Below are 115343 nucleotides of genomic sequence, written 5' to 3'. Positions count from 1 at the left end.
ACGTTCGGGGCGCCCTGGCTTGTCAGCGTTGCTTTGAACCGTCTCGAGGCGAAGGCCGCCAAGCGCTGCTTCGAACGGATCCAGGCCGTCGAACCCGACGACGCTGAAAACGGGCTCCCCTTTTTCGTCGTTGAAATCCAGACGCGGATAGACCTGCCCCTGCATCACGCTCGACGTGTCCGCGAAAATGCTTGCCACCAGCGCCGGATTGATGCTGCTGTCGTGGTTGGCACCCCGACAGACGATCCGATCCGCCTTCACCGCTACCGTCTCGACCGGCCCGATGCGCTCGTGGGTGACGCCATTGCGCTTGCCGATGATCATCAGCCTGCCGATCAGCGGCAGCTTGTCGAGCACACGCTCGACGGGTTCGCGCAGGATGCGGCGTGTTGCTTGCTCTGTCATGGATGTTGTCCTCTGGTGGATATCATGTTCGGTTGCGAAAATCTTCGGGGTCACGCGGCGACGGCGTCGTCGCGGGCCACGTCCAGGTCAATCGCTCTGACATCGCCGAGCGCCTGTGGCGGGCGGTGCGCGATGATGATGAATGCGGTATCGGGCAGGCGTTCGCGAAGGTGATGAAGCAACTGCGCTTCGGACGCAGCGTCGAGCGCGCTGGTCGCCTCGTCCAGCATCGCCCAGCGGGGGCCATGCGCAAGCAACCGCGCAAGCGCCAGACGTTGTTGCTCACCGCCCGACAGTCCCGCGTCGACCACTGAAACACCGCCGGCGCCCAGACGATGCGCAAGCCCGACCTCCGTCAATAGCGTCTTGATCACCTCGGGCCCGATGTCATTAACGCAGGCGGGATAGGCGACGGCCTCCTCTAGCGAGCCGAGCGGCAGGTAGGTAACCTGTGGCAGGAACATCCATCCCTCGCGCGGACGATCGACCTCGCCCTCACCATGCGGCCAATAGCCTGCGATGGCCCTCATCAGCGTGGATTTTCCGATCCCGGACGCACCCTTCAGCCAGACGCATTCGCCCGGCCGCACGGAAAGCTGGGGAATATCGAGCAGATGGCGATGATCCGGGGTCCGAAGACGCAGACCGGTCAGTTGCAGGCTTTTCGCCCGATCCAGGTGCGTAATCGCAGACGGCGTTTGCGCCCGGCGGCGGGCATTTTCCATGAAATCATCAAGGCGCGCTGCTGTCGCCACCAGATCCGCAAGGTCGCGGTAGGAGAAGATGAACCACGAGAGCGTTGTCACCACCTGCGAAAAGGCGTTGCTGAGCTGCATCAGCCCGCCGAATGCGACGTGTCCGCCGATATAGCCCGGCAAGGCGACGAATAGCGGTATGCGCAGAACGGAATGATTGAAGGGATAAGTGAAACTGCCAAGCACGAACTCCCGACGGATCAGCCGTCGCCAGTTCTGCGCAAGCGCCCCGAACCGCTGCCTGAAAAGGCGAACCTCCGCCTCCTCGCCATTGGCAAGCGCCACCTCGTCGAAATTGCTGCGCCAGCGCGCCATGGCATAGCGAAAATCCGCCTCGCGATGTTGCTGGGCGGCAAAAAGCGGCTTCAAGGGCTTGCCGAGAAAATGCGTGACGACGCTGCTGATGGCGACATAGAGGAACGCAGCCCAGACCATGTAGTGCGGTATCTCGATATCGATGCCAAGCGGCGCCAGGTTCAATGGGAAATCCGAGAGCGCCCAAAGCACTGCCACAAAGGAGAACAGCCCGACAACGCGGGAGATGAGGTCGAGCGCCTCGCTCAGCACACCGCGCACGAAAAGCCGGCAATCCTCGGCGATACGCTGGTCGGGATTGTCGACGCGATCGTCATCTGCATTGGCCATGTGCCAATAGGCCTTGTCGGCGGTCCAAAGCGCGATCGCTTTTTCCGTCAGTGCTTGCCGCCAGCGGATTTCGAGGATCTTGCGCAGATATTCGGCCAGCAGGTGCCTTGCCGAATTGAGGCCGACAATGACGGCAAAAACCCCGATCTGCGTCAGAATGGCCGGACCGTCGATCTTCTCGATCGCGGAATAGAAAGCGCCCGTCCATTCGATCAGACGCACGCTTGCGTAGACGCTGCCGAGCGTCAACGCGATAACAAGCCCGAGCAACGCCAGGTTTGCCGTGCCGCCGGGATGGCGAATGCAGATCGCGATCAGGCGCTGGAATTGTCCGGCAAGCTTCAGCATGTGGTCACCCGCAAGGTTGAGGAGCGTGGACGCGCGCTGCGCGCCCACTTGGGATCCGGGCTAGAAACGAATCTTCGCACCGAGTTTGAAGGTTCGGCCAGGAGCGGTCTGCAGTTCGAGCGGGTTGACATTGGCTGTCGCGACCGAGGGCGGGACGCGGTCAAAACCTGTGACCGTGTTCGGGAAGTATCGGCGATCGAAAATATTCTGGATGCCGGCGGTGACTTCGAGGTTTTCGCGCGGCCGCCATTTGGCATAGGCGTCGAAGACCGCATAACCGGTCGGCAGGAAATCCGCCGGGTCGCTGGCTTCAGTGCGGCCGGCCGCGAAGGTACCGAAAAGTTCGAACTGGAGCCCATAGTCGGGAAGTTCGTGCTTCAGGCCGAGCACGGCGGTGAGCGGCGTTGCGCCGTCAAATGCGGTTGTCGCAGCGCCGGACGAAACCCGCTGCCGACCTTTGGTCCAGGTGATGTTGGCCAAGGCTGTCGTGTTTTCGAGAATCTCGTATTCGCCGCCGAACTCGATACCCCAGAGTTTGACGTCTTCGACGTTGTTCGAGGTATAGGCGACGACGGGTATGCCGCCCGGTGCAATGACGTTCACCGGCTGCAGGCCGCGGATGAAATTCGCGTAGTCGGCGTAGAAGGTTGCAACGGTGAAATAGCCGCGATCGAGTTCGCCGCGAACACCGATCTCGTAGCTTTCGACCGACTCCGGTTTCAGGCTGGGGTTCGGCACCAGATACGATCCGCTGAACGGATCGTTGCTCGACTGGAAAAGCTGCGCCGAGGTCGGCATCTTGAAGCCTTCGCCATAGGAGGCGTAGACCGAGTAGGTGTCATCGAACTTGTAGATCGCTCCGACGCGCTTCAAAAGCTCGGTCTTCTCCTGTTTCTCTGGTCGGAAGCCCGGCAGACCCGGATAGGACGCGTCCCCGGTCGGATCGATCGAATAATGGGCAAGGCGAACGCCCGGATTGACGGTCAGCTGGCCATCGAGAAACTCGATGCTGTCCTGCAGGTAGAAGTCGGCGCGCTCGGTGGTGACACGCGGGAAGCTGAAGCCCTGGTTGATCGCCGTCGTCGTCGTTCCGGTCAGCGAATTGTAGGTCCGGTTGATGCCGGCATAGTCGCCCTTGGTCCGGTCGCCGTCGAAGCCGTAGGTCAGCGTGTGGCGGGTCGATCCGAGGTCGAACGACGACTGCAGCTGGATATCGGCCTCGAAGAATTCCTCGCTGTACTCACGATACTGATCGTGCAACTGATAGCGGTTGGAATAGACCCGGCGCTGGCGGCTGTCGGTTACGCGTTTTTGCGGCGACCAAGAGAGGTTCCAGTTCACACTGTCGAGCCACGCGGCACCCACCTGCCAGTCGTGTTCGAGCGCGATACGCTTGCGGCTCATCTCCAGGTCGCGCGCGTAGTGATCGTTGAGGTAGGAGGTCGTCGTGGGGATGCCGGTGGTCGAGGCGCCCATTTCGTAAAGCTGCAGGATGTCGGTATCGCGGCCGAAGAGTTCGCCCGTGAGCTTGAACGTATGCTCCGCATCGGGCGTCCAGACGACCTTGGCAAGCGCATTGTTGACATCCGTATCGGCTGGGAAAAGACGGTCGCATCCGTAATTGGGGCGAGAGCAACCCCAGATGCCGCCATCGGCACGCGCCTTGCTGAACTCAGCCTCCTGCGCCGACACCTGGCCGTAGCTTCCAAGAATCTGGACGTCGCCGAAATCGTAGGCGCCGGTTACCTGCTTGCGCCAGCTGTTGTCCAGGCTGTCGAAACTGGTACTCACCTCGAGAGCCCAGGGCTTTGTCGGATCGGTCAGGAGATCGGACGGATCGAGTGTGCGGAACATCACCGCGCCGCCCAGTGCATCCGAGCCCCACAGAACGGAGTTTGGCCCGCGGACGATTTCGACGGCCTTGAAGTTGCTCATGTCGAAAAAGTCACGGCTGCCGTCGGTGATGCCCTCCTGCACCCGCGAGCCGTCAACGGTCAATTGCACGCGGTTGCCGCTCATGCCGCGGATGGAGAAGCCGTTCAGCTGGCCCCAAGGGTTCGTGATCGAGGTTCGCCGGTCGACGCTGATGCCCGGCTCATAGCGAACCAGGTCTTGGATATCGCGGACATTGTGATCTTCGATCTCTTCGCGCGTGATGACGGAAATCGACTGCGGGACGTCGAGAATCTTTTTCGGTTGGCGGGTGGACGTAACGACGATGCGTTCAAGTTCGGTTACTTCCGGCGTTACACGCTTCGTCTTCTGCTGTGCATCCTGCGCATCAGCGCCTGTCGCCAAAAGCAGCACCAATGCCGTCGATGAAACGAGACGCTGCCCCACGCTTCGTCCCGCCACCGCATTATTCCAAGTCGTCGTCATCGTCATACCCAGCCCCCGGGGATCAAAACAAAATCAACGGGGGCCTTGTAATTAAACTTGAGTCAAAGAATCAAGTTCAAACATGATAAAAACACTCAAATTTTATGGGGTCTTTAACAGGCTGCGGTTTAACAGGGAACAAATGCGCCCACCGTTGCGGCGAAATCGATGTGAAGGAGCGGAGAGAGAAGGCGGCTGCGAGAAGAGAACGCTGTTGCCGATGTCATCCAGTCTAGCCGTGACAGGTCAAAGAACAAGTGTCGAATCAGCAACCCAGGAATGATTTTTTTTGCGTTTGCAGCCGCAGAGCGACGCGATAGGGATGCCCATAACAACAGGGAAACGGAGCTTTCATGACGACCAAGCTTGCAAATCCGATTACGCCGCGTGGCATCGAGATCGATCCCAGCCTGGGCGCGAACTTCGATGCGGTCGACATCGCGCGAAACCTGCTGCGCACGGCAAGGGTTGCCGCCCTTGCGACGCTCGACCCGGGCAGTGATTATCCGTACGCGACGTTTACCAATCTCGCGATGGAGCCTGATGGCACGCCCTTTTTCTTCACGGCCGGGCTGGCGCTGCACGCTCGCAACATCCTTGAGGACCAGCGCGTATCCCTGGCGATCTCGGCGCTCCGCGGCGACCTGCTTGCCCATCCGCGTCTGACACTGGTCGGGCGTGCCGAGCGGATTGGCAACGCCGACCGCGAACAAGCCAACCGTCGCTATCTTGCCCGCTTTCCCAAATCGAAGATCTATCTTGGTCTTGGCGACGCCATGCCATGCCGCATGGTCGTCGAAGCGCTTCACTTGAGTGGCGGTCCGGCACGCAATGCCGCGCAGGTCACGGTCGCCGATCTCATGACCGACATCCAAGGTGCCGACCGGTTGATCGACGTGGAATCTGTCGAAATCGACAAGATCAATGCGCAGCCGGAACTCGTGACCCTCCTGGCCGAAGCTGCCGGTGCGAAGCAGGACCGGTGGCGCGTCACTGGCATAGATCCAGACGGCTTGGATCTCTCAGCCGCCAGATCCGCTGCGCGTTTGTGGTTTCCTGAACGGGTAACGACACCGCAAGCGCTCGAAGAGGCGCTCGCTCGGTTTTCCCGATAGAGCGAAATCGATGCATGCCGCCGACCCGGACGCTGCGCCAAGATCCGGCAGCCGCAAGGTCTGTATGCCGCCCAGTCGAAATTCGATGCGATCCCTGGAGGCATCAAGTGAAGCGTCGATCTAACGACAGCCACCCGCTTTCACCGGAAGCGGGTGGCTGTATAGGAGGCGCCAATTTTGCTCACCTGGAAACTCGACCGTGCTTCTTCAATCGTCATTCCGGTGAGGGATTCGCGCGCGTTCGTCGATATGGAGACCCCGTTGCACCCCCACTGGATGACGATGTTTCGTCTCGGTTCGCTCGAATGATTGGGAGCCCCGCCATGCAGGACGAGCGGATGAATGGCGACTACTGACCCTGCCGTACAAACAGCAGACGTTGCGCGCCCCTCCTCGCCGACAGCTCCCTCATCGTCGGCGGTTCGATGGCTTCCCGGCAGAAAGACGGTCGCACCGTTATGCTCGCCATCGAGGCAGATCATCGTCCGCAGCATCTTCGGCTCCACAGGCGAGATGTAGTTGTTGGGGAAATCGCGATGCCACGAAATGCCGCTTCCGATGTGGGGCGCTTTCGACGTGACGTTTGCGAAATGAAAGATGAGGTCGGTGGTTCCCAACAAATCGGCAACGAGATCCACCAATACGGGCTTGGTGAGAAACGGGAGAAGTTCAGGCGCAAATCGCGTTGGGTCTCCGATGATGAAGGCCGCATTTTGCTGCCGATCGAGCTCAACGCCGCCTCTCTTCCGCGTCGGGAGATCCCGCTCACGCACGCATTGAGCAGTCAGTTCCGGCTCCATGCCCGAAAGCGCTCGCTCCTCGAGCTTTTCGACCACGCCTCTGAGAAAATCCAGCTCCGAGGCGGAGAATACCCCCTCAGTGACCGCATAACCTTTTTCAAGGTAGGAGTGTTTGTCGATTTCCACTAGCCTTCATCCAACACACGCACCATCAAAACTGGAGCATTGTTCATCAACCTGGCATTTGCGGAGCCCCTGAACGTGGATTTCTGCTTATGCTCCAGTCGATACATTATGCGATCCTACGAGCCCAGAACGTGAACAACGCAGCAACACGCACTGCAGCCGCTCCTTAATCCACCTACGCGATGCTGGTGACCTTGCCCCGTTGAAATAATCCATTTTGAAGTAAGCTCTGGCCCTACGAGGTCGGTTGATACGCAGCACCGCGCTAGCGACAGCAGTTGGCAAAAGGACAAGCCGGCCCCGCAGCGGTGACACTTCGCGTGTTTATCGACGCCCAAGGCCGCAACGCTGGATTAGCATCACAGAATCGACTCTTCGATAAGTTGTGACATGATCCCCAAGGGATTGGGGGGATTACAATTGAAGTCTGTTACCTTACCGAGGCTTAGCCTAGCGGCGACGTTGGCATTTGCCTTTTCGAGCTGTACAACAACACAAGCGGAATTTCGTAAAGATCCGGCGCGCGTACCAAGTCCGCGCTCTGTCGGACGTTCATAACAAATACCGATCCAGCCTTTACGCAGGAACTCACCGGCGAGTTGGCCAAGCGGCGCATTGAACCGATCGAGTGCGCCAAGATGGTTCAGCAGGAGAACCAAACTGCGGCCGCGTCGTCGCCGTTGCATTGGTGGGAACTGCCATCGCCGTGTGCGCGAACAATGACTGCGGTGGTGGCTACTATCTACTATCCTACCTACCCCGGGAATTGCCAATACGAATGGCAGCGAGACGCCCGGGGCAACCGTTGCGGTAGAAGGAGCGCCTTCTCCAAGCCTGGGGAATGGTGAACCACATAACACGGCACGATAATAGGTCTCGGTGTCACCCGACTGTCCGGCGCGCTGTGCCTCGTGCAACGGCGGCTGGTACTAAGAAAACCGATTTCTGGGCGCCGCGCGCGGTCGACGCCTCACCGGCAGCGGCCGAAAGCCAGCGGTGTCCTGCTGGGAGGGGGGCGGGCCTTGGCGGTCTCGGCGCCATGCTCCTCATTTCTCTGACGCCCCAACTCCTGCTATTGTCGTTCGACCCGGCTATCTACCGCCTAGAAAAGAGGCTGGGCGAACTTGGCATCATCGGCCGTGTCTCGAACGTGGTCGGCTTCAACGACCTACAAGGGGTCCGCAGTCACGCCAATCTATTTTAGAAGATTTGAGCGACCGGGCGCTGGTCGCGTCGATGTACGAAGAGGCTAAGCCGCACCGCACGGCGACAGGGTTTGAAGGGAGACTGCAGGAGACCGCGGCCGGCAGCAACACTTTCGTTGCCGTAGATCCAGAGAAGCATCGGCTTGAGTAGATCTCTGCTCAAGCCCAACCAGTGAAGGCGAAGGCCCTTTTACCACCACCGGCTAGTCGCGATCGGTTTGCGGGCTCAGGTTCGCGGGCGCCGCTCCCCAAAATATAGAGCTGCGCTCGCGCGGACCGCTGGACTCGCCCGTACTACCAACCCCCACCTCGATCACCATCGCCGTGGCGGGCGACCTCGCTGGCAGGCGATCAACTACAGCCCCATTGCGGATTTGATCGCCGCAACAGCCAATCCGATTCCGATCTTCTCACCGACATCCACTGCCCATTTGCCAGCCGTCTTCAAACGGGTCAGTGCGCCCTCAACATTTCCGTCCTCCGCTTCTCTTGCTGCCTCCGCCACGGCTGCTGTGGCCGCAGTCTCCTCGCTGGTCTTCGCTTCGCGCTGCATTGCAGAAAGCAGCAGCTTCAACAGATGATAGAGATCCTCGGCGTTCGGTGAAGCCGAGTTCTTCGTCGTCAGCGTTCCCATGGCTCCCGAATTAAATTGCGCTGTAGAACTGTCTCCACTTTGACGCACAATCTGACCGTCGTTGTCCCCCGCGCTTATGACGTGATTGTTCCCACTAATGGACCAGTAATTGACCGATGCGGTGCTCGGAACAACTTCCAAGCCAGAAACCATCGTTATTGATTGATCGCACCACATCACAATGCGGTTGCAGTCTTTGATCATCCTAGGCCAATACTCCGACTCTGAAATCGGGATTTTTCGTTCGTAGTCGGCGAGAGAGTATCCCGAGATATTTGATCCGGTTTCTCGATTGTACCTCTGGACGATCGCTGCGAGTATTTGATCTGCGACCTGGGTTTCGCCAACCGTGAGTACACCCCGCTCTGGCGGGAGATCACTGACTTCAGCGGGGCCGTCAGCGTACCCAGCTTTGATGCGAGCATATTGCATGCACAAAAGGGCACGTTCTTTTAATGCCATGAACGCGCCGACCCCTGGCGAACTTGCCTGCTTCACTGACTCCTCCAAACTTGAGATTCTGTACAATTTCACTTCGCGCCGTCCAAAAGGAAGCGACCCTTGTCGCTAATTTTTCAAAACCGACAGCGGCGGTCAATAAGCCACGAGCGGCACGCACCTGCAAAAAGGTCTCGATAAGATTAATGATCCGCGCTCCACGCCCGCGATATTCACTCTTAGGAAGTCGTTGAGGTGATTTACAAGCCTAGTGTCGTTTTGTATTTAGCCGCAAGGCTCCGACGACAATATTTTCAACAAGATAGCTTGGCACTTAATTTGCGAGCGGGAAAAATCTGGGGTTAAGCTGCGAGGTCAAGCTTTGCCTGTTTGCGACTGGCGTCCGCGACAGCGGCTCGGACTTGAAGAACTCGATGAGTGCCGATCTGTGTCTAACGCATTTGCCGCATCTTATTCATACGGCCATTGACGAAGCTGTTCGCTGCACTTTCACTCGGCGAACTGGATATCGGCTGACCTTACCAGTATCGCCGACAGTAGTTGACGATCGAAGCTGCGTTCTGCTCCACGTAGGCGCCAAGATTTTTTGATCGGCTCGTATAGGCGCCTGATGTTTCCGGGGGCGTCGCGGAAACTGAGATGCTGATCCAACTGGGCGAGCATCTGCTTTATGGCTTCGCTGGCCTCTCGGACACATCCGCTCCAGAGGAGATTCCGGACACATGGATCGCGAGGTTTTGCAGATAGACATCCAGATTTTGCAGATGCCTAATGCCCTCCCAGGCCTGTTCCATGTGCCGCAGTTGCATCGATAGAGATAAAACCAGTCGAGACTATGCGTGGCGGGCTGGCGTGTTGCGCTGAGCACGTGTTTGTCGGGTCCGGCTTGTTCGCCAGGCGAACGAGATGGCAAGCGAGCTCGCATTGCGCATGCTGGTTCGTTCGTTGAAGCAGCCGGACGTGACCCAATTCTGGCTTAAAGCGTTCAGAGACAAAGAAAATCTTTTGCAAGCTTGTTCTCACCGAAGCGAGAGGACTTGCCGCCTTCAATTTATACGATAGAACTAGCAGCATGCTGCTACTTCACATCTCCGACATTCATTTCCGGTCACCGGACTGTCTCAACCCTGATTTCGATCCAGACCGTCCTTATCGCACGCGGCTCATTCAGGACGTCAAAAGCCAAGTCGCGAAACTCGGCTCTGTCGGTGCAATTCTGATAGGCGGCGACATTGCGTTCAAAGGCGCCCCCGACGAGTATTCGACGGCGATGAAGTGGATCAGCGAGTTGTCGGCAGTCGCTGGATGCCCACTCGAGCGGGTCTTTGTTATCCCAGGTAACCACGACGTCGACCGTTCGACGATCACCCGCGCCGCTACCACCCGAAACGCCCAAGCTGCAATCACGCGAGCGGATGCGGGCTGGCGCGAGCGGGAATTTCGGGCACAAATAAGCGATCCAGACACCGGAAGGGCGCTTACGGCGCCCCTCGCTGCTTACAACGAATTTGCAAAGGTTTTCAACTGCCAAGTCTATCTTCCGGATCACCTATACTGGAAGCAGGATCTCGCCCTGGAAGATGGAGTAACGCTGCGGATTTATGGTCTTACGTCTACGTTTTTGTCAGGTGCAGAGGGCCGCAACGACACTCGCGAAAGTCTTTATCTAAGCCCGCTCCAGACGGTTCTTGACCCTGTTGAGGATGTCGTAAACCTTGCGTTTTGCCATCATCCCCCAGACTGGTTCATGGATCAGGACGACGTGAACGATGCGATCTGTGGACGCTCTTCCATTCACATGTTTGGCCATAAACACCGACAGCGAATTTCGAAGGATGACGGCTTCATTAGATTCAGTGCAGGTGCCGTCAATCCTGACAGAAACGAAGCAGGCTGGCAGCCGGGCTATAATCTAGTCGAGGTAAACATCGACGGGGCAGGAGTGGGGCGCGGAATTTTGATCAAAGCCCACCTGCGTCAATGGCAAAGCAATCCTGATATGTTTCGGGCGGTGTTGACGAATTTGAGAGACGAAGTGTTTCGGCACAGAATCCCCTTCCCGGGTGACGCAAGGACAAACCCGACTGCCACAATTGGATCTGCCAGCACTCCTAGCCTGATATCAGTGCCTGCACTACCATCCGATACGGTCGAGGTTGATGCGGAGGCCGCCATGGGTGACCCAAGCACACGCAACTTGGTGTTCCGGTTCTGGAATCTGTCCTCCAGCGCTCGTCGGGAAATCTCGCTTGAGCTCGGACTGATTAGCAAAGAAGAGCTGTCGGTTCCGGAGCCTGAACGCTACGGCCGCGCACTGATTAGGGCTGGCGAGAGAAATCAAGTGGAAGAACTGGCCGCAGCGGTCGGAAAACGGGAGGGACATTAATCGTGGACGCAACGTCAATGCACAGTGATTTTCCACGATGGTACAGCTCTCTCAGCATGGGTGAAGATCAAGGACGGCGCCAAGCGCGGTGGGCGGCGGTTCATAAGATCGCCAGCCAAGCAGATAGGGATACAGTTGAAGCCCTTTTGAGGCTGGCATTCAAGACCCGCGCGCTTCCGGCCGCCGCACAGGTGGCCTCGATACGCGCGGCCTTTCAGTCGACGGACGATACGTTCGAAATGGCCGGTAACGATCGGGAGCTTCAAATCCTCTCCGCTGCATGCTTGGCTGTCCTACCGGACTTCAATGAGGATGTTGGGGTGATAGCTGCGCTGGCCGTCACGACAACTGACCTAAATGGTGGTCGCAAACCCGACCTACCTATGGACCTAGCAAAGCTAGCCGAGGCAGCAATATCGGAATGGGCAGATTCCAATAGACAACGGCCGGATCTTACCAAGTATATGAACTCGGATTCCCCGAAGCTCGATTTTGAGAAGGCCGCGGCAAAGATCACAGAAACCCAAAACTGGGAGGGAATCTCCGCAGCATTTAAGCTAGCCGCTGAATCTACCGGGGCTGCTATGCGCTCACTTGCCACCCGTCAGTCAAATGCTATCCGGGCGGTCGATCGCTTTATAAGCATTCAGGATGAAGAATTGCAGATGCTTTGGTGGCTGACGGGTCAGCGGAGCTGGGACTATGACTGCAGTTTCGACTCGGTTGCGGCAGACGCGCAACCACTTGTGCTTTCAAAGGAGGTGGCCGCCGTCACAGCTTCGCTACCCGGACCATCCTCTGTAATGGCAATACTGTCCCGGGCTGGCTTGAAGGACAGGAGGAAGCTGGCGTTAACGTCGGCAGTGAACGCTGTGGAGACCGATTGGTTGCGTGAAGTGATGGGAGAGAGTGACCCCTCACCTGTATCCACACCTGTCCACGCTGCGATTAAGCGTCAACTGGAGACGGGACCAGGCGACGCGTGGGTCGCGGGTTGGGCGGCTGCGACAGGGATTGCCGCAGGCTACGGACTGTCGCCGCTTGCCTTGGCAATGCAGTTTTATCGAGAGCGTCTCCTTCTGACATTCGAGTAACGAATGACCGAAACTGATAACTCCACATTGGTACGTTGCGCCAATCCAGACTGTCGGATCGCTGAAGGCGGCCGCTGTGTCGAGGGTCTCGAGCTGGATGAATGTCCCTACTATGGAAGGACTGCGGAGGAGAGCCCGGCAGAAGGCGCTGAGTCGTCCGCCGAGCAGGAGGAGTACATTCCCCTTCTGCCTGCGAACCTTTTAAGGGGTCCAGATGCGGCGAAATTTCTGAGAGCGGGCGATGCGAGGGTCGTAGCCATTATAGGGCCAAGTGACACTGGCAAGACCAGCCTAATTGCCGGCCTCTATGATCTCTTTCAACTTGCTCCCGTTAAAACCGTGAATTTTGCGGGCTCGGAAACGCTTCATGCATTTGAGCAAGCATGTCATGACGCGCGCGCAGCGTCGCGAAGAAACACGCCTCATATGCAGCGGACGCCGAGAGGCGATGTTAGATTTTATCATCTCGATCTTGTCTTTGCCGATCGAAGGCTATCGCTGCTCCTGGGCGACCGTGCCGGGGAGGAGTACCGAGAGGCAGCAGATGATGTGTCGGTGGCGGAAGGTTTTCCAGAGATCAGACGGGCGGATTGCCTGACGGTCCTCGTGGATGGCGAGAGACTTTTGGACAATGGGGGTCGCCACAATCTGAAGAGTGATATCGCAATGATGTTGCTGGCGATGCGCGATGCCGAGGTTTTCCCGAAAGGATCAAACCTCGCCGTGGTGCTAACCAAATTCGATCTGATCGCGGCCTCTGACAAAAGAGTGAGGGTCGAAAAGGACTTTCAATCGATCGTGTCGGATATCCGCGCGGCATTTGACGAACTAGCAGGTCAGACCGCCGACTTCCTCGTGGCTGCGGCGCCGAAAGACGGCTCGATTCAACGTGGCGATGGGATTGACGACCTTCTAATGTTCTGGCTGGAGCCACCTAACTGGCCTGTGACGATAGCGACGCCTACTTTGTCTTCTCTCAGGGCGTTTGCTCGGCTCAGGCCTATCGAAGAACCCGTGGAGTAACCGATGTCGGAGAAATCGATAGTGATCATCGGACTACCGGAGTCTGGCAAAACAACGTTTCTCGCAGCTCTTTGGCATCTTGTGACTGCACGCGATATGGACACGAGTTTACGATTTGCGAACCTGAAAACAGGGAATCTCGCACATCTCAACGCGATTGCCGCTCGCTGGCGCGACGCCGTTGTGCAAGATCGCACGGGATTAACAGGCACCCGCTTGGTCAGTATGAATTTGAAAGCCGCGGATTCCAGCGAAGTCATGATCACTTTTCCGGACGTTCCAGGAGAGGCATACCGCCGGATGTGGGAGGAAAGGGAATGCGATCCCGAGACGGCCGAGGTTCTCCAATCGAGTGGGGTTCTTCTCTTCGTTCACTCCGACACTATTCGTGCACCTAGCTGGATCGTCGACGAAATAGCTCTAGCAAAAAAGCTGGGAATTGACGTACCGGACGGCGAACCAGTTTCATGGCATCCAAGGTTGGCGCCGACGCAAATACAGCTTATTGATCTCTTACAGTTACTGCACAGGCCTCCACTTTCCGTTGGCCCCCGCCGACTTGCTATCCTTCTTTCTGCTTGGGACAAAGCGGAGGAGGAAGGGTTGGATCCTTCGGCGTTTTTTTCCCAGAGACTGCCGATGCTTGCCCAGTATCTTCGGCACAGCACTCAATGGTCGCCACGGATATATGGCGTGAGCGCCCAAGGTGGGGAATATGACTCTTTCGATGCGAACGCCGTTAAGGTGCGAGCCGCAGAAGATTTGAGAAACCTGGACCAACCCTCCACACGTATTAAATTGGTTGGACCAATTCCGCAAACGCATGACCTCACAGAGCCGCTGACATGGCTCATGCAGTAGTAAAGAGCCGAGTCCACCAAGCCCTTCATGGATACGCAGACGGCCATCGCCAGCTGGCGCTGTCTACGTCACTGAAACCAAGAGACCAGAAAACATTGCTCTCGCTGAGCGATATATCTGGCCCAGGAGCAAAGATCGACGGCGCAGGCTACATCACCGGCTACCCGCTACCCGAATCTGGGCAATATGCGCTCGCCAGGACTTGGCCAGCGCCTGAAATGCCAAGGCCCGGTTGCGTCTGGACCCATACGTTGCTTATCGACTATGCGGATTTGCCTTCAATAGAGGAACCGAAAGCGTTGTTAGAGCTCTTTCGGCGACCCTCGGGAACGCACTCTGCTCCAGAGTACTCGAAGCCCCTCGCTTTGAGTCAAGCGGCGCCCATCGTACCGACCGAATTGGAATACCAGTGGGCGCGTTCTGTTGTATCTGCGCTGTACGGTAAACCCCGTGATCCAATCATAGCCGGGCGCCCTATTTCTGACGCGGATGGAATGGTCTTGGCCATCTGGGGACAACAATGGCCCCGCCTGAAGCGCAATTTTCGCTTTTGCACCCTGTCTGCAAGCGATCGATCATCGGACACCAATTCCTTCGACCTTCAGCTCCTGCCTGCGGGCGATCGAAGCGTGCGTACTCGGTTCGCTGGGGCTGTCGATGCTGAGGCCTTTCCCACCATTAACACATCCTGGCTAGATGACGCTGTCTGGGATCTCAGGACGCCAAATGACGATGGTCTAAGAGATTTTCTGCGTCGGATCGGATCGGATATAGCCGCCGGACGCGAAGGTTTTCGTGCCCTCTGCCAGCTCCATCGGGCTCTGGTTCGCTCTGAACCTGAACCATCGGCCATCGCGGAAGCGATCGAAATCGTTCAAAGCGAATTCGCCCACTCTGAGGCTAAAACTGCTCGCACGATGGTCGTCAACAAGTCCATCCACGGCTCCCGACTGCTTGACGACTTTTCGTTTAGGTACGTTTGGGATAACAGGTCGCTCATTAGCTCTGAGAAACTGGACGTCGCGGGCATCGAGCTCGGTGTCTCAGCATGGCAGCGAGATCCACGCATGTTGGCTGAGTTGAATGCAGATGATCGGTCGGATGCCCGGATAATCGACGGTACTGTCATGACGCTGGGCCAGGACGAGCTTATCGAGGGTCTCCATCTCTATAGCGAACTAACCCCCAAAGCTCTTAATCTTCGGCCCGATCTGGTTTGCAGCTCGGCGTTCTGGTCGAAGCTTGCAACCGAAGAGGCTTTGATCACCGCCACGACGCGCAATCTTCAAGCGAACGCCGTCAGCGCCATGATCGCGGCGAGTCGGGACGATCTGGCCGAACACGCAGTCGCGAAATTTGGTGCGAATGTGATTCTGAATGAGGTGCGAAAGAAAGACATTGAGGGCCTTATTGTTTCGCACGTGTGGGTTTTCGCCGCTGCCAGAGATCCTGCCGCAGTTGCGGAGTTTCTTTCCAGCCGGTCAGATAAGACACGACGTCTCCTCTTAGAACTTATGTCAGTCTTGAGACCCGATGATGTCCCGAACGACTTAGGAGTGGACCCGTGGGTTGTTGCAGGACAACATTCAATCGGAAGTGTCTCAGACGAGCAGACCGTCCAGATGGCAAGCTACCTGCTCAGCCGCACGTTTGGGTATAGGACACGCTCTCCCGCCGATCTCTTCCGCATGAGCTTCGAAATTGTTTACGCGGCGGCCGCTAAAGACCGCGTCCCACACAGCGCGTGGAAACACCTGGACCAGCGATTGCCAACGTCCTTCTTCTGGTATGGCTGGGATCGCTGTAAGCGGCTACGTGCTGGTGCAGCTGACCTGTTTCTAGATGGCAAGTTGGATATCAGCGAATTCGCAACAATAGTAAGTGACGATTGGCTCTTCTCGCTGTTGGCGGAAGAAGTATCGAACAGATCAGGTGGAAGAAGCTTTCTCAAAGCTGTGCGGCGCTATCTTAAGAATGATCGATCGAGCCCGAATGCACATCGGCTAGATGTCATCGAGCATGTGTTGGGTTAACAAAAGCTCCTGTGACCGCGCTCAGAATGTCAGGTTAGTACATAGCAACCTCCCCTCCCATCTCTCTAGCTACGACGGCGGTCCTTAACTGGCCGGCGCCTCCTTTACGCCTTTACGCCTCATCTTCATTTCTTATGCCTGAAGGATCGTGGGCCTCAATTATGTCGCTGCATTTTTTAACCTCCGGCTCCCACAGAGGTTTTCGACGACATCAAGACCTTGCTGGATTGGACAGACGCATTACGGATTGGCCAGGTAGCGATTGCCTAACCGGGACCGCATCGATCCTCCTAACAGAGTAATGCGCTAGATACCTTCGAACCTCAATCTCTTCTTCCTTTGATCATTCTTACGCGCTAGAACGCAACCATGAGAAGAGCCGATCGCTACAGGAACGTTCACCAAATCTGAGTCGTTGTCGTTCAGGAGGAACGACTCACAGCAGAGCTTGCGTTGGGCGTTGCGCGCCCCCACATCGCTGCCCTTCGCAGCTAGCGTGCCCACAATGCTAAGTAACGTTCCCTACGCTGCGCCATGATCAAAGGTCCGCCACACAGTACAGGACGAGCGACATTCGGCCCTCTTTTGTTTCGACTTGGAACCGCGACGCATGATTCGGATTGAACGCAGTAGCGTGCCCTCGCCACTAAACCCCAGTCTGGTGGCGCGTATGAAGGAAAGCATTCACCAATTCTACAGCCAACCCCCGGAGATACGCCACAAGCAGAAGCTCAATACGGACGACCGAATTACGATCGGCCGTCAGGCGCGGGATGGCCTGATGAAGGTCTTCCGAAACAAATGCGCCTATTGCGAAAGTGATCTTCAAGCCGTGTTCTCAGGCGAGATCGACCGATTTCGGCCGTACACTGATGCCTCGGACCTGTCTGGCAAAGGCAGCCCCGATCACTACGCCTGGCTGTCAGTGGAGTGGGACAATCTCTACATTGCGTGCCCAGCTTGCGCGCGAGCTAAACGCAGTCTCTTCCCCGTCGAGGGCAAGCGCGCTGATGTGCTAACGCCGCTTGACGTTGTACGTGAGATCGAACGGCCGCTGTTGATCGATCCCTGTTTCGATGACCCCGCTATCCATCTCTCATTCGTCGAGACCGGATATGTAGAGGCGCTCACAATTCGTGGCGAGACTACGATCAAGGTCCTCAACCTCAACCGGCAAGGACTGGTGCGTGCTCGTCACGATGTCTGGAGGCTCGCCCGCGTAACTGCCGAAGTAACTGACGACCCGTTCGAAATTGCCAAAATCGTCGCCGACGGCCAACCACATGCTGCCGTCGCGCGGGCGGCGGCCGCATCAGCAAAGCGTGCTGCAGGCCCGCAGCCGATACGTCAATCGATATCGCGAGCGGTTCCACGCGAGATACGGAGTGCGGAACGGATCCTATCTGACGACGCCGAGGCCTTCCGCCTCACCGCCCGCCCATTGCGCCGGGTCGAGATCACCAACTTCCGTGCACTGCGGGACCTCAAACTAGAGTTCGGCGAGCCGGGTTCCGAACGGGCGCCTTGGTTGATGTTGCTCGGCGAGAACGCGACGGGAAAGAGCACGGTACTCCAAGCGATTGCTTTAGCTCTTGCTGGCGCAGACGAAGCGCGCCGTTTTACCCGACCTTCGAAGCTTTTGTCGGTCGGCGCATTCGAAGGCTCGGTGATTATCTGGTTCTGGGATCAGGACGCACCGGTTGAGTTCCGTTTCCGGCGGTCGGACGGCACATTCGACGGCACGCGAGGCCCTTCGGCGATTGTGCTGGCATATGGGGCGCTCCGCTATGCCGAGCGTCGGCCACGCGGCCCCGATCTCGGTCTGCGCTTTTCGCGCATCGGCCCGATCCTTCAGCCTATCGCCCGTGTTGCCTATCCCGGGCGGTGGTTGCTCGACCTTGATGACGCGCGGTTCGACACGGCCGCCCGCGCGATGCAGTCTATTCTACCGATCGACACAGAATCGATCATGTTCCGGTCGGGCAATCGCATTTTCTTCGATATTGGAGGGCACCGCGCATCATTGGGCGAGCTTTCTGCCGGCTATCAGACGGTTGTCGGTATGTGTGCCGACATCATGCGACATTTATTCGAGCGGTGGGACACGCTATCGAGCGCTTCGGGTATCGTCTTGATCGACGAGATCGATGCGCATTTGCACCCCCGCTGGGCGATGCGGATTGTCGGTGCGCTGCGCGAGGCATTCCCGCAGGTCCAGTTCGTCGCCAGTACTCATGATCCGCTCGCACTACGTGGCCTTCGCAACGGCGAGGTCGCGCTGTTGCGCCGCGACGGGACCGGTGCGGTCGTCGCGGATCAGAAGCTTCCGCCGCTCGAGGGCATGCAGGTGGATCAACTCCTGACATCGCGGGTGTTCGGACTAGAGAGTACCATTGACCCGGAGACCGAAGCACTTCTCAACGAATACTATCATCTCCGATCTCTTCCGCCCGAGCCAACTCGCCTCGCCCGCATCGACGAGATCCGCGGTCGGGTCTCTGATCGCGAAGCGCTCGGTCGCAGCGAGAGCGAACGGTTAATGATCGAAGTGACGAGCGAGTTCCTGCGCGCAACCGAGGAGGAGATCGCAGCTGCACCAGCGCTACGCGTCAGCACATTGCGGCAACTGCGCGAGATCGCCGATCGTGGCGCCTCGCGTCGGCGAAGGCGTCAGCCGTGAGAATGCTTTACCGAGGGCATCACCCGGCTTCGCTGCTGGCGGCAGGTATCGCGGAATTTGAAGCCGCCCGGCTTCATTTCGACGGGACCGGGCGACGAAGCGGTTTCGTCTACAAGGCCTACGGTGAGGCCGATGTGAAGTCCGCCTTGACGGCGATGTCTAATGGCAAGTGTGCCTATTGCGAGGCCGACTACGACGCGACGCAGCCGAGCGATGTCGAGCACTTCCGACCCAAGGGAGCAATCGACACCGATGTTGGAAGAATCAAGCCCGGATATTGGTGGCTCGCCGCGACTTGGGAGAACCTACTGCCGTCCTGCATCCGGTGCAATCGGAAGGAAAAGCAGCTTCTGTTCGACGGGACCGAGTTGTCGTGTGGCAAGGCCAACAGCTTCCCGCTGGCCGACGAAACTCGGCGAGCCGCCGCGGTTGGACAGGAGGCGCACGAGGATCCGCTGTTAATTGACCCCTGTCGAGAGGACCCGGCTGTCCATTTGCGTTTCGTGGACGACAAGGGCCACTGCGTCGCCGTCCCCGTTGACCCAGATCCCCTGTCGGGGAGCGGCCGTAGGGCGCGCACGTCGATCGACGTTTTCGGGTTGAACCGTGCAGGTCTGGTGCGAGATCGGTCGCGCTACATGCGCTGGGCCAAGATTTCACTCGCGCGGCTAGAGAGGCTCGCGCGCCGGCTGGACGTGCTACCCGCAGACGCCGACGGCGACCGCGAAGAGATCGCCGAGATGATCGATCAAGAACTAGATTATCTCGACGGATTGACCTGCGGCGAAGATCGCTACACCGGAATGCTGCGCGCACTTGTGGATCCAAAGCTCGCCGAGCTCAATATGGCTCTGTGAGTTGCACGCGCAGGCATGACGGTTGAATTGGTGGACTTCTAGTCAACAGCCCGCTTCTCGTTTCGTCGGCGCTGCACGCGAATTCCGAGGCACTCCAGCCATCCGAAGCCCGCGGTGGACGACAGTTTTCGATCGGGACTTGGCCTTGATCCAGCATCCACGGCTGTATGGCGTATGGCGTATGAGGCGAGCTCCTAGAAGTATTCAGGATGCGCTCCTCCCCTCTGCGCACGCGAATACCTGAGCTCACAGTCGGGCACGAGTGTGGGTTTTACTTTACAGTTTCAAACCGAAATGCAGTTTGCCGCCATCGATAGTCGACAATCCTTTCGTTCCAGAACTCTCCGTGCCAGCGCGGCCCATACCATTGCGTCGGCCGCCGCTTCCGGCGAAATCTCCCCTGTGCACCCAGGCTTTGAAGGGCCCCTCCCCCGCCCGAGCTGAAACTGCAAGGTAAAAATCGAGTGGCCGAAATTTCAGCTTAGAGCTTCAAGTGAAGTCGCTAAGTAAAAGCCACAGCCCAATTTGCCCCACGTACTCACTCAATGTAACCGGGGCACATTTGGTGGCGTCCCTTTCGCGGACGCTCTGTAACACCTGTGCATAAGCGGGCGATATGAGCCGTCGGCGATGGGTCAAGGATTCCGCCTTGGGCGCAAATCAGATTCGCTTCGGTCATGCCGAAGAAGCGCCTCCCCTCCCCCGAGCACGCCGACACGCTGTCGCTGAACGCGTTGCGCTCGCTTGTGACCGGCTTGGTCAGTGAGGTCACGAAACTTCGCGCCGAGAACGCGGAGCTTCGCGAAGAGAATGCAGCGCTGCACCAGGAAGACACCCGCCTCAAGGTGGAGAACCAGCTCTTGCGAGACGAGATCGCCAGACTGAAGAACCTGTCGCCGCGGCCGCCCTTTCGCCCATCGGGCATGGAGAAAGCGACGGAGTTCAAACAGGATGATGCGCCGGCAGCCAAGAAGAAACCGCGCGGCCCGAAGCTCGACACCAAACGGGTGAGCCGCGAAGAAGTCCTACGGCTTTGTGTTCCACCAGCAGGCTCCCGTTTCAAGGGCTACAAGAGCTGCCATGTGCGTGACCTGGTCATCTCGGCTGAAATCGTTCATTACCGGCGCGAGTGCTGGCTGACGCCGGAGGGCAAGATGCTGCTGGCGCCGTTGCCTGCAAGAATCGTCGGCAGCTACGGCGCCAACCTGCGACGGTTTTGCCTGATGTTGCACGCGCAAGGACAAGTGACGATTGTCAGTACCGGAGCAATACTCCCCATCGTGTTGCCTCACGTAATTTTGTTACCGTTTGCCTCATCTAGAATGTTACTGCGTAGCGCAGCATGAGGGATCTGGAGCGACATGTGAGCCAAAGTGCCGGCGTCGTCGATGAGCCGCTGCACGGCCTGCATTCGCCATACTCTTACTCGCTTCTGCAGCGTACGAAGCTGTCGGAAGCTGTATTGTCCAGGGTAACGGGCTTGGAACTCGACAAGAAGTTCAAGTGCGGTCTGGTCCGGGTGATCTTCAAGCCACCCTGCCATTTCCTCCCAATGGTCTTTGAAGGTATCGGGGCGGCGACCTCTGGGGTTTTCACTGAACCGACGATACGTCTTCGAGCCGATGACAACGCCGCGCGCGCGAGCCGCCTGGCGCCAGAGACTGACCTTGCGGGCTAACGTTTTGTATTGCTTGCGAGTAAACCGACCCGGAAACTGGGTGCATAACTCTTCGAAGAGCTGCATGGCGTTGATGTTGGGGAGTTCTTCCAATCGGCGACACGCGATCGGCCAGGCCACGCGGAGCGCCTGGATGCGAGCTTGGCCAGGTTCAGCGTAGATCAAATTCGGCGTCTCCGGTCTTTTCAACTCCATTGGAGCGGTCGCGGACGGCTTCACCAGTTCGAGCGAGACGGTCGGGCTCGCAACAGGGGCTTGTGTTGAGACCTTTTGTAGACTTCGCAAGTAGCGCGGTTTGGCTTCAACGGAAAAGGTTGGACGAATCTCGCCCGCGTGCCAGGCGCTCGATAGGCTTGCCACGAACGCGGCCAGGTTCGGCGGCTCGGATGTGGCCGGTGGCGGTATTTCGCCGTCGGCCAACGCTGCCAGGTAAGCCTGCACGGCACGCATTTCCTCCAGAAGCTTCAGCGGATCGAGCTCGGCGGCGATTTCGCTCAGTTTGGTCCTGACGGCCACCGGCGTGCTTTCGGCTTGCAGCAGACGCTCGCAGGGAGTCTGTGGCGGATGATAGCGTTTGGCCACCTTTGCACCATCGCGGTGCTTTGCGGCCAGCTTAAACGAAGGCTGGAAGAAGTTCACAAAAAGTCTGGACGCCCCGTAAAGGCGCGTGATCGCTCTGGCGGCCGCCAATCCTTCGAAGCGCCGATAGCCCAAGAGCTTCCGCACAACGGCGCCATTTTTCTGCTCTATCCAGGCTTGGTCGTTCTTGCGGTAAGGCCGTGCTCGAGTGAGTTCGATGCCGTGAGCAAGACAATATTCGATCAGCCTGTTGTTGACAAATTCACTGCCGTTATCGACGTCCAGAGCTCTCAGTGCAAAGGGCAACCCTACGCGAATACGCTCGAGTGTCTCGACCACGAGGCTGCCTTCTCGGACCACGATGGGCGCCGCCTCCGTCCAGCCGCTCGCGATATCAGTCAGAACGAGACTATGAACGTAGCTCCCGCGATTAACGCCCCCGCAATGAGCGACCAGATCCATTTCCATGCTTCCGGGATGCGGTTCGTTCCAATCAGCAAACGTGCGCATTTTGATACGCCGCCGTGGCTCTGGCACAATCCTTGGCTTTTTCGTTTTGGTGGTGCGCCTCGGCATGCGCAGCAGGCGATCGATCGTAGCGGCGCTCATCGACAGGATCTTGTGGCGGATCTCTTCCTCAAGCAGCAAATGGCCATTGCGTTCCAACGCCGGCAATAGAATGGGCAGCAATGCCTTGAGGCGCTTGCCGCAAACTCGATCGGAAGCCTCCCACAGGATAATCAACGCACTGCGCACCGCCTCGTCGTAGAGCGCAGTGCGTTGCCGCGTCTGTCGGCTCTGTGGCGCCGGTTGGCTATTCAAGACACGGATTGCGGATTTCTCGTGATACCCCGTCGCAGCGATAAACTCGTCCAGGATCCTGCGCTTGTCCTTATGCGCGGCAGTGGAATAGCGACCCCGGATCGCATTGGCGAGTTCCATACGCATCGCGCGCGTCATCTTCGTCGTCATGTTACCTCCCTAGCGATGAGGGCATCACGGCGCCATGTGCCGTCACGGTAACATTCTAGGTGAGGCAACGAACTCGCTCAGTAACAATCTTCCTGAGGCAATGCGACAGACGATGGAGCGGCTGACGACGCTGCTCAACGATGTCGGCGTCGACGTCTCCAAGCGCCAGGTCGTGCGGCTGGTGACCCAAGGCCTAGACAGCTTCGTCGCCGAGGATGCGGCGGTGCTGCATGCCGGGTTGCTTTCGACCCCCTATATCACCGTCGACGATACCGGCGCCCGGCATGCGCGCGCCAATTTCCACACGACCCAGATCGGCGGGGCGCAGTTCACCAATTTCCGCACCACGCCCTCCAAGTCTCGGCTGAACTTCCTGTCGCTGCTGAGAGGCAACTATCAGGACTACGCGCTCAACGACGCGGCATTCGACTATCTCGATCGCCGTCGCGTCGATCCGGTGCTGGTCGCCAAGATCCGCAGTTACGAACCCAAACGCTTTTGCAACCAGGTGCCATTTCTCGAACATCTGGCGAGCAAAGGCGTCGACATCTTCGACCGGCAGACCGTCCGTGTGCTGGCGGAAGCCGGCATCTGGGGATCGATCCGCCATCATGGTCTGATCGGCGATACGGTCATCGTTTCCGACGACGCCGGCCAGTTTCGGGTCGGCAACCATGCACTCTGTTGGGTGCATGCGGAGCGGCTGCTGCAAAAACTGATGCCGGCCACACCGCGGCAGGTGCGTGTAGTCGAGACGGTGCGCAATCTCATCTGGCAATTCTACCGGGCGCTAAAGAGCGTCAAACGGAAGCCAGCGCCTGGGCTCGTTGCCGCATTCCACAATCGCTTCGCCCGCATCTTCTCGCGCAACACTGGCTATGAAGAGCTCGACAAGCTTTTGGCGCGCCTGTTTCGCCGCAAGGACGAATTGCTCAAGGTGCTGGAACGACCGGGAACGCCGCTCCATACGAACGCGTCGGAGAACGACCTGCGAAGCTTCGTCACCAAGCGCAAGATCTCCGGTGGCACGATGAGCCGGGAGGGCCGCATGGCGCGCGACACCATGCTGGGCCTGATGAAAACCTGCCGCAAGCTCGGTCTGTCGTTCTGGCACTATCTCGGCGACCGCCTGCAACTCGACGGACCACCTATCCCGCCACTAGCGGTCCTGGTCGCAGCAAAGGCTTAAACGCCCCTTCCACCGACAGACCCGCCGACCCAAACACAGCTAACTGGACTGCATTACGCTCGATCTTGAACGGGCGCCACAGACTTGCGGCGTTAAGTAGCGAAGACCAGAGTGCCTCCAAGGGCCTCCCGGCCCGGCTCCGTTTTCACCGGAACCAAGTAGTCGGGATGCCATTTCAGGTCTGGTGATTCACTGATGATTTAACCTCGAATGATAGGGTGCGACGCGAAGTCTTGCTGAGGATCGCCACTTTGTTTCTCGAACAAATTTCGGACACGCTCCTATACATAGTAAGCCGACCCAAACTCGCATTAACTCTTGTCGTTTTGCCGGTATGGATACCGGTGACAACATATCGCCTGACCGTTGCGACGATCACGGGTCACCTGTCACTTCGGCCTCTGCGTTCGAACATCGATTACTCGATGAAGCAACAACCGAAACGGTTTATCTATTATTACTTCGTGCTTCTATTCACCAACCTGCTGGCGATGTTGGGGCTCTGGGCGACAGTGGACATCGTTATTAATCAACCCATTTAGAGAGCGTCGGAAGCGGCCATTGGCGGCCTCTTCTACCTATTATTGCGGACTTATGGGCACCAATCGCGGGCCTTCGTCTCGTCGCCCGAAGAACATACGCCGCCGGGCGACTCAAATCGCTTGTGGTAGCGTGCTGTCTAACCAGTTCGTGCTCATCAAATTAGCGCCGCCACCAAGTCTGCCCCGATTACTCACTCAATGTTGAATCTTTGATGCTTCAGATGTTATTAACCATATGAATTAACGCCTCAAAATCCATATACGGAAATGAAATAGAACCATACTTCCGTCATCCGGACCCTCGTTTCCGTGGCGCTTTCACTATCGATAGGGATCAAGTATCGATAGTGATACATCTGGAGTCGGAAATCGCGTATTTCTGCATTGCATTCCTGTTCTCAGGGCCGGGCGACGCAGAGCGTTTAACGCTCTTGACGCGGCTTGAGGCCAGCCGCGGGCCAATTGAAAACTTGTCATCATTGCACTATATGCAATCAATGATGACTGGAGGTGATTTCCGTGGCCAGTATGACCATTCGCAATATCGACGATCGACTGAAACAGAGGCTGCGGGTCCGCGCAGCAACGCACGGCCGGTCCATGGAGGACGAGGCGCGTGACATTCTGAAAATGGTGTTATCGCAACAGGAGACATCGGCGGGAAGCCTCGCTGGCGCTATCCGGGCGCGCATTCAGCCGCTTGGCGGCGTTGAACTGGAAATTCCTGCGCGCGAACCGATCCGCGACGCTCCGGATTTCTCAGCGTTATGATCGTTCTCGATACGAACATCATATCTGAGCTGCTACTGCCGGTCCCCGAGCCCGCGGTTGTCGATTGGCTTGCGGAACAGCCTCCCGCCGCCGTCTTCACAACCACTATCACAGAAGCCGAAATTTTGTACGGTCTACGCCTGCTTCCCGATGGTCGCCGCCGGCGCGACCTTGAAGCGGCGATCTTGCCGATCTTTGCGCAAGACCTCGCCGGTCGCGTGTTGCCATTCGATCGGGAGGCCGCAGACATTTATGGGATGATTGCAACTGAGCGGCGCAAGGCAGGCAGGCCGATCAGTCAGTTCGACGCCCAGATCGCTTCCATTGCCCTTTCCCGTGGCGCTGCACTGGCAACGCGGAATGTTCCGGATTTCGAGGATGTCGGTTTGATCATCATAAATCCTTGGCAGAACAGATAGCGTGGCCGGACGCCGCAAATTGATCGACGTTACTGCTGGCTCGGTGCTGCGTCGCGCCGAAGAGTTGGATGCCCTGGACGCCATCCTGCCCTTCGATCGTCGCGATCAGCTTGCAGCCCTTCTCACCGACGACGACGTCGCCACACTCAAACATCTTGCCAGCGAAGGCATGGGCGACAACACGCTTCGCGCACTTGCCTCCGACCTCGGCTATCTCGAGACCTGGTGCCAGCTCGCCGTTGGCACTCCCCTTCCCTGGCCGGCGCCGGAGAGCCTGCTGTTGAAGTTTGTCGCTCACCATCTGTGGGATCCGGCCAAGCGAGCAGAGGATCCATCCCACGGCATGCCGCCTGAGGTGGAAACTGGCTTGCGCTCGCAGCGGCTGCTGCGCGCCGACGGGCCGCATGCTCCCGAGACCGTGCGACGCCGCCTGACGAGCTGGTCGATCCTCACCCGTTGGCGCGGCGAAAAAGGCTGCTTCGACGGACCCTCCATCAAGTCAGCGCTGCGTCTTGCCGTTCGCGCTAGTGCCCGGCCGCGGCAACGCAAGAGCAAGAAGGCTATCACCGTGGATGTGCTGGCAAAGCTGCTTACGGTTTGCGCCGGCGAGCGCCCAGCGGACCTGCGCGATCGGGCGTTGCTTCTTATGGCTTTTGCATCCGGCGGCCGTCGACGCTCCGAAGTGGCCGCGCTCCATGTCGAGGACCTGACGGACGAGGACCCCGTCCAGGCCGATCCGGCCGACGCCGCCTCCCCTTCCCTTCCCTGCCTTTCGATCCGCCTCGGCCGCACGAAAACAACGACAAGCGATGACGACGAACGTGTGATCCTGATCGGACGGCCGGTATCGGCGCTGAAGCGCTGGCTCGCCGAGGCTCAGATCAAGGAAGGGCCGGTGTTCCGGCGTATAGACCAGTGGGGAAATGTCGATCGGCGGACTTTGACGCCGCAATCGGTCAATCTAATCCTGAAGAGCCGCTGCAGACAGGCCGGGCTCGATCCGACGGCGTTTTCAGCGCATGGACTGCGATCAGGCTACCTGACCGAAGCGGCCAATCGCGGCATACCGCTGCCTGAAGCGATGCAGCAGTCGCTGCACAAGTCCGGCACCCAGGCGGCGAGCTACTACAACAACGCCGAACGCAAGAACGGACGAGCGGCGCGACTGATCGTCTAGGAGGAATTTTGGGTCTGACGGCCCTAACGGCGCTCAGTAGACCAATCGCGTTCGTATCGTTCCGGGAATTCCGCGCAGAGCCTGAAGAATCTCGTCGGCATTTGTGGAAATTCCATCGGCCTCGACCACGACATAGCCCGTGTCGCCAAGCGTCTGAAGGAACTCAGCGACGATGTTCAGCCCGCGCGACGAGAAGATCTCGTTGAGCTGAATAAGCATTCCAGGGCGGTTTTCATGCACGTGAATGAAACGCGTGCCGTTCGGGCGCTCGGGCAGCTGTACCTGCGGAAAGTTAACCGCGCCCATCGTTGAGCCGATGTCGGAATACTCGACCAGCTTCCTTGAAACCTCCCCGCCGATGCGCTCTTGGGCCTCCTCAGTTGAGCCGCCGATATGCGGCGTCAGGATGACATTGCTCAAGCCTTGCAACGGCGTCTCAAAACGCTCGTTGTTCGATGCCGGCTCCTTGGGGAACACGTCGACCGCGGCACCCGCCAGATGCCCGTCCTTCAGGACTTTGGCAAGCGCGTCGAGATCGACAACGGTGCCACGGGAATTGTTGATGAAGATGGCGCCTTTCTTCATGCGGCGCAATTCGGTTTCCGTGATCATATTATGCGTCGACGATGTCTCGGGAACATGCATTGTCACATAATCAGAGATCTCAAGAAGTTCGCCGAGGGAAGCCATAGACTCCGAATTGCCCCGGCGCAGCCGATCGGAAAGATCGAAGTAGCGCACCACCATGCCCATGCTTTCGGCAAGCGCGCTGAGCTGCGATCCGATATTTCCGTAGCCGACAATGCCCAGCGTTTTGCCGCGGACCTCGCGGCTGCCGACTGCGGTTTTCTCCCACCCACCTTGATGCGCGGAAGCCGAGCGCGGAAAAATCTGCCGTGTCAGCATGATAATCTCGCCGATCACAAGTTCGGCCACCGATCGCGTATTTGAATAGGGTGCGTTGAACACCGGAATGCCGCGCCGACGAGCTGCATCCAGATCAACTTGGTTCGTACCGACGGAAAAACAGCCAACGGCGATCAATTTTCTGGCGGATTCGAAAATCTCGTCTGTCAGCTGCGTGCGGGAACGAATGCCAATGATATGCGCGTCGGCGATGTGGCGCTTAAGATCCTTGTCGTCGAGCGCCTTCGGCAAATGAATGAGATTGGTGTAGCCCGACGACGAAAAGTAGTCCACGGCGGTCTGGCTGATACCTTCCAGTAGAAGCACGGAAATTCGGTCGCGTGGGAGAGAAAGTTGGCGGCTCATAAATGTTGCTCCGATTTCCGGAAGATCGATGTGGCTTGGGTGGCCATGAAGATTTAAGCGGCCGGGCAGGCTAATATCAACACACTGATAGCGCGAACAAATCTCAAGATACCGCGTTTTCCATGCTTTTAAGCCAAAGGTTGGCGAGAAAGGATGGCCTAGGCTTTCCGGCCCTCCCAACCGACCGGAAAACCCGACCGACGAATGGTTGATCCGGCGGATAACGGCTCTCCTCCGCTGCGTGGGCCGTACTGCTTATCATGCGGTCCCCTCTTTCTGCCGTCCTAGAACGGCATTGTCAGGTCTTCGCCGATCTCCATTGCTCCTGCTCTGAGACAGTCCCTAAGACCCGCTCATCTTCGGTGAGCATTCCCGCTCCAATACGCCCGTGTGAGGCGACCATGTTCACCGCTGGTCGATTGGATGTGCAAGCCGAAACGCTCACTTGGTGTCTTCTCCGATGACGGCCGGCAAGATCGAGCATTCCAATGGCCCAAAGCGCCAACATGATTAGTTGAGCGGGTAGGGGAGTATCACGTTGGGTCCTTGGCGCCGACTGGACCATTACCAAGCCCGGACATTACACCTGTGCTGCACAGGCTCGCCGCGCCCAATCGTGGACGGTCTCCGATGGCCCCGCTCAAAGTCAATCGAACGGTGGTGACGTTGAACGGGGCATTTGAAGGTAAGTTGCCAGTTAGCACTGCGGAATCGTCTGGGCGCCAACGTCACGCTTCGGCGGAACTATGGAGCATGCGCTCAAGGGCGCGGCTCTGCGGCGGAGAGTGGTACCTATGCAATCGATCCACAGGGCGATGGATCTAGACTGCTGATCAAACCACTAAGGTCAGCATCAACGGCGTGTCGTAATGTTGCCGGCCGGCAATATTTGTATTTTTTATCGTATTTTCAAACACTTAAAATGTCAGCGCGGCGACAACAACGTTCTTACGCGTTCGGTGCGAAAGCGCTTTGCAGGGTGGTGCGAGGGGTTAAGCGGAGCGCGCTCAGCCGCCCGTTGGCCTCCAGCCGGAAGGAGTTGCCGGCCGGCAAGATCGGCAGAAATCCCAGTCCTTTCAATGCTTTGCTTGCGCTACAGAGCGAACGATACCTTGAAACACCCAGTACTGGGGCGTTGAACTTCGGTTACGAGCCAAGCCCGACGATAGACAGCTTTACGGTTTGGTACCTAAACGTGTCTCTGTCCCAGACCCATAGCCGCTGAATGTTGGTGATGCTGGGCTGCATTACATCGTCTTTCTCGTTGGCCGATTTCCCCGATCGCGCAGCCTTCCCGCTGTAGCAACAACTCACTCTGCGCCGCACCGGCCAGCATGCGTCGGGGCGGTACCAACGTCACGATCCCTCCAGCTCCCACCTGTATTCGATCGCAAAAGCGCCATCAGCACCGGTCCCAGCGAAAACTCGCCGCGGCCCGCTCTCGCCGTCAAATCGCGCAGATATCCGCCGGCCGAGTTGATATGTCCGGCTCGCTCAAGAATGCAGGCCATGACGACGCCGGCATTTTCCGGGCCCATCGTCTCGCAGGCGTCCTCGTAGGCGGACGAACTGACGGCCAGCGTCATTCTGACCGCCACGGCCGCCTGCATCAGGTCACGCCAGCTCCCTATCGCGCCGCCCGGCCCGTAGTCGGCGATCGCCGGGCACGCCTGGAGTACCATTCCCAAAGGGAACATTCTCATCGGCTCAGCCCGCGGTCCGGCCCTCTTGCTCGATCCCGCTCCCAGCGCCTTTCCCGAGCTAGGTTCAGGTTCAAAAATGGATTCGGGATTCGAATTCTGTTTGTGCCGCTCAGTTTGATCAGGATTGGCGCTCAGATTTTGAGGTTTCATACGCATTTCCAGCAGGTTGGAGACCTCTTCCCTCAGCATCTCCAACCCTTCAAGGATAGGTGCTATCGAAGTCACCGTCGCAACGCGCGGAATAGAGACCACCAGGCTGCGATACTGCTCGTGGATTGCCTCCCAATCGCCGCGAACGCTCTGGTCTAGCGCTACCTCGATCAACTTGCCGATATCACGCCGGCATATCGTCAGGCGTTCGCGAAAACGGCGCAATTGCGACCTTTCCATCTCGATCTCTGCGGCCATGCGCTCGATCTCACGCGCCCGCGACAACAACGGAGCAAGAGAGAACCCGTAGGCTTCATCGACCGCGCCAGACCCGTTCCTTCGGGCGTAGCGCTTGCCGTTCGGGCTATCGCGCCGCGAGAGCAACCCGGCGTCGACAAGGGCTGCGATATGGCGCCGCAACGTTGCCTCCGCCATGCCGTGCGCACGCAACGAAAGCTGCATGTTCGACGGAAACACGATGAGGCCGTTTTCCTCAGAGAGGGTCGTTTCCGGGTAGAAGCTCAAAAGCGCATTCATGACCGAAAGCGCACGCTCGCTGATGCCGAGCCTTGGTTTGGCCCCGCAAAGCGCACGAAACAGTTTCCACTTGTCAGCCGATGTCTCGGGCGCGATTTCACGCGACATATATTGGCTTGCCAACATGCCGAGCGTCACCGACCGCCGCCCGAAGGGCGTCGTTACATTTCCACCTTGCATCTTCTTTCACCTATATTCAGGCAAAAGACGTCCGCTCACCCGTTCCGGTGCCAAAGACTCTTGACTGCGATTCGTGGAAATGCGATTCTCAGGCTGCTAAACGATGAGAGAGGCTTCCACGATGGTTACCGTCTGGGGGCCTTTTTCTTTTGCGCGTTTAGTCTTGCTTCCCATCATTCACTGCTAGGAATTCGGCATAGAGCCGATCCAGGTTTGCAGCGAGATATTGCCCGAACCGGCCGGCATTCTTCGACTTCATCGATAGATCGAATGCCTTGCCGGAGTTCGAATATTGAGCAGAGACCGCCTTGTCGCTCGTCTGCCAGCTTTCCTTGGATTTCGGCAGCCCCTTGCGAACCGGTTGACCCGTCGTATTCAGAGCCTTGAAGAGGGCATTGAACCGATCGTCGCTTTCAAGCGATGCGAAACTAGGGTCGGCGACGATTTCGTTCACCTTGTCCGCATTCGATGCCTTGCCGACCAGCAAGGACAGTTCGAGCCAGCGATCTCTCCCCGTCGCGGGTGCCGTACCGATTTGCTCGATGACGGAAAGTGGCACGCGCTCAGTAACGTTCATCATCTTGGAGATCGCGGTCTTGTCGGCAGCAAGGGCCGACGCGATCACACCGCGGTCGTATCCCAAAGTTTCCAGCCGTGAGGCAAAGCTCGCCCGTTCGATGAAGGAAAGGTTTGCTCGGGCCGAGTTCTCTTGCCCCTGGGCGATGACGTGCGCCCGGTCATCAATCGCTTTGACGACTGCCCGAACCTTGCGGCCAAGTTCACGTGCAACGCGCGCACGACGATGGCCAAAGACGATCTGATAGCGGCCGGATACGGACGGGTGAGGGCGCACGAGGATCGGTGTGTCCTGGCCGCGTTCGGCGATTGCCGCTTTCAATTCTTCGAACTGCTCCCGATCATCCGTCAGGCGATCGGCGACGAAGGAACCGTCGATCGTCGAGGGATCGAGGTCGACGACCGCTTCGCCCTCGAGAAACTTGTCGGCCTGCTTGGAGAGTTCGTCAAGGGAACGCACCATGCTCTTCGACGCGCCGCGCATCGGATAGGCCGGAGCGACATCCGCCTGCGGGGTCTCCGCTTCGTCCACCAGTCCCGCCAGTAGGTTTTTTCTCGCCATCTGCCTGCTCCATTTCCCCTAAATCGACTGCGCGCCACGACTTTTTTGTCAGCCGGCGACTTTCCGTCCCCAGGACGCATGCACGAGTTCAGCGATTTCGGCATTGACCGCATTCAAGGAATCGATCGCGCGTTCGTAGGTCGAACGCGTCATCTGGCTCTTGTCGACCTCATAAAGTGTCTGCTTGGTGATCCCTGCATCCGAGATCGCTGTCGATTTCAGCATCTGGTTCTTCAAGACGAACTGGTGAAACAGCGTCTGCATGAAGCCGACCATCTGAGCCTGTGGGCCGTCAGTCGGCTCATAGCGCGTGACAACGTAGCGATACCACTCGAGATTGACTGCGGCGCCGGCCTCCCTAATCGGCCTCAGAATGCCGCCGAGCATCAGCAGGAACTGGCCCATCGACATGACATCGAGCATCTGCGGGTGGATCGTGACGAGTACGCTGGTTGCAGCAGTAAGTGCCGTGATCGTTAGATAGCCGAGTTGCGGCGGGCAATCGATGATAACCACGTCATAGCGACCTTCGACCTCTACAAGCGCGCGCGAGATGCGCGTGAAAAAGGTCTTGCCGTCGTTCGAACTCTTGTTCGTCATGGCAAGCGGCGTGTCGTACTCAAACTCCTGCAGTTCGAGGTTTGCCGGCACGATATCGAGGCCCGGAAAGTTGGTCGGCAGGATAATGTCCGAGATCGGACGACGCTCATCATCATAGCGGATCGCATCGTAAAGCGAGGGCGTCAGGTCGAGTTCGGGCTGGAAGCCATGAAGCGAGGACAGCGAAGCCTGCGGATCGAGGTCGATGGCTAGAACCCGATGCCCCGTCAGCGCCATGTATTGGGCCAGGTGTGCCGCCGTCGTGGTCTTGCCGGAGCCGCCCTTGAAATTGACGACCGCAATGACTTGGAGCTTCTCACCAGTGCGTCGATGAGGCACGTAGTTGCGTGCCTCCGAACGACCGTGCTGATCAAGGTACTGCCGCAGTTCCTGCATCTGTTCGCCACTGTAGGAGCGCCTGCCTGAAGCTGACGTCTGCGGGACGGGGCCTTTGCCGTCGAGATGCAGCTTCTTCAATGTGCTCTGCGAGACGCCAAGGAAATCAGCAACCTCAGACAGGGAAAACTGGCGCAGCAGTTTCTTTGCATTCGGAGGGAACTGCTGCATGCTCAGAAGGTGCAGCTTCTTCGAAATCAAATCCCCCTGTTCGAGGATCATGTCCTCGAAGTGCATGGGTCGCGCGGGTCCCAAAGATGGCGAATTAGCGTTCATTGCAGTGCAGCTTTCAAATAACGGTTTTTCAATCAGAAACCCGATCAAACCGATATTAGGTGCCATTCACGGCCGCTGACAAGGAATATAGAGTTAACAAAAGGTTAACGCACGGCCTTGAATGGCAGTGCCAAAGGCACATTTTATCATTATCTTTCAATGCCTTGACTGCGATCTGTTTGCATCCAAAACACTCGCACTTTTGCACTGGAGGACATCGACCTTCAGGCACGCTGAACGACCCCAAGCCGGGTTTCGGCCGTGTTTCAGCCGGCAACTCACTGCGGACGACCCGAATCGCGCCAGGCGTGCATCCCTAAAATCGCTGTGGCGAATTTTCACCAGCAGTTTTGCGTCTAGAAACATTGCCCCCATCATCGCACTCATCCATCCCGAAACGCGGGAAGGATAGTCGATGAAAATCATTGCTCTGCGGACCGAAGGCCTGCCGGATACTCGGCGTCTCCTCGATCAAATGTTCACCTTGCGCGCCAAGATCTTCGCTGAGCGCCTCGGCTGGGACGTCAACACCCACGACGATCGCGAGCGCGACAGGTTCGATGATCTGAACCCTACCTATGTGCTTGCGGTGACCAGGCATAGTGAGGTGGTTGGATCAGTTCGACTGCTGCCGGCGACAGGGCCGACAATGTTGTCCTCGATCTTTCCTGAGCTCCTGTTCGATGCGCAATACGCGCCGCATGCGCGCATGGTCGAGAGCTCACGTTTCTGCGTCGACACGACCGTCGAAGGCAACAAAGACAGGGGCCTTCATCAGGTCACCCGGCTGATGTTCGCCGGCATTCTCGAGTGGTGCCTTTCAACCGGGCACACCGAGTTGGTGACGGTCACAGACGTCGCTGTCGAACGCATTCTGGCGCGAGCGGGCTGGCCGCTGCGCCGCCTTGGTCTGCCACAGACCATCGGCCAAACCGCTGCGCTTGCGGGTCAACTCGCCGTGAATTTCGAGGCGTTCGCCCGCGTCAAACCACCTGAATATTCATCGGACTTCCGGACGTATTCCGGCTGCACGCCCGCGGCTCCCTTATGACCGCCCCGCGCTCGCTCCCCCGCCTGGTCCGCAAGCTCGAGGAGGCACTCGGACCGGATATCCGCTCGGCACTCGCGGATCCGTCCATCATTGAGATCATGCTCAACGCAGACGGCAGCCTTTTCGTCGAACGGCTTGGCCAAGCAATCTCGCGGATCGGTCAGATGGAAACGACAGCGGCCGAGATCGCAATCGGCAGCGTCGCTCATTCGACTGGCACAACCGTTGACGATCAGCGCCCCATCATCTCCGCCGAATTGCCGATCGGTGGGCATCGTTTCGAGGGCCTGCTGCCTCCGATCGTGCAAGCCCCTGTTTTTTGCATTCGCAAACGCGCGTCGCGACTAATCCCGCTCGACGATTATGTCTCGGCTGGCGCAATGGCGGCGGAGCAGGCGCGGCTGCTGCGGTACGCGGTCGCTAACCGGTTCAACATCCTCGTCTCGGGAGGAACGGGCTCCGGCAAAACGACGCTTGCAAACGCCCTCATCGCTGAAGTCGCAACCGTCGCCCCAAACGACCGCCTTAAACGCACTGGCTCTCCTATGAAAACTATGCCGGGCTGGTCTGCGGCTCGAGTTTTTCGACCGAGCAGTTGTTGAGCGGATCCCTGGATATTTTCATCAATATCGATCTCAAGACGTTGGAGACGCATTCCGGCCTTGCGCGCGTCGTCATCGGGTCCTTCTTGAACGCGATCTACAATCGCAATCGCTCAGGCAACGACCTGGCTCTTTTTCTCCTCGACGAGGTTGCCCGCCTTGGCTACCTCCGCATTCTTGAGACGGCACGCGACACCGGCCGCAAATATGGGATATCGCTCACGCTGATCTTTCAGTCGATCGGCCAGATGCGCGAGACATTCGGCGGCCGCGACGCGACGAGCAAATGGTTCGAAAGTGCGAGCTGGATCTCGTTTGCCGCCATCAATGATCCGGAAACGGCCGAGTACGTTTCAAGACGCTGCGGCGCGACAACCGTCGAAGTCGATCAGGTCAGCCGTAGTTTCCAATCGCGGGGATCGTCACGAACGCTCTCAAAGCAGCTCGCGGCGCGGCCGCTCATTCAACCGGACGAGGTGCTGCGCATGCGCGCTGACGAGCAGATCGTGTTTACGGCGGGAAACGCGCCTCTCAGATGCGGTCGCGCCATATGGTTCAGGCGAAAGGACATGCGAAGCTGCGTCGAAGAGAACAGGTTTCATGCTCCGTCGGAGCCCAACTGAACTTATCCAGCGACCCATCACAAACACCAATCGATCAGGTCGCATCGATTCGGACTCTCGTTGGACGAGATTCTGAGTATCGGCGATTCTCGAGTTATGCTCACTCAGCGGTACCACCTTTACTCGGAACGGAAGGATCCTGCGAAGAACATGGCCCGATACAACGCCATGGACATTTCACTGGATCTGTACGGCCAAGCGTGCGTCACGAGACGTTGAGATCGTATCAGCTCGTCGGGACATCGCACATTTCACCACTTCGCGCCCAAGAGGCGATACGGTGACCCTTTTTCTCTACATCGGCACAAGCGAGCACGTGGCTCTCGACCGGTAGCCCGTGAGCCAGCCGCAACAAATCCATCAATTACAGCAATGCCGTATTTGCTGGAGAGAATAAGGCCCCGTCCGGAGACGGGGCCAGTTGCGTTTAGTCCCGGATGGAGCGCGACCAGATCAGCTGGTAGCCATCTTCACCTTCGACTTCCGCAAGCGTCGCGTAGATTGGAGCGGGGAAGCTTGGATCGTCGAGCTTGACCGAGAGGTAGTCGCGACCGGTCTGCTCGGAGGTCTTCTGCCAAGCCGCTCCGAACTCGACGTTACCCGCGTAGATGCGGAAGTGCGGGCCTTTGTCGGAGGGAGATTCAATCCGGGCGATGCGGGCCTTGACGTTGAGCGCCAGCGTGCGGATCGAGCCGGTAAAGCCGTTTTCGGTGGAGGAGAAAGAGCCAATGGTTGCCATGTCGAATTTCCGTTCTGTTGTTTCGGGCCGCGCCCATCGCGGCCTCGATGGCTGTCGAAAGGACCGGGGACGATCGGACCGCACCCATTGGGCCGCAATGAAATGGAGGACGGCAAGGCACACTTTTGTTGGCTGGCACGGAATGGCGGCCTGAGCCGCCAGGGGCAACAAAAGTGCGCTTGCCGTTGCGGAAGAACGATCGAGGCGCAGCCGTTTTCCGGTCAGACACGCCTCATCGGGGCCGCGGAGGGAGGACCGTGAATAGGAAAGAAACGCGGCAATAGTGACGAAGCAGGCCCAACCGAAGTCCAGAACGTTCAGCGGCTCTCCGCTTCCGGCGAATGCCGTCGGAACCGACGTTCGCCATTGCTATCTCCATCCTCGATCAAGGCAGAGCTGCGAATGCCTTCACACGAAATCGTTCGACAGGGATTCGTGGCCCGGAGGAGATATGCGTCAGCAGACAAGACCGTTCATCGTCGAAATCAAGCAGTCCAGAAAACCGCGGGACAAGACGCAGAAGGCATCGATCTGGGGAAAACTGGACCTGCGCGTGACCGACGAGCCGCCTGCAGTCATCTCCGGCAGAACAGGGTCTATCGGAGGCCTCGATGCCGGCGATCAACTCTACAGCAAGCGCCCTTCAGTTGCCTGACGCATGCCAAAGCGCGGCACCAATCCGAAGCTCCTGCGCCGACCGCGTTCGACCGACCAGCAAAACTCTCCAGTTCAATACGGGCGGCCTCACTGCTGATAGGTTTCCGGGTGGGCAGGGGAGTTTGAGGGGCGGGGCTTTGGGGCGCCCCTCAAGACACGGGATGGCCTCGCGTCCAGTTGGGTTACCGAACGCGAGGATTGTCGGCGGATCGAAACTCAGCGGTGCAACAACGCGGCCATCCGCTCCCCAATGAGCCAAAGAGCCTTGTTGAGTTTGATGTCCTGATCGATGCCGTTGATCGGGCGAGATGTCGATCGGCGCGCTCTGCCGAATTCGTCACGCCTTACACCGCGCAAACCGCCTTTGATGCTGTTCTCCTGCACGACATTCCACACGGTCCACAGATCCTCGGCCCGGTCCTCGATACGGCGAGGCACCAGCAATTGCTCTGATTTGATCGGGTTCGCCGCCACGCCTGCGGCGTCGCCAAATCGGACGAGATGTGCAGCTTCGGCCAAGACCTCCCTTTCCTCACGCCCCATTTTCAAGCCTGACCAGTCCTGCGGCGCCGCGAGAGTGCGTTCGGCCTCCCCCAGTACGCGATAGGTACCCTCGATCACCTTGCCTTGGACATCACCGGAATGTCGGACCTTGATCGCGTCGATTGTTCCCGTTTGCGCAACGAGCGAGTTGAGGCAGCACACGCGGAAAAGGCCTGCGAGCAACTCGTATGCACTTGTTCCATCATTGGCGTTCTTCAGGAGGATTTCGCAAACGGTATCTCCTACGTGATAGACGTTGCCATCATCGAGACGGCGAAGCCGGATGAGGTGCTTTGTAAAGTTCGCCTTTCCTTCCGTGCGGCTAACAGACTGGCGCGCTCCGACCGGCATGAAGCCCTCCTTCATGAGACCGCGCAGGATCTCAATCGTTGGGATCGGTTTGAAGCGCTCGGAGCGGCTCTCATGCGCCGAGGTTGCGAATATCGAGGGTGCGATGGCACGCATCTCGTCCTCGGTGAGGGCACGACCTATGTCGAAGCGGGCAGTTTTGGCGTAGATGCTCATTGTCATTTCTCCTTTTCCGTCGGACCGCGAAGCAGGCCGCGTCCTGCTTCCCGGGGCCGCGCGAGCGGTGGGGACGGAGGGGGAAAACAGTCTTTGCGGGGAACCGCCTGCACGAAAGCGCAAGCGAAGGAAGGTGGGCGAAAGACTGTTTGGGGGAGAGAAGGGGCAAAGACCCTCGGCCCCCTCGACCGATGGCTCGATCGGTCACCCAAAACGAAGCGCATCGGAGCTTTCAGTATAGCGCCGCGTCAGCGGGAAAGCGGGAATTCGCGTCCCGCAAAGGGCGGGAAAAGGGCCGCCGCAGGAGCTTCAACATAGTGGTCCGAAGGAGAAGCGGGACCGACTGCCCCCGTCCGTTGCGTTCCACATTCGATCGCCTCAGCCCCTGGACCCCATCGGTGCTCGATGCATCTGAGGCCGCGGCCGCGTAGCGCCGGCCCGCCTTCAAACATGACGATCGCATGGTGGACGCTCCGATCATCGAACGGGCACGCAAGGTCCTACAAAAGGCCCACTAGGCCGCCGTCGACGTCAACCAAGCATGGCCATCTTCAACTCTGCCTCGCGGCCGAGCGACGTCATCCATTCGGCAAACTCCGGTCGGCTCTTGATCTGGCGACCGTAGTGGCGGCGAAGCGCGGTGGTGAGTTCGCTGCCGCGGCCGAGTTGTTCATCGGCAAAGCCGATCATCTGAGAGTTCGGCCAGGCCTGCGGACGGATGGCCGCAAGACGGGCAAAGAGGCTCTCGCATGACGCATCCGGGTTTGCCTGCGCCATCAAAGTCAGCATCGCGGCGGTCGAGCGCGACACGCCCATATGGCAATGCACCAGAACATGGCTCGACGCCTGCTTGTTCTCGCGTGCGAGGAAGTCGGCACCAAAGCGCAGGATCGCCTCGACATGGTCCGGGTGAGGCATCACCCGGTCCGGTGCTGCAGCAATGATGTCGTGGAAGCGCAAGGTCGTGCGATGATGCTCGCCATAAGCGCCGAAGGCCTCCAGTTCCGGGAGTTCAGGATCGACAATCGACAGGACGTGGGTCACGTTCCGACTGCTTTGGCCCGGCAATTCGTCGATCCCACAAACGGTCAGCACTGGAGAAAAAGTCGCTTCCATGTCAATTTTCCTCGGTCCGGTTTATCAAGCGCCTTCCTCGCATCTACGCGCAAGCAGGGCAAAGAGCACGTCCAGCATCACATACATCGGAGCTCGGCCGGTCGGCACGATGAGGGGATGGGTTGAGGCGCGGTAGGCGTTAAGATTGATGTTTTCATCGGCAAGGGAGGCGACGACGGAGCCGCCGGGAGAGATGGAGACTATACGTGCGCCAGCCTTCTTCGCAATCTCCATGTTCGAAATAAGGTAGCTCGTGCGGCCGGAGAAGGAGAGGACGAAGAGCACATCTTCTCCCGTCAAGCGGGGTGCCGAAACCATCTGCAAGGTCGGATCGGAATAGGCAACGCTTGCGACACCCAGCGAGGCAAGGCGGTGTTGCGTTTCGCCAGCGAGGAAGCCGGAGCCGCCATAACCGTAGACGTCGATGCGGCGGGCCCTGGCGAGCAGTTCGACGGCACGACGAAGTGTCTCGAGGTCGAGATCATGACGGGCCTCGCGCAAGGATTCTGCGGCGCGGTTGAAAACGTCATCGACGAGGCTCGTAAACGGGTCGCCGCCGCCCTCCACCAGGCTTGGCGGCGCCTGGCGCACGGCGAGCTGTTGGGCGAGCTTCAGGCGGAAATCCGGAAAGCCGTCGCAATCGAGTCGCCGGCAGAATCGGATGATGGAGGGCTCGCTGACATTGGCGATGCGCGCCGCGTCGGTGATCGACCAGGTGATCGCCGTGCTCGGAGTGTCGAGGATCGCCTCGGCGATCCTGCGCTCGGCGGGGGTGAACTGCGAGAGAGACTGCCTGATCAGATCGAGCATGGAACCCTTCGTTCCGGCATAGAGGGATTGTTGAACATGAGGATCACAATGTCCCATCAGCCATGAGGTTCGACAGGCAGGACGATTGATAGTCAAAACCGGCCTGCGCCACAACGAGCCTCTTCACCGATCCAAGTGTCTCTTCGCGAAGATGAAGCGACCGACCCCCACCATCTTGGACCACGACGAGACCTCCGGCCGCCTCGACGAGCTGGATGCCGGCCGCGATATCCCAGGCACTGAATTTCGATTCGTAGGCGACCGCCGCGCGGCCGCAAGCGACATAGGCGAGATGCAGCGCGCACGAGCCGAGACGGCGCACGGCACGGAAGGAATTGACAAGATCGGCATGGGCCTCCTGCGCCGCACGTGACGGGCGCTCACCTTCGTAAGGGGCATTGCTCAACAGTTCGACTTCGCGGTCGATGCGCCCACGCAGGAAAGGCTTCACCTCACTCCCGTTCAAAGACAGTTGCCCGCCGGCCGCCAGGAAGAGCTCTTCGCGGATCGGATCATAGACGATGCCGCAGATCGGTTCGCCGACATGGTACGCCGCGATCGAGACGCAGAAGAAGGGCAGGCCGGAGGCGAAATTGCTGGTGCCGTCGATCGGGTCGATGATCCAGGTCGTATCGCCTTCGCCTTGCAGGCCACCTTCTTCGCCGAGGATCCGTGATGCCGGTAGCCGCGACCGGATGATCTCGCAGGCCGCAGCTTCGGCCGCCTTGTCTGAGGCGGTAACGATGTCGAAGAACCCGGCCTTCTGCTGGGTTTGCAGCGTCTCCGGACTAGCCCCGAGGAAGCCCTTGCGGGCAACGGCGCCGGCAGCAAGCGCGGCTTCGTGAGCGACGTCCACGATTACCCGGTGTAGATCATGGCGAATGGCTTGGTTAAGGGTCATGCGGCTTTTCCCATGGCGTCGGCTTCATTTTCCGGCAGGATCCAGACAGGCCTGCTATCGACGGAAAGGCGCAGCGTCTGGCCGACTTCGGCAACGCCCGTCCGGTAGTATTCGGTATCGAGGAAGATGCATTCCTGGCCTTCGAGGTCGGTCAGATATTCGACATAGGCGCCCTGGAAGACGACGCGGCGCACCTTTGCCTCCATCGTGCCCTCGGGTTCGACCCGGATGTGCTCCGGCCGCACCACGCAGCGCACCTCCTGGCCCGGTCTGAAGACGCGACCTTCGTTCGAAAGATCAAAGGTCATGGTGGATGTGATCCGCACGCGAACGACCGCAGCGTCTGCAGTCTCGACCTTGCCGCGCAGAAGATTTGCCTTGCCCATGAACTCGGCGACAAAGCCGGTTCCGGGGCGGGAGTAGACGTTGAGCGGCGTGTCGCCCTGCTCGATGACGCCGTTGCGCATTACCACCACGCGGTCGGAGATCGCCATCGCCTCGCTCTGATCATGGGTGACATAAAGGCTCGTAATGCCGAGGCGCAACTGAATGGCGCGCAGTTCATCGCGCATGCGCTCGCGCAACTGTGCATCGAGATTGGAGAGCGGTTCGTCGAACAGCAACACCTTCGGCTGCGTGACGACGGCGCGGGCAAGCGCCACTCGCTGCTGCTGGCCGCCGGAAAGCCGCGAGGGCGAGCGATCGGCGTATTGGGCAAGCGCCATGGTATCGAGCATGGAATCGACGCGGTCCTTCATCTCCGCGCGCGGCAGGTTGAGCAGACGCACGCCGTATTCAACGTTTTCGCGCACGCTCATGTGCGGGAAGAGCGCGTAGCTCTGGAACACCATGCCGACATTACGCGCATTGACGGGAACGTTGGTGACGTCACGTCCGCCGATGATGATCGTGCCGTCGCTGGGCGTCTCGAAGCCGGCAAGCATTCTGAGCGTCGTCGTCTTGCCGCAGCCGGACGGGCCGAGCAGCGTGACGAGCGTGCCTTCCTCGATCGTGAGGTTCAGCCGGTCGACGGCGGTCGCTCCGGTGACACCCGGGAAGCGCTTGCTGATGTTGGAGAAGATGACTTTCGACATGGGCTTACCTCTTCGAGGTCGACGTGAGGAGGAACTGCATGACCGCAAGAATGGCGAGCACGACGAAGACAAGGATGCTGCAATAGGCGGCGGCGACACCGAGCTTCAGCGTCTCAACCTGCGACAGAATGGTGACGGTGATCAGCGTCCAGTTGGCGGAGACGAGGAAGATCACTGCGGACAGCGTCGTCAGCGAGCGGGTGAAGGCATAGGACAGAGACGTGAACAGCGCCGGTTTCAGAAGCGGTAGCGTGACCTCGAAGAAGGTCCGTGTGTTGGACGCACCGAGGACGGTGGACGCCTCCTCGATCGACTTGTCGATCTGGCGAAGCTGGTTGGAGCCGGCCTCGATCCCGACCTGCAAGTTCTTCACCACCATCGCCGCAACGACGATGAAGGCGGTTCCGGTCAGGAGCAGAGGCGGCGCGTTGAAGGTGCTGACATAGCCGATGCCGAGAATGGTACCCGGTGCTGCGAACGACAACAGCGTCCCCCAACGCAGCAGGAAGCTGCACGGGAAAGCCTTGCGGACGAGCAGATAGGCGATCAGCATGCCGGCAATCGCGGTCACCGGCGTCGCAACACCCGCAAGCAGCAGCGAGTTGCTGAGCGTCTCGAAGCCCGCCGTGAAGACGGTCTTGTAGTGGGCGAGCGTCAGCGTATTGTCGACGCCGGGCAGTTTCGTGAACGAGACGTAGATCACCGTCAGATAGAAGGCGAGAATGGTGAAGGCGACCGCGTAGCACAGGATCGTCAACGGGATCACGACGGCGCCGGAGATCCGGATCGTTTGGGCCGTCGGCTTGCCGGTGACGGTCACATAGCTGCGCTTGCTCACCCAGTAGCGATGGATGAGGAAGGCCGTCATGGACGGGACCAGCATGAGGCTCGCAAGCAGCGCACCCGCCTGCAGATTGAAGTAGCCCACCATTTGCGAATAGGCCTCGACGGCAAGCGTGTTGAAGTTGCCGCCGATCAGCATCGGATTGCCGAAGTCTTCAACCGACTTGACGAATACGAGCAGGGTTGAACTGAGGATCGCCGGCGTGACGAGCGGAAGCGTCACCCGCGAAAAGGTCGTCCAGCGTGAGGCGCCCAGGGATGCGGAGGCGTCCTCCAATGCGCTGTCGATCGACTGCAGCATGCCGCGAATGTTGAGATAGGCGATCGGCGTGAAGGCGAGCGACTGGATCAACACCAGGCTATGGAAGCCATAGACGTTGGCATTGCGGATCCCGAGCAGTTCGCGGGTGATAAGGCCTGAACGGCCGAACAGAATGACGACCGCCAACGCCATTACGAACGGCGGCGAGATAATCGGAAGCAGCGCCACGCCCTGTATGAAGATCTTGCCGGGCATGGTCGTTCGCGTCGCCGAAAAGGCGAGAAGGAAGCCGGCAGCGGTGGCGATGACCGCCGAGGTGGCGCCGAGCAGCAGCGTGTTGACCAGCGATTCCCAGACGAACGACTGGGAAAGCGTATCGGCGAGCGCCGCGATATCGAAGCCACGGTCGGTGACGACCGCCTGCTTCATGACAGTGAAGATGGGCAGGGCGGCGAAGACCAGCACCGAAAGCGTGACGAGGGTGAAGAGACCGAACAGCCACGGGTCGACGGTGATCTTTCGCAGGAAGGCCGGCGATGCCCCCGTCCGGCCAGACGGGTTCGCTTGCGAGACGAGGGTCATATCGGGGCTCCTTGCCGGCTTTACTTGGCGTCGGCCTTGTGGCGCACGTCACTTTCGTAGCGCTGCAGGAGCCGCGCGCGGTTCTCACCGGCCCAGGTAAAGTCGTAATCGATCATCTTCACGTTGGAGAGATCGATCTTCGCTTCCGGGTTCTTGTAGCCGGGCACGATCGGGCCGCGGAACGTAGCACCGATGGCCGCCTGCCCCTTGTCCGTCAGAACCCAATCCAGAAACGCCGCGGCGCTCTTTGCCTGCTCGTCCGACGCGTTGGCGATCGCAGCCGCAGCATTCACCTCGAAGCCCGTCCCCTCTTCGGGGAAGGAATAGCCAACCGGATAACCCTGGGCGAGTGCTGCCTCGATGTCCTGGGTATAGGCCATGGCGAGCGCAATCTCGTTATTGGCGACCATGCGCGATGGCGCCACACCCGAACGGGTGTATTGCACCACGTTCTTGTCGATGTTTTTCATCAGCGAGAAGGCGGGCTCCTCGCCGAAGACCTGAACCATCGAAGCAAGAGCGACATAGGCCGTGCCTGACGATGCCGGGTGGGCAAGCGCCACGCTCTGCTGGAAGGTTGCGTCTGCAAACGATTTCCAGCTGGTCGGCGGCTTTGCGCCGATCTCGTCGAGAACCTGTTGGCTGTAGGCAAAGACGATCGGCGACAGGGAGATCGGCGTCCAGCGGCCTTCCTTGTCGGTGTAGCGCTGGTCAACCTTTTCGCTGCCGGTCGCCTTGTGCGCGGTGAGCAAACCTTCGCTGGCCGCCTGGATGAAGTTATCGGCGGCGCCCGCAAGCCAGAGGCCTGCTTGCGGATTGTTCTTTTCCGCCCTGATACGCGCGAGGATCTCGCCGGCGCCGATGCGCACGAACTGCGCTTCGATCCCGGTGTCGTCCTTGAAGGCTTTCAGCACAGCACCGCAGTCGTCTTCCGACATCGGGCAATAGACGGTCATGGCCGCAGCACTGGCGCTGCCGGCGGAAAAGACGTGTGAGCACAGGACTGCGAGCGCTGAAGCCAGCGCGAAACGGCGTGACATGTTGATTTCCTCCAAATGAAAGCGACGGCCCCCTTTTGTGAAAGCCTTCCCGGGCCCTCAGGTCTCACTCGCCGTGCATGAGTGTTGGTATAGCGAGGAAATCTACATCTGTCAAAGAAAGTGTAAGAAAGCTACATTTTTGAATATTGAGGGGATGATACGCGTGGTGAAGTGGCATTGCCCGAGGGTGTGGCCAAAGAAGGTTGGGAAGCGAAGGGAAGACCAAACGGTGTATTCTGAAAACAGCAGATCAAGGCTCCGGCGCTGACTTCGGAACGAAGCCCACTGCGAAGCCGAAGAGCCGGCCCATTTTTTCGAGTGTTTCCAACGTCGCGTTCGCGTCACCAGCCTCGATTTCTGCTATCTGGCGACGGGTAAGGCCGACGCCGGACGATGGGTCTCTCGCTCACAGCACAATCGCTCCGTCGCCAGTTGTTTCCAAGCGTTCCCGTGGGCGTGGATCCGGGATCCCCACTCTGATGTGCCAAAGCGGGTGGTCTCAGCCAGGCGATGAAAGTTTCTAAAGTCCATTGCGGGAACAAGAGCGAGGCGCAGCCGTTCTACCATCAGACCTGCCTCACGAGCCCGCCCATGGAGGCGCGGCTGAGGGGAAAGGGATCTGACGGTGGCGATGCGCGCAATAACGCCCCTACTCGAATAGAAGCAGCGCGCTGCAGCACACTGCCACAGCCACAACGAATACTCGCACGTTTCTCGCACGACCTTCGGGCAAGGTTCGCTAGCGAGACCAATGCGTTGCGAAAGAGTTGCATTGCGATTCGTCGCCTGGAGGAAAAATGCGTCAGCAGACAAAACCGTTTATCGTTGAGATCAAGCATTCCCGAAAGCTGAAACCCAACGGCGAAAAACTATCGATCTGGGGGAAACTGGATTTGAGCGTTGCCGAGGAGCACGTGGCATCCGAGAACCCAGTAGAGGCACCGGCCGCTATCGAAAGCGGCGACCGACCTTAGCGCCGCGATCGGCGCAAAACCTCAAGGGCCATCTCAAACATCTGTCGTGTCCGGCTGCAGCCCGTAACGGAGCGCGGCCGCGCGCCAGAATGGAAGGATCGCTGTTCGCGTTCAGGCGCTATTGCTGGATCGGGGCATTTCGACGAGCCTCGCCGAGCCGATAACAGGCGCTTTTTTTGCGAAGCTTAATGGTATCGAAAGCGTCTGGTTATACCAAAGCCTCATGCTTGGGGGTGGGTTTCGAAGTCTTGTATTGGCAGTATTTCTGCTTCTGTTGATGCTGACGCACCTGGGCGTTGGATCGACCCACGCTGCTGATTCCAGCAACATTCGCAATTCCTGCTGGGCATCCGGCCGCATCTCAGAGAACGTCATCACCATAGCTTTGGCAGCGGAGCGGTGGTTCTGTGATGACCGGAAATTCTCGATTGATTCCGAGCGAGTGCTGCTTCGCTTCGATCTCAGGCCGGGCGATAGCCTTCCTCGATATTTTCTCTCAAGGCGGAGCGCACTCGAGGCGGTGCATCTGCTTGCAATCGACCAGGACGGCGCGGTGCGGCAAGCCTCCATTTCCGCAGCAGCGTTGCCCAGCTCAATGGCCGCCGGTGGGTATTTCAAGGCTCCCCTGCCTGGCGTGACCGATGCGACGCGGCAAGTCGTCGTCGCCATCGACTTGCCTAGCCACCGGATGACGCTGGAACGAGCATATCTGGCACCAGAGGATGTCGCAGGCAACAGCATCGAGGATATGCAACCCCTCATGATCGTTGCAGGCCTTGCGGGCATGCTCGCCATGCTTCTGATCTTCAATGCGGCGTTCTATCGGATCCTGCGCGAACCTTTTATTCTTTGGCACTCGGCTCTGACGCTCTCGTTGCTGATGACCATTGTGACCTCATCAAGTTTGTCAGTCGTCTTCTTCGACCCTCCCGCGATGACGTTGAGCTGGATGACCACCTTGCTCTTCGGGATGACCGTCGCATCAGGAGCGATGTTCACGTACAGTTTCATCGAACCTGGACTGATGCATCCTGCACTACGGCGTCTGCTGCCCTATTGCGCGGCATCGGCATTGTTCCTGAGTGCGTTTCACGCCGTATTCCCGTTCGTTGCGCGGCCAATACAATCGACGGCGTACACGGCTTCGTTTGCACCGATCCTCATCATTTTCATACTGTCGATGATCGACGCATTGCGCCGCGGGAGCCGCGCGGCAAAATTTCAGGCAGTCGGATACACGCCAATGGTCGCGGTCGGGTTGATCCGTCTTGTGACGGGCGTCGTCCCCTGGTTCGAGAGCATCGACGCCACGCTCGCATTTTATACTGGCTGTCTATTCGAAGCCCTCTTCACCACGCTCGGCGTAGCTGATCGCTTCGTGACCATGAAGCGAGAGCGAGATCGCGCACGCATCGAAGCCGATCTGCTTGAGCGGCTTTCCGAAACAGACCCGTTGACGGGATTGCTCAATCGGCGGGCTATCGAGGGACAATTCGCGCAGCTTCGAGCTGAAGGCTTTGCAACATTGGCGGTCATTGACCTTGATCATTTCAAGTCAATCAATGACGTAAGCGGACATGTCGTTGGTGATGCCGTACTCAAGGCTGTCGCCAGTGCCTTCCAGCCTGGGCCGGACGTGAGGGCATACCGTCTTGGTGGTGAAGAGTTTGTGCTACTCACGCGCGGCAATGGCGCCGCCACCTTGGCCGAACGCCGGCGGCAGGCGATTCCGGCAATTGTCGCCAATGTCGTTCCCGGTCTCAAGCGGCCCGTAACCGCCAGCATGGGAGTGGCGGATGCCCTCGGCGATGAAGATTTCGAGAAACTCTATGAACGGGCCGACAAACTGCTCTACGAAGCAAAGAGTGCGGGCCGAAATCGAACGCGGAGTGCCGTCAAGGCAGCGACGGATCAGGAAATCTTTGCGAGAGAACAGGCCTTCGCCGACTAGAGCACCCACGGAGCTGCACAAACTCGGGCGGAGTTTTCCAGGATCTGAAGCGTGAACTTGCTTTTGGCGCGAACGGGGTACTGAAACGACAGTGTTTTGCCAATCCACCGGCCGTGGAGCGAACGACCGCTGTTCTAAGCCGCAGCAAAACCGAGCGACGAGCCGAGACGGGACCTTACCTGATGCCCCCCCTAAAGGGCCGCAGCGACCGAGCCGCCTCCGTCTAGACCCGATGGGCAGCCGTTACATTTGCGTCAGAACCGCAGAAAAGGTAGGGGTGCACCCCAATGGCAGCGGCCGCGACCGCGACCGCCGCAATATCCGGAAAAAAAATGCAAGGCAGACCATGAGCGACCAGAACGACGACTACGTGTACGACGATGTAACGGGTGAGTGGCGGCCAGCCTCCGAACTTGCTGCCGAAAAAGCGAGAGCCGCCGAGGTTCGCGATGCATCAGGCACCGTCCTTGCAGATGGTGACTCGGTCGTTCTGATCAAGGATCTCAAAGTCAAGGGTGCCGGACAAACGCTGAAGCAGGGAACTGTGATCAAGTCTATCCGGCTGACTGATAACCCTGAAGAAATCGATTGCCGCCATGAGACGATCAAAGGTCTTGTTCTGCGCACCGAGTTTGTTCGCAAGCGCTAGGCGATCGGAGGGTCGCCTGTGAAACAGGCAGCCCTGCCTCCATCCAACCGCGCGATAATGAACTGTCGTCGTTCGCCGCCGACGGCTCACGTCGAAGACCAAAGGAAAGCGGGCTACCCCGTTCGGCCGCAATGCCAAGGGCGGCATAAACACGCGGCAGCTCAGCGCCGGCGTCTTCGAAGCCTCCGCCTCAAGGGCCGAGGGAGTTTCACCGCTTCCAGGCTCGACGGAAGAGGAAACTCGTCTCAGATCGGCAACCTCCTTCGCGTCTGGCAAGAAGTGCGCCGCTCGATGATCAGACCGCACCCCATGAAGGTCAGGCTGAGCCAACGACCCTCTGTCTGCTCTCCAACAGAGATTTGCCACCGAGCGCCGATCTGGCGAAGAGCCGCGTCGGAGACAATTGGCCGGCCATGCCGACGTCCTTTTGCCCAGCTTCATGCGCCCTTCGCGGAAACACATGAACATTCGATCCACCCCCCGAATCCGCAAGATGCCGGCGAAATTCGCTGGGTTCTAACTATCTGCTTTCTCTATATTAAACGTCCTAGGAGAAGTTATTACGCCATCTGCTTCCGTCACATGGACTAAAATCCATCACATCTCGACAGCGGCGTCGTCGCCGCTGGGCTCGAACTGCCATTGGCGGACGACCAAGACGCGACCCAAATGGCCTACAATCACCACGTCCGATTATGGCGCGAGCCTGTTGCCCGCGGCGTCCTCCCCTAACTCGAGTCAAAAGGCTTGCTTCTCGAGATCGTCGTGCACGATCTCACGCGGATAGTCGACCTTCACGCGCTCAGCCGGCCAACAGATTTCGGCGGCAGGCAGCTCAAATCCCTATTGCCACCGGTGCTGCGTGCCGAAACGCGACCAATACATCCCGAAATGCAAGAACGCCGTCATGGCCCAAGTTTCGGCAAAACTGGCAAGCCGCCGGCTTCCGTATACAAGAACGGTCGACTGCAGGGGCGCGGCCCACCAAACGACGAATTGTCAGCTGCCCCGCTAATCGGACGTGGCAGCATTGCGGATCGGGGATTGAGAAGAACCAGTTCACGCCAGGCCGAGCGACAGCCCCCTCCTCCCCATCTTTCGATCGGCCCCGACCACGAGAAGCGACCACGACGAACCCGTCATCCCGATCCGCCGACCGATTTCGGCGCAAACGGCTGGCCCAATGAGGTTCAGATCAAGGACGTGCCCTTACTCCATCGTGTCGATCCACGAGTGAATGGCGATAGGCGCTCCCGCGCCGCAGTCGCTCAATGTGACAGCAATCAGCCCCCTCAAACCGGCCGGGCACGATCCCTATGTTGCCGAAATCTATACCGTGTCCGTACGATGGCCGCATTGCCACGGGTTTTCACATGAAGAGGCGACATCACCTCAAAACTGGCGCCTCTGAAAGGCCCACGTCCAGCGAGCCCTTGGCTTTTGTCTATGAAATGACCGAGCGTCGACGCTTACAGGGATTCGATGCCGGCTGATCGGATCTTTCCCAAGGCGGCATCACCATTCACGGCGTCGAACCAACCATGAATTCGTTACCTGGAACGACGGAGTGGAGGACGCATTTGCGGACGAACAGCTCAAGAGAGGGCTGGCACGCGGTCTTGGCGCCGGACACAAACAGTCGAACATTAGCCGGCACTCTGAGATCCCGAAACACGATCTGCCTGACGGCGCGCCCCGCAAAACAAAGCGCTCCAACAAGCACCTCGGAAGGCCCGAATCCAATCAAAGCGCCACGACTCTAAGAACCTTACTATCATCATTGAACCTTTGCGCCTCCCCCTTTATGGCGCGTATAGACGCTAAATGCCTCGGGACAGGTTTTCCCGTACGCTGCCACGGATCCGCGAATTTGTTTGCAAGCGCACTTCCAATCCCCGCCGAACGTTGGACCAAGACCTATCGAATATCACAGGGGTGAGTTCGAAGCGGCACCAGCGAACACTGAAGGAGCCCGCGACCTCGTGATCCAGGGCGCCGCAATCCGGCCGAGCTGCCCCACTCTCGCGCGCAATTTCGTCCGCTTGGGCAGATCAATTTTTGGGGTCACATATCAAGGCGCAGCAAACGCCGCTTCACCACACACCAGGCCTCCGAGCGTTTACAAACCTGGCGAACGACCGGAGAAGTCCCCAACAGGGATTGTGTCTCGAGTGCATGGCCGCTACGCCGGACTCGTCACAGACCTGTATTACTCGTACCAGGAGACCCGCGAGGATCGTTCGAGAAGCAGCCCTCACGGCGGCGTTTTTTTGTTCGGAACTTTCCAGGCAGCGGCGCCAAGCAACCAACATCTCCTTTGCTTCCTGAAGCGACTTTCGACAGTGATGCCATCCGTAATCCAGCAGGAGATAGTCGGAGCCAGGGTTGAGCCACGATCGACGTGAGATCAATTTGAAACGATTGCCGGCGCCAAAGCACCTTCAGATGGACTTCAAACACCCGCGAAGTGCACGGCGTGAGCGGCCGCCTTTGCTTCGTTTAACCCAAGCAGACGTCTCGTTTAGGAATGATGGCCCGGGTAGCCTTTCCTGACAGGTTTCCGCATTAGAAGTCGCCACGGCCGATATCCATTACTTCAACCTCAGACCTAGCTTTCGCCCTTTGCTATCCTTACACGATAACCTCGGAGAGTGGCCCACGCCCGTGCTCATCGACAGCCGTCTCTGGAATATCCTGTAGCCGCAAGATCGGTTTCTAGCTTGAAGGCCCTGATATCGGAAGGCGCGGCTTGCGTGGCTAGAGATTGGCTTACAAGCTCATGTTTATCGGCACGGGGTCCGGACCTTGTCAGCTGACAAGGTCTGTTGGGTCATCTGTCGTGACGGCGCTCGGATCGCCTCAGCCGCGGTTCGACGACGGCAAACATAGAAGCCTTGTCAGCTGACAAGGTTTGCGTACGCCGCACTAAGGCTACCGAAGCCATACCTCCCCTCGTCTACGAATGAAGTTGTTTGACAGTCGATCGGCCACTAATACTACCTTTGGTTGCCGAACGCGTCTGCGAGGTTGGCAGCACCTGAACCGCGCGCGAAAGGTCCGAAGAGATGTCTTGATCTCTGAGCCCCCAGCAATCCCGAAATCACGGCAAAAGCCCGCGCCGTCGCGTTCACGCGCACAGATCGCCAAAGCATCCATCGGGATGCAGGGGCGGGGAGCCGCCTAACGCTTGCAAGATCCCGACAGCACCGGCAAAACCAAAGTCCCGTCAGAGACTCCCAAGAAGTTGGCCCCGGCAATCGGCGCGCCTTGGCAATAGCCACGTTCGATCCCGCGCCCCCCACTTACGATTTTCGGGTCCCAAGTCGCCAAGGCTTTCGTGCACTGCCGCGTTGCCCGGTTCAATCCCGACGTCTGTTCTTGCGGTTCGCCCTTGTGACCCGACGCCTACGGGTGGATGGTCTTCGAGTGCCACGGTCCTCATGTCCCGCCGTTGCTATGCCTTCGCGGTATCCAACGCCGCAAGGCCCACTCCCTCATCTATCCAGCACCTTCTTTGGAAAATTCCCTCGACGCGAAACCCAAACCTTGCGCACCGGCATTTAGCCTCATTCGATGACATCGACCAAACTTGTGGGTGCCAACGATCTCTTGGCTTGCTGGCCGTCGCTTTCGTTGCGCGATCTTTGACACCATTTAGCGACAGGTCTCGCGGCGTAGCCTCCGTAAGCAATTTGGTTCGAGATCTTCAGCGGGAGGCCCGGTGTTGGCCTGCTCGAGATAGACAACAGATCAGTCAGACCAATTTGTACGCCGTCGCGACCTCTTTCGCAGGAACGTCGAGATGCAAGCAGACACGATCGAGCCCGCGCCAACGCCGCCCGACCCAATGGTTACGTTGCCGGATACCAGCGCTGGCGACAAGTCGTTGTCGTCGCCAACTTCCGAGCGAGGGATGCGGAGGCCCTGAGCCGAGAAACTGGAACCTCTAGACTGACTGGTCGAACAGTGCTGCAGACAATAGGGCAGGGGGTAGTCCTCTGCGCCTGGTTGACCGCTTGCGAAACGCTAAGGGAGGAGCGGAGTTCACGAAGCTTCTGCTGAAGGCGACCCACTTTGCTAGTGAACGCAGCCAGTCCAGCCTCATGATTAGCCAGTTCATCGCCGGAAGACACGACGGTCGGAGAAGGGGAGGGCGCTCGCGAGATATACGCAGGGATGTTGCAGATGCTAACTGTCCGACGCCAATTTGGGCGGATCCCTCAGTCTCCAGCCTTCGGTTTCCAAAACTTCATGACGTGAAATGCCCAGCTTGGTTTCCACCGGCCCTTTGGCGATCATCTCCGCTTTGCTCCGCCGATAGAGATCGCCAATGGCGCCACAGAATGCAGGTTTCGATGGCAGAAGTGTTCTGCCTTTTAGCTTCGGCTTCTGCAGGAATGGTCATTATATCATATAGTTAACAAGTGCATAACTTTCGAGCGCACCGAAATCCGAACCTGAGTGGCAATGGCGCTCCTGATGCCGCTCCCTTCAAACCGATTGCTTGTGCTGGTGGTCGTACGGGCCGAATCCTTGCTCATCGGTCGTCATCACAAACGCCGCAAATGCGCGGAACTATCGCTCGTAACGCGCCAAACGCACGGCTCGTCGCGCCCCCTTTGCGCCGACGAACACTTACGGAGGTTCTGAGCGTCTAATCCGAACCAGGAGAGCGGCGTTTCCGTCGACCACGCCGCACGTCGAAACTGCATCGCTTGCCACCGTCTCTTTCGTGTAGCGATCTCAGGCATGCGGGAGAATTCACTCGCGGCGCTCGAAGAGCGAGAATGCTGGATTTCCGACCATGCAAACTTCAGCCCAATCGGCCGGCGCTGTTCGGTCCAGTGCGCTTCGATATGACGCCCCACTGACGTCAATTGTCTCCAGGTTGGCAGAGTACGGGACAGTGCTCCGGTTCGAGTGATCGAGCACCGGCTGATACCTGAATGGCGGCTGCGTCACAAATGGGGGTTTCCGCCAGCCGGTAAACGACGGATCGCTTGAGATCTCGTCAGCCCGTGAAATTGCAGGCTTGACCGAAGTCCTCTCGTCATCCGTTTCCAACTTCGCTTGTTGAATTGCCACGACAAGTTTGCGGTCGGAGCGGTTGCCCATGTTGTAGCGACCGGACAGTGTCACGTTTCCGCAGTCATCTGTCGAATAGGCGAGGGCGGAAAGCCAATCACACTTTTCCGCCAGGGGAGGGCACGACGAGAACGATACCCGCGATCGGCGCCGATCGCGGTCGCCGATGCCAATCATCCAAAACCGATGCCGCGAGCTAGGACATGGTCGGGCTTCCCAAGCTCAACCATCTTGATGAAGCCAAGCTTCAAAAGCTCCTCCAACGCAATGCCGCGATCGTATCCAACAAGTGGCAGATCCGGGGAAAAGGCGTGACCGGCGAGCAAAACAGCATCCCGAAGCGCGGGCGGCGTATCAAACAGACTGAAGATGTTCGAGACGCCTACCGTTTGAGACGACCGGTTTACGATGCAGCCGGCATCAAAGCCATGCCCCGTCGATCGACCATAGATATGCAGGTCTGGCTCGGAGAGCAGAGAGGGTGGAAAGACGTTCGCATCGGAGGGGCTGCCCGCCTCTTTCCAGGCGCGTTCCCAGCGGTTCAATGCCGTCGCGTCGCGCACGCGTTCCCAGCCTCGGGCCGAGCAAGCGGGCGTTCCGCAAGGTTCGGCCCAAACCCATGACGCCGTAAACAACAGCCGGAATCCCTTGCCGGTCAGATCCAGCATCGAAAATCCGTCTTTAAGACTGGGCCGCCGTCCCAACCTATCTGTCAGCCGGTCGATCTCGACGAACTGGTCCGCAACACCGTTCGGGTCGAGTGTCGTCATGTTCGAATAGTATGGAGGGGCGATCGCATCGCTGGACCAAAACGTGCCGGTTCGGCGATCAGGCCGTCGATGGTATCTGTTGAACCGAATGGTGAACGCCCGACCTGTCCGTTTTGCGCTACGTCTGTCGCGTAGCCATGACAGACGATACACCGCAGTTTCTGTCGATCAAAATCCGAGAACAGACAAGCCGCGTTCCGGCCGCCCTTGAAACCTCCCACCAGCGAAGGCTTCACCCGCATGTCGCGCGACATGACGACAATTGCCTCCCTGTCAAAACGACATCTCCGGAGTTGCGCGTTCGAGGCTCAACCCACTGTGCCAACCATCTTTGCCCGACGCCTAAATTAGACGGCCACATTCCCTCGGGGCCGAATGTGGCCTGATCGCTACGGCGGCTACAGATGTGATCGCGCCACCTAGGTTCGACGACGCCAGGTTCTGGCGTCAGGTTTGCGGCATTCTACCGAAAGTCCGATGGAAGCTTAACTGCATCCCCAGGTGATCTTGCTCAATCTGCCACGAAACGCAGATGACGGAAAATTCCGTACGGCTGGAGAACTGTAGACCGGACGCCGGCATGACCAAGGCTAGCCGCGGTGTTGGCTTAAGTTGGAATGAAGTTCAGTGCCGCCTAATCTCGACAAGAGGGGAGGGGACTTTGATTCGTCGGCAACTCGCCAGCAAGACACCATCCAAAAATAAAACCTGTATGTGAACGACAGGGCCCCTGGGTAATTTCGGCGACCGCCGGCTTCCTGCTCAAGTAGAGCCGGCATTATCCCGCGGGTTTGGCGATGCTCCTCCCAGCACCCGTCGCGAAACAGTTACACGGCAGCGGATCATCGCCGCTTCAGATGCGATACCGTTTTGACAGCTTTTCCGCCTGATCGCCCATTGATGTCACCCATCCGATGCTTGCGAAGTCGCTTTCGTCGCAAGGCGGCGACTGCGCGTTGGAACTCTACCCTGCATTCCGCATCCCGCCGGCCCCGCGCAAGAGCGCCATCAACATCGGACCGAGCGAGAACTCACCGCGCCGCGCCTTCGAGGTCAGATCGCGGAGATAACCGCCCGCAGAATTGATGTGCCCAGCTCTTTCCAGCATACAGGCAAGCGCCACCGCTGCATTTTCGGGTCCCATCACATCACAGGCATCCTGATAGGCACTCGGGCTGATGCCCAGCATCGAGCGAACGACCACGGCGGCCGCCATGAAGTCGCGCCAGTTCGATATCTCACCGTTCTGCCCGTAAAGCCCGATCTCCGGGCAGGCCCGCAAAACCATCGCCAATGGGAACGCCTTAAGCGGCTCTGCTGTTGGTCGCTTTTCTGGCTCGGGCGTCGCTCCCAGCTCGTTTCTAGAGCTAGGTTCAAGTTCATTAGGGGATTCGGGATTTGAATTCTGTATATGACGCTCAAAACGAGCATCATTGCTGCTCATATTTTGAGAATTTTGCTGATCTTCCAATTGATTGACGATCTCAGCGCACAGCAGTTCCATTTCTTCGAGCAGCGCCTTGAGGTCATGGATGGATGGAGAGCGCGGCATACGCGCAACGAGGGCCAGGTAAACCGCCTCGATCTTCCCCCAATCGCCGCTCGCCCCCTCCTCTATTGCGGCAGAAATGAGCTTACGTGCGTCTCGGCGCCTGATCGTGAGGGCCTCTCTGGTGCGGCGAAAGAGCGTCCGTTCTGCTGCGACCTGTTGGGCCATTTGAGCAAGTTCCTCCGATCGCGCGAGCAGAGGCGCGAGATCGAAACCGAACGCGTCTTCGACTTCCCCGGACCTGTCCTTGCGAACGTAACGCTTGCCATTCGCGCTATCCTTGCGAACGATAAGCCCGGCATCGACGAGTGCTGCCAAGTGGCGACGCAAAGTTGCGCCGGCGATGCCATGCGCCCGAATTGAAAGCTGAGTATTCGAAGGAAAGACGATCAGGGATTGACCCTGGCGAAGATCGGTCTCGGGATAGAAGCTCAACAGCGCATCAAGGACGGCCAGTGCCCTGTCCTGCAGGCCGAGAAGCGGCCGCGCCTCACAGGCGTCGCGAAAGACCTTCCACTTATCCGCCGACTTGTTCGGCGTGATCTCGACGGATGCTACTTGTCGCCTCACCAGCGCAAGCGTCATCGGCCGCCGCCCAAAGGGCGTCGTCACATTTCCACTCTGCATTTTCCCTCACCCTTCAGAAGGCAAAAGAAATCCGCTCACCAAATTAGGTGCCAAAGTCTCTTGACGGGGATTCGTGGAAATGCGATTCTCAGATTGTCCAGATATGAGAGAGGCTTCCACGACGGCAACGTTTGGGGGCCTTTTTCTTTTGCAGCAGTCCTTTCGTGTTCACGTATCCGATTGCATCTCCGACCGTTGTCAGAGGCCTTGATCCTTGCGGTCGCGAGAGAACCGCGCGACGAGCGCTGGCAGTTCCTCCCCGACGAATTTGACGAATTCCACGCCGAGAGGCCCGTCGGCCGATATCCGCACCTCCTTGGCCGAAAGCTTCCAGGACCCCAGCTTGTTGCCGGAAGCATCGGACAAGTCCGTGCCGTCCTGGCGCACCGCATTCGCGGGCTTTATGGTGTCGAAAGCACGCTGGAAGCGTTGATCGGACAACGGCGAAGCGTCGCGCGCCTCAGACAGGATCTGTCGAGCGGCCGCAACGGATTCCGGATGGTCAGCGATTGTCTTGGCGAATTCGAGCCAGCGCGGCCGGCCAATCTTTGGCGCGCGACCGATGGCCTCGATCACGTCGGTCGGGACCACGCGGTAAACGCTGCGCATCTTGGCGAGTTCCGGGTCGTCGATCGACAGTGCCGCCTTTATGTCGCGCGGCTTGATACCGGCGTCGTCCATGCGCGAGGCGAACAAGGCGCGTTCGATCCAGGTGAGATCTTGCCGGCTCGCATTCTCAACGCCCTGAGCAACGACCAGGTCCAGATCCGATATTTCGACTTCGATCGCGCGAACGGGCTTGCCAAGCTGTTTTGCGGCAAGCCACCGCCGGTGGCCGTAAATGATCTGGTAGCGTCCCGCCGACGAGGGGTGTTTGCGAACCTGGACCGGAACCTTCTGTCCTTCTGCATCGATAGAGCGCTTGAAGGCTTCGAAGTCCGCCCCGTCATCGTCCGGCAGCCTGTCCGGATAGGGGGAGGGATCGACCAGTGAAGGATCAAGCTCTCGGATCGCGCCGCCACCCGACTCGACCAGCGCTTTCAGCCGATCGCGCTCGGCCCGTATGTCGTCGATCGCTCGATGCGCGGCACCGACCACACCGGCGCCGACCCGATTGGGAGCGGCAGGAGGAGCGGGCGTCGTCGATTGCTCTTTCGCAGCAAGGTTGCTTTCGAGTTCGGCCGAAAGCAGGCCGAAGCTGGCGACGATCGATTTGCGGGCGTTCTTGCTCATTCACGTCCCCAGCTCGAGTTGATCAAACGAATGATGGCCTCGTTCACGCCATCGACAGCCTCACGGGCGCGCTTGTGTGTATCGCGGCCGATCTGGCCCATCTCGAGCTCATAGATCGACCGTTTGGCCAGGCCCGCCGCCTCGACTGCCGTGCTCTCGATCGCGGTCGGCAGGAGCACGTCCGAGCCGAAGAGATGGCGCAACATTGCCACGACCTGCGACTGAGGTGCGTCGTTCGGATCGTGCCGCGTCACGAGGTAGCGAATGAAATCCTGGTCGAGCTGAGCGCCGTTATCGTTCAACACGCCGATCAGGTCGCCCATCATCAAGAGGAACTGGCTCATCGATGCAACGTCGAGCATCGCCGGGTGAACGGTGATGATCATGCTCGTGGCGGCGTAGATCGCGCTCAGCGTCAGGAAGCCGAGGGAAGGAGGCGTATCCAGAAGGACGACGTCGTAGTCGTCTTCCACCTCGGAAAGTGCGAGTTTCAAGCGCTCGAAGAAGATGGCGCCGGAGCTCGATTTGCTTGCGAGCACACGCGGCGTCTCGTGCTCGTATTCCATGACTTCGAGGTTGCCCGGTACGAGATCGACGCCTTCGAAGTAGGTCTTGCGGATGATGTCGCGGATCGGCCGGCGCTCGGCATCGTCGTAGCGAAGTGCCGCGTAAATCGTTTCGTTGGCGCCGACATCGAGTTCCGGCTGCGCGCCAAACAGTGCCGAGAGCGATGCCTGCGGATCAAGATCGAGCGCGAGTACGCGATAACCATTGAGCGCCAGATAATGCGCAAGATGGACGCATGTGGTCGTCTTGGCGCTACCGCCCTTGAAGTTGGCGATCGCAAGGACCTGAAGATGTTCGCCCGGACGGCGGCGAGGCAGGAAGCGGAGCGCCTCGGAAGGCTTCTGCTTTGCAAACAGCTCCCGAAGCTCGTTGATCTGGGCGAGCGTGTAGACCCGGTGATTGTTCTCTAGGCGGCTCGGCTTGGGACCGCGCCCTTCGGACGACATCAGCTTCAGCGTCGAATCCGGTATGGATGTCAGCTTCGAAACTTCGTTCGTCAGAAACGACCTCAAGGTCTTCTCGGACTTCGGCGGATACATGCGCGTTCGCAGTTGCTGCAACTGGCTCGACAAAAGACCGGCGTGCCGCAATATCTTGGCGGCAGCGTCTTCCTTGAGTTGAACGTCAGTTTCTGCAGGTCTAGCTATCGCCATTTTTCCCTCTTGGCGGCCGAAAGTCGGTTTACCGGCCATTGCCCGCCAAAGATAAAACACGATTCTCCCGGACCGTCCAGAACAATAGGGTTAACAAAGCCTCAAGGCTGATTGTGAAGCTTGCCCGACGAAATCCATTCATCCTATTGGAATCGTTTGGCTTTCCTGGATGTGATGGGCTGCCAGGCGATGAGTTTGCGCACACCTTTGTTCGCCCAGACCCACAACCGAAAGGCGGTTGCGCGAGCATTGGGCCTAGACTCATGAACCGGCACCGACCCGCCCGCCGCGAATCATCTGCAGACGTCCGGTTTACGCGCAGATACCGACAGTCCGCCCAGTCAGTGCCTCGTCATCCTTGGTTGACCCGGCATGTCCCCCTGCAGCGTGAAGGGTCACCTTCAGCCAAGACGAAACTGCGCAGGCGATATGCGCCTGCGCAGCGGACAGTCGTTGGATTGTCGAGGCACTACGCCGGCTGGGCGACCATCTTTGATCGCTGCTTCCACATGGACAGCATCAGGACAACGACCAGGAGGCAGCGCCCACCTGTGGCACCCGCGCCGCATCGATCACAAAGGAGATCACGCGATCCCCTACTTCCATCGAGGTACGGCCGTGAAAACGCCAGCACTCGGCGACTAAGCGCATACCGATAGCCATGGATGTCTGGCTCCTGGCCACGGCCATGCGCTAACCACTTGCCGCCCAACAGAGAGGGCGGTCCTTTCGGCTGCGAGCGATCTTGGGCCGCACCGTCCCGGCGCGACCTCTCGGGCTCGACCTATGCCGCGTTCGCCTAGCTATGGACCGCGGCGACCAAGCGGCGGCAAGCGTCCACGAGGTTCGGCTCTTGAAGCAGGGCGCCGCCGATCAGGTACATGACGTCGTTGCCGTAGGCTTCGCGCATCTCGGGAACCCGCACAAAGGTCATGCCGCCACCGGGAGCGGCGACGATCGCCTTCGGCCCGCCCATGTCGGCCGCGCAGGCCCGGGCGATCGACAGGCATTCCTCTCGCGTGAAACCGAAGCGGCCTCCGAAGTTCGGATAGATCACCGCGTCCGCCCCCATCAGCCGATGCAGCGTGCCGAAGAACGAACGGTGCGAGAAGCCGCAATCGGAAGAGACCACATTTGCGCCCGAGAAGGCCGGGTGCGAAACGATCGGCAAGGTGAAATCGGGGTCGGCTGCAAGCGTTCGGACGACATCATAACCGGTCAAAGCCGGGGCCAGCATCACCGCCCCGGCACCGGCTGCCTGCGCTTCCTTCGCCCGGTCAAGCACGGCTGAAGCCGGCCCGGTGACATTCGGCACGAAGCTCGTGTTGCCACCGGTTTTGGCATTGGCCTCGCCGACGGCCGCGATGCAGGCCTTCAGGCGTTCGGCAAAAGGCGACGTCACCTGATCGACGAGACCATGGTCGTCCTTGACGAAGTGCATGCCGCCAAGCGCGAAATCGTGGGCACGGCGCGCAAGTTCGGATGTCGAAAGCCCGACGGGCTTGATCGCCGACATCAAAAGAGGGCTTTCGCCCACGCCTGCGCGGGCACGAAGCCCGGCAATACCGTGCTTCGGTCCTGCGCAAAGCGCAAGGATACCCGGCGAAAGACCGATATCCTCGACCTTCAGGCCGGGCTTGATGGAGCTGTTGCCGAAGATGACGTTCAAGAGCTGCAAAAAGTCGCCGCCGACATCGTCGTCGGAATAGGAGATCGTGGCGAGAAAGCCCGGCCGGCCGGCCGGATCCGGCTTCAGGTCCTCCAGCTTGCCGAGGATCTCATCCTCGACATAGCCTTTGGGAACAGCGCTGCGCGGAATTTCGACGGTCTGCTCCAGCGCGATGTCGAGCGCGCGTGCCTTAGCCTCCTCGGCATCAGCGGCGCGCACGTAGTAGGTGACGGTGAAACGCGGAGCCACTAGAGCGCCTCCGCCTTCTGGGCCGAATGCACGTGGTCGATGCGGACCTCCGTCAATTCGTCCTCGCCAATCTCGAGCGGCTTGCCGACGAGATCACCGATCGCGCCAACGAGCGCACTCGCATCGAGCCCATACTTCTTCATGAGGTAAGGCTTGGACGCGCCATGGGCGAAGGTATCGTTGAGGCCGAGCCGCTTCAGGCGGACGCCGAGGCCTTCTTCGGCCAGAATTTCCGCAACGAGCGAGCCGAGGCCGCCGACGATGGTGTGGTTCTCCAGCGTGACGACGCCCTTCTTGCCACGCGCGGCCTTCAAGAGGCCGTCGCGATCGAAGGGTTTCAGGGTCGAGGCGTGCAGATGGGTGATGCCGATGCCGCGTGCCTGAAGCGGTTGGGTGGCGCGCAGCGCTTCCTCGGTGCAGACGCCCGAGGAAACGACCAGAATGTCGTCGCCTTCGGACAGGACCCGCAGCTTGTTGAACGCGAAAGGCGTGGAGAAGAGACGCGGGACCTCGCCGCGAAGCACGCGCACATAGACGGGCCCGTCGATGCTGTCGGCCACGTCAAGCACGGTCTCCACCTCGGTCGCATCACCGGTCTCGAGGATCGTCATGTTCGGCACGGCGCGCAAGACCGCAATGTCCTCGATTGCCTGATGGGTGATACCACCGGGCGTGGTGATACCGGGCAGGAAGCCCATCAGGCGCACCTTGCGATTGGAATAGGCAATCGAGTTGATCAGTTGGTCGTAGGGGCGGCGATAGAGGAAGACCGAAAAGGTGTGAATGAACGGGCGGTAGCCTTCCATCGCCAGCCCGCCAGCAAAGGACAGCATGTTCTGCTCGGCCATGCCGAGCGAGAGGAACTGCTGCGGATGCCGGTCGCGGAAACCATCGACCTCGCAGGACGAGGTCAGGTCGGCGGAAAGGCAGAGGACTTCGGGTCGCGCCGTGGCGAAGGTTTCGAATGCCTTGGCGTAGGGACGATTGACGATCTCGACCATATTCAGGCCCCTTTCATTGCGTCGGCGTCGACGCCGAGTTCGGCCGCAAGTGCCGCCTGCATTTCAAGCCGCTCTTCCGCGCTCTTGAAACGCACGTAATGAAGCCGCGGGAAACGTTTCTTGAGGAAGTCCATGCCCTGATAGGGCGAGGTGTTGGCGAGGATCACCAGCGGCTTGCCGGGTTCCGCGCTTCCGGCCGCGGCCCTGAGCGCGTCGAGATCATGACCGTCCACCGACCGGCAGGTGACGCCGAAGGCGCTGACGCGGGCTGCAAGATCGCCAAGGTCGAGCACCGACGACATGGCGCCGTCGCATTGCTGGCGGTTGACGTCGACGACGACGCGGATGTTGTCGATGCCATGATAGCTCATCGCCGCAAGGCATTCCCAGGTCTGGCCTTCCTGGAACTCGCCGTCTGACATGTAGACCCAGACCTTGCCCGGCTCCTTCTTCTGCAACCGCGCCCAGGCGACGCCCGAGGCCATGGAGAGACCCTGCGCCAGCGAGCCCGTGGTCACTTCCATGCCGGGACTGTGCTCGGCGCCGATCATTTCGACCGAACCGCCATCCTTGTTGAAATGGTCGAGCGCGTGCTCGTCCATCCGCCCCATCTCGATCAGCGCCGAATAGATGACGAGCGCATAGTGGGCGGGCGAGATGAAGAAGCGGTCGAACGCCGGCCCGACCGGTCCGTGATAGCCGGCACCGGTAAAGGCGTCCGGATTGTGCGCCGAAGGAACGCCGCGAAACGGCAGCGGCACCTTCGGCAAGGTCGGCTCGCCGAGCGTCAGAAGCTCGTTATAGAGCAGCGCGAGGCTCTCAGCGGCCGAGCACGCCTGGCTGAGATAACCGCCATTGTTCTTCATCGTGTGGAAGAACACGCGCCGGCGGATGCCGAGCGCGATCTCTTCCGTTGAAACCCGGTTCGTGAGTGTCATCGTCTCAGCTCCGTTCTGGGAAAAGCGCCTTGAGGCCTTCGGGCGACGGCGTTGCGATGCCGCGCTCGGTGATCAGGCCGGTGATGAGGCGGGCGGGCGTGACGTCGAAGGCCGGATTGGCGGCGGGGCTGCCCTCCGGCGAGATGCGCACGCTGGCGATCGAGCCGTCGCTGGCGCGCCCCTGGACGAAGCTCACCTCGTCGGCGGTGCGCTCCTCAATCGGGATTTCCTTGATCCCGTCGCGCACCGTCCAGTCGATGGTCGGCGAGGGGAGGGCGACATAGAAGGGGACGCCGTTGTCGCGCGCGGCAAGCGCCTTCAGGTAGGTGCCGATCTTGTTGCAGACATCGCCGTTGGCCGTCGTCCGGTCCGTGCCGACGATGACCATATCGACATCTCCGTGTTGCATCAGGTGCCCGCCGGCATTGTCGACGATCAGCGTGTGCGGCACGCCATGGCCGTTCATTTCCCAGGCGGTGAGATAGGCGCCTTGATTGCGCGGGCGCGTCTCGTCGACATAGACATGCACCGGAATGCCTTCCTCGACAGCCATGTAGATGGGGGCGGTCGCCGTGCCATAGTCGACGGTCGCAAGCCAGCCCGCGTTGCAATGGGTGAGGATGCGCACGGGTTCGCCCGGCGCCTTCTTCGCAGCAATTTCGCGGATGACCTTCAGGCCGTTTGCGCCGATGGCGCGATTGAGTTCGACATCTTCGGCCGCGATCTCGGCGGCGCGATCATAGGCTGCCTTGGCGCGCTCGCCTTCCGGCAAGGCGCGCAGATGGTCGCGCATGGCGTTCAGCGCCCAGCGCAGGTTGATGGCGGTCGGGCGTGTTTCGTTGAGCTCCTCCCAGACGGCGTCCAGATGGGCGTTCGACGGATCCTTGGCAATCGCAATGGCGACACCGTAGGCGGCGGTGACGCCGATCAGCGGCGCGCCGCGCACCCACATGTCGCGGATGGCGACGGCGACATCGGCGACCGTCTTCAGTGTCACGACACGGAACTCATGCGGCAGCCAGCGCTGGTCGATGATGTCGACGGAACGGCCGTCCTCGTTGAGCCAGATTGTATGGTAGTGGCGTTCTCCGACTTTCACGCTGATGTCTCCTTCTGAAGGCGCTCCGCAAGTGCGCGGATGTCCTTGAGGCTGTGGATATGGTGCCGGTTGACGGCAAGGTGACGCCCAAGCTTCAGCGCCCTGGTTTCACAGGCAGCGCGGCGATCGGGGTCGATAATGGTTTCGAAGTCGGCGTTGTGGGCGAGGCCGAGAATACGGCGGTGCATCTCGACGCCGGCAAAGCCCAGCATCTCGCGCCAGATCTCGTCGATGACGATGTCGAGCGCCTGTTCGGCGCCGAACGGGTCGTTGCGCGCTTCAAAGAGGCTTGCCTGGTAGAGAATGCCGTTACGCTCGGTGCGCCAGAGATGGGCGAATTCGGTGCGGAAGGTTTCCCAGATGACTTCGACCGTATCGAGCAGATAGCTACGCATGCCATCGCGGCTGCCGGGCGCATTTTCGTGGCCGCTCTGCGAAAAATAGCTCATCCAGAAATTGGCAAGCAGCATGCCGACGTCGAAGCTGATCGGTCCGTAGAACGCGAACTCCGGGTCGATGACGCGGGTCTCGTCGTCCGTCACCATCACAGAGCCGGTATGCAGGTCGCCATGGCAAAGCGTCTCCGCCTTGGCGGAGAAAAGATGCTTCAGCCGTTGCGCTTCGACCTTGAGGTCGCGGTCGGCGCGAAGCTCGGCCACAATAGGATCGAGCTGCGGCGTGGTGTGCCGATTGAGCTCGGCCTCGAAATAGGGATCGGAGAACACCAGGTTTTCGGTGATGTCGCAAAGCTCGATATTGTCGGCGAAAAGCGCAAGGTCCGCCTTCTTCTCGCGCGTGGCCATGGAGAGGTCGGAGCCGCGAAAGAGCGTACGGGCGACGAAGAGGCCAAGGTCACGCCCGATCTTCGGGAGCTGCCGCCCGTCGATCAGCGCGCGCCTCAAAATCACGTGCGGCGTCAGGAATTCCATGACGATGAGCGCCTGGGATTCGTCGAAGAAATAGATTTCGGGCACGAGCCCGGGATCGCGCGCTGCCTGGCGCTTGAGGGCATGATATTCGAAATAGGAGCGCTTCAGCGGCAGCGGCCAGCTTTCGCCGACAAGGCGCACATAGGGCAGCGCCTGCTTGACGATGGCAGCACCCTTGTCTCCGGTGACGATGAAGACCAGGTTCAGGTTGCCATCGCCGACTTCCTTGACGCTCCAGCGCGAAAAATCCGGCCCGATCTTTTCTCTCAGGACGGCGTTGCCACCGAGTTTCTCCGGCAACGTCGCAGCGCTCAGCGCCTCGAAGACCTGCTTGTCCATATCGTTCTCCTCCAACGCATGGCGCGGGCCTCCACCGCTCGCAGCCATGCCGTGTGTGGTCACAACTAAGGCGGCATTCTAGCAAATGTCAATGGCCTTGACATTTGACGGACGGCTATCCTAACCTGCCTTCATTGGGAGGAGAGAATGAGCGAACAGGCAGTGTTTCGCATTGAGGGCGTGCGCAAATCCTTTGGGCCGGTACCGGTTCTTCGAGGGGTGGATCTCGATCTCAAGGCTGGGGCGGTTACCGTTCTGATGGGCGCCAACGGCGCCGGCAAATCCACGCTCGTGCGGATCTTGAGCGGCGTCTACACGCGCGACGCCGGCACGATCACGCTTGCCGGCATGGCCTTCGAGCCGACGACCCCGGCCGAAGCGATCCGCGCCGGCGTCGTCACCGTGCATCAGAACATCAATGACGGGGTGGTTGCCGATCTCGACGTCGCCACCAATCTGACGCTCGATCGCTTGAACGGGCGCGGTGCGCGGCTGTTCTTCAACCCGCGTCGAGTGCGGCGCGAGGCTGCTGCGGTCGCGTCGCGCATGGGGCTTGCGATCGATCTTGCCGCCAATATCAACGACCTGACGCTCGCCGACCGGCAGATGGTGGCGATCGCCCGTGCCATGGCGCACGAGCCGAAGGTTCTGATCCTCGACGAGCCGACATCGTCGCTGTCGAGCGCGGAGGCAGACCGGCTTTTCGATCTCGTCGACCGGCTGAAGGCGCGCGGTGTCGCCATTCTCTATATCTCCCACCGCATGTCGGACATCCGGCGGCTGGCCGACAGCATCGTGGCGCTTCGCGATGGCCGCATCAGTGGCCGCTTCGAAGGGCCGGAACTGGACTATGAGGGCGCCGTCAACGCCATGCTCGGCCGCAAGGTCTCGGCAGGGGCCGTCGATCTCCGCGACGGCGGCGCTCCGGTCTTTGCCGTTCGCGGCCTCAAACTCTCAGAACAGGCGCGCCCTTTCGATTTCACCCTCCGCGATGGAGAAATCGTCGCTGTCACCGGACTTGTGGGCGTCGGCAAGACGGCGCTCGCCGAGACCCTGTTTGGCGCACGCGCGCCGGTCGCCGGTGAGATGATGCTCGACGGCACGCGCTATGCGCCGGCAAGCACCGGGCGGGCGATCGCCCGAGGCGTCTTTCTTGTCGCCAAGGACCGCGCCGAAAGCGGCATCGTGCCCGACTTCAACATCTACGAAAACATCAGCCTGCCGTTCCTTGGCCGGCTCTCGCGCTTCGGCATATCGAGCCGGCGGGCGGAAAAGACCAAGGCACGCCAGCAGATCGCGGCGCTTGGCGTCGTCTGCCGCAGCGAGCGCGACGAGTTGCAGACACTTTCGGGCGGGAACCAGCAGAAGGTGATGGTCGGGCGCTGGCTTTCCGAGCCGGCGCGCCTGCTCATCCTCGACGAACCCTTCCAGGGCGTCGACATCGCCGCACGCCGCGACATCGGCGAGAAGCTGCGCGCCTCGGCCGCGGGCCGCGCCACGATCCTCTTCCTGACCGAACTCGACGAAGCCTTCGAAGTCGCCGACCGCATCCTTGTGATGTCGGAACAGACCATCGTCGGCGAGCATCGCAATGCCGACATCGATGTCGAGCGGCTCCTGTCGGAAATCGCCGGTCAATTCTATCAACAGGTCCATGCGTCATGAGCAGTGAACAGAGCAATTCCGCAGCACCGGTCGCGGTCCCTTCGAGCGCATCGGGAATTCGCGAGGCGGCGATCAAATACGGCTTCCTCGTGCTTCTCGCCGGGATGGTCCTTTATTTCTCGCTCGTGACCGGCGGCTTCGCCTCGCCGCAGAGCGCCGTTTTCATCCTGCAATCGGTGTCGATCACCGGCATCCTGGCGCTGGGCGTGACGGCCACGCTGGTCGTCGGCGGTTTCGATCTTTCGATCGGCTCGGTCGCGACGACGGCGATGATGGCCTCGTCCTATGTGATGGTGGTGATGGGCGGCGATGCACTGACCGCGACGCTCGTGTGCCTTGCCATCGGCGTGCTGGTCGGTTTCGTCAACGGCGTCATCATCGTCTATATGCGCGTGCCGGATCTGCTGGCGACGCTCGGCATGATGTTCCTCTTGCTCGGTCTCCAGCGCATCCCGACAGAGGGCCGGTCGATTGCAACAGGCATGACGCTTCCCGACGGTTCGGTCGCCGAAGGCACCTTCAGCCCGGCCTTCCTGGCGCTCGGCCGCCATCGTTTCGATTTCATCCTGCCCAATCTCGTGCCGGTTTCGGTGGTGGTGCTGATCGTGCTTGCGATCCTGATCTGGTTCTTCCTCGAATACACCCGCTTCGGCCGCATGATGTATGCCGTCGGCTCCAACGAGCGGGCAGCCGGCCTCGCCGGTGCGCCGGTCAATGCCTACAAGATTTCCGCCTACATCATCTCCGGCGTCTTTGCCTCGATCGGCGGCATCCTGCTTGCCGCCCGCCTTGGCCGCGGCGACATCGCCTCGGGCAACAACCTGCTTCTCGATGCGGTTGCCGCCGCGCTGATCGGCTTTGCCGTGCTCGGCGCCGCCAAGCCGAACGCGTTCGGCACGGCGATCGGCGCGCTCTTCGTCGGCATCCTGCTGCAGGGCCTGACGATGATGAACGCACCCTATTACACCCAGGATTTCATCAAGGGCGCCGTGCTCGTCGCTGCCCTGATCTTCACCTTTGCGCTCTCGAAAAGAGGCAAACGCTGACGGGGTTCCCTTCAGCGGAAAACAAAAAGTTCACCAGTGGAGGAGACTGACATGAACATGACTCGCAGAAGCCTGGGCCGCTTGACGCTCGGGTTGATGGGGGCCGCCGCCTTCGGCGTGCCGTCCTTTGCCGCCGACATGCCGAAGCCGTTCGACAAGGCCGGCGACGTCAAGATCGCACTCGTGCGCTACCTTTCGACCGGCGACTTCTTCCAGTCCTATCTCGCCGGTGTCGAGGCGCAGTCCAAGGCGCTCGGCGTACAGCTTCAGGTCTTCGACAGCCGCCAGGATGCAGCGCTCCAGGCCGACATGGTCGACCAGGCGATCGCACTTGGCGCGCAGGGCATCATCATCCAGCACGGACTGACGGAATCGATGAAGGAAGCCGCCCAGCGCGCGGTCGACGCCGGCATCAAGGTCGTCGCCTTCGACGTCAACGTCGAAAACGAGAAGATCCCGCAGATCGAGCAGTCCGACCGCGACCTCGCGCGCCTCGCGCTCGAACAGGCGGTCAAGGACAATGGCGAGAGCTTCAAGGCTGGCTACGTCTATGTCGCCGGCATCGCGCCGCTCGACCGCCGCGACGAGACCTGGAAGGAATTCAAGGCCAAGTATTCCGGGATCGAGGAAGCCGCCCAGTTCGGAACCATGGACAACCCGATCGCCAACTCGGTCGCCAATCAGGCCCGCGCGGTGATTTCGGCCAAGCCCGACATTACCGTGATGTTCGCGCCCTATGACGAGTTTGCCAAGGGCGTGAAGATCGCAGTCGACGAGGCCGGCCTTTCGTCCAGCGTCAAGATCTACTCGGCCGACATCTCGACGTCCGACATCGCCGCCATGCGCGAGGCGGGCTCGGCTTGGACGGCAACGGCCGCCACCAACCCGGCCGTCGTCGGCCAGGTCTCGGTCCGCTCGCTCGCGATGCTGCTTGCCGGCGAAGACCCGGGCCGCCAAGTCGTCGTACCGCCGACGCTGATCACCCAGAAGGACCTGAACGACCAGGACATCAAGAACATGGAAGAGCTCGGCGTGAAGCTGCCGCAGTTCGCCCATGCGGATGTCGCCATGCCGGCATGGATGCCGAAGCCCTGATCTCCTGATCCATAAGTACGGAAAAGGGGCGGTCCATCGGGCCGCCCCTTTTTTGTTTCCGGCTTTGCTTCAGTCGGGGTTTGACGCGGGCGGCGCCCACGCCTCGATCGCCGTCTCCGGATAGATCTGCACCGAGCCTGGCTCGAAGTAGCTCTCGATCGCATAGCCGAGTTTGGTCAGGTCTGTCCGGTACCAGCCGACGATCGTGCCGCGCCAGGAGGCGCGGCCTTTCTTGGCGGCATAATCACCCATTTGAAAAGCGGCATCTGCAGGCCAGGGATCGACCATTTCGTCTCCATCCGAACAACTCTAGCGGGAGACAGCATGGTGGCACGCCTTCACCCTTGGGTGGAAGGGCTCAGCGCATCGCCGCTGCGATATTGCCGCCGTCGACGGTCGTGACATCTGCGGTTGTGCGTTCAGCAAGCGCGTGGTGCACGAACGCGCGGGCCACATCCTCGGCCGTCACTTCGAGACCGAGCAGGTTTCCGCCCATGTAGTCCTTGACCGAAAGGCCGCGGGCGGCTGCGCGATTGGCGATCATCTCGTCGTTGAGCAGGCCCGAGCGGATGCGGTCGGCGTTGACGGCATTGACGCGGATATGATCAGCGCCGTGTTCGAGCGCATACTGACGCGACAGGAACAAGGTCGCTGCCTTCGGCAATCCGTAAGCGCCGAACTTGGCGCCCGGATTGACAGCCTGCTTGGAGGCGTTGAACAGCAGCACGCCGCCGGTCTTCTGCTCCTTCATGATCCGCACGGCATTCTGCGCGACCGTCTGATGGGCGAAGAAGTTGAGCTCGAAGCTGCGGCGCAGCAGGGCGTCGTCCATGGTCGCAATCGGACTTTCCCAGGCGGCACCCGCATTGGAAACGACGATATCGACGCCGCCGAAGGTCGCGACCACCTGGTCGAAAGCGGCGCGAACGGATGCCGGGTCGGTGATGTCGCAGGCGATGCCGATCGCGTTGTTGCCCGCCGCCTTTGCCACGGCTGCCGCCTTATCGCCGTCGAGATCGAGCACGACGGCATGGGCGCCCTCGGCGACGAAGGCCTTGACGATCGCCGCACCGATGGCGCCGGCGCCGCCGGTGACGAGCGCGACCTGACCGGTAAACGGCTTCGGCTTGGCGCCGGCGAGCTTCGCCTGTTCCAGCGACCAGTATTCGAGGTCGAAGAGATCCGGCCGGCTGACCGGCTCGAAACGGCCGACGGATTCGGCGTCGCGCGCAGCCTCGATCCACATCTCGCCGACGTCAACGGCGATCGTCGCGTCCTTGTACGTGCGGCCGTGGCCGAACATGCCGAGCCCCGGCACCAGCGTCAGGCGCGGCATGGGATCGAGCATGATGCGCTTGACGTCGTCGCGGGCATCGTTGGTGTGGAAGTACCCAGTGTAGTCTGCAGCAAAGGTGGCGACACGCGCGTCGATCACGGCCCGGTAGCCCGAGAGATCATCTTTAGCCGGCGCCGGAAGCACCATCGGGCCGGTCTTGATGCGGATGGAAAGATCGGGCGTCGAAACGCCCCTGGCGGCCATCTCCTCAACCTGTTGCGCGTTGACGAAGTCGAAGATAGCGGGCGAGGTGCGGAACACGCTGACCATGCGGTCAAAACGGCCCTCGCCCTTGTCGACGGCAACGGCACCGCGCAGCATCGGCGCGATATCGGCTGGGCTTGCAAGCGCTGTGGGCAGGGCGGCCGGCGTGAACGGATTGTGCCCGTTGGCCTTCACATGTTCTTCGGCGAGCGTGACATAGTGGATCATCCGCGCATAGGCTTCCTTGGCCGTGTCGGCGAAGGTGAAGATCCCGTGCTTATCGAGGATCAGCCCCTCGACCGTCGGATCCTGGTCGAACACGTCCGCCGCAGCCTTCGCCAGCACGAAGCCCGGCATGATGTAGGGCACGAAACCCATCTTCCTGCCGAAAAGCTCGGCGCACATCTCCCGGCTTTTGGCCTGGTCGGCGATGGCAAGAATGGCGGTCGAATGGGTATGGTCGACGAACTTGTGCGGCAGGAAGGCATGCAGCAGCGCCTCCACCGACGGGTTCGGCGAGCCCGGATCGATGAGGTTGGCGCGCAGCAAAGTCACCATGTCCTCGTCCGACAGCCGTTCGAGCTTGCGGCTCTTCAGCAGCGGCGCGATCTTGACGGCGGGCAGGCCGGCGGGCTCGATCGTGCCCATGTCCCAACCACTGCCCTTGACGCAGAGCACGGCATGCGTGTCGCCGACAAGGTCGGTGATTTCGGTTTTCACCGAAGTGTTGCCGCCGCCATGCAGCACGAGCCGCGGCTCGCCGCCAAGCAGCCGCGTCGTATAGGTCCGCAGCGCCAGATCGCGGCCGATCCCCTTCGCCTGATAGCCCGCAACGACCTTCTCCGCCTCGTCATCGCGCCAGAGATTTTCCATAAGTTCAGCCTCCCGATAAACCGGCCCGGCCGGTATCGGCGGACCCAAATTCGAGGCTCAGGGGGCGCCTGAGCCGCTCTTGCCAAGCCCTTCGCGGTTCCAGCGATCCAGGATCTTGCGTGCCATCGACTCGGTGATGACGAGATGCGAGGCAAAGCCGCCCTTCAAGGCCGCCATCAGCGGCTCGAACTTGCTGTCCTCCTGGACGACCAGCATGCGCTTCTTGATCGTGCGGATGGATCCAAGATCGGCCGAAATGCAGCGGCGATTGTGCTCGCAATCCATCCACTGGCCGTCGCGGTCGATGAGCTGTCCGGCAATGACGCCGGCCGCGCCCTTTTCACCCATGGCATGCATGTCTGCAGCCGAGAGCGCCCCGCACTTGACAAGGTGGCTGTCATCCTCGATGCCGCCGACCGAATAGAGCGCCAGGCCGCAGTCGGAGATGGTGGCGAGCTGCTCCTTGATGACGGTTTCGCCGCGCAGCTCTTCGGCCAACCGTTCGGAGGAAAGCACGAGCGGCGCATAGAAATTGATGCCTTCGGCATTCAGACGGCGGGCGATTTCCGTCGTGCATTGATCCGGACGGTAGGAATAGGGTGCGCCGAGATTGCCACAGAGCTGCACGACCGTGACGCCGCGCAGGTCCGCAAAGGGCATGACGTCGGCGATATGATAGACGGTGCGGCCCCAGGCAACGCCGATCCGGTCGCCCTTGTTGATCAGTTCGAGAAAGACGGATGCCGCGACGACGGGCATTTCGGCGGCCGGGTCCATGGCCTGCCGGTCTTCCGGCACGAGCCACGCGGTCGTCAGCCCGGTGGCGTCTTCGAGCTCGCGGGCAAGCACGTCCTGCGAAAACAGCTCTGTCGACGTGGTGATCGTGACGATGCCCATCTCGCGGGCCTTGCGCAGATACATGGCGATCGAGGCACGGGATATCTCCAACCGCTGCGCCACTTCGTCCTGGCGCAGGCCGTGCGTATAATAGAGCCAGGCGGCCTTGTGAATGATCTGGTCTGTGGCTCGGATGGGCATTGGCGGAACCTTCGCAAGATGGATCTGACATATTTCATCTATACTGACAAAAGTCAACGTCATTGACGATTGTCGCCGCCTCGTCGCGCGACAGCGGCTGTATCTCTCTTCTGAATGATGATCCTGAATGTGCCACGCGGAGCCGCGAACGCGGCTGCCGCCAGCAGCCGGTTGCAAACAGAATCCATATGTGAACATACTATTCATATAAGGGTCTGAATGGAGATCGAGCGACATTGCGCTTGGAAGCCAGCCAACGGGCCCGCTATTGCCGACCTATTGCATCAGGGACTGACCAATGGATGACTTCATGCCCACCGTCGGGGTGTCCTCGACCCATCCCGCGGACATGCCGCAAGAGCACGCAGCACTTCCCGTGTGGAACGCGGAAAACTGGTTTTACGAGGATTGGCCGGTCGGCCAGCGTATCAGGTCCTTGCGGCGTACGATCGCCGAAGGTGACAGCCACCTCTTCAATACGCTGGTCGTCGACATCCATCCTTACGTGCAGGATCAGATGTTTGCAGAGCGAGAGGGCATCTTCGGCAGGCGTCTCGTTGCCGGCGCTTTCGTCTTTTCCGCAGGCCTCGGGCTGGTCGCCACCAACTGCGTCAACACCTTTTCCTACGGCTACGACAAGCTGCGCTTCATCAAGCCGGTCTTCATCGGCGACACGATCTACACGATCCGCACCAACATGGACAAAACGCCCCGTTACAAGGAGCTCGGGCTTATCCGGGCCAGCTACCAGGTCTTCAAGGGCGAAGGGGAGCTGGTGCTCTACTGCGAGCACCTGCAGACCGTGAAATACAAGAACCCCGCCGACTTCGTCGGCAAGACCGAGAAGTAAGATACCGATGACCGAAACCAACGAATTGCCCCTCTCTGGTCTTGTCGTCGTCGACATGAGCCAGTTTCTCTCGGGCCCCTACTGCTCCTTGCGCCTCATGGATCTCGGCGCGCGCGTCATCAAGATCGAGCGCCCGGACGGTGGCGACCTGTCGCGCCGGCTTTATCTCAGTGACACGGAAATCGGCGGCGATTCGACGATCTTCCATGCGATCAACCGCGCCAAGGAAAGCCTCGCGATCGACCTCAAGAACGAGGACGACCTTGCGGCCCTGAAGACACTGCTCGCCAAGGCTGACGTGCTGATCCAGAACTTCCGCCCCGGCGTCATCCAGCGCCTCGGCCTCGACTACGAAGCGGTCAAGGCGATCAATCCGAAGATCGTTTACGCCTCGATCAGCGGCTATGGAGAAGAGGGCCCCTGGGTGAAACGGCCCGGGCAGGATCTGCTCGCGCAATCGCGCTCCGGCGTCATGTGGCTGAACGGTGATGAGGGCCAGGGGCCGGTGCCCTTTGGCCTTGCGATCGGCGACATGCTTGCGGGTGCAGCGGCAGCGCAAGGCATTCTCGCAGCGCTCGTCCGCCGCGGCATTTCCGGCAAAGGCAGCCTGATCGAGACGAGCCTGCTGGAAGCACTCGTCGACTTCCAGTTCGAAGTGCTGACCACCCACTTGAATGACGGTCGCCGGCTGCCGGCGCGGTCCGGCTTCCGCAGTGCCCATGCCTATCTGTCGGCGCCGTACGGGGTCTACCCGGCCAAGGACGGCTATCTCGCCATCGCCATGACGCCGATCCCGAAGCTTGCCGATCTGCTGCAGATGCCCGAACTCGACGCCTATCGCGACGATCCGGCCACCTGGTTCTCCGAGCGGGACAAGATCAAGGCGCTGATCGCCAAGCGGATCGCCGAAAACACCATCGACCATTGGCTTGGCGTCCTTGAGCCAGCGGACATCTGGTGCGCCCGGGTCCTCAATTGGAACGAACTGCTCGAAAGCGAAGGTTTCCAGGTGCTCGACATGTTGCAGACCGTGGTGCGCGAGGATGACGTTTCGATCCTGACGACACGGTCACCGCTCAGGGTCAACGGCAAGCGCGCCCAGGTGGACCGCGCAGCACCACGCATCGGCGAGCACAGCACCTCGATCCGCAAGGAGTTCGGCCTGTGAGCACCAAATTGAAGGGCATGACCTGGAGCCACCCGCGCGGCTACGACCCGATGATCGCCTGTTCCCGGCTCTGGCAGGAACGCACCGGCATAACGGTGGAATGGGACAAGCGCTCGCTGCAGGATTTCGAGACCTATCCCGTCGAAGAGCTGGCGCGGGCCTATGACCTGATCGTCATCGATCATCCGCATGTCGGCCAGATCACCAAGGAGAAATGCCTGGCGCCGCTTGATGCGGAAGGCCATCAAGAGGAGAGGGCGGCGCTCGAGGATGCGAGCGTCGGGCGCTCCTATCCGAGCTATACCTGGCAGGGCCGGCAATGGGCCTTCCCGATCGATGCAGCGACGCAAGTCCAGGCCTGGCGCCCGGACCTGACGGAACGCATGGAAAGCTGGAGCGACATGCTGGCGCTCGCGCGACAGGGGAAGGTGGCGCTGCCGATGCGTCCACCGCATTCCCTGATGAGCTTCTACACGCTTGCCGGCAACCTCGGCTCTCCCTGCCGAAGTGACGGTACCGGGCCACTGATCGAAACCGATGCCGGCGTCGACGCCTTCGAGCGCCTGCGCGAACTCACGGATCTGATCGATCCCGGCTGTTTCTCGATCGACCCGATTGCCGTGCTGGAGGCTATGAGCGATCCCACCTCGAAAGTTGTCTGTGCGCCATTGATCTACGGCTATGTCAGCTACGCGATTGCGGGCTTCCGGCCGTCGCTCGTGACGTTCGGCGATATACCGGTTGCCGGAACCAATGGCCCTGTCGGCTCGGCGCTCGGCGGGACCGGCATTGCGGTCTCGGCCTTCTCGAGCGCACGCGAAGCGGCGATCGATTTTGCCTATTTTGTTGCGAGCGGCGATGTCCAGCGCGGCATTTATGCCGCCGGTGGCGGGCAGCCCGGCCATGCGGCCGCCTGGGATGACGACGCCGTCAATGCCGCGACCTCGGACTTCTATCGTGCGACGCGCAAGACGCTGGAGAGCGCCTGGGTTCGTCCGAGGCACGATGGCTACATGGCCTTCCAGCAGGCGGCCTCCGATCGCATCAATGACGGCCTGCTGCGCAAGGAGGCAGCGCGAAAGGTCGTCGACGACCTCAATCGACTGTTTGCGGCGAGTTTTGTTGCAGCCTGACTTCTGAGTTCCGGGACGCCCAGGCGTCCCGGATCAGATTATGGAAAGGTCTGGTCAGGCGAGCTTCCAGATCCGGCGCGCATTGTCGGAAAGCAGCTTGCGCTTTTCCTCTGCGCTGCAGCCTTCGAGAAGCGCGTGGGTGGCGCCGACCCAGGTCGATAGATTGCCACCGAGCGTGCAGACCGGCCAGTCGCTTCCCCAGACCACCCGGTCCCAGCCGAAGACGCGGATCGTGTGCTCGACATAAGGGCGCAGCGTCTCGACCTGCCAGGCCTCGTCCGCATAGGCGACGACACCGGAGATTTTTGCCGTGACATTTGGCCGGCGGGCTATCTCGCTCATGTGCTCGCGCCAGGGATGCTCGGCGCCGGCACGAATGTCAGGCACGCCGCAATGGTCGAGAATGAACTGGACGTCGGGCGCGAGATCGGCAAGCGCAATCGCCTTTTCGATCTGGTGCGGTAGGACGCAGAGGTCGAAGGTGAAGCGACGGCCGCCGAGCCGGCGGATATTGTCGCGGAACGTCGCCCCTTCGGAAAGATCGTCCGGCATCACATGCAGCACGCGGCGGAAGCCCTTGACCAGGCCGTTTGCTTCCTGGCGTTCCAGATAGGCCGCAAAGCCATCCTCTTCGGGCCGGCAGGCGGCAATCGCGCCCTTCAACAGACTATCCGCCTGGCCTGCGAGCCGCGCGACCTCGGATGTCTCCTTCTCCATCTCCGAAGGATCGACATCGACCTCCATGTGCAGGCTGGCGGTAATGCCGAGCCGCCGCGCTTCGCGCTCGTAGGTGGCGTAGAGAAAGTCCCGGTCGAGGGCAGGCACGCCGGCGAGCCAGGGATAGGCAAGCCTCGACCTGTCGATGAGGTGAAGATGGGTGTCGATGATCAAGGCGCGCCTCCTCCGAACGGCTTCTCACATAAGAATGATCTATTCAGATAAGAAGTACGATCGTTCTCAAGTGCCGTCAATCTGTTGTCGAGGCCACGTCCGAACCGGCCAATGTCGACAGCTGCTCGGCGGTTTTCAGCAAAAGGGCGATGCTTTCGGTGATATCAGGCGCCGAGGGCGCGTTGACGAGCGCGATATAGGGCACGGTCAGCGCCGCGATGCCGCGACCATCAGGCCCCAGGATCGGCGCCGAGAGGTTATAGACGCCGGCTGTCTGCGCGCTTGCCATCATTTCATAGCCGCGCTCGCGGATCTGATCGAGGCGCGCGTAGAACTCCGGCCCGCGCGGGACCTCGTCTTTGCTCCTGCCATGTTCCGCGATCATCATCTCGCGCTCCTCCGCCGAGCGGAAGGCGAGCAGGATATGGCCGGATCCCGTATCAAAGAGGCTGATATGCGATCCGACGCGGATCGAAATGCCCCAATAATCAGGCGCTTCCTGCTGGGCGATGACGACGGCGGAGCCGCGATCGAAGACGGCGAGGTGGTTTGCCTGCTTCGAGCGCTGGGCCAGATCCCGCATCAACGGCGTGGCGTAGGAGGCAAGCCTGCGGACCGGCGCATGCAGCTGCGAGAGCCCAAAGAGCTTCAATGTGAGCGAATAGCGATCTCCGTCGATGCGCGTGACATAGCCGCGCCGCACCAGCCGATCGAGCATGCGGTAGAACTCGTTCGGGCTCCGGTTCAGGCGCTTGGAAATCTCCGCCTGCGTCAGTCCGCCGTCGACGCTGGCGAGCAGCTCGAGAATGTCGAGCCCCTTATCAAGGGCTGGTGCGCGGTAGCGGTCTGACTCTTCGGTGTCCATGAAGCCTCCTTGGTGAATACTCATATCCATATACGCAGACGAAGGCGCCCACAAAGGAAAGTTCTCCCTTGACGCCTCATAAAAATCTTGTTTGTATATGAATTAGTTTCTCACAAATGAGAACGTCACGTCAGGAAGAGGGCGTGAACACGGGAGGAGTGGACATGAAAAGGCTGCTTGCCGGCGTCTCCGCCGGCGTCGTTATGCTTGCCTGTGCAGGAGGAGCGGCGAATGCCGCAGAACTGCCCGGCAAGTTCGAAGGCGTCACGATCGACGCCAAGCTGATCGGCGGACAGCAATACGAAAAGCTCTATGAGCGGATCGGCGAATGGGAGAAGGCGACCGGCGCCAAGGTCAACATCCTGTCGAAGAAGAACCACTTCGAACTCGACAAGGAGATCAAGTCGGATATCGCGACGGGCGGCGTCAGCTGGTGCGTCGGTTCCAACCATTCATCCTTCGCGCCGCAATACCCCGACATCTACACCGACCTGCTGCAGCTTTTGCCGCCGGAGGAGATCGCCAAGTTCGTGCCGGCGCTGATCGACGCTTCGACGCTCGACGGCAAGCTGGTGATGCTGCCGCGCGCCCAGTTCGACGTGTCGGCGCTCTACTACCAGAAGAGCCTCTATCAGGACGAAGCCAAAAAGACCGCCTTCAAGGCGAAATACGGCTACGACCTCGCGCCGCCGGACACCTGGGCCCAGGTCAGCGACCAGGCTGAGTTCTTCGCCGCCCCGCCGAATTTCTACGGTACGCAGTTTGCCGGCAAGGAAGAGGCGATCAACGGTCGCTTTTATGAAATGCTGGTCGCCGAAGGTGGCGAATATCTCGACAAGGACGGCCGCCCGGCCTTCAACTCCGAGGCCGGTGTCCGTGCGCTCGACTGGTTCGTCAAGCTCTATAAGGACAAGGCCGTACCGCCGGGAACGACCAACTATCTCTGGGACGACCTCGGCCAGGGCTTTGCCTCGGGCTCGATCGCCCTCAATCTCGACTGGCCTGGCTGGGCGAGCTTCTTCAACGACCCGAAGTCCTCCAAGGTCGCCGGCAATGTCGGCGTGAAGGTGCAGCCGGCCGGCTCTTCCGGCAAGCGCACCGGCTGGTCGGGCCATCATGGCTTCTCGGTCACCGAGGATTGCGCCAACAAGGAAGCGGCTGCTTCGCTCGTCTGGTGGCTGACCAACGAGGATAGCCAGAAGCTGGAATCGGCTGCCGGACCGTTGCCGACCCGGACTGCCGTCTGGGAGTACAACATCAAGCAGGCCGAGGGCGACGCCTACAAGACCGAAGTGCTGCAAGCTTTCCAGGAAGCCGCAAAGCATGCCTTCCCGGTACCGAAGACGGCCGAATGGATCGAAATCTCCAACGCCGTTTACCCGGAACTCCAGGCAGCCATCCTCGGCGACAAAACGTCGAAGGAAGCGCTTGATGCCGCCGCCCAGAAGGCGACCGGCATTCTCGAAGACGCGGGCAAGCTCTGATCGATAACAATGAGGCGGCGCCGATGCCTTGAAGGCGCCGGCGCCGCCTCAGCCATTTCATGCAATCCTCAGGACTGCCCGATGAAGCTCAAGAAATTGTCAGCACCGGCCCTGCTTCTGCTTCCGGCCTTTGTCGTGCTCGCGGCGGTGATCGTGTTGCCGCTCCTCTTTTCCTTCTATTCGAGCTTTACGCCGTTCCGCTTGACCAAACCGGAGACGTTGTGGGTCTTTGTCGGCCTGCGCAATTACGCAACCGTGCTCGGCAATGCTGAGTTCTGGGTCGCCTTTGGCCGCACTGTGCTGTTGCTCACCGTGGCGCTCAACGCCGAAATGCTGCTCGGTCTCGGGCTGGCCCTGCTCGTCAACAAGGCGACCCATGGCCAGCGCCTGCTGCGCACCATGATGATGTTTCCGATGATGTTTTCGCCGGTGCTCGTCGGCTTCCAGTTCAAGTTCCTGTTCAACGACAATATCGGCTTCGTCAACAATGCGTTGCAGTCGCTGGGACTGACGGATCAGGCGATCCCGTGGCTGATCGACGGCAATCTTGCGCTGCTTTCGATCATCATCGCCGAAGTCTGGTCCTCGACCGCGGTCTTTGCCATCCTGATCCTCGCCGGCCTGCTTGCCATGCCGAAGGACCCGGTCGAGGCGGCCCATGTCGACGGCTGTACGCCGTGGCAGACCTTCCGCTATGTCACCTGGCCCTATCTGATGCCGTTCGCCTTCATCGCCATGACGATCCGCTCACTCGACGTCGCCCGCGCCTATGACATCGTCAAGATCATGACCGATGGTGGCCCGGCCAAGCGCACGGAGCTGCTGTGGACGCTCGTCGGCCGCACGGCCTATGCGGACGCCCGCATGGGACTCGCCAACGCCATGGCCTATGTCGCGATCCTCCTGTCGATCGTCTTCACCGTCTATTTCTTCCGCAAGCTCGCCGCGGCGCGCCAGCAGATCGGAGCCGAGTGGTAATGGATATCAACGCTTCGCACCGCCTGCGCCGTCGCCTGTTGAAGACGGTGCACCTGATCGGCCTGTTCCTCGCAATGGCCGTGATCTGCCTCCCCGGCCTCTGGATCGTGCTGTCGTCGCTACGCCCGACCGTCGAGATCATGGCGAAACCACCGGTCTGGATCCCCGAGAGCATTTCGCTCGATGCCTACCGCGCCATGTTTTCAGGCGCAGGGCAGGGTGGCGTGCCCGTCTGGGACTATTTCCGCAACTCGCTGATCATCTCGGTGACCTCGACGGTAATTGCGCTCGCGATCGGCATGGCCGGCGGCTACGCCTTCGCCCGCTATCGCTTCAAGGCGAAGTCGGCGATCTTCCTCGGCTTCATGCTGACGCGCGCGGTGCCCGGTATCGCGCTCTCGCTGCCGCTCTTCATGCTCTATGCCCGCACCGGGATCATCGACACCCACTTCTCGCTGATCCTGACCTACGTGGCGCTCAACGTGCCCTTCACCATCTGGCTGATCGACGGCTTCTTTCGCCAGGTGCCGAAGGATCTCGCCGAGGCCGCGCAGATCGACGGCTGCACGCCCTGGCAGGCCTTCTGGCAGGTGGAGTTTCCGCTTGCCGGTCCCGGCATCGCATCTGCCGGCATCTTCGCATTCCTGACCTCCTGGAACGAATATGCGCTTGCCTCGCAGATCACCCGCTCGGTCAATTCCAAGACCCTCCCGGTCGGGCTTCTCGACTATACCGCCGAATTCACCATCGACTGGCGCGGCATGTGTGCGCTCGCCGTCGTGATGATCATCCCGGCGCTGACCCTTACCTTCATCATTCAGAAGCACCTCGTTTCGGGCCTCACCTTCGGCGCGGTGAAAGGATAATCGTTCATGGCTCCTGTTACCCTCAGGAAACTGGTCAAGCGCTACGGCGCGCTCGAGGTCGTCCACGGCATCGACCTCGAAGTGAAGGACCGCGAGTTCATCGCGCTCGTCGGCCCGTCCGGCTGCGGCAAGTCGACGACGCTGCGCATGATCGCCGGCCTCGAAGACGTCAGCGACGGCGCGATCGAAATCGGCGGAAAGAAGGTCAACGACCTGCCGCCGCGGGCGCGCAATATCTCCATGGTCTTCCAGTCCTATGCGCTCTATCCGCATATGACGGTCGCCGAAAACATGGGCTTTTCCCTGAAGATCGCCGCGCGCTCGGCCGATGAGATCAAGACGCGGGTCGACGAAGCGGCAGCCATCCTCGATCTCAGCCATCTGCTCGAACGCCGCCCGTCGCAGCTTTCCGGCGGCCAGCGCCAGCGTGTCGCCATGGGCCGCGCCATCGTGCGCCAGCCGGATGTCTTCCTGTTCGATGAGCCTCTGTCGAACCTCGACGCCAAGCTCAGGACGCAAGTCCGCACCGAGATCAAGAAGCTGCATGCCCGCATGCAGGCAACGATGATCTACGTCACCCACGACCAGGTCGAGGCGATGACCTTGTCGGACCGCATCGTCATCATGCGCGACGGCTATATCGAACAGGTCGGCACACCCGAAGAGGTGTTCCAGCGTCCTGCCACCAAGTTCGTCGCCGGCTTCATTGGCTCGCCGCCGATGAACATGGACGAGGCGATCGTCGACAACGGTACACTGGTCTTTGTAAGCGGCGCGCGGCTGCCGATCCCGCCGCGGTTTGTAAACGCGCTGCGCCCGGGCCAGAAGGTCACGTTCGGCCTCAGACCCGACGACATCTATCCAAGCGGCCATGGCCTGCATGCCGGCGATCCGGCAGCCGTGCACGAGGTGGAGCTGCCGGTATCGATCACCGAACCGCTCGGCAACGAAACGCTCGTCTTCATTCAATTCAACGGCCGCGATTGGGTCTCGCGCATGCTCAATCCGCGCCCACTTGGCCCAGGCGAGAAAGTGCGCATGAGCTTCGACCTGTCGCGCGCCCATCTTTTCGACATCGATACCGGCAAGGCTCTGGAAGGCTGACATGGCAAGAATCGAGAAAATTGAACTGCGCATGGTCGATCTGCCGCCGAAGGTGAAGCGGACCGATGCGATCCAAAGCTTCGTCAGCCAGGAAACCCCGATCGTCACCATCACCGACAGCGATGGGGCGACGGGCACCGGTTACAGCTACACGATCGGCACCGGCGGCTCCTCGGTGATGCGGCTGCTCTCCGATCACCTCGTTCCGATCCTGATCGGCGAGGATGCCGATTGCATCGAGGCGATCTGGCACAAGATGGAGTTTGCCACGCACGCAACGACCATCGGTGCGATTACGGCGCTGGCGCTTGCCGCCGTCGACACGGCGCTCTGGGACCTGCGCGCCAAGAAGCAGAAGCTGCCGCTCTGGAAGCTTGCCGGCGGCGCCAAGGAAAGCTGCCCCCTCTACACCACCGAGGGCGGCTGGCTGCACATCGAAAAGGAAGCGCTGGTCGAAGACGCGCTTGCCGCCAAGGCCAAGGGTTTTTCCGGTTCGAAGGTGAAGATCGGCAAGCCGCACGGTTCGGAGGATTACGATCGTCTGTCGGCGATGCGCAAGGCGCTCGGCGACGGCTTCGAGATCATGACCGACTGCAATCAGGGTTTCACCGTCGATGAGGCGATCCGCCGCGCGTCGCGGCTGAAGGAGCTCGACCTTGCCTGGATCGAGGAGCCGCTGCCGGCCGACGATCTCGATGGCCATATAAGGCTGACGCGCTCGACGCCGACGCCGATTGCGGTTGGCGAATCCATGTATTCGATCCGCCACTTCCGCGAGTACATGCAGAAGGGCGCCTGCTCGATCGTGCAGGTGGACGTCGCCCGCATCGGCGGCATCACGCCTTGGCTGAAGGTGGCGCATGCGGCGGAAGCCTTCGATATCCCGGTGTGCCCGCACTTCCTGATGGAACTGCATGTCAGCCTCGTCTGCGCCGTGCCCAACGGCAAATATGTCGAGTACATTCCGCAGCTCGACGACCTGACGACCAAGGGCATGGAGATCAGGAACGGCCGCGCCCTGGCGCCTTCGGAACCGGGCATCGGCATTGCCTGGGACTGGGATGCCGTGCGCGCCCGCTCGATCGGTGAGTTCACCCGCGAGTTCCGCGGCTAGGGCAGGGAGGTCATCATGCAGCGAATGGGAATGGTGATCGGCCTAGAGCCGGCGAAGATCGCCGAATACAAGGCCTTGCACGCCGCCGTCTGGCCGCAGATCCTTGCGCTGATCTCCGAGTGCAACGTCACCAACTACTCGATCTTCCTGAAAGAGCCGGAGAACCTGCTGTTCGGCTATTGGGAATATGTCGGCTCGGATTTCGAGGCGGACATGGCGAAGATGGCCGCGCATCCGAAGAACCGGGAATGGTGGTCGGTTTGCATGCCCTGCCAGAAGCCGCTCGATACGCGCAAGGACGGCGAGTGGTGGGCGATGATGGAAGAGGTTTTCCATCATGGCTGACGGCTTCGACCCAAGCGCACTCCGCCAGTGGTGGCCGAAACCGGCAAGGCCGCGGCCGATCGTGATTTTCGGCGCCGGCAGCATCGTCGGCGACGCGCATCTGCCAGCCTATCGCAAGGCGGGATTTCCGGTCGCCGGCATCTATGACCCTGACCGGGGGAAGGCCGCCAAGCTTGCGGACGCCTGGGGCATCCACGCCTTCGACAATGAGGCGGATGCGCTTGCGGTCGCCGATGCGATCTTCGACCTCGCCACCCCGCCCGCTGCCCATGCCGCAATCCTCGGTAGGCTGCCGATCGGTGCCGCCGCGCTGATCCAGAAGCCGATGGGCTCGGATCTCAACGCCGCTACAGAAATTCTCGAGATCTGCCGCGCGCGCAAGCTGAAGGCTGCCGTCAATTTCCAGCTTCGCTTCGCGCCGATGATGCTGGCGTTGAAAGACGCGATCGCCAAGGGATACCTTGGCGAGGTCGTCGATTTCGACGCTTGGCTGGCACTTGCGACCCCGTGGGGACTTTGGCCTTTCTTGAAGGGCCTGCCGCGCATCGAGATCGCCATGCACTCCATCCACTACCTGGATCTCGTGCGCGGCCTGCTCGGCAATCCTCAAGGCGTTCACGCCAAGACGATCGGCCATCCGAACCACGAGGTCGCGCAGACGCGGACGGCTGCGATCCTCGATTATGGTGATCGCGTGCGCTGCGTGCTTTCGGTCAATCACGACCATGATTTCGGCCGCAGGTTCCAGGCCTGCGAGTTCCGCATCTCGGGCACGTCGGGTGCTGCCTATGTGAAGCTCGGCGTCAATCTCGACTATCCCAAGGGCGAGCCGGATGAGCTTTGGATCCGACCGGCCGGCGGCAGCGAATGGGTTTCGGTGCCGCTCGAAGGTGCCTGGTTCCCGGACGCCTTCGTCAACCGCATGGCCAACCTGCAGCGCTTTGCGACAGGCGAGGACCAGGAACTGATCGGCTCGGTCGAGGACGCCTGGCAGACGATGGCCCTGGTCGAGGCCGCCTATCAATCGAGTGCCACGCCGGCAACGGCGATCGCACCGCTTCCGGGACACTAAGATGTCAGAGCAGATCATCCATTTCGAAGACTATGAACTCGGACATGAGCGGCTGACGACGGGCCGGACGATCACCGAGACCGACTTTGTCGTCCATGCAGGCCATACCGGCGATTTCTTTCCGCACCATATGGACGCGGAGTTCGCCAAGACCCTTCCGGGCGGCCAGCGCATCGCCCACGGCACCATGATCTTTTCGATCGGCGTCGGCCTCACCGCGTCGCTGATCAATCCGGTTGCCTTTTCCTACGGCTATGATCGTCTGCGCTTCGTGCGTCCGGTTCATATCGGCGATACGATCCGCACGCGCGTCACGATCTCCGCCAAGGAGGACGATCCGAAGCGCCCGAAGGCGGGGCGCGTCGTGGAACGGTGTGAAGTTATCAACCAGCGTGGCGAGGTCGTTCTCGCCGCCGACCATATCCTGGTCGTCGAACGCAAAGCATGAGGGATCGAGAATGACAGCGGATCTTAAAGGCAAGGTCGTCCTGATTACGGCTGCTGCCCAAGGCATCGGCCGCGCTTCGGCTTTGGCCTTCGCAAAGGCCGGCGCGAAAGTACATGCGACGGATATCAATGCGGATGCGCTTGGCGCGCTCGCCAAGGAAGCCGATGTCGTGACGCACCGGCTGGACGTGCTGGACACGCAAGCCGTCGAAGCGCTGGTCGCCAAGATCGGCGCCGTCGATGTCCTCTTCAACTGCGCCGGTTTCGTGCATGCCGGCTCGATCCTGGAGATGAAGGATTCCGACCTGGAATTCGCCCTCGATCTCAACGTCAAGGCGATGATCCGCACCATCCGCGCCGTATTGCCGGCGATGCTTCAGCGCAAGGACGGCGCCATCATCAACATGGCTTCGGTCGCTTCCAGCATCAAAGGCGTGCCGAACCGGTTTGCCTATGGCGTGACCAAAGCGGCCGTTATCGGCCTCACCAAGGCCGTTGCCGCCGACTATGTCTCTGAAGGTATTCGCTGCAACGCGATTTGCCCGGGCACTGTCGAAAGCCCGTCGCTCCAGGACCGCATGCGCGCCCAGGGCGACTATGAAACGGCGCGCGCCGCCTTCATCGCACGCCAGCCGATGGGGCGCCTCGGTACGCCGGAAGAGATTGCCGACCTTGCCGTCCATCTCGCGGGCGCCACCTATACGACCGGCCAGGCCTATGCCATCGATGGCGGCTGGACCATCTGACAACAGACAAGCAGGAAGCAGACACATGAAACTTCTTCGTTACGGCCTCCCGGGCCAGGAAAAGCCGGGCATCCTTGACGCGAACGGCACCTTGCGCGATCTCTCCGGCCACGTCGCCGATCTCTCCGGTGCAGCACTCGACCCGGACAAACTCGCCGAACTCAAGGCGCTCGATCTCGCCGGCCTTCCGGCTGTCGATGGCAACCAGCGGCTCGGCCCTTGCGTGGCCGGTACCGGCAAGTTCATCTGCATCGGCCTTAACTATTCCGACCATGCCGCCGAGACGGGCGCCAAGGTTCCCTCCGAACCGATCATCTTCATGAAGGCGACCTCGGCGATCGTCGGCCCGAATGACGACCTGATCATCCCGCGCGGCTCGGAAAAGACCGACTGGGAAGTGGAACTCGGCGTCGTCATCGGCCGCAAGGCGAAGTACGTCACCGAAGCCGAAGCCCTCGACTATGTCGCTGGCTATTGCACCGTGCATGACGTCTCCGAGCGCGCCTTCCAGATCGAGCGCCAGGGCCAGTGGACCAAGGGCAAGTCCTGCGACACCTTCGGTCCGACGGGCCCGTGGTTGGTGACCAAGGACGAGATCGCCGATCCGCAGAACCTGCCGATGTGGCTGAAGGTCAACGGCGAGACCATGCAGAACGGCTCGTCGAAGACCATGGTCTATGGCGTTGCCTATCTCGTTTCGTACCTGTCGCAGTTCATGTCGCTGCAGCCGGGCGACATCATCTCGACGGGCACGCCGCCCGGCGTCGGCATGGGCATGAAGCCGCCGCGTTACCTCAAGGCCGGCGACGTCGTCGAACTCGGCATCGAGGGCCTCGGCAGCCAGAAGCAGTCCGTGCGCGCGGACGATTGATCATAAGACTGGAGTGACCATGACCCGCATTACCGATCTGCGCGTCTTCGACTTGCGCTTTCCGACCTCGCAGAGCCTTGACGGTTCCGACGCGATGAACCCGGACCCGGATTACTCCGCGGCCTATGTTATCCTCGACACCGATCAAGAGGGACTTGCGGGGCATGGTCTCACCTTTACCATCGGTCGTGGCAACGACATCTGCTGCATGGCGATCAAGGCCATGCGGCATCTGATCGTCGGCCAGGATACTTCAGACATTCTCGCCCATCCCGGCCGCTTCTGGCGGCACCTGACCAGCGACAGTCAGTTGCGCTGGATCGGCCCGGAAAAGGGTGCGATGCATCTGGCAACGGGCGCCGTTGTCAACGCCGTTTGGGACCTGCTTGCCAAGGAAGCGGGCAAACCCGTCTGGCGGCTTGTCGCCGAGATGTCGCCGGAAGAGATCGCCGATATCGTCGACTACCGCTACATGACGGATGTCTTGACCCGTGACGAAGCGGTCGCGATCCTCAAGAAAGCCGAGCCCGGCAAGGCCGCGCGCATCGCGACGCTCGAGCAGGAGGGTTACGCCTGCTACACGACGTCGGCGGGCTGGCTCGGTTATGACGACGACAAGCTCCGACGGCTCGCCCAGGAGGCGATCGACGAAGGCTTCAACCATATCAAGATGAAGGTCGGCCGCGATCTTGCCGACGACATCCGGCGACTGACAATCGCGCGCGAGGTGATCGGGCCGGACCGCTACCTGATGATCGACGCCAACCAGGTCTGGGAGGTCGGGGAGGCGATCGACTGGGTCAAGCAACTCGCTTTCGCCAAACCCTTCTTCATCGAGGAGCCGACGAGCCCCGACGACGTTGCCGGTCACCGCAAGATCCGCGAAGCGATCGGGCCGGTGAAGGTCGCGACCGGCGAGATGTGCCAGAACCGCATCATGTTCAAGCAGTTCATTGCGGAGGGCGCAATCGACATCGTCCAGATCGACTCGTGCCGCATGGGCGGCCTCAACGAGGTTTTGGCGGTGCTGCTTGTTGCGGCGAAATACGAACTGCCGGTCTGGCCGCATGCCGGCGGCGTGGGCTTGTGCGAATATGTCCAGCATCTGTCGATGATCGACTATCTCGTGGTTTCCGGCACGAAGGATGGTCGCGTCATCGAATATGTCGACCATCTGCACGAACACTTCCTCGATCCCTGCGTCATCGAGAATGCCGCCTATATGCCGCCACAGCGGCCGGGTTTCTCGATCGAGATGAAACCGCAGTCGATCGCGGACTACACGTTCGCCGGCTAACCAAGGCTTCAGATTTTCGAAGGCCGGAACGGTACCTGCCGCTCCGGCCTTTGCTTGTCTGGGTGGCCTTTAGCGGCGCGCCCGTCAGCCGCTTGCCCATCGCGTCGAGGATCGTGACAGATCACCAAAATGAATCGATCAGGGGTGACCGATTCAAAACTCTCGTTGGACCTCTGCGCGCCGATCGCCGAATCTTCGCGCATGACGATCGTTCAACCCTATCAGATCTATGTCGAGCGAAGGGACGCGGCCAGAAACATGGCGCGCTACTACTCCATGCAGATCTCCATGTCCCTTCTGGGCGAGGCCTGCCTGACGCGGCGCTGGGGGCGGATCGGAAGTCACGGTCAGATGATGGTGCACCATTTTGCGCAGGAAGAGGACGCGGTCAAACTCTTCCTCAACCTGACCCGCAGCAAGCGGCAACGCGGCTATCGTCCACGCACATGATCCGCGACGGTGCGTGACCTCACCGTGGCTTGAAGTCGACCAGAAGTGATTTAAGTTCGATTTCACGAACGCGGCGCGCCGCTTCATCGGGGCTTACCCAGGCGAGCAAACGCTCGCCTTTCTCCTTGTATTTTTCCGCCAGCTTGGTAACTTCGATCTGGAAGATATCAACCACACAGGGCACCACGTCGCCGTCATCGAGCATCTTTAAGTAGGTATAGCTGCCGACCGGCTTTTTGCGGACTTTTCCGCGCACACCGGCTTCCTGAAGGGCTTCGACCGCCGCGGCCTCGTGCAGTTCCTTCTGCTTCATCGGCCAGCCCTTTGGGATGAGCCATCGGCCGCTGTCGCGCGACGTCACCAGAAGGATCTCGATCGCCCCGTCAGGCGCATAACGATAGCAAAGTGCTGCACATTGCTGGCGAAACGAACCCGAAAACAATTTCTCGGGCGAGGCAGCCAGCTTCTGCAACAGCGTCTTCGGTTTTGGTGGTTTTGGCGCCTTTGACTTTTTGATCGCTCTCAAGCTCCTCGATACTTGGCGCCAATGGGCGGACATCTAGGACATCCGCCCGTTAGGTCAAAGGACAAAATGGAAAGAAACGTTCAGGCAGGAGCCTCATGCCTTGGCTGATATTGCGCTCAACTCTTCAAGGTCGAGATCCCGCTCCAGTTCGTGCAGCGTCTCATCGTCGATTTCGCCGGCGCGATGAAGCCGGATGAGCTCGCGCCGCCCGGTCGCGACCGCTTCGAGCACGACATCGAAATGGGCGTGCAGGATCGGCGTGTAATGCTCCGTGCGCGCGGCATAGTCGACGATCGAAACCGCGCGGCGCTGATAGCGGACGAGCAATTGCGGATGGATGAGATTGCCCGCCGTGTCATAGGCGCGGCTTTGAATCGTGACGAGCTGCGCCTGGGCCATCGCCGCCTCGGCCTGGCTTAAGGTGAGGGGCGCTTTTTCCGACGAAGGTTCGACGAGCTTCGCCCAGGCAATCACCCGCCCGAGCGTCGTTCCCTGGATCAGCACCGTTCCGAGGATCACGGCAAAGGAAGTCACGAGAATGAAGTCCCGGCCGGGAAAGCCCTCGGGCACGCTCAGCGCAAGCGCAAGCGTCACCACGCCGCGAACACCTGCCCAGGAAAGCACGGTCGCACCGCGTGCGCCGACTGGCTTGTAACGTTTAAGCCCCAGTCTGTTGCCGAGCCAGATTGCGAAGTCGGACCCGAACACCCAGAGGAAGCGGGCGACGGTGAGCGCGATCAGCACCATGAAGATCGGCCATCCCAGGGTCGCAGCGACGGTCTCGAACCCGCCGCCACGCTCGACCACGCCGCGAAGTGACAAGCCGATCAGGATGAAGACCGCGGCCTCCATCAGGAAGACGATGACGGTCCAGAAGGCGGAGCCGCGCATACGGGTGGCGGCCGAAAGCACGGTATGCTGATGCCAACTGGCGACGAGGCCGGTGGTGACCGTCGCGATCACGCCGGACACATGCAGGAACTCACCGAGCAGATAGGACGTCCAGGACAAAAGGGCCGTGGCGGCGATGATCAGGTACTCATCCCCGAGACGGCGGGCAAGCAGCACCCAGGCCGTACCGATGACCACGCCGACGAGGGCGCCGCCGATCGCCAGCAGGAAGAAGTTTCCGACCGCCTCGCTGGCACTGAAAGCGCCTGTGATGCCGGCGGCAATCGCGAAGCGGAACAACACCAGGCCGCTTGCGTCGTTGAGCAGGCTTTCGCCTTCGAGCAGGATCTGCAGCCGTCGCGGCAACTTCACGCGCTGCAGCACGGCCCGTGCCGAGACGGCGTCGGGCGGCGAGACAATTGCCCCGAGTGCGGCGCATGCGGCCCAGGGCAGGGAGGGGAAGATGAGGTGGGTCACGACGGCAACGACGGCCGCGGTAAAAAACACGGCGCCGATCGCAAGCGAGGCAATGCCGATCAGGTGACGGCGCAGGCGGCCGAGCGCAATCGTCCAGGCGCCATCGAGGAGCAGCGGCGGCAGGAAGATGACGAGCACCAGTTCCGGGTCGACCGCGATGGCCGGCAGCCCGGGCACGAAGGCGAGCATCGCGCCACCGCTGAGAAGCGCCACCGACGGCGGCAGGCCGAGCCGATGCGCGACGTAGTGCAGCGCGATGATCGCGACAAACATGCCGATCACCAGTTCGAACAGATGTGTCGGTTCCACCGGTCCCCCGCCTCCATCGCTCAATGACGCGGCCCATTACAGAACACGTCTTTTCGAAACGCAATTGCGCGTGCAGCAACAGTGGCGTGGAGCCTGCCGAAGGTGAAGGGTTGCAGAAAAGAAAAAAGGGCCAGCGGAAGACCGCGGCCCATAAAGGTGTGAAGGTCAAAAACCTCCAGAGGGGAACAGCTGCTGCGGCGGACTGGGAGGAGACCCGCCATGTGCATCAGCTGTGTGCTTTATGCCTGATTTTTGACCAGCTGGAAAACATTTATTGTGCAATGCAGCTATGCATAAACGGAAGACGTGCAGCGCGGTCGTCAGCCTGAACTGCCAAACGGCGCCAAAAGAGCTTTCCGTGGGGGGAGGGGACGCCGCCAAGAACATCCGTTCTGGCAGACAATCGGGACCGGCACACGTGCCGGCCCCGATGAGATAGTTGCTACACTAACGGTCGTGAGCTTGACCGCACAGCCATTCTACGACCGCTTTTACGATCGAACAGCGGACGGCAGGACTTCGAGCACTGTCCGCAGCTGGTCCACAGGTTGTTCACAGGCAAGGGAGGGGCTAACGCCTTGAAACGCAGTTCCGTTTTCCGAACTGTGACGAACTGCACCTGAAAAGAATGCACCGCGTCAGGTCAGCGATACCTCGCGGGTTTCCGCATCGATCATCGCAGCGGCGATCGCCGCCACAAGCAGCAAGCCGGCAAAGGTGCCGATCGCCAGGGCGAAGCCCTTCGCCACCAGCAAGCCGATGAGCGAAGGCGCAAGCAGGCCGCCGAGCCGGGCCATGCCGCCGGCCGCCCCCATGCCGGTCGCGCGCGAGGCGGTCGGATAGAGTTCCGGCGTGTAGGCATAGAGTGCGCCCCAGGTGCCGAGCAGTGCAAAGCTCATGACCAGCAATGCGGCAGCAACGACCGAGGCCGCATCCGCGACGACGAACAACAGGCAACTGAGGGCGGACAGCAAGCAGAAACCGACCAGCGTCGGTCGCCGTCCCCACTTCTCGACGCCGTAGGCGGCAAGGGCATAGCCGGGGATTTGCGCCAGAGCGATGAGAACGAGGAAGCCGTAGCCGCGCACGAAGCCGAAGCCTTCGCCGGCAAGCCGCGGCGGCATCCAGGTAAAGACCCCATAATAGGAGACCGAGACGAGAAACCAGACCGAAAGGATCAGGAGGCTGCGCCGACGCAAGTCCTTGGAAAAGATGCCGATATCGGCGGTCGCCGCGGGCAGGGCGATCGAAACGGTCGGCTCGAGTTGGGGCCGACCGTTGACTGCCAGCATGCGATCGACGATCGCCCTGGCTGCCTCCGCCTTGCCCGAGCGCAACAGGTAAAGCGGTGATTCCGGCACGAGGAAGCGAAGCCCGACGCCAATGACTGCCGGAATGGCCGTGACGGCGAAGATATAGCGCCATCCGTCCGCAAGGCCGGCAAGAGCGATAAGCCATGCCGCCAAAGCGACGATCAGCGTGCCGACAGCCCAGAAGCCTTCGAGCATCACCAGCCATCGCCCGCGGCTGCGCGCGGGCAGGAACTCCGACATCATCGCATAATCGACGGGAAGTGTGCCGCCGACAGCAGTGCCAGTGAGGAAGCGCAGGACAAGCAGGACTGCGAAATTCGGAGCAAAGATCGACAGGATGCCGAAGACCGCGTCGCAGGCGACGGTTACGATCAGGACCCGCCGGCGACCGATCCGGTCGGCAAGCCTGCCGAAGCCGACGGCGCCGATCAGCATGCCCAGGAAAAACAGCGTGCCCGTCTGTAGCGCCTGGGGAATCGTCAGGCCGAATGTCGCGGCGATGGAGGCGGCGGTGAACCCGACGGCGAGTACCTGCATGGCATCGGCCGTCCAGACCAGGCCGAATATGCCCATCAGGCGCCTTTGATAGGGGCCCGTGCCCGCCCGGTCGAGCGCTTCCTGTATCGTGATCGTCGTCATTCGCCCTGCCTTCAGATTCGACGCGTGGACACTACGTCGGCGGCGCCTGCTTGGATATTGCAGAAATGCCGCAGATGCCCACCTGAGTGCGACCGCGGCGACCGATCAATCTTACGGGCACGGACCGGCAATTTCGACTTGCACGGCATGCACACGCGTGCAAATATGCACGCGTGTGCAATGGAGCTTCGCCGATGAACGATCACAAGCCGCGCTATTCCAACGACCTTACCGGACGGGCCCTGTTGTGTCGGGATGTCATCCGCTCTGCCGGCGCTCTGGTGCTCGACGGTTTCAGGGCAAGCGCCGAGCGCGGTTTCTCCTTAAAAGGCCCGCAGGATTTCTTGACGGAAACCGATGCGGCCTCCGAGGCCCATATTCGCGCCGCGATTGCCACTCATTTTCCAGCCGATGCGTTCCTCGGCGAGGAGGGCGGCGGCACCATCGCCGATCGCGTCTGGGTCGTCGACCCCGTCGATGGAACGGCGAATTTTGCGCGCGGGATCCCGCACTTCTGCATCTCCATAACCTATGTCGAGCACGGGCGGGCGGAGATCGGCGCAATCTACAATCCGGCCCACGACGAACTCTATTTCTGCCGCCGGGGAGAAGGTGCAACGCTGAACGACAAGGCCATCACGGTCTCGTCGACGGCGACCTTCGATGCCGCTTCGGTCGAAATGGGCTGGTCGCGGCGGGTACCGGACGAGACCTATCTGGAGACGATGCGGCAGATGCTGGAGAAGGGCGCCAATGTGCGGCGTGGCGCTTCGGGCGCACTGGCACTTGCCTATGTCGCGGATGGTCGCTCCGATGCCTATGTCGAACTGCACATGAACTCGTGGGATTGCCTTGCCGGACTGTTGCTCGTTGCCGAGGCGGGCGGCACTGTGTGTCCCTTCATGGAGATCGGCAGCCTGCTCGACGGCGGGCCGGTGCTTGCATCGACGCCGGCGATCGCCGGCGGCGTGAGTGTGGCTTCAGGCATCCCGGTGCGGGAAAGCGAACAAACCGCCGAGCTCCAGCTGGCCTGAAACCGCAGTAGCCTGACGACGCCTACCACCCGTTTGCATAGGAAAGAGGAAATCCAATGGACGCACCGGTCTATACCCGGCCCGCTATCAGTCTCATCGCCAGCGATCTCGGACCGCACAGCGCCGATCTCTACATCGGCGGCAGTGATGGCGCGCGTGACCTCGACCTGCTCAAGCGTCACGGGATCTCCATTGTCGTCAATTGCGCAATCAACCTCGACATCAATCTCGTGCGTGAAGAAGAGGTCAGCATCAATGACGACCTTTGCGCAAGCGGCTATGCGGCCATCCGCTATTACAAGCTCGGCATGATCGACGGTGACGGCAGCCCCGACACGATGATGCTAGGTGCCTACTACATTCTCGACGGTGCGCTGCGCCAGACGATGCCGAAGCGCGCAACCTATCCCTTTACCGATGGCGGAAACATCCTCGTCAATTGCCGCGGCGGGCGCAGCCGCTCCGTATCGCTGGTGGCGCTGTTCCTGCACAAACAGCAGCCGCATCTGTTTCCGACACTCGATGCAGCTGTCGCCCATATCCGCGAGCATCGAGAACTGCGGCCGGATGAATGGTTCGAGACACCGAAGCCGATGCTCTATGAAGCAGCGCGCCGCGCTTCGGCCTGGATCGACCTCGTCGAAGCCTCCCGCGCGGAGGCGAAGGCCAATGTCTGATTTGCCGCGGATCGCGGTCATCGCCGACGCGCATTTCCATGATCTTGAAGGCGACTTCGAATTCCCTGGGATAGAGATCGACGGCAAAAAGCTGGCGGTCAGGAGCTGGACCGACACGCGCGAATCCACCCGCGTCTTCAACGAAAGCGCCAAGGTCCTGGACGAAGCGCTTGCCGAGGTAGCGCGCCGCGGCATCCGCCACGTCGTCCTTTTGGGCGACTACACGGATGATGGGCAAAGGCAGACAACGGCGCGCCTGCGCACCATTCTCGATGGGCACGAGAGCACCTATGGCACGCGCTTTTATGCGCTTCCGGGAAACCACGACATCTTCGGGCCCACGGGGCGGCACCACACCAAGCAATTTCTCGACCGGAACGACGCCAGGGTCTTCGTCACCAGCGACGCAGGAAAGGCGGGCCCCGGCAGCTACGCAACGCCGCGGATGTATTGCGAGGGATACCCGACGGGTCTCGCCCCCATGGCTGGTCTTGGCTACTTCCGACGGCCGGACTATCTCCATTGGGAAACCCCATTCGGGGCTTCAGATCGCGCCGAGGATCGGCTCTATCCGGTCTCCTCCCCGGACGGTCGCAATAGCTACCGGCTGATGGACGCCTCTTATCTTGTCGAGCCGGAGCCAGGCCTTTGGCTGCTGATGATCGACGCCAACATCTTCGAACCGCGCGACGGCCACTTTGAAGAAGGCGATGAAACCGCTTTCGTCGACAGCACCGGCGCGGGCTGGAACGCACTCATCAAGCTGAAGCCATTCATCATCGACTGGATTGCCGACGTGTCCGCGCGCGCAGCGAAACTCGGGAAAGCGCTGCTCGCGTTCTCGCATTATCCGGTGCTCGACCCCTTCGACGGCGCAACCGGAGCCGAAAGCGTTCTTTTCGGCGAGACCAACATCGCCCGCCGGACGCCGCAGCAGGCGGTCGCAGATGCACTGATGACCGCCGGCATGACGCTGCATTTTAGCGGACACCTGCATGTCGAAGGCGTTACGCGCCGCACACGCGGAGGCCACTCGCTCATCAATGTCGCCGTTCCGTCGCTCGTGGCCTTTCCGCCAGCCTTCAAGATCATCGAACCGTCTCGATCGGCGGCGTCCATTGAGACCGTTGAACTGTCAGACATGGCCGTCGACCAACGCGTGCTGCGCGCCTATCGTCGCGAGGCGGCGCGCGCCGGCGATGATGCGGATCCAGCCTTTGCGGCGGCGGACTACGGCTCCTTCCTGAAGGCACACAAGCGCGCCCTGGTCCAGCATCGCTATTTTCTGAAGGAATGGCCCACCGAGGTCGTCCAAGAAATATCCGGGCTTTCGGTCGCTGCCGTCTGCAAGCTGATGCTCGACGCTGGCGAAACGACGAACGCTTCCGGCCAAGGATCGATCGCTACCCCTGACGACGCCGCCAGCCTCGACATGATCGAGGTGATCGCCGATTGGTATTGCCTGCGCCAGGCCGGCGTGCTGGCGCTCGACAAGATCGCTCAGCCGCGCCGCGCGCTTTATCGCCTGCTCGCCAAGCACTTTGGCCGTCCGCCCGCGACCGGCTGGGACGGCTCGACATCAGGCTTCCTCGCCGTCTTCTTCGGGGCCTTCGACGCCTTCCTCGATCGTGCCGAAGCGGGAGGCATGTGCATCCGCATCGAAAACAATTCCGACACGGAAGAGGCTGCCTGACCATGGACCAGTCGCTCTCCACGGCCACTTCCTCCGCCCCGCCGGCAACCTTCATCGAGTTACGGGAATCTTGCCGTCTGGGCCGGCGCCACCTGAAGGGTGGCCGTCTGGAAGTGGCCAAATTCGTGCTTGCCCATCCGTACGACGTCGCCTTTGCCAGCGCACGGGAAGTGGCCGTGCGCAGTGGCGTCTCGACGACGACGGTCATGCGGCTCGTCAGCGACCTCGGCTTTGAGACCTATGCTTCCTTCCAACAGCTCTTTCGAGCGGAGTTGCTGCGCGGCCGGCAGTAATCAGCATCGGGGAGGGGGCTATGAGCACTGCAATTGTCAGCATCAACCTCTTTGGCGCCGTGGCGCTCCTCCTGTTCGGCCTTGGCCAGGTTCGCGACGGCATGCAACGCGCATTTGGCGCGCGTCTGAAAGCCGGACTGGCGGCCGGAACGCGTAACGGACTTCGTTCGTTTTCAAGCGGCCTCATTGCAACCATCGCTCTCCAGAGCTCCACCGCTACCGCTCTCATGGTCGCGTCCTTCGTCGAGCGTGATCTCGTCGTGCCGCGCATGGCGCAGATCGTGCTTCTCGGCGCGAACGTCGGAACGGCGATGACGGCCTGGATCGTCGCTCTAGGGCTCGGCTGGCTCTCGCCGCTCTTGCTGCTTTGCGGCTTCGTTGTCGGGCGCGGCAGCTCAAACGCGCGCAAGGGAGCAGGCGCCGCCCTCGTCGGCATCGCGCTGATGTTGCTGTCTCTGCATCTGATTGGCGGCGCGACCGAGCCGTTGCAAACCTCCGCCGCACTTTCTGCCTTTTTCGGGATGCTCGACAATGCCTGGCCGGTGGCGCTCGTCATTGCGGCAGGCCTCGCAGCCCTTGCGTCATCGAGCCTGGCAGTCGTTGTACTGATCCTGTCGCTTGCGACCTCTGCCAGCCTTTCGACAGGCTTGCTCATCGCGCTCGTTCTCGGCGCCAATCTCGGCGGTGCTGTGCCTCCGGTTCTGGCCACCTTCACGGCTGCGGCGAGCGCCAGGCGGGTTGCGCTCGGCAACCTGATCGTGCGGGCCGTCGGCTGCCTGGCTGCTCTGGCGCTCGCCGGATACGTAACCCCACTTATCGACCGGCTGCCTGTCTCACGCGGCAATCTGCCGGTCGATGTGCATCTCGCCTTCAATCTCGCACTGGCGCTTCTGGCTGCTCCGCTTGCTCGGCCGCTATCGCGTCTCACCATGCGCCTGCTGCCGGACGAGCCGAAGGCGACGGACGGCCCGCTTTTCCTGGAACAGAACGATCTTGACACCCCGGTCGCAGCGCTTGCCGGCGCAAGCCGCGAAGTTCTGGGCGTTGGCGACCTGGTGGAGCGCATGCTGGTCGAAGCAAACGATGCCCTGCAACAGACGGATCCTTCCAGGCTTGCTGCGATCAGCACGCTCGAAGGACGCGTGGATCGCGTGCAACACGAGATCAAGGTCTATGTTTCGCGTGTCGGCCAGTGCCAAATCGCCGAGGAACAGCGCCGCCGCGCCATGGATATCGTCGACTATGCCATCAACCTCGAGCATATCGGCGACATCATTGAGAAGGGGCTTCTTGCCGAACTTGCAAAGAAGATCGCCCGCGGCCTGACGTTCTCCTCCGATGGGCACGAGGAGCTGTCGCGCCTCTTCGCCGTCACGATCGACAATCTGCGCATGGCCCAGGCCGTGTTTGCCACACGCGACAACGCGATGGCGCGGCGCCTGGTGGAAGCCAAGGAAGATGTCCGCAGGTTGGAGCGGCAGTCGGCTGAGCGGCACCTGCAGCGCCTGCGCGATGGCCGCGCTGAAAGCATCGAAACCAGTTCGCTTCATCTCGACATGCTGCGCGACCTCAAGCGCATCAACGCGCATATCGCAGCCGTCGCGCACCCCATTCTTGATCAGAGCGGGCTGTTGATCGACAGCCGTATCCGGCAGGCCGCCTCCTAAGCGTTTCGGCCTAGCGTCGGGCGGTCTTGCGCTCGACCATCGTAACGGGAACGACCTGAAGTCGCGTTTCCATCTCGTCTGCTTCCAGCGCTTCGAGAACATGCTCCGTCAGCGCGGAAAAGGACTGCGCAACCGTAGTGAGTTCGTAACTCTTCCACCCGGCCTGCGGAATATCGTCGAACCCGACGACGGAAAGATCGTTCGGCACGCGACGGTGCATTTCGGTGCGGGCCGCGTCGAGAAAGCCGAGAGCCAGGAGATCGGTCACGCAAAACGCGCCGTCGATGGTCTCGTCGACGAGCACTTCGCAGCCAGCCTGGTAGCCGCTTTCATAACTCGTCGTGCCGCCCGACCAGGCGACCACCTCGACGCCGGCGGTCGCCATCTTTTTTTGGAAGGCTGTGGTGCGACGAACCTGGGCCGGGGTCTGGCTGCCGCTCGAAATCACCGCGACCTTCTTGCAGCGCGCCTCGATCAGGCGCAGCGCGGCAAGATCCGCACCGCGGGAATCGTCGCTCAACACCATGCTGGTGTCGGTGCGGTCGATTTTCTGGTTGATCAGGATCAGGCGCACACCGTTGGCAATGCACTGGTCGACGATCGATTCCGGCGGCTCTCCGGAAAGGACGATGATCGCCTGCGCCCGGAACTCGAACAGCAGTTCAATCAGCGGTGCGATATCCTTTCGCGCATCCGCAGCATTCAGCAACAGGCACTGAAGGCCGCGACGCAACAGGCCGATGCTCAAGAGATCGAGCTGTTTTGCATGAAAGGGCGCACTGAGGTTGGCGCCGACAACTCCAATAAGATTGGAGCGATCGTTGTTCAGCCCCTGCGCCAGCCGGTTGACCCGGTAACCGAGTTCCCGGGCGGCCTTGAGAACCTTGCGGCGCACAGCCTGGGAAACGCTGGCTCCGGGCGTAAAGGTTCGCGAGACCGCCGAGCGTGAGACGCCCGCGCGTTTTGCAACCTCTTCGGCCGTCACAAAGCCCCTTGCCATGCCTTTCTCCTGCAGAATCAGATGGTTTCCATCAGGGCCACAAAAGCAGGCCCATTCCAACGAAAAAGTTCGAGCCTACACGCTCAGTGAACCAATCGATGAGGCCTGCGAACGGGCGCTTTCGCTCCATGCATGTCGGCTCTTTAGCCCCGCTGGAACCATTCGCCTGACCCCAATGATCACGCGTTCGCAAAATAGCTTATTGGCGTCACAAAATATACATCAAAAACAATACGTTATGTCATTGCGCACGTGTGCATTTTTTTGTTGACAATAGCGCCCCATCATTGGATCATACGTTCCATAGACGGAGCTGAATTGGAATATTTGTTCTGTCTATGTTCGTGGTGATGGCGGCGCGGTTGAGGAGCTTGCGCTGACGTCTGGCAGGCGCCTGTGCCTGCCCTGCGAACGGGGAGGAGTGAGTACCCGAAAGCCGCTATCTTTCGCGTCATCGAGCGGCTTCATGCGTATGTCAGCGCCACGCCCTGGTGGCTGATTTCTGTTCCCCGTTGGCAGTTTGAAAGTTCCGGCCGGCATCGATGCCGGGACAGGCAGCGCATGTTGAGTTCCAAGGGGAAGAGCATGGCCTTATTGAGTGAAACAACCAAGGCGGCAACATTGCCCGACAGCGCGATGGCCCCCACGGCATGGCAACGCTGGCGTTATCGGATGAAGGTCGCCTCCCGGGAGCCGACGACGCTGATTGGCGTCCTGACGGCGCTTCTCTTTACCTATCTCATCGTCGTGCCGATCATCTCGATCGTGCTTGATTCCGTGCGCGTCCAATTCGGCCACGAGCGGCGGCTCGGCAAGGACTTCGGCGAGCTTACGCTCTATTACCTCGATCGTGCCTTCCTGTCGCCGGTCTCGGTCGACCTCTTCTGGCGGCCGCTCTTCAACACGCTATCGGTCGCGCTCGGAGCAATCAGCCTGTCGCTGGTGATCGGCACGGTGCTCGCCTGGTTGATCAGCCGGACAGACATGTTCGGACGGCGCTGGTTCGCAACGGCGTTGATCGTGCCCTACATGCTACCGGCCTGGACCTTTGCTCTGGCCTGGACGACGCTCTTCAAGAACCGCACAGTCGGCGGCCAGCCGGGCTGGTTCGAGGCCATGGGGCTGACGCCGCCCGATTGGGTCGCCTATGGCCGCTTCCCGATCATCATCATCCTGGCGCTGCACTATACCCCGTTTGTGATCCTGCTGTTCGGCTCGGCGCTCCGCCGCTTCGACAGCCAGCTCGAAGACTCCGCCCGCATCCTTGGAGCCAAGCGCTACCAGGTGGCGATGCAGATCATCCTGCCGCTGATGCGTCCTGCACTTCTGTCCTCGATGGTGCTGATCTTCGCCAAGTGCCTCGGCGAGTTCGGCGTACCCTATGTGCTCGGCCTGCCGGTCAAATTCGAGGTGCTGTCCACCTCGCTCTTCCGCAGCATCGCGTCGCGCCAGACCGGCGTAGCCGGTGTCGTCGCAGCGTCGATCATGCTGATCGGCATCATCACCCTGATGATCGATGCCCGGCTGGTGCGCGAAGCCCGGCGCTTTGTCACCGTCGGCTCCAAGGGTTCGATGAACCGCCTAAGCCGGCTCGGAAAGTACCGTCTGCCGGCGACCGGTTTTGCAGCGCTTATCTTTCTCTTGAGCGTCGGCCTGCCGCTGCTCACCCTGTTTCTCTCCACCATCATGAAGCTGCCGGCGCAGTTCACGCTCGACAATTTCACGCTCGACTACTGGATCGGCCGTGACCTCCACACGGTGGCGCTGCAGACCGGGGTGCTTTTGAGCCCTGATCTATGGGCGGCTGCGAAAAACACCTTGATGATCGTCGGCCTTGCGTCCTTGACCTCGGGCATTCTTGGACTGCTCGTCGGCTATGTGGTTATCCGGACGCCGGTGAAGGCCCTGTCGGTCTATCTGCGCCAAGTCACCTTCTTGCCCTATCTGGTGCCGGGCATCGCCTTTGCCGCCGCCTATCTGTCGCTCTTCGCCGTGCCGCGCGGACCGATGCCGGCTCTCTATGGCACCGTCACCATCCTCGTGCTCGCACTGATCGCCGACCAGATGCCCTATGCCTCGCGCGCCGGCATCTCGGCCATGACGCAGCTTGGCAAGGATCCGGAAGAAGCAGCCCAGATCTCCGGCGCCGGCTGGTTCCGCCGGATGATGCTGATCGTCATTCCGATCCAGAAGGGTTCGCTGGTGACAGGTGTGCTGCTGCCCTTCATCTCGGGCATCAAGGGCCTGAGCCTCTTTGTCATCCTCGCCGTGCCGAGCACCGATGTTCTGACCACCTATTCGCTTCGGCTCGTCGACTACCACTACACCCAGGCGGCAAACGCGGTCGTGCTGATCATCGCGGCGATCGCCTATCTCGGAACCCTGGCAGCCCAGAAGCTGACCAAGACCAATCTCGCAGAAGGACTCGGAAGCTGATGCCCACCATCAATCTCAGCGGCGCCCAGAAGAACTACGGCGTCAATTCCGCCAATGCCGTCTCCAACCTCGACCTCGAAATCCGCGACGGCGAGTTCATGTGCCTTCTCGGACCCTCCGGCTGCGGCAAGACCACCACGCTGCGCATGATCGCCGGCCTCGAAAACCTCTCGGACGGCGAGATCCGGATCGGGGAGCGGGTGGTCGACTCGGTCAGGGCAGGCGTCTTCATCCCACCGGAAAAGCGCGAGATGGGGCTGGTATTCCAGAGCTACGCGCTCTGGCCGCACCTGACGATCGAACGCAACACCGACTTCGGCCTCCGGCTGCGCAAACTGCCGAAGGAAGAGCGCGAAAAGCGCGTCGAGACGGTGATGCAGGCGCTCGACATCGCCAAGTACCGCGACCGTTACCCGTCGCAGCTATCGGGTGGCCAGCAGCAGCGCGTGGCGCTCGCCCGCATGCTGGCGGTCAATCCGGGCGTGCTTCTGCTCGACGAACCACTGTCGAACCTCGACGCCCGGCTGCGGCTTGAAATGCGCGCAGAGCTCAAGCGTATCCATAATGAGTTCAAGACGACCATCGTCTTCGTCACCCACGACCAGTGGGAGGCAATGACGCTGGCAACGACGATCGCCGTCATGAACGAGGGCACGCTACAGCAGATGGGCACGCCCAACGATATCTACGATCGCCCGGCCAATCGCTTCGTCGCGGAATTCGTCGGCAGCCCGCCGATCAACATCCTGACCTTCGGATCGGCCGCGGCCTCTGCGCTGTCGCGCGCAGCCGAAGCCTATCTTGGCACGCGCCACCCGTCGCTGCGCGGCATTGGCTCGATCGGCATCCGGCCGGAAGCGATCGGCTATTCGGTCAAGGCGGGCGATGTGCCCGCCGGCAGCTTCTCCGGCGAAATGACGGTGACAGGCGTCCTGCCGACCGGCGGCAGCTGGATCCTGGAGCTCAGGAACGACAGCGACACGCTGTTCTTGACGACCAACGCCCTGCCGCGCGTCGAGACCGGCGCGAGGGTTTCGTTCTTTGCTCCGCCTGAAGCGCTGCACGTCTTTAACAAGGACGGCCAGCGGATCGCCGAAGCGGACGCGCTGCTGCGCAAGAACACGCTGAACTGAGGCGCTTTCGTGCGACACGACAAACCGAAACATAATCTGAGGGAGGAACAGACGATGCAATTTTTAAGGACTGAAAGGACGCACCGGGCAATCAGGCGCGCGCTGCTGGCAACGACCATCGTCGCCTTCACTGGGCCGGCGCTGGCGCAAGAGCCGTTCGACCTGAACGCACTGATCGAGGCTGCGCGCAAGGAACCGCCGATCACCGTCTACGACAGCACCGGCAAGATCGTCGAAATGGCCAAGGCCTTCGCGGAGAAATACGGCGTCGGCGCCGAGGGCTCCAAGGTCAAGGCGACGGCCCAGCTCGAGATGATCATTCGCGAAGCCCGCGCCAATAACATCCAGGGCGATGTCTCGATCATCAGCGACGCGCCAGCCGCCATGGCGCAGCTCATCCCGCAGGGCTTTGCTGAAAGCTGGCTGCCGCCGGATCTCGCAGCCAACATCCCCACTGAGTATCAGGACCCGCTGACCGTCGTTACCAGCGCCAACGTCTGGGCCTACAACACCGAACTCTTCGACAAATGCCCGGTCAACAACATCTGGCAGCTGACGGGCCCTGAGTGGAAGGGCAAGGTCGCCATGCAGGATCCGCTCGGAAAACCGTCCTATGTCGACTGGTTCAACCAGATGGCCAAGCACGGCGACGCCCAGGTGGCAGCCGCCTACAAGGAGCTCTACGGCAAGGACCTTGAGACCGACGACGGAAGTGCAACGGCCGCCTGGGTCAAGGCGCTCGCCGCCAACGCTCCCTTGCTGACGGACGCCGATGCGGCAGCAGCCGATGCCGTTGGCGCGCCAGGCCAATCGCAACCCTTCATGGGGCTGATGAGTTCGGCGAAATTCCGCGACAATGCCGAAAAGGGCATGAAACTCGGCCTTTGCAAGGACCTGAAACCCTGGCTCGGCTGGATGTATCCGGGCGTCGGACTGATCACAAAGGGCACCAACAGCCCGAATGCCTCGAAGCTCTTCATCCACTATGTGATGACCGCCGAAGGCATCGCGCCGCAGGCAGAAGACGGAAAGATGTCGACGAACAAGGACGTTTCGCTGCCCGCCGACGAGCCGTCGGGCATCGGCGCCGTTCTCGATCAGGTCATGCCCTACCAGATGGCAACGAGCCTCGACGACTGGGACGCACGCGAGACCTGGCAGGACCTCTGGCGGCTGAGCTACCAGAAGTAATCGCCTGAAGATGTGAAACGGTCTCCTTGGGAGGGGAAGCCATGAGCAAGGGTAAGAACAAGGTTATGATCATGGGGGCGGCATTTGCCGCCCTTGCGGCCGCATTCACGGTCGAGGCGAGCGCCGAGGAGGCGTTCGATCTCAATGCGCTGGTGGAGGCGGCCAAGAAAGAAAAGCCGATCAATGTCTATGACAGCACCGGCAAGATCGTCGAGATGGCCGAGGCCTTCACCGCCAAATACGGCGTGAAGGCGACCGGTGTCAAAGTCTCGGCCAACAGCCAGCTGGAGATGATCATCCGCGAAGCCCAGGCAGGCAACGTCCAGGGCGATGTCGCCCTGATCACCGACGCGCCGGCAGCACTCGCCCAGCTTCTGCCGCAGGGTTTCGTCGAAAGCTATCTGCCCGGCGATATGAAGGCGAAGATACCGGCGGCCTTCCAGAACCCGCTGGCGATTTCGACCAATGCCAATGTCTGGGCCTATAACACCGAGGCCTATGACAAATGCCCGGTCAGCAACATCTGGGAGCTGACCGACGCAAAGTGGAAAGGCAAGATCGCGCTCGTCGATCCCCTGACCAAGAGCACCTATACCGACTGGTTCAACCAGCTGGAAAAGCATGCCGACAGCGCGGTGAAGGAGGCCTACAAGGTCCACTTCGGCAAGGATCTCGAAACCACTGAAAAGAGTGCGGCGGCCGCCTGGATCAAGGCTCTGGCACAAAACGGCCCGCTTGTGACGGACGGCGACGATCCGGTTGCCGAAGCTGTCGGCGCGGCCGGCCAGAAAGAACCCTTCTTCGGGCTCCTGAGTTCCGCCAAGTTCCGCGACAACGAAGGCAAGGGCTACAAGCTCGGGCTCTGCACGGAACTTACCCCCTGGGTCGGCTGGACCTACACCAAGCTCGGCCTGATCGCCTCGAAATCGGCGAGCCCGAATGCCGCAAAGCTCTTCATTCACTACGTGCTGACGGAAGAGGGCATCGCACCGCAGATGAAGGACGGCAAGCTGCCGACCAATGTCGACATCAAGATGCCTGAAGACGAGCCGTCGGGGATCATGGAGGTAGCGGACCGCCTCTTTCCCTATGACGCCTCCACCGGGCTTGACGATTTCGACCGGCGCGAGGAGTGGCAGGATTTCTGGCGCGTGAACTACAGCAAGTAAAAGCCCGGCCGGCGCGACCTCACGAGGACAGGTCGCGCCGGCCGTTTCGCTATCGATAGGAAGAGAGCATGACCGACGCCAATCCCGCCACGAGCCGCAGCCAATGCGATAGAGACACAATGCGCGACCGCTCACTGCGACTGATGACGATCGCCGAAGGGGCGGCCCGTGCGGCCGCCGGCCCCTTGCTTGCCGCCTTTCGCTCGGAAATGGCCGTCGATTACAAGCGCGATCTCCACGACGTCGTGACGATCTACGACAAGCAAGCCGAGGCATGCATCCGCGACTACATCTTCGCGCACGAGCCGAACTCGGCCATGCTTGGCGAAGAGGGCGGCCAGGTCGGCGAGGGCGAAATCCAATGGTATGTCGATCCGATCGACGGGACTGCCAACTTCGCGCGAGGACTTGCCTTCTGGTGCATATCGATCGCGGCGGTCGAAGGCGCATCGGTCGTGGCCGGGGTCGTCTACGATCCGGTGGCCGATCTGCTGTTTTCGAGCGACCTTGATCGCGCCTATCTCAATGGAAAGGTGCTTGCCTCGAAAGCCATTGGTGACGAAAGCCGAGCAACGCTGATCACCGGCTACCCGGTTTCGCGCGACTTTCGCCTCGATGGCCGCCACGAGGCACTTGCCCGCCTCGGCGATCTGGTCGAGACCTTCTCGACCGTGCGCCGTCCCGGAAGTGCGGCTTTGAGCATAGCCCATGTGGCGGCCGGTTTCGTCGATGCCGCCGCCGGTTTCGGTGTCAACGCCTGGGATGTGGCAGCAGCGACCTTGATCCTGAAGAACGCAGGCGGGCGTTATGCGCCGCTGTCGCTTGGCAAAGTTCCTGAAGGGTCCGCCGACTATCTTTGCCCGGGGTATGTCGCCTATGGCCGCGGCGGCGATTATCCGACCTTGAACAGGGTCGCCGCCGAAATCTCGGCCGGCCGTAGCGCAAAAGCGCCGTCGCCATGAAAGCACACGAGGAAACCATGCTGGACAATCTCACAGACGCCCCCGCTACCGGCCAGACCAGCAGCGAATTGCCAAGGCTCAGTCTCATCTATCCGAGGCATCCGACCTATGGCGTCGACATCTTCATTTCCGGGAAGGAAGGTGCAAGCGACCTCGATCTCCTGCGCAAGAGTGGGATCACGACGGTCGTCAATTGCGCGGTCAATCTGGACTTCAATTTTGTCGACCAGCCAAAGCTCGTCTCGGATCACCGCAACAGCATCCATGGCCCGGGGGAAATCCGCTACTACAAGATCGGACTGATCGACGGCGACGGGAACCCGGACACGCAAATGCTGGCTGCGCACTACATCCTGCGAGCGGCCCTGGAGCAGATCCTGCCCGAAAAGCCCTCCTATCCCAGGCGCGAGCGTGGCGGTGTGCTCGTCAACTGCCGCGGCGGCCGGTCGCGCTCCGTCGTCGTCGTGTCGCTGTTTCTGCATTTGACGCTGCCTGACAAGTTCCCGACATTGGAGCGCGCCATCGTATTCGTCCGCGAGAAACGCGAGATCCCTGAGGACGAGTGGTACAAGGCGCCGAAGCCGGTCCTCGCGGCCTCGGCCGAGCGAGCCGCGGGATGGGCCCGTGCGATTGAGAGCGGCAAGGCCTGAGCCGGGAACGTAGTTCGGAGACCATCCGTAATATCGGGGCAACGGTTACCGGTGCTCACAGCCGACAAGGATGCCAATCTGTCGACGCAAACCGGCCGCCGCTGCATTCTCGGCGTTCCTTGGTTGCGGCCAATCGACTCCTGCGCAAGCTGACGCGATCGCGGCCCAAGCGAAGGCAAAATGACTTCGTTGGGCAGCGCGCCGTGACGCGTACAGCCGGCGCCGTCTCCGGCGCCGGCAGATCGTGATTGCGTGGAATGAAAGGCTCTACTGCTTGGGCATTACACCCTTGTTTGCGAGCCATGTTTCGAAGGTACCGGGACACCCTTCGCTGGTCCATCGTCCCCGATAGGAAAAGCCGGGTGCTGCGCGCGCCGCCCCGACGAAGCCGTCATAAACGCTTCTGTCGGCCCCGCCGATTTTGAATGCTTTACCGGGATGTTTCCTCTTTGCTTTTGAGAATTTCATCGTCCGCCCCTTACGCAGTACAACCATGAAGTCGCAAGCGTCGCACAGCGCACCGTCCAGTCAAGGATTAGGCAGATGCGCAAAAGGGGTTAGTGCTGAGCGCCGATATCAAAAGATCGACAACCTGTGAGTGAAGCTTGCGAGCGCGCTCCCCGTCAATGACACGCAAGTCGCTCTGAACCGACGATCGCGGCAGATGGCCGGTTTTGCCGGCGCGCAACGCCCAAAGCGCAAAATCTCGTCGAAAACCCTCACCTCGTACCTGTATCAGCGCCCTGACGAGTGCCTGAGAGGCTGCATACCGTTAACTCGGCTCGAAATTAAAGGATTGGCAAGGCTCCCTGCACGATGAGGCAGATACTCTCCATCTAGTTGCAAAGAAACTGCCATGAACATACTGAACCTGCCACTGATCAGGCGTTGCGCCTCGGCCCTGCTGAAATGTCGGTCCGGGAACTTCGGCCTCTTGGCAGCGCTTGTCGCTATTCCCCTCATTGCCGCCGTTGGCGTTGCGATCGATTTCGCAGCCGCAGTCAACCGCAAGGCCGCGATGCAAAGCGCTGCCGATGCCGCGGCACTGGCGGGAGCAGCAGCAAGCGTCGGTTCGGAACAGGAGATCGCGGCTGGGTTTCTCGGCGCCCATTTAAGCAGCAACGAAAAGCAGGATCTGAAGGAGCCTGCCAGCTGGGACCATCAGGTCACCGTCGAGCGGGATACCGTGGCGGTGGCCGTCAATGAGGACTACGAAACCGCCATCATGCATATGTTCGGCTTCCGGACCGTTCCGATATCGGTCGTCGCAAAAGCAGCCCGAGGTTCCGGCAGCTCGGCCTGCATCCTGATCCTCGATCCGAGCAGGGCCGATGCGCTGAAGATCATCAATTCGAACTCGGTCACCAGCGAATGCGGCTTCCAGGTGAACTCGTCTCATTCGCAACGTGCGTTCTACGCCGAAAACCAGGGCAAATTCGCAGCACCGCTGATCGCCGTCACCGGCCAGTCGAAACTCTCCGGCCGGTTGATTTCCCCGCCGCCTGTCGACGGATCTCCCGTCGTGCCAGACCCCCTGGCCGGCATGCCCGAACCGGTGTCGCCGAACGCCCCCTGTACTTCCCAAAGCCTGAAGACGATCAACAGCCAGGGCAAGTCGTCGCTCGAACCTGGCGTCTATTGCGGTGGGCTGACCGTGAACTCCACGGACGAGTTGACGCTGAAGCCTGGCATCTACGCGTTCCGCCGCGGCGCATTGACCTTGAACACATCGGCCAAGGTCATCGGCAAGGACGTGCTTCTCTACTTCGAAGACGCGCAATCGCCGTTCTTTCTGAACGGCGCCGCGATCCTGCAAGTATCGGCACCGACCAGCGGCACGCATGCCGGCATCCTGATGTTCCAGGGCCGGCAGGCGAAGGACAGCAACATCCAGTTCCGCATCAACACGTCTGCCGGAAGCTTCTACAACGGGGCGATCTACTTGCCCCATGCCGTGATCGACTGGAACGTCAGCGGCAGCCTCAATTCGGAATCGAAATTCACTGCACTGATTACCAGGGTTCTGAACCTCTATGTGTCAGGAACAGCCTTCTTCAAGAAGCCGGCGGAAGATGGCAAGGATTTCGTCCCGAACGGCTTCGGCAGGGGAGGCGGCGTGCGGCTGGTGGAATAGCGTCGCCCGGCCGCAGGCGTTAGATCGCTGACGTCCTCGCAATCGGCGCGAATGAGCAAAAAGGTGGAAACGCGCATGGTTCCACCTTTTCTCGGTGAGCGAAACCAAAACCAGCCTCCGAAACTGCGCGCCACGGTGCCTTCGTTCCCGTTCGTTTTCGCATTGCCAATCATCGCGAAGATCGAAATGGTCGGCGGCGACGCAACGAAAGGCGGCTCGCTTCGTGCAGGGCCCCGGATGGATGGATATGGCTGAACGACGATACGGCGAAGCGCCGCCCAAGACAGACAGCACGATCGCGAGCGCCGACTGGTATGGCCGCCAGATCGAGCGCGAGCGGTACGACAACACGCTGTTCGTCGATCTCGACCTGACCGAGGCGAATACCGTCGGCGTGGTCTTTCACGAATGCACCTTCCGGCGCGCCCGGTTCAATGCCTCATCACATCAGGCGAGCGCCTTCGTGAATTGCACGTTCGTCTCCTGCAAGTTCTTCGACAGCCGTTTTAAGGAATGCAAGTTCGTCGGCAGCATGTTCGACGCCTGCGAGTTCGACCAGATGCAGGTGACCGGCGGCGACTGGTCCTTTACCGGCTTGCCAGGTGCCGCACTCGGCCGGGCATCCTTTAAGGAAACGCGACTGCGGGAAGCGGATCTGACCGGCGCCTCCTGCAAAGGCGGCTCGCTCAGGGACGTCGATCTTTCCGGCGCCCGGCTGCATGGGGCCGATTTCACCTCATGTGACCTCAGGGGCAGCGACCTCACCGCCTTCGATCCCGAAAACGTCCTCCTCAAGGACGCCATCATCACGATCGACCAGACCATCGTCATCGCCGAAGCATTGGGCCTCGACGTCAGACGAAAGTGAGAGTCGCACCTGTGAGTGATCACCTGCTCACCGGTTGCGGCTTCGCTTCGGCGGCCTTCCGCCTTCCATCTCGGCTTGAACGTGAACGCCATCGTACTGTCAACGGCGCACAGCGAGCTGGTCACGGTGGCGCAAGGGCAAGATCGGGTCGAGGGTGTCGAGTTCTTCGGCACGATGAGAATCACTCCGACCGCAAGGTTGGGGTTCGGCAAAACGATCTGTGGCGCTAGCGGCTCTGAGCCCCTGCCGCATTGGCCAAGCAAAGGTGGAATTCCCGGTCCGCTTGCCGCACTTTTGAGGCAAGCCAAGCCTGCTCATCACCTGGCAGAAATCGCGTCAAAACGCTGAAAAGCCAGGCGGAAGGATCGTGCGTTCCAAGCTGCTCAGGGGCTGGAATGGAAGCCGCTGCCGTTCCGCTCCGCTCACGGTTTGAATTGTAACGACACTTAATGTCACTTCCCACTTGCCGCCAATCAGTGCAGTGGTTCATCACGTAGTTTGTTTGGTTGCTCCGCGACCCAGCCTTGTGAGAACCGGCAATATGAAGAAACCGACCCCTCTGACGCACTTCCCGCGGACGAACATTTTCCGTCCAGGCGATGTTTTCGTTCTGTTTGGTGAGCTGTTCGATCGGGGCTATGCCACGCATCTGGTCGACCAAGCCAAGAAGGCCGGCATGGAAATTGTCGGGATCACGGTTGGCAGACGAGACGAAGCCAATGTCCTGCGGCCCCTGAACGCCGAGGAACTGGCGGCGGCCGAAGCCCGGCTCGGCGGCAAGATCATCAACGTGCCGATCATGGCCGGCTTCGATCTTGACGCGCCTGAAGGCGAGCCCACTCCAACCGACCTTCTCGCGAAGATGACGCTCGAGACCTGGGAAGACGAGAGGCTCGACTGGTCGCACATCGAGAAATGCCGTGACGCCGGCGTCGAGCGCTTCAAGAACGCCCTTTCTGAGGTCATGAGTGTCCTCGACGGCATGATCGCTGATGGCAAGAATGTCTTCTTCGCACACACCATGGCCGGCGGCATCCCGAAGGCCAAGGTGTTCATGGTCATCGCCAATCGCGTCTACAAGGGGCGTGGCACCCGGCACATGTCGTCGCAAACGCTCCTCGACAGCGATTTGGGCAAGCTCATCCTGCAGAATTTCGACGAAGTCTCGGCCAACACCTTCCGACACCTGATCGACCTGAGTGCAGCCATCCGGGCGCGCATCGAGGCTTCCGGAGGCCAGGTGCGTTATTCGGCATTCGGCTATCACGGCACGGGCATTCTGGTCGCCAACGAGTATCGCTGGCAGACCTATACCAACTACACCCAAGGCTACGCCAAGATGCGCCTTGAGCGCATCGCCGAAGATGCCTGGAACAACGGCATCAAGGCGACGGTCTACAATTGCCCTGAAATCCGCACCAATTCGTCCGACGTGTTTGCCGGGATCGAGCTGCCCCTCATTCCGCTTCTGCTCGCGCTGAAAAAAGAAGGCGGCGGCGAATGGGTCGCCAAGCAATGGCAGGCCTGCCAGGATCTCCTGGCAGATGGCTTCACCGTCGAGGACGTCTTGCAGAAGATTTCCGATATGCAGACGAGCGAAGTGATGCGGCCGTTCTACGACTTTTCGTCCTGGCCGATGCCCAACAACCCGGGTCAGTCCGACCTGACGATCGGGACGTCGAGCGAGATCACGGCGATGCACAGGGATGGCAAGACGCTGATCTCCGATCTCTTGAGCCGTCTGGTCGTCGAAGCTGTTGGGCAGCTCATCTTTGGTGAGAGCTCGGCGCCATCGGCTCCTGTTCTGTGGCTTAACCACGATATCGTCGCGCGCACTCTGATCCAGAACAAAGGGTCAGCTAACGACACTCTCGAAGCGGCCTAAACGCAACGACTCGGGCGGCTAACTGCCTGTCTTCTTAAGTCGCATTCGGCTGCGCGTCTGATCAGGCGCGCAACGCTATGGCTGACTGTGACATCAGGCAGTATCGGCGGTGTCGGTCGTCAGTTGAGCCAGACGACGTGCGACGATTGCGGCCGCCTGGCCCCTCGGCGTCCAGAGCAACCAGCGTCTTACGTGCCAGCCGATCCAATTTAGCGAGCGCTTCGGTCTTCGTCGTGGCGGCTGCGGCCGCTTCTCTCGTAAATGTTGGTATTCAAGAAGAGACGACAGCCAGGACCTGCGCCTTCGTCTCGATATCGTGATCGTTCGGATACAGGGTTTGGTTGAAAGTTGCGTCGTCGCCGGGTTGTCCGGGCGTTTGCCTGTGACTATGTGTGTGACAACCAAGAAAGGATCAAACCCAATGCGTATCGCCACAGTCTTGCTCGTACTCTCCGCGCTTGCCGGATGCTCCCAGACCGGCGGCGGTGCGAGCAGTGTCAGACAGGATTACTACGGTGGCGACGGCGGTTTTTATGCGGGCGCGGTTGCACCGCGCTGAAGCAGCGCTGATGCCAGCTGTCTGACCTTTGACAGCAGATGACGGCCGATCAGGCGATTTGCCTAGCACGAAGCATCGCCTGATCTTCAGCCGCAGTGGCGCCGAACATCTCCGGGGCGCCAAGAAAATCGATCGAGATCCAGCTGAACACCCGCTGGAGACTCCGTTGGCACGCCCTCCTTCCCGTAAAGTCAGCTCTCTGTCCTTCAGAGCCTCCGGTCGCTGTTGACATCCGGCCAAGCGTCCTTGCTATTCGAGAGGCGAGGGGGCAATTGTCGCGAGGAAGATATGGAGCTCGATCTGAAGGTTTGCGCTTTGCCGCTCGGATGCCGGCTTCGACGCTTCCGCAGGCTGAGGCAGATCAAACAGGAAACGCTGGCGGCGGATCTTGGCGTGTCGCAGGGGCTGCTGTCGCGATGGGAAGCGGGCCGGCATGAGCCTTCAGCAAAGGCCCGGGCTCGGGTCGAAAAGCTGCTGGAGCGGCACGAGAGCGTCGGGATAGACCTGACCTTGCGGCGGCTCATCGAAACAGCGCCGTTTCCGGTCCATCTTGTTTGCGACGACACCCACGCGCTCTTGAGCGCGTCACCGGCGAGACAAGCCCAGTGGCGTATCTCCGCCACGTCCTTCTTCGGCGTCTCGCTCTGGCGATATGCGACGGCGGAAATCATCGAGAGAGAGCTTCAACTGCAGGAACTCGGTTGGTTTGATGAAGTCTGGTCGGGCGCCATCCAGTTCACGACCGATGGCAGCGACGATCCCGATATGCCGATCCCCCCGAGCATCATCCGATGGGAACGAGTAGGGATTTCCGACGGACGCGTCGGTCGCCTGGTCACCAGCGTCGATCCTGTCTGAGACGCGAATATTTCATTCGTTGTCCAAGCTATGCAGCCCTTGTTAGCCTGACGTGACCACGAGTTGCCCTGAATCACCGTCCCGCAAAACCCGGCGGGCAGGGCACCTGCACTCCACACCCATCGGTCACGATCAGACGGCCAAGAGCACCCAGACAATGACAAATTCGCGTCGCGCCATCACGTTCTCCCTTCTCATCCTCTGCGCAACGCTGTCGCTGGCAGGGACGGACCTCATCTTGCCGGCTGTTCCGCAATTGCCTGCAATCTTCGGTACCGACAGGGCGACTGCTCAGCTCGTGCTTGCCGCCTATGTCGGCGGCGGCGGTCTCGGCCTGCTTCTTTATGGGCGCCTGGCGGATCATTTTTCGCGCAAGGCGCTGCTCTTGTCTTCGCTTGGCGCATTTGCGGCCGCCTCGTTCGCTTGTGCCTTCTCGCCGGACATCACGGCACTGATCGCGCTGAGGTTCATTCAGGGCGTGGCGTCTGCGGCAGCTCCGGTCTTTGGCCCGGGACTGATCCGCCAGCTATTCACCGACAAGGCGGCGGTGCGCGCAATCGGGTTCCTTGGCAGCGTGGAATCGCTGGTGCCGGCGCTTGCGCCCATCTTCGGCGTGCTGCTGCTCTCGCATTTCGGATGGCAATCGTCGTTCGAGCTGCTGGGTGTTTTGACACTGCTCGCCGCGGTGCTCATCCTCGTGCTCGGGCTGCCCCAGGAGGAAAAGACCTCCGATATGCGCGGCAGCTATGGGCAACTGCTCACCGATCGCATCTTCATGCGCTACGCGCTCAGCCAGGCCCTGACGCTTGGCGGGCTTCTCACCTTCGTCTTCGGCGCGCCGACGGTCATCGTCGCGTCGATGGGCGGCTCGCTCAACGACTTCATCGTCATGCAGGTGATCAACATTTCCGGGTTCATCATCGTCGCCAATCTCACCGCCCGGATCGCCGAACGTTTTGGCGCTGAAAACGTCATCCTAACCGGCACCGTCATGGCAGCGTTGAGTGCCCTTGCGCTGCTCGCCTATGGGCTCACGGGCGGTACCAACACGCTGATGTTACCGCTATTGTTTACGCCTATGGCGATCGGCTTGGGCCTTCGCGGCCCCATCGGCTTCTATCGCGGCATCCTTGCCTCGGGCGCCAACAATGCGCGCGGATCGGCGCTGATCGTCTTTTTCATCTTCATGATCACGACGCTCGGAACCGTCATCGCCGCCCCCATCATCGCAGCCGGGCTCGCGGCCCTCGCGTTCGTCGCCACGGCCATCCACCTTCTATCGGTGGTCCTCCTACTCCTTCTTCCGGCGATGCCGGATCCCACGCGCGAGGCCGCCGGCGCATCTAGGCTGTAGGCAGTGTCGATCACAACGGTCATTGAGAGACGACTGCAAGTCGACGGGTCCCAGACCGCGGACAGCTATCCGAACCAGATGAGCACTCCCTTGAACGGCTAAATCGGCGAATCTCCAAAGACGTGCCGGTATACGCCGTAGCGCATGCCACTGATATCCACGTGTCGCTCAAGCGCGCCCCCAAGTTTTCTCGCGACCGCTTGGGAAGCCAAATTGTCATCAGTGATCAGGCTGATTGCCGTCCGCCAGCCAAGTTTGCTGGCCGCGAAGTCGAGTACGGCATGCATCGCCTCGGTAGCATAGCCTCGCCCCTGGAACTCGGGGTAGATGCCCCATCCCAATTCAGGTTCAAGCTTGTCCAAGGGAAGCTGCGCTCCGCAGTAGCCTGCCATTTCACCTGTTTTACCATCCTCGACAACGAAAAAGCCAAAGTCACGCAAGTGCCAATGACCGATGAACGACAACATCCTTCGCCAGGCATCCTCACGCTGGATCGGCCCCCCAACGAAGGCGGTGGTGACGGGGTCCGCCCAGAATCGAGCGAAGGCCTCGAAATCGCCCTCGCGCCATCGGCGTAATATCAGTCGCTCAGTTGCTATAGTTTGCACGATGTTCTTCTTTCAAAGGTAGCCCTTCTTCCTTCCGCAGCCGCCGGTCACGATGCCGATCGCCGCGGCGACCGACTCTGAATGAAAGCTGCAGTTCTGCCGTCATACTGGCGCGTTGAGAGGGTTCTGAGATCGGGTTTGCAGCCACTTGGAAACATGACAGTGAAGGCGCGACACGCTACATTGTTGTTGCCGTCCACGCCGTAGGTCAGGGGTATCGGGAGGATTACTATGCAAACGCATAAGGTCGGATACTTGATTGGTAGTCTCGCCAAAGACTCCATAAATCGCAAGCTCGCCCGTGCACTGGTGAGGCTGGCTCCTGCACACCTTGAAATGACAGAAATTTCGTTCAGGGAACTCCCGCTCTATAGCTATGACTATGATGCCGATTTTCCGCCGGTCGCCAGAGCTTTCAAAGAAGAGTTGGCTGGGGTCGATGCCATTCTCTTTGTAACCCCGGAATACAACCGTTCAATTCCGGGTGGCCTAAAAAACGCCATCGATTGGGCGAGCCGCCCCTACGGAAAGAACTCGTTCACACGCAAGCCTTCTGCCGTCATCGGGACATCGCCGGGCTCGATCGGAACCGCGGTAGCGCAACAAGGACTGCGCAGTGTTCTGAGCTTTTGCAATTCACCGCAGATGAACGCCCCAGAAGCATACATTCAATTCACTCCGGGGCTGATTTCAGACGACGGAGAAGTGACGGTGCAATCGACCGAGCAGTTTCTCCGTAGCTACATGGAAGAGTTTGCAGCCTTCATCGCGCGCGTGCTCTCCGTCCTGCCTCGCGACGCTTGAACAGCTGCTGCTTGGTACCCGATTTAGATCAATGCGTTAGAAGGCGTTCCTGATACTGCACCTACAGTTCCATAATTCAGATTATGCGACTTAAGGCTGTAGCCGCAAAGTTAGAATGTCCTGATCCTGCAAAGTTGGAATGTCACTCTCCCCGGGTTTTGATGACCTGGGAGATTGCGGATGGGATTGATTGCGATGAGCGAGCGTGATCTGCAGCGGAT

At 60.4% G+C, this 115343-nt stretch carries 95 protein-coding genes and 4 pseudogenes (1 of these 99 running past the window's edge); 57 read left to right on the top strand and 42 right to left on the bottom strand.

The features are described from left to right. The 3 genes in view from ACIQUG_RS32255 to ACIQUG_RS32245 are tightly spaced (at most 50 nt apart) and all read right to left on the bottom strand, a layout consistent with a single transcriptional unit that may run on beyond the window. A protein-coding gene (locus tag ACIQUG_RS32255; protein ID WP_402326367.1) for a hypothetical protein crosses the window boundary here: on the bottom strand, window positions 1-405 show its 5' portion. The gene continues 309 nt to the left of window position 1, outside the view; the window shows 405 of its 714 coding nt (coding positions 1-405); the start codon lies at window positions 403-405; the stop codon falls past the left edge of the window. A gap of 50 nt (window positions 406-455) precedes the next feature. Continuing rightward, entirely contained in the window at window positions 456-2201 is a 1746-nt protein-coding gene (locus tag ACIQUG_RS32250; protein WP_402326366.1) for an ABC transporter ATP-binding protein/permease, read from the bottom strand. A gap of 12 nt (window positions 2202-2213) precedes the next feature. Then, window positions 2214-4532 carry a TonB-dependent hemoglobin/transferrin/lactoferrin family receptor gene (locus ACIQUG_RS32245; RefSeq protein ID WP_402326364.1) on the bottom strand — a complete coding sequence of 773 codons (2319 nt, stop codon included), beginning with the start codon at window positions 4530-4532 and terminating at the stop codon, window positions 2214-2216. 353 nt (window positions 4533-4885) lie between these two features. Between ACIQUG_RS32245 and ACIQUG_RS32240 the strand changes: the two genes are divergently transcribed. Beyond that, window positions 4886-5647: a HugZ family protein gene (locus ACIQUG_RS32240; protein WP_402326362.1), complete on the top strand. Its 762-nt coding sequence runs from the start codon at window positions 4886-4888 to the stop codon at window positions 5645-5647. Between the two features lie 140 nt (window positions 5648-5787). Here ACIQUG_RS32240 and ACIQUG_RS32235 read toward each other — a convergent pair whose 3' ends face one another. From ACIQUG_RS32235 to ACIQUG_RS32225, 3 genes and pseudogenes are all read right to left on the bottom strand, one after another. Then, window positions 5788-6573 carry a phytanoyl-CoA dioxygenase family protein gene (locus ACIQUG_RS32235; protein WP_402326360.1) on the bottom strand — a complete coding sequence of 262 codons (786 nt, stop codon included), beginning with the start codon at window positions 6571-6573 and terminating at the stop codon, window positions 5788-5790. 1560 nt (window positions 6574-8133) lie between these two features. Further along, window positions 8134-8910 (bottom strand): hypothetical protein, encoded by a 777-nt coding sequence (locus ACIQUG_RS32230; RefSeq protein WP_402326358.1) that lies wholly within the window; start codon window positions 8908-8910, stop codon window positions 8134-8136. A gap of 302 nt (window positions 8911-9212) precedes the next feature. After that, window positions 9213-9799 (bottom strand): annotated as a pseudogene (locus ACIQUG_RS32225) (ISKra4 family transposase); the annotation flags it as partial. 144 nt (window positions 9800-9943) lie between these two features. Here ACIQUG_RS32225 and ACIQUG_RS32220 point away from each other — a divergent pair. The 8 genes from ACIQUG_RS32220 (at window position 9944) to ACIQUG_RS32185 (ending at window position 21151) form a co-directional block, all read left to right on the top strand. Further along, window positions 9944-11257 (top strand): metallophosphoesterase, encoded by a 1314-nt coding sequence (locus tag ACIQUG_RS32220; protein WP_402326356.1) that lies wholly within the window; start codon window positions 9944-9946, stop codon window positions 11255-11257. 17 nt (window positions 11258-11274) lie between these two features. Next, complete coding sequence (locus ACIQUG_RS32215; protein WP_402326355.1) at window positions 11275-12351, top strand: GTPase-associated system all-helical protein GASH; 1077 nt, start codon at window positions 11275-11277, stop codon at window positions 12349-12351. Window positions 12352-12354: 3 nt separating this feature from the next. Next, window positions 12355-13374, top strand: a complete 1020-nt coding sequence (locus tag ACIQUG_RS32210) for a hypothetical protein (protein WP_402326353.1) — start codon at window positions 12355-12357, stop codon at window positions 13372-13374. A gap of 3 nt (window positions 13375-13377) precedes the next feature. Continuing rightward, window positions 13378-14235 (top strand): hypothetical protein, encoded by an 858-nt coding sequence (locus ACIQUG_RS32205; protein WP_402326351.1) that lies wholly within the window; start codon window positions 13378-13380, stop codon window positions 14233-14235. Continuing rightward, the gene (locus ACIQUG_RS32200; protein WP_402326349.1) at window positions 14220-16268 is read left to right on the top strand and encodes a hypothetical protein; all 2049 of its coding nucleotides are present in this window, start codon (window positions 14220-14222) and stop codon (window positions 16266-16268) included. The genes ACIQUG_RS32205 and ACIQUG_RS32200 overlap by 16 nt, the downstream gene beginning before the upstream one ends. A gap of 670 nt (window positions 16269-16938) precedes the next feature. Beyond that, complete coding sequence (locus ACIQUG_RS32195; protein WP_402326347.1) at window positions 16939-18948, top strand: AAA family ATPase; 2010 nt, start codon at window positions 16939-16941, stop codon at window positions 18946-18948. Next, complete coding sequence (locus ACIQUG_RS32190; RefSeq protein ID WP_402326346.1) at window positions 18945-19805, top strand: hypothetical protein; 861 nt, start codon at window positions 18945-18947, stop codon at window positions 19803-19805. Before ACIQUG_RS32195 ends, ACIQUG_RS32190 begins: the two co-directional genes overlap by 4 nt. 677 nt (window positions 19806-20482) lie before the next feature. Next, window positions 20483-21151, top strand: a complete 669-nt coding sequence (locus tag ACIQUG_RS32185) for a cell division protein ZapB (protein ID WP_402326344.1) — start codon at window positions 20483-20485, stop codon at window positions 21149-21151. Here ACIQUG_RS32185 and ACIQUG_RS32180 read toward each other — a convergent pair. Then, the gene (locus ACIQUG_RS32180; RefSeq protein ID WP_402326342.1) at window positions 21094-23034 is read right to left on the bottom strand and encodes a transposase family protein; all 1941 of its coding nucleotides are present in this window, start codon (window positions 23032-23034) and stop codon (window positions 21094-21096) included. The genes ACIQUG_RS32185 and ACIQUG_RS32180 overlap by 58 nt on opposite strands. A gap of 100 nt (window positions 23035-23134) precedes the next feature. Between ACIQUG_RS32180 and ACIQUG_RS32175 the strand changes: the two genes are divergently transcribed. The 4 genes from ACIQUG_RS32175 to ACIQUG_RS32160 all read left to right on the top strand — a co-directional run bounded on the left by ACIQUG_RS32175 (window position 23135) and on the right by ACIQUG_RS32160 (window position 27132). Continuing rightward, window positions 23135-24223: a transposase gene (locus tag ACIQUG_RS32175; RefSeq protein WP_402326340.1), complete on the top strand. Its 1089-nt coding sequence runs from the start codon at window positions 23135-23137 to the stop codon at window positions 24221-24223. Window positions 24224-25284: 1061 nt separating this feature from the next. Beyond that, window positions 25285-25536, top strand: coding sequence for a FitA-like ribbon-helix-helix domain-containing protein (locus ACIQUG_RS32170; protein WP_402326338.1), 252 nt, complete (start codon window positions 25285-25287; stop codon window positions 25534-25536). Further along, window positions 25533-25955, top strand: coding sequence for a type II toxin-antitoxin system VapC family toxin (locus tag ACIQUG_RS32165; RefSeq protein WP_402326337.1), 423 nt, complete (start codon window positions 25533-25535; stop codon window positions 25953-25955). The genes ACIQUG_RS32170 and ACIQUG_RS32165 overlap by 4 nt, the downstream gene beginning before the upstream one ends. Window positions 25956-25974: 19 nt before the next feature. Further along, complete coding sequence (locus ACIQUG_RS32160) at window positions 25975-27132, top strand: site-specific integrase (protein WP_402326335.1); 1158 nt, start codon at window positions 25975-25977, stop codon at window positions 27130-27132. A 33-nt stretch (window positions 27133-27165) separates the two neighbouring features. On the opposite strand, the gene serA is transcribed toward ACIQUG_RS32160, so the two are convergent. The 4 genes from serA to repA (ACIQUG_RS32140) form a co-directional block, all read right to left on the bottom strand. Continuing rightward, window positions 27166-28404 (bottom strand): phosphoglycerate dehydrogenase, encoded by a 1239-nt coding sequence (gene serA, locus ACIQUG_RS32155; protein ID WP_043619446.1) that lies wholly within the window; start codon window positions 28402-28404, stop codon window positions 27166-27168. 1310 nt (window positions 28405-29714) lie between these two features. Then, window positions 29715-30974: a plasmid replication protein RepC gene (repC, locus tag ACIQUG_RS32150; protein WP_402326333.1), complete on the bottom strand. Its 1260-nt coding sequence runs from the start codon at window positions 30972-30974 to the stop codon at window positions 29715-29717. Between the two features lie 157 nt (window positions 30975-31131). Then, a complete protein-coding gene (gene repB / locus ACIQUG_RS32145; protein WP_192448636.1) occupies window positions 31132-32112 on the bottom strand; it encodes a plasmid partitioning protein RepB in 981 nt (326 codons plus the stop codon). Between the two features lie 48 nt (window positions 32113-32160). After that, window positions 32161-33384, bottom strand: a complete 1224-nt coding sequence (gene repA / locus ACIQUG_RS32140) for a plasmid partitioning protein RepA (protein ID WP_402326441.1) — start codon at window positions 33382-33384, stop codon at window positions 32161-32163. A gap of 415 nt (window positions 33385-33799) precedes the next feature. On the opposite strand from repA (ACIQUG_RS32140), the gene ACIQUG_RS32135 reads away from it, so the two are divergent. From ACIQUG_RS32135 to ACIQUG_RS32125, 3 genes and pseudogenes are all read left to right on the top strand, one after another. Next, complete coding sequence (locus ACIQUG_RS32135; protein ID WP_402326331.1) at window positions 33800-34435, top strand: acyl-homoserine-lactone synthase; 636 nt, start codon at window positions 33800-33802, stop codon at window positions 34433-34435. Next, window positions 34432-34962: pseudogene (locus tag ACIQUG_RS32130) on the top strand (ATPase, T2SS/T4P/T4SS family); the annotation flags it as partial. The gene ACIQUG_RS32135 and the pseudogene ACIQUG_RS32130, both read left to right, overlap by 4 nt. Before the next feature lie 2 nt (window positions 34963-34964). Next, window positions 34965-35660 (top strand): annotated as a pseudogene (locus ACIQUG_RS32125) (type IV secretory system conjugative DNA transfer family protein); the annotation flags it as partial. 427 nt (window positions 35661-36087) lie between these two features. Here the strand turns inward: ACIQUG_RS32125 and ACIQUG_RS32120 are convergent. Beyond that, window positions 36088-36399: a DUF736 domain-containing protein gene (locus ACIQUG_RS32120; RefSeq protein WP_402326330.1), complete on the bottom strand. Its 312-nt coding sequence runs from the start codon at window positions 36397-36399 to the stop codon at window positions 36088-36090. A gap of 451 nt (window positions 36400-36850) precedes the next feature. On the opposite strand from ACIQUG_RS32120, the gene ACIQUG_RS32115 reads away from it, so the two are divergent. Next, window positions 36851-37054, top strand: coding sequence for a hypothetical protein (locus ACIQUG_RS32115; protein WP_402326329.1), 204 nt, complete (start codon window positions 36851-36853; stop codon window positions 37052-37054). Window positions 37055-37272: 218 nt separating this feature from the next. Here ACIQUG_RS32115 and ACIQUG_RS32110 read toward each other — a convergent pair whose 3' ends face one another. From ACIQUG_RS32110 to ACIQUG_RS32075, 8 genes and pseudogenes are all read right to left on the bottom strand, one after another. Further along, window positions 37273-38124 carry a DUF932 domain-containing protein gene (locus tag ACIQUG_RS32110; RefSeq protein WP_402326328.1) on the bottom strand — a complete coding sequence of 284 codons (852 nt, stop codon included), beginning with the start codon at window positions 38122-38124 and terminating at the stop codon, window positions 37273-37275. Window positions 38125-38655: 531 nt separating this feature from the next. Then, entirely contained in the window at window positions 38656-39240 is a 585-nt protein-coding gene (locus tag ACIQUG_RS32105) for a tyrosine phosphatase family protein (protein WP_402326327.1), read from the bottom strand. A gap of 24 nt (window positions 39241-39264) precedes the next feature. After that, the gene (locus ACIQUG_RS32100) at window positions 39265-40050 is read right to left on the bottom strand and encodes a MurR/RpiR family transcriptional regulator (RefSeq protein WP_402326326.1); all 786 of its coding nucleotides are present in this window, start codon (window positions 40048-40050) and stop codon (window positions 39265-39267) included. A 43-nt stretch (window positions 40051-40093) separates the two neighbouring features. Next, the gene (locus ACIQUG_RS32095; protein ID WP_402326323.1) at window positions 40094-40951 is read right to left on the bottom strand and encodes an inositol monophosphatase family protein; all 858 of its coding nucleotides are present in this window, start codon (window positions 40949-40951) and stop codon (window positions 40094-40096) included. Beyond that, window positions 40948-42045, bottom strand: coding sequence for an ABC transporter ATP-binding protein (locus tag ACIQUG_RS32090; RefSeq protein ID WP_402326322.1), 1098 nt, complete (start codon window positions 42043-42045; stop codon window positions 40948-40950). Before ACIQUG_RS32090 ends, ACIQUG_RS32095 begins: the two co-directional genes overlap by 4 nt. 4 nt (window positions 42046-42049) lie before the next feature. Continuing rightward, window positions 42050-43732 carry an ABC transporter permease gene (locus ACIQUG_RS32085; RefSeq protein WP_402326321.1) on the bottom strand — a complete coding sequence of 561 codons (1683 nt, stop codon included), beginning with the start codon at window positions 43730-43732 and terminating at the stop codon, window positions 42050-42052. Window positions 43733-43752: 20 nt separating this feature from the next. After that, window positions 43753-44772, bottom strand: coding sequence for an ABC transporter substrate-binding protein (locus ACIQUG_RS32080; protein ID WP_402326320.1), 1020 nt, complete (start codon window positions 44770-44772; stop codon window positions 43753-43755). A gap of 250 nt (window positions 44773-45022) precedes the next feature. Then, a pseudogene (locus tag ACIQUG_RS32075) lies at window positions 45023-45157 on the bottom strand (helix-turn-helix domain-containing protein); the annotation flags it as partial. Window positions 45158-45569: 412 nt separating this feature from the next. On the opposite strand from ACIQUG_RS32075, the gene ACIQUG_RS32070 reads away from it, so the two are divergent. From ACIQUG_RS32070 to ACIQUG_RS32060, 3 genes are all read left to right on the top strand, one after another. Further along, window positions 45570-45746, top strand: a complete 177-nt coding sequence (locus ACIQUG_RS32070) for a hypothetical protein (protein WP_197067158.1) — start codon at window positions 45570-45572, stop codon at window positions 45744-45746. Window positions 45747-45999: 253 nt separating this feature from the next. Beyond that, the gene (locus ACIQUG_RS32065) at window positions 46000-47697 is read left to right on the top strand and encodes a diguanylate cyclase (RefSeq protein ID WP_402326317.1); all 1698 of its coding nucleotides are present in this window, start codon (window positions 46000-46002) and stop codon (window positions 47695-47697) included. Between the two features lie 346 nt (window positions 47698-48043). Further along, window positions 48044-48346, top strand: coding sequence for an alkylphosphonate utilization protein (locus ACIQUG_RS32060; RefSeq protein ID WP_402326439.1), 303 nt, complete (start codon window positions 48044-48046; stop codon window positions 48344-48346). A gap of 4761 nt (window positions 48347-53107) precedes the next feature. Here ACIQUG_RS32060 and ACIQUG_RS32055 read toward each other — a convergent pair. From ACIQUG_RS32055 to mtnK, 12 genes are all read right to left on the bottom strand, one after another. Next, window positions 53108-53608 carry a hypothetical protein gene (locus tag ACIQUG_RS32055; RefSeq protein WP_402326316.1) on the bottom strand — a complete coding sequence of 167 codons (501 nt, stop codon included), beginning with the start codon at window positions 53606-53608 and terminating at the stop codon, window positions 53108-53110. Beyond that, window positions 53605-54201 (bottom strand): hypothetical protein, encoded by a 597-nt coding sequence (locus ACIQUG_RS32050; protein WP_402326315.1) that lies wholly within the window; start codon window positions 54199-54201, stop codon window positions 53605-53607. Before ACIQUG_RS32050 ends, ACIQUG_RS32055 begins: the two co-directional genes overlap by 4 nt. Continuing rightward, a complete protein-coding gene (locus ACIQUG_RS32045) occupies window positions 54198-54455 on the bottom strand; it encodes a hypothetical protein (RefSeq protein ID WP_402326313.1) in 258 nt (85 codons plus the stop codon). The genes ACIQUG_RS32050 and ACIQUG_RS32045 overlap by 4 nt, the downstream gene beginning before the upstream one ends. 710 nt (window positions 54456-55165) lie before the next feature. Then, on the bottom strand, window positions 55166-56377 hold the full coding sequence (repC, locus tag ACIQUG_RS32040; RefSeq protein ID WP_402326312.1) for a plasmid replication protein RepC: 1212 nt from the start codon (window positions 56375-56377) through the stop codon (window positions 55166-55168). Between the two features lie 198 nt (window positions 56378-56575). Beyond that, a complete protein-coding gene (gene repB, locus ACIQUG_RS32035; protein WP_402326310.1) occupies window positions 56576-57610 on the bottom strand; it encodes a plasmid partitioning protein RepB in 1035 nt (344 codons plus the stop codon). Then, the gene (repA, locus tag ACIQUG_RS32030; RefSeq protein WP_043619426.1) at window positions 57607-58830 is read right to left on the bottom strand and encodes a plasmid partitioning protein RepA; all 1224 of its coding nucleotides are present in this window, start codon (window positions 58828-58830) and stop codon (window positions 57607-57609) included. The genes repB (ACIQUG_RS32035) and repA (ACIQUG_RS32030) overlap by 4 nt, the downstream gene beginning before the upstream one ends. 519 nt (window positions 58831-59349) lie before the next feature. Further along, window positions 59350-59493, bottom strand: a complete 144-nt coding sequence (locus tag ACIQUG_RS32025; protein ID WP_402326308.1) for a hypothetical protein — start codon at window positions 59491-59493, stop codon at window positions 59350-59352. Window positions 59494-59629: 136 nt separating this feature from the next. Then, window positions 59630-60748, bottom strand: a complete 1119-nt coding sequence (locus ACIQUG_RS32020; RefSeq protein WP_402326306.1) for a RuBisCO large subunit C-terminal-like domain-containing protein — start codon at window positions 60746-60748, stop codon at window positions 59630-59632. Beyond that, window positions 60748-61749, bottom strand: a complete 1002-nt coding sequence (locus ACIQUG_RS32015) for a transketolase family protein (protein ID WP_402326305.1) — start codon at window positions 61747-61749, stop codon at window positions 60748-60750. Before ACIQUG_RS32015 ends, ACIQUG_RS32020 begins: the two co-directional genes overlap by 1 nt. Window positions 61750-61751: 2 nt before the next feature. After that, window positions 61752-62687 (bottom strand): transketolase, encoded by a 936-nt coding sequence (locus ACIQUG_RS32010; RefSeq protein ID WP_205239727.1) that lies wholly within the window; start codon window positions 62685-62687, stop codon window positions 61752-61754. Window positions 62688-62691: 4 nt separating this feature from the next. Beyond that, complete coding sequence (mtnA, locus tag ACIQUG_RS32005; protein ID WP_402326303.1) at window positions 62692-63786, bottom strand: S-methyl-5-thioribose-1-phosphate isomerase; 1095 nt, start codon at window positions 63784-63786, stop codon at window positions 62692-62694. After that, window positions 63783-65054, bottom strand: coding sequence for an S-methyl-5-thioribose kinase (mtnK, locus tag ACIQUG_RS32000; RefSeq protein ID WP_402326301.1), 1272 nt, complete (start codon window positions 65052-65054; stop codon window positions 63783-63785). Before mtnK ends, mtnA begins: the two co-directional genes overlap by 4 nt. Window positions 65055-65201: 147 nt before the next feature. Here mtnK and ACIQUG_RS31995 point away from each other — a divergent pair, with 147 nt between their 5' ends. From ACIQUG_RS31995 to ACIQUG_RS31985, 3 genes are read left to right on the top strand one after another with little or no spacing between them, the layout of a single operon-like run. Next, window positions 65202-66719, top strand: a complete 1518-nt coding sequence (locus ACIQUG_RS31995; protein WP_402326299.1) for a sugar ABC transporter ATP-binding protein — start codon at window positions 65202-65204, stop codon at window positions 66717-66719. Then, window positions 66716-67765: an ABC transporter permease gene (locus tag ACIQUG_RS31990; protein ID WP_052201864.1), complete on the top strand. Its 1050-nt coding sequence runs from the start codon at window positions 66716-66718 to the stop codon at window positions 67763-67765. The genes ACIQUG_RS31995 and ACIQUG_RS31990 overlap by 4 nt, the downstream gene beginning before the upstream one ends. Before the next feature lie 51 nt (window positions 67766-67816). Then, window positions 67817-68860 (top strand): substrate-binding domain-containing protein, encoded by a 1044-nt coding sequence (locus ACIQUG_RS31985; protein ID WP_402326297.1) that lies wholly within the window; start codon window positions 67817-67819, stop codon window positions 68858-68860. Window positions 68861-68929: 69 nt separating this feature from the next. On the opposite strand, the gene ACIQUG_RS31980 is transcribed toward ACIQUG_RS31985, so the two are convergent. The 3 genes from ACIQUG_RS31980 to ACIQUG_RS31970 all read right to left on the bottom strand — a co-directional run bounded on the left by ACIQUG_RS31980 (window position 68930) and on the right by ACIQUG_RS31970 (window position 72311). Further along, window positions 68930-69148, bottom strand: a complete 219-nt coding sequence (locus ACIQUG_RS31980) for a DfrB family trimethoprim-resistant dihydrofolate reductase (protein ID WP_402326295.1) — start codon at window positions 69146-69148, stop codon at window positions 68930-68932. 70 nt (window positions 69149-69218) lie between these two features. Then, on the bottom strand, window positions 69219-71273 hold the full coding sequence (locus tag ACIQUG_RS31975; protein ID WP_402326294.1) for a bifunctional aldolase/short-chain dehydrogenase: 2055 nt from the start codon (window positions 71271-71273) through the stop codon (window positions 69219-69221). A 57-nt stretch (window positions 71274-71330) separates the two neighbouring features. Further along, window positions 71331-72311 carry a sugar-binding transcriptional regulator gene (locus ACIQUG_RS31970; RefSeq protein ID WP_402326292.1) on the bottom strand — a complete coding sequence of 327 codons (981 nt, stop codon included), beginning with the start codon at window positions 72309-72311 and terminating at the stop codon, window positions 71331-71333. A gap of 298 nt (window positions 72312-72609) precedes the next feature. Here ACIQUG_RS31970 and ACIQUG_RS31965 point away from each other — a divergent pair, with 298 nt between their 5' ends. From ACIQUG_RS31965 to ACIQUG_RS31955, 3 genes are read left to right on the top strand one after another with little or no spacing between them, the layout of a single operon-like run. Next, complete coding sequence (locus ACIQUG_RS31965) at window positions 72610-73161, top strand: MaoC family dehydratase (RefSeq protein WP_402326291.1); 552 nt, start codon at window positions 72610-72612, stop codon at window positions 73159-73161. Between the two features lie 7 nt (window positions 73162-73168). Continuing rightward, a complete protein-coding gene (locus tag ACIQUG_RS31960) occupies window positions 73169-74329 on the top strand; it encodes a CaiB/BaiF CoA transferase family protein (RefSeq protein ID WP_402326290.1) in 1161 nt (386 codons plus the stop codon). Beyond that, entirely contained in the window at window positions 74326-75462 is a 1137-nt protein-coding gene (locus ACIQUG_RS31955) for an extracellular solute-binding protein (RefSeq protein WP_402326289.1), read from the top strand. The genes ACIQUG_RS31960 and ACIQUG_RS31955 overlap by 4 nt, the downstream gene beginning before the upstream one ends. Window positions 75463-75516: 54 nt before the next feature. Here the strand turns inward: ACIQUG_RS31955 and ACIQUG_RS31950 are convergent, their stop codons facing one another. Next, window positions 75517-76353: an amidohydrolase family protein gene (locus ACIQUG_RS31950; protein WP_402326288.1), complete on the bottom strand. Its 837-nt coding sequence runs from the start codon at window positions 76351-76353 to the stop codon at window positions 75517-75519. Between the two features lie 76 nt (window positions 76354-76429). Continuing rightward, window positions 76430-77218, bottom strand: a complete 789-nt coding sequence (locus ACIQUG_RS31945; RefSeq protein WP_192448581.1) for an IclR family transcriptional regulator — start codon at window positions 77216-77218, stop codon at window positions 76430-76432. Window positions 77219-77382: 164 nt separating this feature from the next. On the opposite strand from ACIQUG_RS31945, the gene ACIQUG_RS31940 reads away from it, so the two are divergent. From ACIQUG_RS31940 to ACIQUG_RS31885, 12 genes are all read left to right on the top strand, one after another. Further along, window positions 77383-78702 carry a sugar ABC transporter substrate-binding protein gene (locus ACIQUG_RS31940; protein ID WP_043619385.1) on the top strand — a complete coding sequence of 440 codons (1320 nt, stop codon included), beginning with the start codon at window positions 77383-77385 and terminating at the stop codon, window positions 78700-78702. 81 nt (window positions 78703-78783) lie between these two features. Next, on the top strand, window positions 78784-79680 hold the full coding sequence (locus ACIQUG_RS31935) for a carbohydrate ABC transporter permease (RefSeq protein WP_034796432.1): 897 nt from the start codon (window positions 78784-78786) through the stop codon (window positions 79678-79680). Further along, window positions 79680-80546 (top strand): carbohydrate ABC transporter permease, encoded by an 867-nt coding sequence (locus tag ACIQUG_RS31930; RefSeq protein ID WP_043619379.1) that lies wholly within the window; start codon window positions 79680-79682, stop codon window positions 80544-80546. Before ACIQUG_RS31935 ends, ACIQUG_RS31930 begins: the two co-directional genes overlap by 1 nt. Window positions 80547-80552: 6 nt before the next feature. After that, complete coding sequence (locus ACIQUG_RS31925) at window positions 80553-81650, top strand: ABC transporter ATP-binding protein (RefSeq protein WP_402326286.1); 1098 nt, start codon at window positions 80553-80555, stop codon at window positions 81648-81650. Between the two features lies 1 nt (window position 81651). Beyond that, window positions 81652-82764 (top strand): mandelate racemase/muconate lactonizing enzyme family protein, encoded by a 1113-nt coding sequence (locus tag ACIQUG_RS31920; protein WP_402326285.1) that lies wholly within the window; start codon window positions 81652-81654, stop codon window positions 82762-82764. Between the two features lie 15 nt (window positions 82765-82779). Then, window positions 82780-83109 carry an L-rhamnose mutarotase gene (locus ACIQUG_RS31915; protein WP_402326283.1) on the top strand — a complete coding sequence of 110 codons (330 nt, stop codon included), beginning with the start codon at window positions 82780-82782 and terminating at the stop codon, window positions 83107-83109. Further along, window positions 83102-84181 (top strand): Gfo/Idh/MocA family protein, encoded by a 1080-nt coding sequence (locus tag ACIQUG_RS31910; RefSeq protein ID WP_402326281.1) that lies wholly within the window; start codon window positions 83102-83104, stop codon window positions 84179-84181. The genes ACIQUG_RS31915 and ACIQUG_RS31910 overlap by 8 nt, the downstream gene beginning before the upstream one ends. A gap of 1 nt (window position 84182) precedes the next feature. Then, window positions 84183-84629, top strand: a complete 447-nt coding sequence (locus ACIQUG_RS31905) for a MaoC/PaaZ C-terminal domain-containing protein (protein WP_043619367.1) — start codon at window positions 84183-84185, stop codon at window positions 84627-84629. A 10-nt stretch (window positions 84630-84639) separates the two neighbouring features. Then, window positions 84640-85374 carry an SDR family oxidoreductase gene (locus ACIQUG_RS31900; protein WP_402326278.1) on the top strand — a complete coding sequence of 245 codons (735 nt, stop codon included), beginning with the start codon at window positions 84640-84642 and terminating at the stop codon, window positions 85372-85374. A 25-nt stretch (window positions 85375-85399) separates the two neighbouring features. Beyond that, entirely contained in the window at window positions 85400-86245 is an 846-nt protein-coding gene (locus ACIQUG_RS31895; RefSeq protein WP_402326276.1) for a fumarylacetoacetate hydrolase family protein, read from the top strand. Window positions 86246-86264: 19 nt separating this feature from the next. Next, window positions 86265-87542, top strand: coding sequence for an L-fuconate dehydratase (locus tag ACIQUG_RS31890; protein ID WP_402326275.1), 1278 nt, complete (start codon window positions 86265-86267; stop codon window positions 87540-87542). 201 nt (window positions 87543-87743) lie between these two features. Beyond that, entirely contained in the window at window positions 87744-87992 is a 249-nt protein-coding gene (locus tag ACIQUG_RS31885) for a WGR domain-containing protein (protein ID WP_402326273.1), read from the top strand. Window positions 87993-88011: 19 nt separating this feature from the next. On the opposite strand, the gene ACIQUG_RS31880 is transcribed toward ACIQUG_RS31885, so the two are convergent. From ACIQUG_RS31880 to ACIQUG_RS31870, 3 genes are all read right to left on the bottom strand, one after another. Continuing rightward, window positions 88012-88518 (bottom strand): NUDIX hydrolase, encoded by a 507-nt coding sequence (locus ACIQUG_RS31880; RefSeq protein ID WP_402326438.1) that lies wholly within the window; start codon window positions 88516-88518, stop codon window positions 88012-88014. Window positions 88519-88611: 93 nt separating this feature from the next. Beyond that, window positions 88612-90195, bottom strand: a complete 1584-nt coding sequence (locus tag ACIQUG_RS31875; RefSeq protein ID WP_402326271.1) for a Na+/H+ antiporter — start codon at window positions 90193-90195, stop codon at window positions 88612-88614. A gap of 638 nt (window positions 90196-90833) precedes the next feature. Further along, window positions 90834-92147, bottom strand: coding sequence for an MFS transporter (locus ACIQUG_RS31870; protein WP_402326269.1), 1314 nt, complete (start codon window positions 92145-92147; stop codon window positions 90834-90836). A 194-nt stretch (window positions 92148-92341) separates the two neighbouring features. Here ACIQUG_RS31870 and ACIQUG_RS31865 point away from each other — a divergent pair, with 194 nt between their 5' ends. Genes ACIQUG_RS31865 through ACIQUG_RS31845 form a run of 5 tightly spaced genes read left to right on the top strand, consistent with a single transcriptional unit; the run spans window position 92342 to window position 97511 of the window. Continuing rightward, window positions 92342-93181, top strand: coding sequence for an inositol monophosphatase family protein (locus ACIQUG_RS31865; protein WP_402326268.1), 840 nt, complete (start codon window positions 92342-92344; stop codon window positions 93179-93181). Between the two features lie 56 nt (window positions 93182-93237). Continuing rightward, on the top strand, window positions 93238-93858 hold the full coding sequence (locus ACIQUG_RS31860; protein WP_402326266.1) for a dual specificity protein phosphatase family protein: 621 nt from the start codon (window positions 93238-93240) through the stop codon (window positions 93856-93858). After that, the gene (locus ACIQUG_RS31855; RefSeq protein WP_402326265.1) at window positions 93851-95551 is read left to right on the top strand and encodes a metallophosphoesterase family protein; all 1701 of its coding nucleotides are present in this window, start codon (window positions 93851-93853) and stop codon (window positions 95549-95551) included. The genes ACIQUG_RS31860 and ACIQUG_RS31855 overlap by 8 nt, the downstream gene beginning before the upstream one ends. A 2-nt stretch (window positions 95552-95553) precedes the next feature. Continuing rightward, window positions 95554-95844: a MurR/RpiR family transcriptional regulator gene (locus ACIQUG_RS31850; RefSeq protein ID WP_402326264.1), complete on the top strand. Its 291-nt coding sequence runs from the start codon at window positions 95554-95556 to the stop codon at window positions 95842-95844. Between the two features lie 20 nt (window positions 95845-95864). Next, the gene (locus ACIQUG_RS31845) at window positions 95865-97511 is read left to right on the top strand and encodes a Na/Pi cotransporter family protein (protein WP_402326263.1); all 1647 of its coding nucleotides are present in this window, start codon (window positions 95865-95867) and stop codon (window positions 97509-97511) included. A 10-nt stretch (window positions 97512-97521) separates the two neighbouring features. Here ACIQUG_RS31845 and ACIQUG_RS31840 read toward each other — a convergent pair whose 3' ends face one another. Further along, window positions 97522-98511, bottom strand: a complete 990-nt coding sequence (locus tag ACIQUG_RS31840; RefSeq protein ID WP_402326261.1) for a LacI family DNA-binding transcriptional regulator — start codon at window positions 98509-98511, stop codon at window positions 97522-97524. Between the two features lie 585 nt (window positions 98512-99096). Between ACIQUG_RS31840 and ACIQUG_RS31835 the strand changes: the two genes are divergently transcribed. The 13 genes from ACIQUG_RS31835 to ACIQUG_RS31775 all read left to right on the top strand — a co-directional run bounded on the left by ACIQUG_RS31835 (window position 99097) and on the right by ACIQUG_RS31775 (window position 113710). After that, window positions 99097-100947, top strand: coding sequence for an iron ABC transporter permease (locus ACIQUG_RS31835; RefSeq protein ID WP_043619336.1), 1851 nt, complete (start codon window positions 99097-99099; stop codon window positions 100945-100947). Beyond that, on the top strand, window positions 100947-102080 hold the full coding sequence (locus ACIQUG_RS31830) for an ABC transporter ATP-binding protein (RefSeq protein WP_402326260.1): 1134 nt from the start codon (window positions 100947-100949) through the stop codon (window positions 102078-102080). The genes ACIQUG_RS31835 and ACIQUG_RS31830 overlap by 1 nt, the downstream gene beginning before the upstream one ends. A gap of 54 nt (window positions 102081-102134) precedes the next feature. Then, entirely contained in the window at window positions 102135-103271 is a 1137-nt protein-coding gene (locus tag ACIQUG_RS31825) for an ABC transporter substrate-binding protein (RefSeq protein ID WP_402326259.1), read from the top strand. A 65-nt stretch (window positions 103272-103336) separates the two neighbouring features. Beyond that, on the top strand, window positions 103337-104440 hold the full coding sequence (locus ACIQUG_RS31820; protein ID WP_402326436.1) for an ABC transporter substrate-binding protein: 1104 nt from the start codon (window positions 103337-103339) through the stop codon (window positions 104438-104440). A 119-nt stretch (window positions 104441-104559) separates the two neighbouring features. Next, a complete protein-coding gene (locus ACIQUG_RS31815; protein WP_402326435.1) occupies window positions 104560-105402 on the top strand; it encodes an inositol monophosphatase family protein in 843 nt (280 codons plus the stop codon). 17 nt (window positions 105403-105419) lie between these two features. Then, complete coding sequence (locus ACIQUG_RS31810) at window positions 105420-106052, top strand: dual specificity protein phosphatase family protein (protein ID WP_402326258.1); 633 nt, start codon at window positions 105420-105422, stop codon at window positions 106050-106052. An 856-nt stretch (window positions 106053-106908) separates the two neighbouring features. Next, a complete protein-coding gene (locus ACIQUG_RS31805) occupies window positions 106909-108186 on the top strand; it encodes a pilus assembly protein TadG-related protein (RefSeq protein ID WP_402326257.1) in 1278 nt (425 codons plus the stop codon). 51 nt (window positions 108187-108237) lie between these two features. Beyond that, window positions 108238-108441: a hypothetical protein gene (locus ACIQUG_RS31800; protein ID WP_402326256.1), complete on the top strand. Its 204-nt coding sequence runs from the start codon at window positions 108238-108240 to the stop codon at window positions 108439-108441. Next, window positions 108434-109054, top strand: a complete 621-nt coding sequence (locus tag ACIQUG_RS31795) for a pentapeptide repeat-containing protein (RefSeq protein ID WP_402326255.1) — start codon at window positions 108434-108436, stop codon at window positions 109052-109054. The genes ACIQUG_RS31800 and ACIQUG_RS31795 overlap by 8 nt, the downstream gene beginning before the upstream one ends. 541 nt (window positions 109055-109595) lie before the next feature. After that, complete coding sequence (locus ACIQUG_RS31790; protein WP_402326254.1) at window positions 109596-110939, top strand: enoyl-acyl carrier protein reductase FabMG; 1344 nt, start codon at window positions 109596-109598, stop codon at window positions 110937-110939. Between the two features lie 421 nt (window positions 110940-111360). Further along, complete coding sequence (locus tag ACIQUG_RS31785) at window positions 111361-111498, top strand: hypothetical protein (protein WP_192448553.1); 138 nt, start codon at window positions 111361-111363, stop codon at window positions 111496-111498. A gap of 288 nt (window positions 111499-111786) precedes the next feature. Beyond that, window positions 111787-112356, top strand: a complete 570-nt coding sequence (locus ACIQUG_RS31780; RefSeq protein ID WP_402326253.1) for a multiprotein-bridging factor 1 family protein — start codon at window positions 111787-111789, stop codon at window positions 112354-112356. A 157-nt stretch (window positions 112357-112513) separates the two neighbouring features. After that, entirely contained in the window at window positions 112514-113710 is a 1197-nt protein-coding gene (locus ACIQUG_RS31775) for an MFS transporter (protein WP_402326252.1), read from the top strand. 98 nt (window positions 113711-113808) lie between these two features. On the opposite strand, the gene ACIQUG_RS31770 is transcribed toward ACIQUG_RS31775, so the two are convergent. Further along, window positions 113809-114318, bottom strand: coding sequence for a GNAT family N-acetyltransferase (locus tag ACIQUG_RS31770; RefSeq protein WP_402326251.1), 510 nt, complete (start codon window positions 114316-114318; stop codon window positions 113809-113811). Between the two features lie 231 nt (window positions 114319-114549). On the opposite strand from ACIQUG_RS31770, the gene ACIQUG_RS31765 reads away from it, so the two are divergent. Continuing rightward, window positions 114550-115122, top strand: a complete 573-nt coding sequence (locus tag ACIQUG_RS31765) for an NADPH-dependent FMN reductase (RefSeq protein WP_402326250.1) — start codon at window positions 114550-114552, stop codon at window positions 115120-115122. Window positions 115123-115343 lie beyond the last annotated feature (221 nt).

Source organism: Ensifer sp. NPDC090286, assembly GCF_044769565.1.
In the GTDB taxonomy this organism is placed as follows: Bacteria; Pseudomonadota; Alphaproteobacteria; order Rhizobiales; family Rhizobiaceae; genus Ensifer.
The sequence above is the reverse complement of the archived record's forward strand: the minus strand, read 5'-3'. Positions and strand labels throughout refer to the sequence as shown.

What these genes read in the sequence shown, in the direction of transcription:
- ACIQUG_RS32245 (WP_402326364.1), bottom strand. Translation starts at nt 4,532, where the DNA reads ATGACGACGACTTGGAATAATGCGGTGGCGGGACGAAGCGTGGGGCAG.
- ACIQUG_RS32240 (WP_402326362.1), top strand. Translation starts at nt 4,886, where the DNA reads ATGACGACCAAGCTTGCAAATCCGATTACGCCGCGTGGCATCGAGATC.
- ACIQUG_RS32220 (WP_402326356.1), top strand. Translation starts at nt 9,944, where the DNA reads ATGCTGCTACTTCACATCTCCGACATTCATTTCCGGTCACCGGACTGT.
- ACIQUG_RS32215 (WP_402326355.1), top strand. Translation starts at nt 11,275, where the DNA reads ATGCACAGTGATTTTCCACGATGGTACAGCTCTCTCAGCATGGGTGAA.
- ACIQUG_RS32210 (WP_402326353.1), top strand. Translation starts at nt 12,355, where the DNA reads ATGACCGAAACTGATAACTCCACATTGGTACGTTGCGCCAATCCAGAC.
- ACIQUG_RS32205 (WP_402326351.1), top strand. Translation starts at nt 13,378, where the DNA reads ATGTCGGAGAAATCGATAGTGATCATCGGACTACCGGAGTCTGGCAAA.
- ACIQUG_RS32200 (WP_402326349.1), top strand. Translation starts at nt 14,220, where the DNA reads ATGGCTCATGCAGTAGTAAAGAGCCGAGTCCACCAAGCCCTTCATGGA.
- ACIQUG_RS32195 (WP_402326347.1), top strand. Translation starts at nt 16,939, where the DNA reads ATGAAGGAAAGCATTCACCAATTCTACAGCCAACCCCCGGAGATACGC.
- ACIQUG_RS32185 (WP_402326344.1), top strand. Translation starts at nt 20,483, where the DNA reads ATGCCGAAGAAGCGCCTCCCCTCCCCCGAGCACGCCGACACGCTGTCG.
- ACIQUG_RS32180 (WP_402326342.1), bottom strand. Translation starts at nt 23,034, where the DNA reads ATGACGACGAAGATGACGCGCGCGATGCGTATGGAACTCGCCAATGCG.
- ACIQUG_RS32175 (WP_402326340.1), top strand. Translation starts at nt 23,135, where the DNA reads ATGCGACAGACGATGGAGCGGCTGACGACGCTGCTCAACGATGTCGGC.
- ACIQUG_RS32165 (WP_402326337.1), top strand. Translation starts at nt 25,533, where the DNA reads ATGATCGTTCTCGATACGAACATCATATCTGAGCTGCTACTGCCGGTC.
- serA (WP_043619446.1), bottom strand. Translation starts at nt 28,404, where the DNA reads ATGAGCCGCCAACTTTCTCTCCCACGCGACCGAATTTCCGTGCTTCTA.
- repC (WP_402326333.1), bottom strand. Translation starts at nt 30,974, where the DNA reads ATGCAAGGTGGAAATGTAACGACGCCCTTCGGGCGGCGGTCGGTGACG.
- repB (WP_192448636.1), bottom strand. Translation starts at nt 32,112, where the DNA reads ATGGCGAGAAAAAACCTACTGGCGGGACTGGTGGACGAAGCGGAGACC.
- repA (WP_402326441.1), bottom strand. Translation starts at nt 33,384, where the DNA reads ATGAACGCTAATTCGCCATCTTTGGGACCCGCGCGACCCATGCACTTC.
- ACIQUG_RS32135 (WP_402326331.1), top strand. Translation starts at nt 33,800, where the DNA reads ATGAAAATCATTGCTCTGCGGACCGAAGGCCTGCCGGATACTCGGCGT.
- ACIQUG_RS32120 (WP_402326330.1), bottom strand. Translation starts at nt 36,399, where the DNA reads ATGGCAACCATTGGCTCTTTCTCCTCCACCGAAAACGGCTTTACCGGC.
- ACIQUG_RS32115 (WP_402326329.1), top strand. Translation starts at nt 36,851, where the DNA reads ATGCGTCAGCAGACAAGACCGTTCATCGTCGAAATCAAGCAGTCCAGA.
- ACIQUG_RS32110 (WP_402326328.1), bottom strand. Translation starts at nt 38,124, where the DNA reads ATGAGCATCTACGCCAAAACTGCCCGCTTCGACATAGGTCGTGCCCTC.
- ACIQUG_RS32105 (WP_402326327.1), bottom strand. Translation starts at nt 39,240, where the DNA reads ATGGAAGCGACTTTTTCTCCAGTGCTGACCGTTTGTGGGATCGACGAA.
- ACIQUG_RS32100 (WP_402326326.1), bottom strand. Translation starts at nt 40,050, where the DNA reads ATGCTCGATCTGATCAGGCAGTCTCTCTCGCAGTTCACCCCCGCCGAG.
- ACIQUG_RS32095 (WP_402326323.1), bottom strand. Translation starts at nt 40,951, where the DNA reads ATGACCCTTAACCAAGCCATTCGCCATGATCTACACCGGGTAATCGTG.
- ACIQUG_RS32090 (WP_402326322.1), bottom strand. Translation starts at nt 42,045, where the DNA reads ATGTCGAAAGTCATCTTCTCCAACATCAGCAAGCGCTTCCCGGGTGTC.
- ACIQUG_RS32085 (WP_402326321.1), bottom strand. Translation starts at nt 43,732, where the DNA reads ATGACCCTCGTCTCGCAAGCGAACCCGTCTGGCCGGACGGGGGCATCG.
- ACIQUG_RS32080 (WP_402326320.1), bottom strand. Translation starts at nt 44,772, where the DNA reads ATGTCACGCCGTTTCGCGCTGGCTTCAGCGCTCGCAGTCCTGTGCTCA.
- ACIQUG_RS32070 (WP_197067158.1), top strand. Translation starts at nt 45,570, where the DNA reads ATGCGTCAGCAGACAAAACCGTTTATCGTTGAGATCAAGCATTCCCGA.
- ACIQUG_RS32060 (WP_402326439.1), top strand. Translation starts at nt 48,044, where the DNA reads ATGAGCGACCAGAACGACGACTACGTGTACGACGATGTAACGGGTGAG.
- ACIQUG_RS32055 (WP_402326316.1), bottom strand. Translation starts at nt 53,608, where the DNA reads ATGATTGGCATCGGCGACCGCGATCGGCGCCGATCGCGGGTATCGTTC.
- ACIQUG_RS32050 (WP_402326315.1), bottom strand. Translation starts at nt 54,201, where the DNA reads ATGACGACACTCGACCCGAACGGTGTTGCGGACCAGTTCGTCGAGATC.
- ACIQUG_RS32045 (WP_402326313.1), bottom strand. Translation starts at nt 54,455, where the DNA reads ATGTCGCGCGACATGCGGGTGAAGCCTTCGCTGGTGGGAGGTTTCAAG.
- repC (WP_402326312.1), bottom strand. Translation starts at nt 56,377, where the DNA reads ATGCAGAGTGGAAATGTGACGACGCCCTTTGGGCGGCGGCCGATGACG.
- repB (WP_402326310.1), bottom strand. Translation starts at nt 57,610, where the DNA reads ATGAGCAAGAACGCCCGCAAATCGATCGTCGCCAGCTTCGGCCTGCTT.
- repA (WP_043619426.1), bottom strand. Translation starts at nt 58,830, where the DNA reads ATGGCGATAGCTAGACCTGCAGAAACTGACGTTCAACTCAAGGAAGAC.
- ACIQUG_RS32025 (WP_402326308.1), bottom strand. Translation starts at nt 59,493, where the DNA reads ATGGCTATCGGTATGCGCTTAGTCGCCGAGTGCTGGCGTTTTCACGGC.
- ACIQUG_RS32015 (WP_402326305.1), bottom strand. Translation starts at nt 61,749, where the DNA reads ATGGTCGAGATCGTCAATCGTCCCTACGCCAAGGCATTCGAAACCTTC.
- ACIQUG_RS32010 (WP_205239727.1), bottom strand. Translation starts at nt 62,687, where the DNA reads ATGACACTCACGAACCGGGTTTCAACGGAAGAGATCGCGCTCGGCATC.
- mtnK (WP_402326301.1), bottom strand. Translation starts at nt 65,054, where the DNA reads ATGGACAAGCAGGTCTTCGAGGCGCTGAGCGCTGCGACGTTGCCGGAG.
- ACIQUG_RS31995 (WP_402326299.1), top strand. Translation starts at nt 65,202, where the DNA reads ATGAGCGAACAGGCAGTGTTTCGCATTGAGGGCGTGCGCAAATCCTTT.
- ACIQUG_RS31990 (WP_052201864.1), top strand. Translation starts at nt 66,716, where the DNA reads ATGAGCAGTGAACAGAGCAATTCCGCAGCACCGGTCGCGGTCCCTTCG.
- ACIQUG_RS31985 (WP_402326297.1), top strand. Translation starts at nt 67,817, where the DNA reads ATGAACATGACTCGCAGAAGCCTGGGCCGCTTGACGCTCGGGTTGATG.
- ACIQUG_RS31980 (WP_402326295.1), bottom strand. Translation starts at nt 69,148, where the DNA reads ATGGTCGATCCCTGGCCTGCAGATGCCGCTTTTCAAATGGGTGATTAT.
- ACIQUG_RS31975 (WP_402326294.1), bottom strand. Translation starts at nt 71,273, where the DNA reads ATGGAAAATCTCTGGCGCGATGACGAGGCGGAGAAGGTCGTTGCGGGC.
- ACIQUG_RS31970 (WP_402326292.1), bottom strand. Translation starts at nt 72,311, where the DNA reads ATGCCCATCCGAGCCACAGACCAGATCATTCACAAGGCCGCCTGGCTC.
- ACIQUG_RS31965 (WP_402326291.1), top strand. Translation starts at nt 72,610, where the DNA reads ATGGATGACTTCATGCCCACCGTCGGGGTGTCCTCGACCCATCCCGCG.
- ACIQUG_RS31960 (WP_402326290.1), top strand. Translation starts at nt 73,169, where the DNA reads ATGACCGAAACCAACGAATTGCCCCTCTCTGGTCTTGTCGTCGTCGAC.
- ACIQUG_RS31945 (WP_192448581.1), bottom strand. Translation starts at nt 77,218, where the DNA reads ATGGACACCGAAGAGTCAGACCGCTACCGCGCACCAGCCCTTGATAAG.
- ACIQUG_RS31940 (WP_043619385.1), top strand. Translation starts at nt 77,383, where the DNA reads ATGAAAAGGCTGCTTGCCGGCGTCTCCGCCGGCGTCGTTATGCTTGCC.
- ACIQUG_RS31935 (WP_034796432.1), top strand. Translation starts at nt 78,784, where the DNA reads ATGAAGCTCAAGAAATTGTCAGCACCGGCCCTGCTTCTGCTTCCGGCC.
- ACIQUG_RS31930 (WP_043619379.1), top strand. Translation starts at nt 79,680, where the DNA reads ATGGATATCAACGCTTCGCACCGCCTGCGCCGTCGCCTGTTGAAGACG.
- ACIQUG_RS31925 (WP_402326286.1), top strand. Translation starts at nt 80,553, where the DNA reads ATGGCTCCTGTTACCCTCAGGAAACTGGTCAAGCGCTACGGCGCGCTC.
- ACIQUG_RS31920 (WP_402326285.1), top strand. Translation starts at nt 81,652, where the DNA reads ATGGCAAGAATCGAGAAAATTGAACTGCGCATGGTCGATCTGCCGCCG.
- ACIQUG_RS31915 (WP_402326283.1), top strand. Translation starts at nt 82,780, where the DNA reads ATGCAGCGAATGGGAATGGTGATCGGCCTAGAGCCGGCGAAGATCGCC.
- ACIQUG_RS31910 (WP_402326281.1), top strand. Translation starts at nt 83,102, where the DNA reads ATGGCTGACGGCTTCGACCCAAGCGCACTCCGCCAGTGGTGGCCGAAA.
- ACIQUG_RS31905 (WP_043619367.1), top strand. Translation starts at nt 84,183, where the DNA reads ATGTCAGAGCAGATCATCCATTTCGAAGACTATGAACTCGGACATGAG.
- ACIQUG_RS31900 (WP_402326278.1), top strand. Translation starts at nt 84,640, where the DNA reads ATGACAGCGGATCTTAAAGGCAAGGTCGTCCTGATTACGGCTGCTGCC.
- ACIQUG_RS31895 (WP_402326276.1), top strand. Translation starts at nt 85,400, where the DNA reads ATGAAACTTCTTCGTTACGGCCTCCCGGGCCAGGAAAAGCCGGGCATC.
- ACIQUG_RS31890 (WP_402326275.1), top strand. Translation starts at nt 86,265, where the DNA reads ATGACCCGCATTACCGATCTGCGCGTCTTCGACTTGCGCTTTCCGACC.
- ACIQUG_RS31885 (WP_402326273.1), top strand. Translation starts at nt 87,744, where the DNA reads ATGACGATCGTTCAACCCTATCAGATCTATGTCGAGCGAAGGGACGCG.
- ACIQUG_RS31870 (WP_402326269.1), bottom strand. Translation starts at nt 92,147, where the DNA reads ATGACGACGATCACGATACAGGAAGCGCTCGACCGGGCGGGCACGGGC.
- ACIQUG_RS31865 (WP_402326268.1), top strand. Translation starts at nt 92,342, where the DNA reads ATGAACGATCACAAGCCGCGCTATTCCAACGACCTTACCGGACGGGCC.
- ACIQUG_RS31860 (WP_402326266.1), top strand. Translation starts at nt 93,238, where the DNA reads ATGGACGCACCGGTCTATACCCGGCCCGCTATCAGTCTCATCGCCAGC.
- ACIQUG_RS31855 (WP_402326265.1), top strand. Translation starts at nt 93,851, where the DNA reads ATGTCTGATTTGCCGCGGATCGCGGTCATCGCCGACGCGCATTTCCAT.
- ACIQUG_RS31850 (WP_402326264.1), top strand. Translation starts at nt 95,554, where the DNA reads ATGGACCAGTCGCTCTCCACGGCCACTTCCTCCGCCCCGCCGGCAACC.
- ACIQUG_RS31845 (WP_402326263.1), top strand. Translation starts at nt 95,865, where the DNA reads ATGAGCACTGCAATTGTCAGCATCAACCTCTTTGGCGCCGTGGCGCTC.
- ACIQUG_RS31840 (WP_402326261.1), bottom strand. Translation starts at nt 98,511, where the DNA reads ATGGCAAGGGGCTTTGTGACGGCCGAAGAGGTTGCAAAACGCGCGGGC.
- ACIQUG_RS31835 (WP_043619336.1), top strand. Translation starts at nt 99,097, where the DNA reads ATGGCCTTATTGAGTGAAACAACCAAGGCGGCAACATTGCCCGACAGC.
- ACIQUG_RS31830 (WP_402326260.1), top strand. Translation starts at nt 100,947, where the DNA reads ATGCCCACCATCAATCTCAGCGGCGCCCAGAAGAACTACGGCGTCAAT.
- ACIQUG_RS31825 (WP_402326259.1), top strand. Translation starts at nt 102,135, where the DNA reads ATGCAATTTTTAAGGACTGAAAGGACGCACCGGGCAATCAGGCGCGCG.
- ACIQUG_RS31820 (WP_402326436.1), top strand. Translation starts at nt 103,337, where the DNA reads ATGATCATGGGGGCGGCATTTGCCGCCCTTGCGGCCGCATTCACGGTC.
- ACIQUG_RS31815 (WP_402326435.1), top strand. Translation starts at nt 104,560, where the DNA reads ATGCGCGACCGCTCACTGCGACTGATGACGATCGCCGAAGGGGCGGCC.
- ACIQUG_RS31810 (WP_402326258.1), top strand. Translation starts at nt 105,420, where the DNA reads ATGCTGGACAATCTCACAGACGCCCCCGCTACCGGCCAGACCAGCAGC.
- ACIQUG_RS31805 (WP_402326257.1), top strand. Translation starts at nt 106,909, where the DNA reads ATGAACATACTGAACCTGCCACTGATCAGGCGTTGCGCCTCGGCCCTG.
- ACIQUG_RS31800 (WP_402326256.1), top strand. Translation starts at nt 108,238, where the DNA reads ATGAGCAAAAAGGTGGAAACGCGCATGGTTCCACCTTTTCTCGGTGAG.
- ACIQUG_RS31795 (WP_402326255.1), top strand. Translation starts at nt 108,434, where the DNA reads ATGGCTGAACGACGATACGGCGAAGCGCCGCCCAAGACAGACAGCACG.
- ACIQUG_RS31790 (WP_402326254.1), top strand. Translation starts at nt 109,596, where the DNA reads ATGAAGAAACCGACCCCTCTGACGCACTTCCCGCGGACGAACATTTTC.
- ACIQUG_RS31785 (WP_192448553.1), top strand. Translation starts at nt 111,361, where the DNA reads ATGCGTATCGCCACAGTCTTGCTCGTACTCTCCGCGCTTGCCGGATGC.
- ACIQUG_RS31780 (WP_402326253.1), top strand. Translation starts at nt 111,787, where the DNA reads ATGGAGCTCGATCTGAAGGTTTGCGCTTTGCCGCTCGGATGCCGGCTT.
- ACIQUG_RS31775 (WP_402326252.1), top strand. Translation starts at nt 112,514, where the DNA reads ATGACAAATTCGCGTCGCGCCATCACGTTCTCCCTTCTCATCCTCTGC.
- ACIQUG_RS31765 (WP_402326250.1), top strand. Translation starts at nt 114,550, where the DNA reads ATGCAAACGCATAAGGTCGGATACTTGATTGGTAGTCTCGCCAAAGAC.